Annotated in this window: 93 protein-coding genes and 1 tRNA gene (2 of these 94 running past the window's edge); 31 read left to right on the top strand and 63 right to left on the bottom strand. The window is 54.9% G+C overall.

All coding sequences use genetic code 11. From position 1 onward, the window contains the following. Both H7849_RS06085 and H7849_RS06080 read left to right on the top strand, forming a co-directional pair. Positions 1-125, top strand: partial view of a sensor histidine kinase gene (locus H7849_RS06085; RefSeq protein ID WP_251106642.1) — the end only. Its footprint begins 1090 nt before the window's first position; the window shows 125 of its 1215 coding nt (coding positions 1091-1215); the start codon falls outside the window, past its left edge; the stop codon is at positions 123-125. Next, positions 122-736 (top strand): response regulator transcription factor, encoded by a 615-nt coding sequence (locus H7849_RS06080; protein WP_186744995.1) that lies wholly within the window; start codon positions 122-124, stop codon positions 734-736. Before H7849_RS06085 ends, H7849_RS06080 begins: the two co-directional genes overlap by 4 nt. A 23-nt stretch (positions 737-759) precedes the next feature. On the opposite strand, the gene H7849_RS06075 is transcribed toward H7849_RS06080, so the two are convergent. From H7849_RS06075 to H7849_RS05985, 19 genes are all read right to left on the bottom strand, one after another. Further along, positions 760-2025 (bottom strand): nucleotide sugar dehydrogenase, encoded by a 1266-nt coding sequence (locus H7849_RS06075; protein WP_432756525.1) that lies wholly within the window; start codon positions 2023-2025, stop codon positions 760-762. A gap of 232 nt (positions 2026-2257) precedes the next feature. Beyond that, entirely contained in the window at positions 2258-2911 is a 654-nt protein-coding gene (locus H7849_RS06070; RefSeq protein WP_186744992.1) for a PIG-L deacetylase family protein, read from the bottom strand. A gap of 54 nt (positions 2912-2965) precedes the next feature. Continuing rightward, positions 2966-4288 (bottom strand): protoporphyrinogen/coproporphyrinogen oxidase, encoded by a 1323-nt coding sequence (locus H7849_RS06065; RefSeq protein ID WP_186744990.1) that lies wholly within the window; start codon positions 4286-4288, stop codon positions 2966-2968. Between the two features lie 84 nt (positions 4289-4372). Further along, positions 4373-5461, bottom strand: coding sequence for a CDP-glucose 4,6-dehydratase (rfbG, locus tag H7849_RS06060; RefSeq protein WP_186744988.1), 1089 nt, complete (start codon positions 5459-5461; stop codon positions 4373-4375). Continuing rightward, positions 5458-6792 (bottom strand): NAD(P)H-dependent oxidoreductase, encoded by a 1335-nt coding sequence (locus tag H7849_RS06055; RefSeq protein WP_186744987.1) that lies wholly within the window; start codon positions 6790-6792, stop codon positions 5458-5460. Before H7849_RS06055 ends, rfbG begins: the two co-directional genes overlap by 4 nt. Positions 6793-6819: 27 nt before the next feature. Then, complete coding sequence (locus tag H7849_RS06050; protein WP_222439774.1) at positions 6820-7701, bottom strand: glycosyltransferase family protein; 882 nt, start codon at positions 7699-7701, stop codon at positions 6820-6822. 117 nt (positions 7702-7818) lie between these two features. Further along, positions 7819-9141 carry a polysaccharide pyruvyl transferase family protein gene (locus tag H7849_RS06045; RefSeq protein ID WP_186744986.1) on the bottom strand — a complete coding sequence of 441 codons (1323 nt, stop codon included), beginning with the start codon at positions 9139-9141 and terminating at the stop codon, positions 7819-7821. Next, positions 9138-10202: a CheR family methyltransferase gene (locus tag H7849_RS06040; protein ID WP_186744985.1), complete on the bottom strand. Its 1065-nt coding sequence runs from the start codon at positions 10200-10202 to the stop codon at positions 9138-9140. The genes H7849_RS06045 and H7849_RS06040 overlap by 4 nt, the downstream gene beginning before the upstream one ends. Positions 10203-10289: 87 nt before the next feature. Then, entirely contained in the window at positions 10290-11435 is a 1146-nt protein-coding gene (locus tag H7849_RS06035) for a glycosyltransferase (RefSeq protein ID WP_186744984.1), read from the bottom strand. A 103-nt stretch (positions 11436-11538) separates the two neighbouring features. Beyond that, on the bottom strand, positions 11539-12090 hold the full coding sequence (gene rfbC, locus H7849_RS06030; RefSeq protein WP_186744983.1) for a dTDP-4-dehydrorhamnose 3,5-epimerase: 552 nt from the start codon (positions 12088-12090) through the stop codon (positions 11539-11541). Between the two features lie 58 nt (positions 12091-12148). Then, the gene (locus tag H7849_RS06025) at positions 12149-13504 is read right to left on the bottom strand and encodes an ATP-grasp domain-containing protein (RefSeq protein ID WP_186744982.1); all 1356 of its coding nucleotides are present in this window, start codon (positions 13502-13504) and stop codon (positions 12149-12151) included. A gap of 34 nt (positions 13505-13538) precedes the next feature. Then, on the bottom strand, positions 13539-14825 hold the full coding sequence (locus tag H7849_RS06020) for an NAD(P)-binding domain-containing protein (RefSeq protein ID WP_186744981.1): 1287 nt from the start codon (positions 14823-14825) through the stop codon (positions 13539-13541). Further along, complete coding sequence (locus H7849_RS06015) at positions 14822-16087, bottom strand: glycosyltransferase family 4 protein (RefSeq protein WP_251106641.1); 1266 nt, start codon at positions 16085-16087, stop codon at positions 14822-14824. The genes H7849_RS06020 and H7849_RS06015 overlap by 4 nt, the downstream gene beginning before the upstream one ends. Before the next feature lie 69 nt (positions 16088-16156). Then, complete coding sequence (locus H7849_RS06010) at positions 16157-17761, bottom strand: hypothetical protein (protein ID WP_186744980.1); 1605 nt, start codon at positions 17759-17761, stop codon at positions 16157-16159. Positions 17762-17925: 164 nt separating this feature from the next. Then, positions 17926-18360, bottom strand: a complete 435-nt coding sequence (locus tag H7849_RS27330; RefSeq protein ID WP_432756540.1) for an acyltransferase — start codon at positions 18358-18360, stop codon at positions 17926-17928. Positions 18361-18455: 95 nt separating this feature from the next. Further along, positions 18456-18701, bottom strand: a complete 246-nt coding sequence (locus H7849_RS06000; protein WP_186744976.1) for an acyl carrier protein — start codon at positions 18699-18701, stop codon at positions 18456-18458. After that, positions 18694-20433: an HAD-IIIC family phosphatase gene (locus H7849_RS05995; protein WP_186744974.1), complete on the bottom strand. Its 1740-nt coding sequence runs from the start codon at positions 20431-20433 to the stop codon at positions 18694-18696. The genes H7849_RS06000 and H7849_RS05995 overlap by 8 nt, the downstream gene beginning before the upstream one ends. Continuing rightward, positions 20430-21689, bottom strand: a complete 1260-nt coding sequence (locus H7849_RS05990; RefSeq protein WP_186744972.1) for a glycoside hydrolase family 88 protein — start codon at positions 21687-21689, stop codon at positions 20430-20432. The genes H7849_RS05995 and H7849_RS05990 overlap by 4 nt, the downstream gene beginning before the upstream one ends. Further along, positions 21661-22974, bottom strand: a complete 1314-nt coding sequence (locus tag H7849_RS05985) for a nucleotide sugar dehydrogenase (RefSeq protein ID WP_186744971.1) — start codon at positions 22972-22974, stop codon at positions 21661-21663. The genes H7849_RS05990 and H7849_RS05985 overlap by 29 nt, the downstream gene beginning before the upstream one ends. Before the next feature lie 282 nt (positions 22975-23256). On the opposite strand from H7849_RS05985, the gene H7849_RS05980 reads away from it, so the two are divergent. After that, entirely contained in the window at positions 23257-25311 is a 2055-nt protein-coding gene (locus H7849_RS05980; RefSeq protein ID WP_186744969.1) for a hypothetical protein, read from the top strand. A 108-nt stretch (positions 25312-25419) separates the two neighbouring features. On the opposite strand, the gene H7849_RS05975 is transcribed toward H7849_RS05980, so the two are convergent. The 22 genes from H7849_RS05975 to H7849_RS05870 all read right to left on the bottom strand — a co-directional run bounded on the left by H7849_RS05975 (position 25420) and on the right by H7849_RS05870 (position 49651). Then, complete coding sequence (locus H7849_RS05975; RefSeq protein ID WP_186744968.1) at positions 25420-26973, bottom strand: lipopolysaccharide biosynthesis protein; 1554 nt, start codon at positions 26971-26973, stop codon at positions 25420-25422. Beyond that, positions 26970-27212, bottom strand: a complete 243-nt coding sequence (locus H7849_RS05970; RefSeq protein WP_186744966.1) for a hypothetical protein — start codon at positions 27210-27212, stop codon at positions 26970-26972. The genes H7849_RS05975 and H7849_RS05970 overlap by 4 nt, the downstream gene beginning before the upstream one ends. Before the next feature lie 143 nt (positions 27213-27355). Beyond that, entirely contained in the window at positions 27356-28768 is a 1413-nt protein-coding gene (locus tag H7849_RS05965; protein ID WP_186744964.1) for a glycosyltransferase family 4 protein, read from the bottom strand. A 26-nt stretch (positions 28769-28794) separates the two neighbouring features. After that, on the bottom strand, positions 28795-30246 hold the full coding sequence (locus H7849_RS05960; RefSeq protein ID WP_186744962.1) for an O-antigen ligase family protein: 1452 nt from the start codon (positions 30244-30246) through the stop codon (positions 28795-28797). Between the two features lie 189 nt (positions 30247-30435). Then, on the bottom strand, positions 30436-31425 hold the full coding sequence (locus H7849_RS05955) for a hypothetical protein (protein WP_186744961.1): 990 nt from the start codon (positions 31423-31425) through the stop codon (positions 30436-30438). A gap of 346 nt (positions 31426-31771) precedes the next feature. Continuing rightward, positions 31772-33595 carry an asparagine synthase-related protein gene (locus tag H7849_RS05950; RefSeq protein ID WP_186744959.1) on the bottom strand — a complete coding sequence of 608 codons (1824 nt, stop codon included), beginning with the start codon at positions 33593-33595 and terminating at the stop codon, positions 31772-31774. Beyond that, positions 33595-34503 carry a hypothetical protein gene (locus H7849_RS05945; protein ID WP_186744957.1) on the bottom strand — a complete coding sequence of 303 codons (909 nt, stop codon included), beginning with the start codon at positions 34501-34503 and terminating at the stop codon, positions 33595-33597. The genes H7849_RS05950 and H7849_RS05945 overlap by 1 nt, the downstream gene beginning before the upstream one ends. Before the next feature lie 98 nt (positions 34504-34601). Beyond that, positions 34602-34690, bottom strand: a tRNA-OTHER gene (locus H7849_RS05940). A gap of 121 nt (positions 34691-34811) precedes the next feature. Then, positions 34812-35717 (bottom strand): glycosyltransferase family 2 protein, encoded by a 906-nt coding sequence (locus H7849_RS05935; RefSeq protein ID WP_186744955.1) that lies wholly within the window; start codon positions 35715-35717, stop codon positions 34812-34814. Positions 35718-35874: 157 nt separating this feature from the next. Next, positions 35875-36717 (bottom strand): ChbG/HpnK family deacetylase, encoded by an 843-nt coding sequence (locus tag H7849_RS05930; protein ID WP_186744953.1) that lies wholly within the window; start codon positions 36715-36717, stop codon positions 35875-35877. Beyond that, on the bottom strand, positions 36714-37652 hold the full coding sequence (locus H7849_RS05925; RefSeq protein ID WP_186744952.1) for a glycosyltransferase family 2 protein: 939 nt from the start codon (positions 37650-37652) through the stop codon (positions 36714-36716). The genes H7849_RS05930 and H7849_RS05925 overlap by 4 nt, the downstream gene beginning before the upstream one ends. Positions 37653-37695: 43 nt before the next feature. Beyond that, the gene (locus H7849_RS05920; protein ID WP_186744950.1) at positions 37696-38943 is read right to left on the bottom strand and encodes a DegT/DnrJ/EryC1/StrS family aminotransferase; all 1248 of its coding nucleotides are present in this window, start codon (positions 38941-38943) and stop codon (positions 37696-37698) included. Beyond that, the gene (locus tag H7849_RS05915) at positions 38933-39436 is read right to left on the bottom strand and encodes an acyltransferase (protein ID WP_186744948.1); all 504 of its coding nucleotides are present in this window, start codon (positions 39434-39436) and stop codon (positions 38933-38935) included. The genes H7849_RS05920 and H7849_RS05915 overlap by 11 nt, the downstream gene beginning before the upstream one ends. Further along, positions 39433-40431 (bottom strand): Gfo/Idh/MocA family protein, encoded by a 999-nt coding sequence (locus H7849_RS05910; RefSeq protein ID WP_222439773.1) that lies wholly within the window; start codon positions 40429-40431, stop codon positions 39433-39435. The genes H7849_RS05915 and H7849_RS05910 overlap by 4 nt, the downstream gene beginning before the upstream one ends. A gap of 102 nt (positions 40432-40533) precedes the next feature. Beyond that, on the bottom strand, positions 40534-41676 hold the full coding sequence (locus H7849_RS05905) for a sugar transferase (RefSeq protein ID WP_186744945.1): 1143 nt from the start codon (positions 41674-41676) through the stop codon (positions 40534-40536). Positions 41677-41909: 233 nt separating this feature from the next. Beyond that, positions 41910-42698: a tyrosine-protein kinase family protein gene (locus H7849_RS05900; protein WP_251106640.1), complete on the bottom strand. Its 789-nt coding sequence runs from the start codon at positions 42696-42698 to the stop codon at positions 41910-41912. A 202-nt stretch (positions 42699-42900) separates the two neighbouring features. Continuing rightward, positions 42901-43872 (bottom strand): ExeA family protein, encoded by a 972-nt coding sequence (locus H7849_RS05895; RefSeq protein WP_186744941.1) that lies wholly within the window; start codon positions 43870-43872, stop codon positions 42901-42903. Between the two features lie 13 nt (positions 43873-43885). Continuing rightward, positions 43886-45496, bottom strand: coding sequence for a hypothetical protein (locus H7849_RS05890; RefSeq protein ID WP_186744940.1), 1611 nt, complete (start codon positions 45494-45496; stop codon positions 43886-43888). A 2-nt stretch (positions 45497-45498) separates the two neighbouring features. Continuing rightward, entirely contained in the window at positions 45499-46749 is a 1251-nt protein-coding gene (locus H7849_RS05885) for a hypothetical protein (protein ID WP_186744938.1), read from the bottom strand. An 86-nt stretch (positions 46750-46835) separates the two neighbouring features. Beyond that, entirely contained in the window at positions 46836-47480 is a 645-nt protein-coding gene (locus H7849_RS05880) for a polysaccharide biosynthesis/export family protein (RefSeq protein ID WP_186744936.1), read from the bottom strand. A 54-nt stretch (positions 47481-47534) separates the two neighbouring features. Beyond that, positions 47535-49052: a sigma-54-dependent transcriptional regulator gene (locus tag H7849_RS05875; RefSeq protein WP_186744934.1), complete on the bottom strand. Its 1518-nt coding sequence runs from the start codon at positions 49050-49052 to the stop codon at positions 47535-47537. A gap of 44 nt (positions 49053-49096) precedes the next feature. Continuing rightward, entirely contained in the window at positions 49097-49651 is a 555-nt protein-coding gene (locus H7849_RS05870; protein WP_186744932.1) for a UpxY family transcription antiterminator, read from the bottom strand. A gap of 731 nt (positions 49652-50382) precedes the next feature. On the opposite strand from H7849_RS05870, the gene H7849_RS05865 reads away from it, so the two are divergent. Both H7849_RS05865 and lhgO read left to right on the top strand, forming a co-directional pair. Beyond that, positions 50383-51423 carry a response regulator transcription factor gene (locus H7849_RS05865; RefSeq protein ID WP_186744930.1) on the top strand — a complete coding sequence of 347 codons (1041 nt, stop codon included), beginning with the start codon at positions 50383-50385 and terminating at the stop codon, positions 51421-51423. Positions 51424-51494: 71 nt separating this feature from the next. Beyond that, entirely contained in the window at positions 51495-52724 is a 1230-nt protein-coding gene (gene lhgO, locus H7849_RS05860; protein WP_186744928.1) for an L-2-hydroxyglutarate oxidase, read from the top strand. A gap of 117 nt (positions 52725-52841) precedes the next feature. Here lhgO and H7849_RS05855 read toward each other — a convergent pair whose 3' ends face one another. Both H7849_RS05855 and H7849_RS05850 read right to left on the bottom strand, forming a co-directional pair. Next, entirely contained in the window at positions 52842-54485 is a 1644-nt protein-coding gene (locus H7849_RS05855; protein WP_285288958.1) for a choice-of-anchor D domain-containing protein, read from the bottom strand. 606 nt (positions 54486-55091) lie between these two features. Continuing rightward, positions 55092-56387, bottom strand: a complete 1296-nt coding sequence (locus H7849_RS05850) for a choice-of-anchor D domain-containing protein (protein WP_186744925.1) — start codon at positions 56385-56387, stop codon at positions 55092-55094. 1087 nt (positions 56388-57474) lie between these two features. Between H7849_RS05850 and ndhC the strand changes: the two genes are divergently transcribed. The 13 genes from ndhC to H7849_RS05785 are packed head-to-tail and all read left to right on the top strand — an operon-like array spanning position 57475 to position 71866. Continuing rightward, a complete protein-coding gene (gene ndhC / locus H7849_RS05845) occupies positions 57475-57855 on the top strand; it encodes an NADH-quinone oxidoreductase subunit A (protein ID WP_186744923.1) in 381 nt (126 codons plus the stop codon). Between the two features lie 23 nt (positions 57856-57878). Then, positions 57879-58514, top strand: coding sequence for a NuoB/complex I 20 kDa subunit family protein (locus H7849_RS05840; protein ID WP_186744921.1), 636 nt, complete (start codon positions 57879-57881; stop codon positions 58512-58514). 18 nt (positions 58515-58532) lie between these two features. Continuing rightward, the gene (nuoC, locus tag H7849_RS05835; protein WP_186744919.1) at positions 58533-60278 is read left to right on the top strand and encodes an NADH-quinone oxidoreductase subunit C/D; all 1746 of its coding nucleotides are present in this window, start codon (positions 58533-58535) and stop codon (positions 60276-60278) included. A gap of 21 nt (positions 60279-60299) precedes the next feature. Beyond that, positions 60300-60764 carry an NADH-quinone oxidoreductase subunit NuoE gene (nuoE, locus tag H7849_RS05830; protein WP_186744917.1) on the top strand — a complete coding sequence of 155 codons (465 nt, stop codon included), beginning with the start codon at positions 60300-60302 and terminating at the stop codon, positions 60762-60764. Positions 60765-60773: 9 nt separating this feature from the next. Continuing rightward, positions 60774-62045, top strand: coding sequence for an NADH-quinone oxidoreductase subunit NuoF (gene nuoF / locus H7849_RS05825; RefSeq protein WP_186744915.1), 1272 nt, complete (start codon positions 60774-60776; stop codon positions 62043-62045). A gap of 14 nt (positions 62046-62059) precedes the next feature. After that, on the top strand, positions 62060-64771 hold the full coding sequence (gene nuoG / locus H7849_RS05820) for an NADH-quinone oxidoreductase subunit NuoG (RefSeq protein ID WP_251106638.1): 2712 nt from the start codon (positions 62060-62062) through the stop codon (positions 64769-64771). Continuing rightward, positions 64768-65721: an NADH-quinone oxidoreductase subunit NuoH gene (gene nuoH, locus H7849_RS05815; RefSeq protein ID WP_432756524.1), complete on the top strand. Its 954-nt coding sequence runs from the start codon at positions 64768-64770 to the stop codon at positions 65719-65721. Before nuoG ends, nuoH begins: the two co-directional genes overlap by 4 nt. A gap of 13 nt (positions 65722-65734) precedes the next feature. Further along, complete coding sequence (gene nuoI, locus H7849_RS05810) at positions 65735-66250, top strand: NADH-quinone oxidoreductase subunit NuoI (RefSeq protein ID WP_186744914.1); 516 nt, start codon at positions 65735-65737, stop codon at positions 66248-66250. Between the two features lie 9 nt (positions 66251-66259). After that, a complete protein-coding gene (nuoJ, locus tag H7849_RS05805) occupies positions 66260-66850 on the top strand; it encodes an NADH-quinone oxidoreductase subunit J (RefSeq protein ID WP_186744912.1) in 591 nt (196 codons plus the stop codon). Beyond that, positions 66810-67073: an NADH-quinone oxidoreductase subunit NuoK gene (gene nuoK / locus H7849_RS05800; RefSeq protein ID WP_251106637.1), complete on the top strand. Its 264-nt coding sequence runs from the start codon at positions 66810-66812 to the stop codon at positions 67071-67073. Before nuoJ ends, nuoK begins: the two co-directional genes overlap by 41 nt. Position 67074: 1 nt before the next feature. Continuing rightward, complete coding sequence (gene nuoL, locus H7849_RS05795) at positions 67075-68949, top strand: NADH-quinone oxidoreductase subunit L (protein ID WP_186744908.1); 1875 nt, start codon at positions 67075-67077, stop codon at positions 68947-68949. A 4-nt stretch (positions 68950-68953) separates the two neighbouring features. Continuing rightward, entirely contained in the window at positions 68954-70438 is a 1485-nt protein-coding gene (gene nuoM, locus H7849_RS05790; protein WP_186744906.1) for an NADH-quinone oxidoreductase subunit M, read from the top strand. A gap of 3 nt (positions 70439-70441) precedes the next feature. After that, positions 70442-71866 (top strand): NADH-quinone oxidoreductase subunit N, encoded by a 1425-nt coding sequence (locus tag H7849_RS05785; RefSeq protein ID WP_186744904.1) that lies wholly within the window; start codon positions 70442-70444, stop codon positions 71864-71866. A gap of 9 nt (positions 71867-71875) precedes the next feature. On the opposite strand, the gene H7849_RS05780 is transcribed toward H7849_RS05785, so the two are convergent. Next, positions 71876-72325 carry a CBS domain-containing protein gene (locus H7849_RS05780; RefSeq protein ID WP_186744902.1) on the bottom strand — a complete coding sequence of 150 codons (450 nt, stop codon included), beginning with the start codon at positions 72323-72325 and terminating at the stop codon, positions 71876-71878. A 581-nt stretch (positions 72326-72906) separates the two neighbouring features. Here H7849_RS05780 and H7849_RS05775 point away from each other — a divergent pair. The 5 genes from H7849_RS05775 to H7849_RS05755 all read left to right on the top strand — a co-directional run bounded on the left by H7849_RS05775 (position 72907) and on the right by H7849_RS05755 (position 81123). Further along, positions 72907-76035, top strand: a complete 3129-nt coding sequence (locus tag H7849_RS05775; protein WP_186744900.1) for a hypothetical protein — start codon at positions 72907-72909, stop codon at positions 76033-76035. A gap of 37 nt (positions 76036-76072) precedes the next feature. Further along, the gene (locus H7849_RS05770; protein WP_186744898.1) at positions 76073-77170 is read left to right on the top strand and encodes a VWA domain-containing protein; all 1098 of its coding nucleotides are present in this window, start codon (positions 76073-76075) and stop codon (positions 77168-77170) included. Positions 77171-77351: 181 nt separating this feature from the next. After that, the gene (locus H7849_RS05765) at positions 77352-77795 is read left to right on the top strand and encodes a hypothetical protein (RefSeq protein WP_186744896.1); all 444 of its coding nucleotides are present in this window, start codon (positions 77352-77354) and stop codon (positions 77793-77795) included. A 1187-nt stretch (positions 77796-78982) separates the two neighbouring features. Continuing rightward, positions 78983-79537, top strand: coding sequence for a TadE family protein (locus H7849_RS05760; protein WP_186744894.1), 555 nt, complete (start codon positions 78983-78985; stop codon positions 79535-79537). Continuing rightward, complete coding sequence (locus H7849_RS05755) at positions 79534-81123, top strand: pilus assembly protein TadG-related protein (protein WP_186744892.1); 1590 nt, start codon at positions 79534-79536, stop codon at positions 81121-81123. The genes H7849_RS05760 and H7849_RS05755 overlap by 4 nt, the downstream gene beginning before the upstream one ends. Positions 81124-81534: 411 nt before the next feature. Here the strand turns inward: H7849_RS05755 and H7849_RS05750 are convergent, their stop codons facing one another. From H7849_RS05750 to H7849_RS05710, 9 genes are all read right to left on the bottom strand, one after another. Continuing rightward, positions 81535-82953 (bottom strand): sugar MFS transporter, encoded by a 1419-nt coding sequence (locus H7849_RS05750; protein WP_186744890.1) that lies wholly within the window; start codon positions 82951-82953, stop codon positions 81535-81537. A 78-nt stretch (positions 82954-83031) separates the two neighbouring features. Next, on the bottom strand, positions 83032-84714 hold the full coding sequence (locus tag H7849_RS05745) for a carbohydrate porin (RefSeq protein ID WP_186744889.1): 1683 nt from the start codon (positions 84712-84714) through the stop codon (positions 83032-83034). Positions 84715-85088: 374 nt separating this feature from the next. Continuing rightward, positions 85089-88172, bottom strand: a complete 3084-nt coding sequence (locus H7849_RS05740; protein ID WP_186744887.1) for a sensor histidine kinase — start codon at positions 88170-88172, stop codon at positions 85089-85091. A gap of 620 nt (positions 88173-88792) precedes the next feature. After that, a complete protein-coding gene (locus H7849_RS05735; protein ID WP_186744885.1) occupies positions 88793-89638 on the bottom strand; it encodes an endonuclease/exonuclease/phosphatase family protein in 846 nt (281 codons plus the stop codon). A gap of 63 nt (positions 89639-89701) precedes the next feature. Further along, positions 89702-90418, bottom strand: a complete 717-nt coding sequence (locus H7849_RS05730) for a hypothetical protein (protein WP_186744883.1) — start codon at positions 90416-90418, stop codon at positions 89702-89704. 141 nt (positions 90419-90559) lie between these two features. Continuing rightward, positions 90560-92932, bottom strand: a complete 2373-nt coding sequence (locus tag H7849_RS05725) for a lysylphosphatidylglycerol synthase domain-containing protein (RefSeq protein WP_186744881.1) — start codon at positions 92930-92932, stop codon at positions 90560-90562. Then, positions 92925-93728, bottom strand: coding sequence for a phosphocholine cytidylyltransferase family protein (locus H7849_RS05720; protein WP_186744879.1), 804 nt, complete (start codon positions 93726-93728; stop codon positions 92925-92927). The genes H7849_RS05725 and H7849_RS05720 overlap by 8 nt, the downstream gene beginning before the upstream one ends. Next, positions 93725-94465, bottom strand: coding sequence for a DUF5686 family protein (locus H7849_RS05715; RefSeq protein WP_186744877.1), 741 nt, complete (start codon positions 94463-94465; stop codon positions 93725-93727). Before H7849_RS05715 ends, H7849_RS05720 begins: the two co-directional genes overlap by 4 nt. Before the next feature lie 2 nt (positions 94466-94467). Next, the gene (locus tag H7849_RS05710) at positions 94468-96915 is read right to left on the bottom strand and encodes a TonB-dependent receptor (protein ID WP_285288957.1); all 2448 of its coding nucleotides are present in this window, start codon (positions 96913-96915) and stop codon (positions 94468-94470) included. Between the two features lie 994 nt (positions 96916-97909). Here H7849_RS05710 and H7849_RS05705 point away from each other — a divergent pair. Beyond that, entirely contained in the window at positions 97910-98539 is a 630-nt protein-coding gene (locus H7849_RS05705; protein ID WP_186744874.1) for an RNA polymerase sigma factor, read from the top strand. Positions 98540-98658: 119 nt separating this feature from the next. Here the strand turns inward: H7849_RS05705 and H7849_RS05700 are convergent, their stop codons facing one another. From H7849_RS05700 to H7849_RS05680, 5 genes are all read right to left on the bottom strand, one after another. Then, entirely contained in the window at positions 98659-100725 is a 2067-nt protein-coding gene (locus H7849_RS05700; RefSeq protein WP_186744873.1) for an FUSC family protein, read from the bottom strand. 3 nt (positions 100726-100728) lie between these two features. Then, the gene (locus H7849_RS05695; protein ID WP_186744871.1) at positions 100729-101919 is read right to left on the bottom strand and encodes an efflux RND transporter periplasmic adaptor subunit; all 1191 of its coding nucleotides are present in this window, start codon (positions 101917-101919) and stop codon (positions 100729-100731) included. A 9-nt stretch (positions 101920-101928) separates the two neighbouring features. Further along, positions 101929-102195, bottom strand: coding sequence for a YtcA family lipoprotein (locus tag H7849_RS05690; RefSeq protein ID WP_186744869.1), 267 nt, complete (start codon positions 102193-102195; stop codon positions 101929-101931). After that, complete coding sequence (locus H7849_RS05685; RefSeq protein WP_186744867.1) at positions 102192-103676, bottom strand: TolC family protein; 1485 nt, start codon at positions 103674-103676, stop codon at positions 102192-102194. The genes H7849_RS05690 and H7849_RS05685 overlap by 4 nt, the downstream gene beginning before the upstream one ends. Before the next feature lie 126 nt (positions 103677-103802). Then, positions 103803-104294 carry a DUF302 domain-containing protein gene (locus H7849_RS05680; RefSeq protein ID WP_222439771.1) on the bottom strand — a complete coding sequence of 164 codons (492 nt, stop codon included), beginning with the start codon at positions 104292-104294 and terminating at the stop codon, positions 103803-103805. A gap of 275 nt (positions 104295-104569) precedes the next feature. Between H7849_RS05680 and H7849_RS05675 the strand changes: the two genes are divergently transcribed. Continuing rightward, the gene (locus tag H7849_RS05675) at positions 104570-107719 is read left to right on the top strand and encodes a sensor histidine kinase (protein ID WP_186744864.1); all 3150 of its coding nucleotides are present in this window, start codon (positions 104570-104572) and stop codon (positions 107717-107719) included. A gap of 145 nt (positions 107720-107864) precedes the next feature. On the opposite strand, the gene H7849_RS05670 is transcribed toward H7849_RS05675, so the two are convergent. Next, positions 107865-108218, bottom strand: coding sequence for a hypothetical protein (locus H7849_RS05670; protein ID WP_222439770.1), 354 nt, complete (start codon positions 108216-108218; stop codon positions 107865-107867). A gap of 161 nt (positions 108219-108379) precedes the next feature. On the opposite strand from H7849_RS05670, the gene H7849_RS05665 reads away from it, so the two are divergent. Further along, the gene (locus H7849_RS05665) at positions 108380-109009 is read left to right on the top strand and encodes a response regulator (protein ID WP_186744860.1); all 630 of its coding nucleotides are present in this window, start codon (positions 108380-108382) and stop codon (positions 109007-109009) included. Positions 109010-109055: 46 nt separating this feature from the next. On the opposite strand, the gene H7849_RS05660 is transcribed toward H7849_RS05665, so the two are convergent. Further along, positions 109056-109277: a hypothetical protein gene (locus H7849_RS05660; protein ID WP_186744858.1), complete on the bottom strand. Its 222-nt coding sequence runs from the start codon at positions 109275-109277 to the stop codon at positions 109056-109058. A 223-nt stretch (positions 109278-109500) separates the two neighbouring features. Here H7849_RS05660 and H7849_RS27325 point away from each other — a divergent pair, with 223 nt between their 5' ends. After that, positions 109501-109779, top strand: a complete 279-nt coding sequence (locus H7849_RS27325; protein WP_432756539.1) for an RES domain-containing protein — start codon at positions 109501-109503, stop codon at positions 109777-109779. An 846-nt stretch (positions 109780-110625) separates the two neighbouring features. Here H7849_RS27325 and H7849_RS05655 read toward each other — a convergent pair. Both H7849_RS05655 and H7849_RS05650 read right to left on the bottom strand, forming a co-directional pair. Next, positions 110626-111498 carry an NmrA family NAD(P)-binding protein gene (locus tag H7849_RS05655; RefSeq protein WP_186744856.1) on the bottom strand — a complete coding sequence of 291 codons (873 nt, stop codon included), beginning with the start codon at positions 111496-111498 and terminating at the stop codon, positions 110626-110628. A gap of 152 nt (positions 111499-111650) precedes the next feature. Further along, positions 111651-112067: a cupin domain-containing protein gene (locus tag H7849_RS05650; protein ID WP_186744854.1), complete on the bottom strand. Its 417-nt coding sequence runs from the start codon at positions 112065-112067 to the stop codon at positions 111651-111653. Positions 112068-112558: 491 nt separating this feature from the next. On the opposite strand from H7849_RS05650, the gene H7849_RS26730 reads away from it, so the two are divergent. Together H7849_RS26730 and H7849_RS26725 are read left to right on the top strand one after the other, a co-directional pair. Then, complete coding sequence (locus H7849_RS26730; protein ID WP_285288931.1) at positions 112559-113248, top strand: TetR/AcrR family transcriptional regulator; 690 nt, start codon at positions 112559-112561, stop codon at positions 113246-113248. Then, positions 113190-113381, top strand: coding sequence for a hypothetical protein (locus H7849_RS26725; protein ID WP_251106787.1), 192 nt, complete (start codon positions 113190-113192; stop codon positions 113379-113381). Before H7849_RS26730 ends, H7849_RS26725 begins: the two co-directional genes overlap by 59 nt. A 409-nt stretch (positions 113382-113790) precedes the next feature. On the opposite strand, the gene H7849_RS05635 is transcribed toward H7849_RS26725, so the two are convergent. Further along, entirely contained in the window at positions 113791-114681 is an 891-nt protein-coding gene (locus H7849_RS05635; RefSeq protein WP_222439769.1) for a LysR family transcriptional regulator, read from the bottom strand. Positions 114682-114807: 126 nt separating this feature from the next. On the opposite strand from H7849_RS05635, the gene H7849_RS05630 reads away from it, so the two are divergent. Together H7849_RS05630 and H7849_RS05625 are read left to right on the top strand one after the other, a co-directional pair. Next, on the top strand, positions 114808-115248 hold the full coding sequence (locus H7849_RS05630; RefSeq protein WP_186744850.1) for a DMT family transporter: 441 nt from the start codon (positions 114808-114810) through the stop codon (positions 115246-115248). Positions 115249-115339: 91 nt separating this feature from the next. Continuing rightward, on the top strand, positions 115340-115343 hold the 5' portion of the coding sequence (locus H7849_RS05625) for a pyridoxal phosphate-dependent decarboxylase family protein (protein ID WP_186744848.1). The gene runs 1448 nt beyond the window's last position; only the first 4 of its 1452 coding nucleotides appear in the window; it begins with the start codon at positions 115340-115342; its stop codon lies beyond the right edge, outside the window.

Below are 115343 nucleotides of genomic sequence, written 5' to 3'. Positions count from 1 at the left end.
TCCGTCAGGAAGGAAATGGGCTGCGTGGCATGCGTGAACGCATCGAAAGCCTGGGAGGACACTTCAGCATCGATGGCAACCAAGGCACGCGCATCAATATCGATATTCCGGTTCGGTCCGCATGAACAAGAAGATCCAGGTCATCGTCGCGGAAGACCAGGCTATGGTGCTTGGCGCCCTTGCCGCTTTGCTCGAAACAGAATCTGACATCGCCGTTTGCGCAAGAGCTAGAAATGGCCGCGAAGCGCTGTCCGCCGTCGGTAAGCATTCGCCCGACGTCCTGGTGACCGATATCGAAATGCCTGAAATGACTGGCCTCACGCTAGCGAGCGAGGTCAACTCCCGCTACCCGAAGACCAGAGTTGTAATTCTGACAACCTTCGCAAGGCCCGGATACCTCAGGCGTGCTCTCGATGCCGGTGCGAAAGGTTACCTACTCAAAGATCGTCCAGCGGCAGAATTAGCAGACGCCGTACGGCGCGTGCATAATGGCTTGCGCGTTGTCGATCCAGATCTCGCCGCAGAAGCCTGGAGCGCCGACCCGGATCCACTCACTGAACGCGAAAGGCAAATCCTCTGGCGCGCAGGAGAAGGCAAATCCAGCACAGAAATTGCTGAGGATCTGCACCTGTCCGAAGGAACAGTGCGCAATTACCTCTCAGAAGCAATCAGCAAGCTAGGCGCATCAAATCGCGTGGAAGCAGCTCGCATAGCGCGATCAAAAGGCTGGCTGTAAGAGTTGGCAGCGGACTACCGCACCTAGCACTTCACAATATTTTCGGCAGTAATTCCCTTCGTTGCATTGCGGGTGTCCACCACAAGTTTAGCCTTCGTCACTATGTCCTGGTAGTCGTAGTGCGAATGATCCGTGGCGATCACCACGCAGTCAAATTCAGGAATCAGTTCGAGAGGGGTGCAGGTCATGTTCAAGGCATATTTTCTCCCCTGGCCAACCGACGGGAAGTAGGGGTCATTGTATTCAACCTGCGAACCCCTCTTCTGCAACAACTCAATGATCGTAAGAGAGGGAGACTCGCGAAGATCATCGATGTCGCGCTTATAAGCCATTCCGAGCACAAGCACTCTCGACCCTTTAAGGGCCTTGCCTTGGCGGCTCATCGCCTCAACGATGTTCTCGACCACAAAGTAAGGCATTCCTAGATTGACTTGGCCTGCAAGCTCAATGAACCGCGTGTGAAAATCAAACTCTTTGGCCTTCCAAGACAAATAGAAGGGATCGATGGGAATACAGTGCCCGCCGAGACCTGGGCCCGGATAGAATGCCTGAAAACCAAACGGCTTGGTTTTTGCGGCTTCAATCACCTCGAACACGTCGATGCCCATGCGCATGCAAAGCTGCTTCAATTCATTCACCAGAGCAATGTTGACGCAGCGGTAGATATTCTCGAGTAACTTCGTCATTTCTGCAGCCGCTGGAGAGGATACCCGAACGGTGCGGTTGAATATCGCTTCATATACAGCGCTGGCAAGGTTCTGGGCCACAGGTCCGCAGCCGCCAACGACCTTCGGGATATCGCGACGAGCAACGGAGTCATTGCCGGGGTCTTCACGTTCCGGAGAAAATGCTACATAAAATCCCGGGGTCTCTGCATCGCGAGCAACTTTTAAACCGGAAGGATTACCGGCCTCTAACAATGGGACAACGATCTCTTCTGTGGTGCCTGGATACGTAGTGCTCTCGAGGATGATGAGTTGCCGTTCGTAAACATGCGGAGCGATACTCCGCACGGTGCCAGTGACATAACTGAGATCCGGCTCATGATAGTCATTGAGAGGTGTTGGCACGCAAATGATCACTACATCCATCGTGGCGATTTCGGAGTAATCTTCAGTTGCGTTGAAGCCGGTATCCAGCGCAACCTGGATTTCAGTGGCAGGGATACGCACGATATAGGACCCGCCGCCGTTGAGGGTTTCTACTTTGCGCATGTCCACGTCAAATCCCGTCACGCGGAACCCGGCTTCACAAAACAAAAGCGCCAACGGCAGGCCGACGTAGCCCATGCCCACGATGCCGATGCGAGCCCGTCGGCTCGCGATAAGATCCTTAATTGCGGTAGTTTGATCCAGTGATGTGATAGGTGTCATGAATGCCTTCTGTATCTACAAGCCTCAGTAAGCCCCCGGATAACTGCTCAGGGTGCCCAAGAACTTCGATGAATTGAATAATGTCAAGCCGAGAATACAAGTGCTGTCTATAGAAGCCGAACCAGTGAATGCCCGCAACATCAGTCATTCAAAACACCGCTTTCCTGCAATAGAAAGCCTCTGCGTATCCGCTGGGCGCATTGCATTCCATGCCGCGGAGGCGCATGAGTCCCTCGAAGGTGGACTCCTGAAACCAGTGTTTGCTCCGCTGCGATCCGAACACTTCCATCAGATGACGGACCTTGGTCTGGTACTGGGAAACTTCCAGCGGGCAAAAAAAGGAGGGCCGTCCCAGATCGCCGTCGTACTTAGGAATTTCGTATTCGAGGATGAAGTGATTCCGGAAGGTATTCCAGGTCAGTTCGCACAGCAGGCGATGATCCTGATGAGCATCATGGGGCTGATGCGTGAAGATTAGGTCGGGCGAGCCGGTCTCTTTGAGATCCTCGAACGCGGCTTTGACGTCTGCACCCACGTACGGCAAAAGGCCGTCGGGAAACTCCTTCAGCACAAGTCTGGCAAGACGCTGACGTCCCACAAACAGCTCGGCTGCATGCTCCGCTTCAAGGCGGCGAACGCCGCGCGCGCTGAAGACTACCCAATGAAAGGTGACTTGCGGGTATTCGTGAATCAGACGGAGGATCGTCCCTCCACAGCCAATCTCTATGTCGTCGGAGTGGGCGCCCAAGCAGAGTACATTGAGCGGTCCGTCCTTCTTGGCATCCAGGTTCAGTTTGATCATCAATGATAGGTGGTTCTTCACGCTTCGATATCGGGTCGGGGCTGCTTTAGCGGGTTATGTGGCACTAACGACCGAGTCAAGAGCACGCTCTGCAGCACGTTCGCCGCTGATAAAGCTCTCGTCCGTCCACATATAACCCCAGTCGCCGTAGCGGCCGCAGTAGGCGATGCCGATATCGTCGAGATAGCCATGAACTGTCTTCAGAGCATCGGCACGCTCGAGATCGAAGATAATGTTCGCATAGCGAAGCAGCATCGCCTTGCGGCAGAGGATCTCATCTTCCTCCCGCACCAGTCCGACCTTCTTCAGGTCACGAATCACGGGATCAATCCAGTCTTCAGCTTTGCCGCTGAAGGGCTTGTATTTCTCGGAGAAGTAGACCTCCGCCTGGATATTGCCGGTTCCCGGAGGCGCATTACGCGAAGAGAGCATATGCGGAAAACTCAAACGCGTGAAACAAATGTCCTCGTCATAAAAGTAGGTCATGTGAGCATTGGAAATGTCGGCGCGGTTGATCCCGATGTTCACGAGCACGCATGTGGAACAGGCGAGCTTGCGGGAGGCTTCGACGACATCGCCGGGAGCACCCTGAATCATGCGAATCATGTCGGGCAAAGGCACAGACGAGACGAGCGAATCGTATTGGGTGACCAGACCGTTTGAGAACGTGAGCTCCCGCGCGCGCGGATCGACCGAGATGAGTTCGTGCTCGAGCTTGATGTTCCCCATCGGAACGAACTTGTTCAGATAGAGTCGGAATCCACCGTCACTCGGATACCGAAAATGCGTGATGTAGTGCACCTGCGGTGCGGAAGCAGAGATCGCACCACGCAGAACCTCTTCAAGGCTGGGGCGATAAACACGGGGCCCAAGCCAGTCGGTGCTCATGTTGTCGGCGGTAGTTGTATGGTATTTACGAGTGTACTGCATTGGGAATGACTCGGCGAAGGTCTTGCCAAAGCTGGCATAAAGCCAGTCTTCATAGTTCCTGATCGTCTTCTCAGGCGCGGATCGTTCCTCGACGAAGTCGCTGATGACTTTGACAATGGTCTCTTCGGGAAGACCGTGCAAATGGAGCTGCACCGGATGGGTCGGCCAGTATCCACGCCAGTAATTATTAAGATTGATCTGCAGTGTCTCGTAACGGCCGCCGACGCTCTCAGCCAGAAGTTCCTGTATGCGTGTGTCCTTGGTAAAGGAGATGTGCGGCCCGATGTCAAAAAGGAATCCGCTCTCATATCGAAACGACATGGTGTGGCCGCCGTAGTAACCGTTCTTGTCGTACATGACAGGAGCAATCCCCTCTTGATGTAGGCGGTAGGCGGCGCCAAAACCTCCCATTCCTGAACCGAGAACAACGATGTTGGGCATGGACATGAGTAATTTATTTCTCCAGACTAAGTTCAATTGTGAGAACTGACGTATTTCCGTTTCAGATGTGCGCACCAGAGAACGTTCGTTTCAAATTGTCATTCCGATGAGCGCTTCATAGCGTTGGATTTGCGCGAGTGTCAACTCGCGCATGTCACTTCCCTGTTGAAGTCCACGATACCATTGAACAATCCAGGCAAGCGCCTCGGCAAGGGACAATGCCGGACGCCAGTTCAGGAAAGCACCTGCTTTGGAAGCGTCGAGCTTGAGCGCTCGGGCCTCGTGTGGGTGCGAGCCCGAATCGAGTTGCCACGCAGCGCCGTCTCCCCAGAATCGGACTAGCGTGTCGGCGATCCACGAGACCGGTTGAACATCGGCGTCCACGGGGCCGAAATTCCACCCGGAAGCGAATCCAAGTGCATCCTCGCTGAGCCGTTCTGCCAAAATGAGATAGCCGCGCAGTGGTTCGAGCGCGAACTGCCAAGGCCGGTACGAGAGGGGGTTTCGGATGAGGCAGGGTTCGCCTGCCGTGAAAGCTCGAATGAGATCGGGGATGAGTTGGTGTGGGGTCCAGTCGCCGCCGCCGATGGCGTTGCCGGCGCGCGCACTGCCGAGTGCAATACCATGCTTTTCAATTGTCTCCGGTGAAAAGAATGATTCCCGGTAGGCGGAGGTGACAAGTTCGGAGCACGCCTTTGAATTGGAGTAGGGATCTTTGCCACCCATGGGCTCGCTTTCGCGATAGCCCCAGACCCATTCGCGATTTTCATAGCACTTGTCGCTGGTAACGTTGACGATCACGCACGCGCGACCGAGCTCGCGCACAGCCTCGAAAACATGGACAGTGCCCATGACGTTCGTCGCGTAGTTCTCAACCGGATTCTCATAGCTGGTCCGGACGACGGACTGCGCGGCCATGTGCAGAACGACTTCCGGCCGGCACTCAGCAATGGCCTTTTTCAGCGCCGGGTAGTCGCGGATGTCTCCACGCAGGCAGCGGATGCACCCGGCAACTCGAGCCTGCGTGAAGAGATTCGGTTCGGTCGGCGGATCGAGCGCGTAGCCGGTGACCTCAGCTCCGAGCGAATGGAGCCAGAGCGACAGCCAGCTACCCTTGAATCCTGTGTGACCCGTAAGAAAAACGCGGCGGCCCTTCCAGAAGGAACGGTTCAGGGTCATCGAACGCTCACGGAGAATTCGCGTTCCTGCGCGAGAGTTGGCGCACCGATTACAGGCCAGCGGGCATTCTGTTCCTGCCACAGGTCCCAGGCAACGCCCCCAGGAACTTGCTCGACATCGTCGAAGCTGATCACGGTATCTTTCTGTACATCGCTGCGCAGCACACAACCCTCAGAGAGTCCGATGGGCAAGGCGTTCATATCGCGGGCAGTCTGCCGGTTGTCAATGAGGCCGTATGTGCAGAAGCCGCCAACCCCGTCGAGGCGTTCGCCAGCCTTAAGATCACACTTCGCCACGCTGACCACTTCGCACACCGGACCGTCCAATGGCGCAACGGTCGCATCCTGATGTACAACGGCACGGCCAATGGTCGACGCGATCTGCAGATGAGGCAGATGGTACGGGGTGTAGAAGACGTAAAAAGGCCCGTCTCCCAATTTGTAATAGCCGAGTTGAGCTTTTTTCAGCGCGTTTTCTTCGTGAATCACAGCGAACGCACCAGTGTGTGGAGCAGCGCCAAGCGCATAATCGACGAGACCGGTGGACAGCATCTGATCGGCGGGAAGTAGGTTGCCAACCTCGCGGACGTAACCGCAGGCAGGACCATGCATTCCGCGACGGCCAACCCGGAAACCCGTAGCGTTTGCCAGCACCGTCGCTTCCATCGACAGCTTGGTCGAGTCAGCGAAAGATGTGACCTTCCTGGCGTCCTGATCGTACTTTTCGGCGAAGGCTTTCTGCGTCGCTGGTGTACGGTAATAGTCGACCATCCCCTTAATGTTGCCGGCTGCAACCACTTTCAGGCCGAGTGTTCTAAGATACCGAACCAGGGTCATAGCAACGCCGGGTTCGTCGCCGTCCGTGTTGGTCAGCACCACTCCCGCTTCGTCGGCTTTGGCTTTCAGGATGGGGCCGACGAGCGAATCTAGCTCGGCATTGACGATGACCACATGCTTGCGATGTCGGAGGGCATTAACAACAACCGCCGCGGCAGCCTCGACCGTACCCGTCACTTCAAGTAGAATGTCGATCGATTCGCAGCCGGCAAGAACGGCAGGGTTGTTCGTGAGCACGGGCCTACCGCTGCAAATCTGCTGGTCGGCTTCCAGGGCGGAATCGACTCTAGCCCAATCAGTCACTCCTGCTTCGCGGAAAGCGCGCTCTCCGTTCTCTAGACTACGATTGCAGATCGCCACGAGCCGTATACCAGGTGCTGGCGTTCCCAGCTGCAGCGCAATGGCGCGACCGGTTGCCCCAGCTCCAATCATGCCAACGCGAATCTGCCTGCCAGATACTTCGCGCATGTTGAGTACAGTATCTACACTATTCATCAGAATCTCCCGCCGCCGTAGAAGCGATCAATTGCGAGTCACTCTCGAGGACCGGCCTGCCCTGCTGGTGGTTTCGAGCATACCGCCTATATCCGGTGCTATGCTCGCTCTCGCGCCGTTCTTGCCATCGGTGGTGGTTTGCCAGATCTTCCACGGAGCCGTGCCGCTGCTCCAAAGCGCTTCTAGCTGCTGCTTGTCCTTGAAGGTATCCATGCCCCCCCAAAAGCCATCGTAGGTATAGCCAAGTAGTTGTTTCTCCGCGATCAGCCGCTGGAATGGCTCAAGCACGAGTTCTTCACCATCGCCAATATAGTCGAATATTTCGCGCTTGAAAGCAAAGTAGCCGCCATTTATGCGGACTGTGCCGTTGGTAATAGCGTGAATACCCGACACAAGGTTGCTTTCCTTGTCCACGGCGACCATGTGGTAACTGAGGTTAGGCAGCACGCAGAGGAAGCTCGCGATCTTGTCTTGTTCGTGAAATTGGGCAAGTTGCTGCGGCAGCGGAAGGTCTGTCAATCCATCGCTATAATTCGCGAGGAATTCTTCCTCACCATCGAGATAATGCTCGACTGCTTTGAGGCGCTGCCCGATGTTGGCATGAGTGCCGGTATCAACGAACGTGATCCGCCATTCATCGATATCGCTGCTAAGCAACTCCACCCGCTTTCCGCCGCAAGAGAGTACGAAGTCGTTTGACACGCATTCGCTGTAGTTGAGGAAGTACTTCTTGATGGCGTCCGCACCGTAACCGAGACAAAGGATGAAGTCTTTATGGCCGAAGTGGGCATAGTATTTCATCACGTGCCAGAGAATGGGACGGTATCCGATCTCGACCAAAGGCTTCGGAATATTTTCCGAGTCCCGGATGCGCAGACCGAGTCCACCACAGAACAAAACTACTTTCATAAGAACCTCCTCAAGTCACCTCGGGGCGGGGGGCCGAGGTTGCGTTATCGACAACAGAACTTTGGTTGGGCAAACGCGGATCCGCATTCCCCAGGTTTCGAATGAAGAGGGGGAAAGCTACTGCCGTTCCTGACCAACTGCCACCGCCTCGGTCCCGGCGGAAGCGACCAGCCGCCTCACTGCGGCTTGAGCTAAGGGTGGGAAGAGATCGTCAAACTGGGTTGCCAGCTGCGAACGAAATCCGGTGAGGCTGGCTGACATGCGCTGACGCACATTGTCCGATTCACTTACAAGGGAGAGGAACTTCTCGAAGAGAGTCTCGGAATCAAAGTTCTGCATGTCGACGCAGTAGCGAGAGAGCCCGAGAGTTCTCATGAGCTCAGCGACCTTGGGATGGTGCGATATAGCCAATACGGGCTTGTTGAGTAGAAGCGAGAAGACCACACCATGGAATCGGCAAGTAACCACATAATCCATCGCCCCGATTCTAGAGAGCAGTTCATCCACCGAGCTGACCGGTTCGCATGCGGGGAGCGAGATAGCATGCCGGGAGCTCAGGATAGTACGGAGGTGCTCGATCTCCTTGGGATCTGCGCCGACATCGCTGCCAAAGAGCTGAAGTCTGTAGGAGAGTGCAGCCACTTGTGAAGAAAAGTCCGCAAGCTTTTCAATGAACTCAGCTTGGATGCTCTGCGGATCGTCAGGAGGCGTCAAGAGGTCACTAAACGGGAAAGGCATCGGAGCAATGCCGACGATCCGTGACGGGCGTTGATCCTCATCAGCAGGGGCTTCGACCGTGAGGCTGAAGACATTGTCGGGATATACGTGACTTTCGCGCCGGAAGCCGACGCTTACAGCGAGCGACTGCGACTGCCGATCCCGGAATGAAACATAATCGGCGGCCAAAAGGGCGCGTTTAGCGAAGAATCGACTGAGCGAATGGTTGAGGGGACCGGCGCCGACGTTGAGGAAGAGACAGCGAACACCGGCGATCTTGGCCAGGAGCGTCCATGTGAAGAGCGCATAGGGGAAGCTCCAGGGCCCACCGCGTTCGGTGAGTTGTCCGCCTCCACTGACAACGAGCATCTCGCAGGTTTTGAGTCGACGGTACGATTTCGCGAGGAAGCGCAACTCTAGGAGCAAGCTCCGTGGAATGCGCAGCAGAAGGTTGCGCATTTCGCCAACCCGGTACGGTCCACCGGAAGCAATTTCGGGGTTTTTGGCAGATTTGTAGCCAATGCTCCAGCAGTGACGGCGAAGAGGGAAGGCGGTAACCCCATGACGCCGGGTGGTATCGTCCGGGTTCATTGAGAAGACGACGATGTCGGCTCCGGGCTGGCGGCGCCGGATGTTACCGATGACAACATCAATAATGGCGTCATCGCCGAGATTGCCGCCGCCCGTGTGGTGCAGGATGGCGATTCTGGCGTTGTCTTTCATCGCTGTCGGATTTCCCCGTTCGCGGAAACGAGTTCCGGCTTCCAGTTAGTTCCACCAATTGGGGGAACTCGGGTGGACGTTATTCCTATCTGGAACACAGAGGCGTAGCGCATTTGCCAATCACTTCGGGTTTCGTCGAATGGCTCTAGACCCCACCATTGCGTAGGCCAGCCCCTGTGCAGGGACTCATCACCGTCATGGATTTCGCGCATGCGCTGGGCGACGGGGATCCAGCGCCGTTCGCGAGCGACCGCAGTGCGTACGTCGAGGTCGATGCCGGAGACAAAGAGATGTCCCCCGGGTGCAACAAGGCGTCCGATGTTGCGCAGGCAGTTCATGGCCTCTGGAGGACGCATATGGCAGAGGAAGCGATTGGCAACGACGATCTCCTGGGACCCGCCAAGCCTTACAATGAGGTTCGGATCATTCGCGTCGCCGCAAAACCACTGAATGCCCTCGCGCAGCCACGGCTTGACAATCGCCTGATCGCCGCGGATATCGAACATGCCTTCCATTTCCTCATTGCTTACATGTTCGAAGAGCCAATGGTTAGGATCGCTGGAGGGGATCGCGTCGACGTGGCCATTCTGGCGGACGTAGCTATCACTCGACAAGTCCGTTGGCTGCGGTTTTCGCAGCGAATATACACCTCTTTTTGCGAACTCGACGATCGCTGGTGAAATGTCGATGGCCTGAAGACTGATTCGCAGGTCTGGACGCGCTGATCGAATGGCCCAGGCCATGGAGTAAACCTCAGCTCCCTTGCTGCAGGCGAGGACAGTGATCTTCAACTCGGCCCCTGTCGGCTTGTCGGCGATCAGCATCTGCAGCAACTCCAACTCGGGGCGGTTGCGCAGGAAAAATGTGGTGAAAGACTGGGAGCGGTCCGAACTGCGGCGAACCATCTTATCCAGAAAGCGCGCATAAATGCGTCCGGCCCGACGCACGCGCACGAAATTGGGTGTGTATCGCCAAATGCGGCGGAGATGTCTGAGATAGAAGTCAAACAATTTGCGCCCTATATCCGGCATGGACGACGATGACGTACGACTTGTTTGCATGAGTACCCGAAGGACGTTATTTCCAGCGAGAGAAATTCAGTTCAGTAGGTGAAAGATCGCCATCACAGGAGAGCTTTATCTGCCGATTCACTTAGCCCCGACAATATATGGAGCCGAGTAAGATGAAACGCCTTTCCTAACCATCTCGGCGAGAGAATGAAGTCTTTGTTTGCGCGCTTGCGCCTTGGGTAGAAGATCCATCCCCAAAGCGTTGAGCACGGTTTCCCATCGGTACAGCCAGTCATGCTGCAGGAGTGCCTGTTCCACGTTCCGGCGGCGGATCGTTTCCTGGCGCTCAGAATCTCTGTCGCATTCCCGGATCACATCCGCGACCGCTGAAGAATCCCACGGAAGGTCAATCATGGGCTCGGGCCAGTTGAAGACCTTTTCGAAGACGTCGTTGTTAGGCCGTACGCCGATCATGATGGCGCCGGCTGCAGCACCTTCAAAATAGCGGTTGCCAATCTCTATCTGATTGCCACGGGCAGCAGGTTGATCGATCAAGCCAGGATTGACGATGAAATACCGGCTCCGCTTCAAGAGATTTGCGAAAAGCACTCGGTGCTCGGTCGGAACCAGAACCCGGTCGGCAGAAGTACTGTCATGGACGTAGAAGATATCTTCTTCTTTTGCCATGCCAAGGAGCGCGTGATGGGTGACAGCCGAACGCCTTCCTATGCTGTAAACATCAATTGCGCGCTGAGGCGGGTCGGGCCAGGGGCAAAAGCGGAGGGTGTCTACACCAGGTGGCATGAACAGGCCCTTATTCCCGATGTGTTGATTGAGGGGCTCGATGCTCATGCTGTAGTAAAGAACCACGAGGTCGAACTCGGCAAGCATGCGGATATAGTTTTTGTAGTGGTTGATCTGCCGCGCCCACATCTCATCGATCAAGCAAACTGCCATCCGACACTTCGACCTCCAGTCGCCGGCGGCGTGAACTCGAAGAAGATCGGTTGGGTTGCCGCAAATAGCCAGAAAGAGATCGTATTTGGCTCCAATCGACGTCGATTCAATACCGGGGTTCAACCTGAGAGGCGTATGGTAAGCAAGCTGCTTCGCAATTCTCTGACGCCTTGTGTTGGGGTTGAACCGCGGCGCCAGCATATCGACGTCATCGACCTGCGCAATGACATCTTCGAATTCGACGTGGGGGCACAAGAACGGTTGAATGCTGGTGAGGTTGCGTTGCGAAAAAATCAGGACACGCGAGGTTTTTTGCCCGGTCTGCATAAGGAGTTCCTCGGACTGGATCCGACAACCTCGGATCGAAGGAATTTGTGCGATTGACGGCCGTTGCAAATGCGGCGAATTTCCGCCCCGAAGCTGCGCCGGTTCAGAGCTTCGCGATTGTGGTGTGCGTCGCGATCAAAGGCCAATCGCGGTCCTGCTTAGAAATAGCGGTTGCCGGCAGCGGCCATTCAATGCCGAAGGCGGGGTCATCGAAACGCACGCCGCGGGCCGCACTTGGCATGTAGACTGCTGAGGTCATATAGTGCATTTCTGTTTCATCCTCAAGCGTCTGGTAGCCGTGGGCGCAGCCTTCAGGCACCAGGAGCATGCGACCATTGACAGCCGACAACTCGACGCCGATCCACTGCCGGAAGGTTAGAGAGTTAGACCTGAGATCGAGTGCCACATCGAATATGGCTCCGCGAGTGCAACGGACCAGCTTGGCCTCGAGCGCCGGCTCAACCTGATAATGCATGCCGCGAATCGTGCCCCCTTGCAAGCTGAATCCCATATTGGCTTGAACCGGAGCAAAGGCGATGCCGCGTTCCGCAAACTCCCTGGCACACCAGGCTCGAAAAAAGCGGCCGCGCTCATCCTCGCGAGGGTCCGGATCGATCGTCCAGACGCCGGGAATACTGGCTTCAGTGAAACGCATATCTTCTGCCTATTCCAGGGGAGAGACCGCGACCTGGGCGAGGACCGATCGACTATTGTCAGACATCGAGATCGGCCACGGTGGTGGGCTGGATTTCCATGGCTCTTTCGAAGAGAACTGTACGGGTTGTGCAGGTTGACTCTTCCCGCACCAGTCGTTGCCTGATCCAGTCGAGAAAACGGCCCAGGAGGCTGCGTCCCACCCAGGGATTCCGAAGTTGGTGTACCAGATTGGGCTCTTCCGCCGGAATGTCGACAAAGCTGCTGCTCAAAATGGTATCGGGTGCATCTGGCGCGCGGAGTGAGGCCTGCGGAAAATAAGCGATCCGGCTCTTGTCCGTCACGCTCACAGTGTGCGGCATGGGCTGCTCCTTCAGATGAGACCAGAAAGCGGCAACTAAATCGCGGCTCTCGCCCAGCGGCAACGGACAGGGGGGAGTGCAGCGCGGATTCATCTCAATGAGGTATGTTGCGCCAGTGCGCTCTTCGATCACGAAATCGAGGCCGAAGAACCCTGAGAGCCGAAGGCGTCGCGCGATGCGCTCGGCCGCTTGCATCATTTCGCCGCCGGGAACCACTTGGACGATCGTGGCGGGTCCTGTCGGCCCCTGGGACTGGATGACCTCGACGGCGATCACCGCCAACACTTCGCCATCGCGACAAACCGCCGCGCAATTGGCTGGGCGCCCCGGGATAAACGCCTGAGCTACGACCGCCGGACGCGGACGGCTCCAATCCAGATAGACCCAGTCGCGGTCGCGATTCAGGGACATGCGCTTCATTAACTGAAGCGCATCAGGTCTACTTGTCAACTCACGGAGGCACTGGCCGGCTTCCGCGAGACTGTAAGCCACGCGCACGCCTCGGCCTCCCCACGTTCCATCAGTCTTAATGACCCAAGGCGCCGGGATCTCGGCGCTCAAATGTTCTAGATCTGAAACTTCATTAATCGCAAGAAGCTTCGGCACTCGAATGCCTTCTTCGAGGGCGGTCTGTAGCAGCGCATAACGATTGGAAACAATAGAGAAACTCTGCGGCGAACCGAGAGACCGTTCGATCAGCAGCGACATCGATAGCGCGGCCCTGCCGTCTTCTGCCTGGCATGCCCCATGCAGTTCGTGCAGATGCTGCACACTGCGATCACATGCGGGAATTATGATGTCCGGACGGAATGTCTCGACAGCCATACGCAACGAAGACAGTGGCTGAAAACCACTGTAGGAAAAGATCTGCACGCGCTCGCGGAGACTCTCTACCGGATGACCGGGAGTGGCGCACAGCACTGCCACCTTGGCGCCGAGCTTCTCAAACCTCATTGCTAGCCGGGGGACGACGGGCCAGCGATTAGTGTCGGTCAGCAGGATGCACGGATCTGCTAATGAATCCCGGCGCAGATTCCGAAGTCTTTCTTGCATCTGAATTTCTCTGTCTTTCTTCCATCTGAATTTATCAGTAAGAGGACGGTGTCAGGTTCGTCGGAAGATCTGGACTATGCCCCTTTTTCTTGCTTTTCACCAAGGAATGGCCAAGCCGGCGGCCCAAGTGCGACGAGAGATGGCGCGCAGTAAAATCGGCCCCACAGGCAAAACGCATCAATGGACCGAACGTGCTGGCGGCGCTCACGCCAATGAAATAGAGCCCGGGAACCGAGGATTCGAAGGTGTCGGAGAGAGCGGGTGCTCCTTCGATGGTCTGAATCCTGCCCCGCAATGCGGGGTCGAGAAATTGCAGGCGCTCCAAGTCAACCCGGTAGCCGGTAGCTGCGATCACATGGTCGGCTACTACGGTCTGATTTCCGTTCTGACGGTCGGTCAAGTTCAGGGTAACGTGGTTCTGCTGCACAGTGGCACTGGAGATCTTAACTTCCAGGCGCAGAGGCACCTTTCCTGCGACGCGGTCGCGGATAAACCAGCCTGGAGCCGGTCCGAGTGTCTTTCGAAGACGATCAATCCTGATCTTTCGCGGCAGAAGCCGGAAAACCCGTGGAGCCTTCACATAGAACAGCAGTTGCATACCGGCGCCGAGTCCCGTAGTCGGTCGCACAATGCGTTCTTTCAGCGAGCGCGGCTGCGGCGGATCGTGAAAACGGATGACGGAAGTGCGGGCCACCACCTCGACATTCGCTCCCGCCTCGTGCAGCAAAGCCGCCAAGTCTAGAGCCGAAGCCCCTCCGCCCACTACGATGACGTGCTGCCCGCGGAACTTCTCAAGGTCGCTGTGCTCCGAGCTGTGGCTGGCGTAACCGCGCGGAAGTTCCGAAAGCGGAACTGGTATATGCGCGAACGGCACTATGCCGGCGGCCATGATAACGCGGCGCGCAAAAAACGTCTCGCCATTGTCCAGCTGCAGCTCAAAGCCGGAAGGAGCTTGGCGGATAGAAATAACGGTCTTCTGCTCCAGAGCCGGTGCGAATCGCTTCTGGAACTCGAGCCCGTAAGTAACGAATGTCTCCAGAGACACTGGGAGACCAGTGTCCGCGTACGGCAGTCCTCTTTCTTCGCAGAAGTGGCGAAGCGTAAATTCCGAATGCGGGTCGGATAGGGACGACGCAAACCCTTCGGATTTCAGATGCATTCCCTTGGGCATCTGTTTTGACCAAGCGCTCATGGGATCACCAAAGATCCGGAACGGAATATCACGCGCGCCCAGGTGGGCTGCGATCGAGAGGCCATACGGTCCGGCCCCGATTATGGCCAGCTCGACGGCTTTGGTGGATGATAACTTATCTTGCTTCATTGTGCCCTTTCTACCTGTTCCTTTCGCGAGGCGGAGGTGACCGCGCGCCCCTGCAATGTCCATCCGATCCGCTTTGAAAATGCGCGGTCATAGGCCTTCAGCAAGTTAGGCACAGAAAACTCCCAGGCGAGCTGATTTGCCACGCGGTCGCGTCCCAGACCGCCCATTCTGGTGCGTTCCTCGGGATGGTCGAGGAGCCACAGGATTTTGGCGGCGAAATCCTCGGCACCTAGATCGGCCCGTGCGTAAAGAGAAGCCTCGCCGGCACTGAACCGTCCTTCCCGGAGATCGAACTGCACGATGGGCTTGCCTAAAGCCATGTACTCCATAATCTTGATCATCGTGGAGATATCATTCATCTCGCAGGGCTTGTCGGGATTGACGCAGACATCGGCCGTGGACAGCACGCGCAGCAGGTGCTCATCCGGGACGCGCCCGGTGAAATCCACCATGTCTGCCAGGTTCATTTGCTTGACCATCTGACGCAATCCTGCAAGACCCGGGCCGCCACCCACACAAGTGAAATGCACATCCGTGCGACCGGACGCTTTGATACGAGCGGCCACCTCCAGCAGGATTTCGAGCCCGTCTTGATCACTCATCGTCCCAACATAGCCGACAAGGAATTTCTGCCCATGCTTCAACGTAGGATCGGGAGGAACTAGGCGGAATGTTTCCAAGTCGGGTCCATTGCGCACTACAAACATGTCGTCCGGTCTTATTCCTCCGCGAGTCAGCGCCAGGTCTCGATAGCTGGAATTCGTAGCAATGACAACGTGACTGGCCCGATACGTCAGGCGCTCCAGCCAGACCTGAGCGCGGTAAAAGAAGTCCTTTCTTTCATATTTGGAGTGATACAGTTCCGGACCAGCGTCATGTTGATCGAAAATGTACTTCACCCCAAACAGGCGGAAGGGCAGGGCCACCAGAAAAATATCATCCGGTGGATTGCAGCCCTGAATCACATGGAACCCGCGCGTGAGAAATATCCACCAGGAAAACAAAAATTCCCAGAACAACGCACATGCATACTCCCACAGGTAGCCGATGGGTCGGCTGGCCTCCTTTGGCATGGGGTGCCGATAGACGTAAATCCCCTCAAGGATTTCGTGAGTCTGCCGATAGCCCTTGCCTCGCGGACTGAGCACGCTCACCTCGTATCCGTGCTGATGAAGCGCGCGTGCTTCTTTCCAGACGCGGCTGTCAAATGGCACAGGCAAGTTCTCGACGATGATCAGAATCTTTTTCTTTGTCAGTGTCACGTGAACACTCTCGTGGCAGTAGGAATTGAGTTCGCTTGACGCATGCCTAAATAGTCAAGCCTATTCGTTCTAGTGCAGGTGACCCTGCAGAATTTTGACAGCAGCCAAAAGCGAGGGACTCTTGCTGATGTAGTTGTCTCGAATTTCCGAAAGTCTTCGGCGAACAATAGCCCGCGTGTTGTAGCGAAAACCAGGATGGACCAATGAGGTGTCGGGACGGCGGTATCGAATCGAGAAAAGAGCCGACATCCCCGGATCGAGAACAGCGGAAACACGAACTCCCGGTTCGTCAGCCTTGATCACAGGGCATGGTAATCCATCGCGGTACACCGATTCAACGTGAGACTCGTGATCTGGATAACTCCACTCGACTAGGACGCGTTCAGGCAAATGGGATGGATTAGCTACGCGTACCGTTCCAGCATATGCCTTCACATTCAGGATGCCACGATCATCCCGGCGGCAGAGAATGGATTCCCGAACTGCTGCGCCAGCGCTTGACCAACGAATATCGGCTGCGGCTCGGTTGATTCGCCCCACGGCATCGATCAGATTCTGCGGGTTTTCAAAAATATCGTGGTGCTCCACAAGCAGGAGCGGAATCCCAAAGAAGATCCTGAAGGCAATCTCGGCGTGCTGCATCTGCATGCTGTATCTGCGAGTGAAGAGCGGGAAAGCTGCGTAGCGCAACACTGCTGGTTGCGCTAGTTCACGGAGGGTGAGTTGCTTAGGCTCCTGCCAGGGATGTGCAGCAGTGTTGATCGCTGCGTCGAAAGTGTGCATTCGCAGTGCGGCCATCGCTTCGACAGAGAATCTTCCTTGCGGAAAGACCATGACACGCTCACAGGGTAGCCCGGTCATCCGGCCATGTGCTGCCATACGCTGTTCAGCGGTGTGAAGCATCGCGTGTAGAAGCGCCGCGTCTGTGACGGCAAACTCGGCACCGCCGTGGTCATTCCCGTGGAAGCAGAGCGACAGGCGATCAGCATGCTCGGAAAAGAGGCGGACGACGCGCTTCGAATTCCGGCGGAAGTTGTGCGGAATAAATGCAATGGTCGTTCCGAAGTTATGCTCCTCCATCATCCGCAGCAAACGCTCGAAATTGAGAAAGCCATAGTTGGGACGCAACAACGGATCGTCGACAATCACGCTGGCGTGATTGTGAGCAGGGTGCCAGCATCGGTCGCCAAAGATGTGACGGAGCGCCATGGCATGGGGGAGAAACCGGGAAAACGAATCGCTGAGCCACGAATCTGAAACTTCTGAATCCAGATCGGCTACATCTTCGCTGCCGATCAGGAAGATTTCGGTGTTCTCCAACCTGGCGCTCGCAAAGAAAGCGCCATCCCCGATGGTGATGAGCTTTCTGGCGCCGTTGCCGCCGACAAAGATCCGGTCAGTTGCAGCATTGGCAGCGCCGATCGAAAGCCCGGCAAATGCCTCGCAGATGTCGCGGGAATCGGATGCGACTGCAAACTCGGCATGGTGATCCCGAATCTGCTTCACGGCATGGAAGCGGCCGATTGTAAGACGCGAAACGAGCGTGGAATGGAAGGGATCTGGACGCACGGCATGCACCAGCATGGTGCGAAATGGTGCGGTAAGCGATGAAAGAAACTGTTGTGCAGGTGCTGCTCCGTCTGTCCATTCCTTGATCACGTCGGGATTGATCACCAGGCAAGATCTGTCATCTGCCGGAACGCAAGCGACAGTCCCGAGAGCGCCTCCAGATGGCTTCGTCAGAGAAATCGGCCGGCACTGAATCCCGAGAAACTCGGCTAAGCAGATTAGACGTGCATCGGCAGGCCTAACCTCACGTAGATAAGGAACGACGAGCTTCACGATCTGCTCTTTCCAGCTAAAGCTTCCTCGCGCGATGTCTCCTGCATCCGGACGCGAGGTGGCAATGGCCGCAGGCTGCGTGAAAATTCTTTCATCGTGGTAGTGGGACCCAGTGGAATACCACATTTGGCCACCGGAGCCGCCGGATTGCCTTGGACCATGGTGAACGGTGCGACCGATCGGGTAACTACGCTGCCGGCAGCGACCACCGCGCCCTCCCCGATCACAACGCCGGGCAGAATCAGAGCACCGGCTCCGATGAATGCATCGCGCCCGATCGTCACTCCCTGAGTCTCCCGAAAGTGCGCGAGGACCGTGACGCGCAGGCTGAGAACACAGCCGTCTTCCAGCGTGATGGCGAAAGGGCGCGAGGTGTCAAGCACCACATCGTAGCCGATCCAAACGTTTTTTCCGATGTGTACGCCACGCATCCGATGTAGCGAAACACGAAAGCTCCTGGCGCCCGGAACAGCCCTCGCTAACTGCTGCGAAGCGCGATTGATAAGACCACGCAGAAAGAACTCTTTCATGCTTGATGCTCACTGTATCGAAGCAGATAGTCGTGAAATGCCTCGAAGGAATCCAGACGCGGAAGGATCTCAGGATCAATCTCCAAGCTGAACTCTTCCTGTATCACTGAAGCCAGGGTGACGGTAGAAAGCGAGTCCCAGATTCCCACAGAATCTGTGCTCGCGTTCTGAATCTCTTCTTCCGTCAGCCCCGGAAAGATAGAAGCAAAACAGCGGATCAGAAGTTGTTCCTGATCAGACATGAACACTCACCTCAACGCGATGAAACAAAGGAATACGCTTGGCAAAAAACATTTCTTTGGTCAGACATACAGGCGTCTCTAGCGCGCCGTCAACCAGCGATTTCAGAAACTCCTGCAATGGACCATTCCGGGGCGTCAGGGTGTATTCAAAGCTGACTCGGTCTACCCCAAATTCATCGAAAAGATACTGCAGGCACTGGTGCTCTATGCGGCGGGAGAAAGCGCGGCAGCTCATCACCCAGGCTTGCACGTGGACGCGGTCCGCGTACCTCGTTCCTAGCAGGACGGCGATTTTGCCGAGGGCTCCAAATTTGTCCTCGTACGCCGCTGTGAGCAGAAAAGCTGCGGGATTGGCTAGAAACTGCCGCCATTCAGACTCGGCATAGCGTTTACCGTTCAGATTAAACTGGTTCGTTTTATTTACCAGCTCGAACGCTCGCAGGTCATCGGTGGCATGGGAGCATTCAAACCAGATGCGCCCCTCGGCGGACTGGATGAATTCGTCCGATGCCGATGCAGACGTGTCACTTGCATCGCGCCATGCTCCCGCATTGCGGATGCTCCTTATTCGCATCGAGTCCTCTTCGGAGATAACCGGTTTGCCGAACAGGTCGCGAAGCTCTTCGAGCAGCGTCAGGATCCTGGCCGAATCACCCTTTGGAAAGAGCCTACAGGTCAATTCCGGAAACGCCGCTTCGACTTCGGCAATCTCTGCAGGGTTGTCATCGATAAACACAACTGCATCCGCAGCAATGTTCCAGATACTCAGAATGCGCCGCACTGATTCCGACTTGCGCGACCAGTGCACTTCAAACGGGAACACATCTTCCTTCGACAGCAACATGTCACGGCGTTCAAATGCCTGTGCCACCGTAGCCGCATCGTTTTTGCTAGCCACTCCTAACAGAACTCCGGCGGCAGCGAGCGATGAAAGGAATTGCTGATACACTCCATGCATCTGCGAGTGTTTATCGAGATTCCATGAGATTGCATCGACTCCATCGTCGCCCACGATACCCGACCAAAGAGTGTCATCCAAATCAGTGATCAGGCCCTTCATCGGCATTCGGTTTTCAATGAGGCAGGCAAGCAGTTCTCCCATGGCGGAAGCATGGCCCAGTGTATAAGGAAAGCCAGTCGCCAAATCGGATTTCACGTCGTACCGCGCTGCGGGTGCTGAAACCGCAGCTAGTTTCTGTTCGTTGAGGATGCGAACTCCCGAAAGCCCGGACAACGATTCAGCGAGTTGCGCAAGCATCCGATCCAGCTGCCTCTCGTACAGTCCGCTCTGCACGGGCCGCGTTGTAAAGGCGGGCGGAAGTGGCAGCGTCGGTAGTGAGACGACTGCTGTCATGTCGCGAGAAATGCCTTCAAGCGCGCGCAACAGGCGCCGGGAGTTCAGCTCCGCAAATCGTGCGATATCAGCCACGTCTGACGGCCGCCAGCCGCCGAGGCTGCGAATGCCGAGCCGCGGGTCGAGATCGCTCCACTCCAATGCAACAACCAACAAATCAGCCTCGGATGACTTCAGGCGCTCGATGTTTCCAAATAAGTCGCCGAAAAGCCCGGTGCGAATCTCCGGCCGGACGCCAGGAAGTCGGCTGCGCAGATGCGCTGCCAGAAACGTATGCAGATGCAGCGGCGTAAAGCCGCAGGCCAGAAAGATCCTGAGTTCCGGCCATCCTTCGCCCGCCGGAGATTGGGACACTTGCAGAGCGTCAATCAGCTTCATTGAGCAATCGCCGTAAGGTTGTTCGAAAAGTGTTCAGAGCCGACCAGCGCCTGGTAAAGTCCAGCCAGCGCGCAAAACATCGTGGCCTGCCCCCAGTGCAGCGTTGGTGTCTTGTTTACAATCCGGCGGGAATATCTGCGGTAGTAGAAATAACCGCTCCGGTCCTGCATGTGTTTGATCGTCCATTGGGCGACCTTCAGCGCCAGCGGCAGGCTACCCGCATCGCGGTCGCGGAAGAAAACAAGAGTATCAATGGCCTGCGAGCAACATTGAATATCGAGCGGCAGGGTCTTGTGATCGTAATAGCGCGGTGTTCCGTCGGAAAGGAAAAAGTTCTCTTTCCAGTATTGATAGCCATCCATCATTTGCCGCTCGAAGCGGTGGTCGTTTGTCGCCATTGCGTACCACTTGAAGCAATCAAGCACGTATGCTGTGTGAAAATTGTCCACCCAACCCAAATTTCCAGCTTCGCCGTAATACCATGAGCCATTGTCTCTTTGATATTTCGCGGTGTACTGCATGGCTCTTGTCGCCAGATCAAGCCATGAAGAATTTCCCACATAGGAAGCGGTGCGAGCTAGCAAACTCGCTCCCAGTGTGTTGGCGTTATGTACTTGGTGCGTCGACGTCGGGAAGTAGTGGATGCACCGAGTGTCACCCTCCCGATACGCTCCCAGGTCACGGTCAATATGCTCGCAGCAACTGATCGCCGTGTCGAGGTACTTTGCGTTGCCGAACTGATCATACGCATCGAGGAACGCGTGACCGATCAGTGAGGTCCATACTACGGACGGTGACAGTGCCTTCACGAATACGCTGCGTGACTGATAATCAAAATGATTGCCCCAGCACGCGCCACTGTACCCGGGCGATTGATTTTCGACCAGCCACTGGAGCATTGACTCAGCGCGGTTGCGCCACATTGCATCGGAAGTGCACTGGTAAAGGCGAATGAACCCGCGAGCCAGGAACCCCATGCCCTTCGTGGAGCGTTCCGGCGCGACGCCTAAGAATGGTCGCAGATTCAGCGGGAACCTGCGCACACCCTGTTGAAGCAAGATGCGCAGCAGCGCATTGTTGAACGTCAGGGGGCGAACATAGCGTGCATTCAGGCCGTCGAAGGTATCATAGCCACGGTAGTCGTGGATTTCGAGCCAGTGCAAGAGCCGCTCGATCGAATGGAGTACGGGTTTTGCGGCTGCAATCGACTCGGCCGATGCCGGGTTCTCAAGCGTAAGCGAGCGAGCTGGGAGCATATTTCCTTTCCGGAGTGGTTATTCGGACAAAGTCGATCAAGCACTGATCCACCCGTAGCTTCTGCGGCGCCTGTTTGAATTCTGGATCGCTGTTGCCGATCACGATGGTCTGCGCCCAAGCCAGAACGTCTTCGATCCTGGGAACCATGAGGCGCGAGATGTGGGGTATACGCTTGAGAATAAACTCCCGGTTGGCACCGGTCAGCGCGGCGATGTTCACGTTGCGGTCGTAGATGCGGAGATCGTAGCCCTTGCCGATCAGGCGCTCGATTACCTCGATCATCGGGCTCTCGCGCAGATCATCGGTTCCGGCTTTGAAGCTGAATCCAAGAATCCCAATGCGGGAGTTTTCGCTCTCCATCACGAGCTTTAGGCCACGCATAATCTGTATCTCGTTGCTGGGTAGAACGGAGTTAAGGATCGGAAGTTGCAAATCGTGCAAGCGCGCATGGTATGAAAGCGCTCGCAGGTCCTTCGGAAGGCAGGATCCACCGAAGGCGAACCCGGGACGAAGATACGCTGGCGAGATATTCAGCTTGCGGTCCTCACAAAAAATATCCATCACCTTCTGGGCGTCGATCTCCGACGCGTCGCACAGATTCCCGATCTCGTTGGCGAACCCGATTTTGAGGGCGTGCCAGCAGTTATCGACGTACTTGATCATCTCGGCCGTACGTAGGTCTGTCCGGACGAGCGGCCCGGGGATCGCCTCGTAAAGAGACGCGACCAGGTCGCCGCTGCGGGTGTCCATTTCCCCGATGACCGTCTTCGGTGGCTGTCGGAAATCGGCGACTGCCGTGCCCTCTCTCAGGAATTCGGGATTGTTGCAGACACCGAAGTCCCGTCCGCTTTTCTTGCCGGAGAATTCCTCAAGAGTAGGAATCACAACCTTGTGCATCGTGCCGGGAAGAATTGTGCTGCGAATCACGACGGTGTGGTACGCATCTTTCGTCCGGAGCGCTTCTCCAATCTGCTCACAAATGCGACGGATGAAGCGGAGATCCAGATTGCCATTCGCTTGGCTGGGTGTGCCAACGCAGACGAACGACAACTCGGATTCAATAACGGCCTGGATCGGATCTGTGGTGGCCCGGATCCGCCCGGTCTTTGCGTGCCGCGCGATAATGCCGTCAATTTCCGGCTCAACGATCGGCGAATGTCCCTGATTGATAAAGTCGACCTTGATCTGAACCGGGTCAACACCAGCTACGTCATGCCCCTCAGCTGCCAAGCATCCCGCGCAAACGGTTCCGACGTATCCCAAACCAAATACACTTACTTTCACTCTGAATTCCCTTTCTTCCCTCTCTGACCGGAGGTGGGGCTTTTGGAGCGGTGCGAGCAGAAATCTAGACTGGTTCGAACCACGATGGCGGGGGCTTACTTGCGTAACTGGCAAAAATCAAAGGTAATCTGTTACAAAAACAAAGGTAATCCACCGCAATTTGACCGATGAGGACCATGGCGTTACGAGGGGTCTCGCCTTGTTTCTTAACCACTTAGGTCGCGTTGGAGAGAAATGTTTTGGATGCATCACAGACTTTTACTGACTTTTAAGGAACCCATAATGAAGTACAGACTTCTCACAATTCTCTTTTTTCTAGCTGTGCCCTGTCTGAAAGCCTATCCGCAGGCATGGTCTACGTTCCTGGATTCTTCACGGGCGATTGACTGGAGTAGCGCGGGATTTACCATCCCGAGTTACACAGCCAACTGTTCGGTACAACCCACGCTCACGGCCAATAGCTCAAGCGCCGCGTCCGCCAACACCACGGCGATTCAGAATGCCTTGGCCTCATGCGATGCAACGCACAACGTGGTCAACATCCCTGCGGGGACGTACTACGTGGCCGGGTGGACGTACGGATCGCAAGGCAACCAAGTCGTGCGCGGAGCGGGGCCGATGTCCACAACCGTCATATTTACCGCCGAGGCGGGATGCGGCGGCCAGAATTCCGGGGCTTGCATGATAACCGGTTCCCCTATTTATGCGGGAAACAGTGTGGTTCAGCCGTCGAGCGGCACACAGCAATGCATGTGGACGGGGGGCTTGTCCAAAGGATCGACAACGATCACGCTGAGCAGTTGCGGCGGCGCGCCGACCTCGGGTCAACTCATGGTTCTCGATCAGGCCAACGATACGAGCGACACAGGAGGCATCTACCAGTGCGACAGCATAACGCCTACTTGCACTGTGGAATCTAGCGGGAACTATGACGGGCGCACCGTTGGCGGGGTCACATATTCGCAGAAGCAAGTTACATATGTGACGGGCGTTAAGAACAACGGCAATGGAACATACTCCGTTACCATTTCGCCCGGAGTCTACTTCAACAACATTCGCCCCAGTCAATCTCCCGGAGCGTGGTGGATGGCTCCAGTTCAGAATGAAGGACTGGAAAATCTGAGCATTGACCAAAGCAACATCACCGACATGGGGGTAGCAATGTACGGCTGTTACCACTGCTGGATCAAGAATCTGCGGTCGATTAACGCCGGGCGCGGTCATGTCATATCTTTCCTGAGTGCCGGGGACGTGATCCGCGATAGCTACTTCTATCAATCCCAATCGCATTTTTCCGAGAGCTATGGTATTGAAGTCGAGTCTTCGTCTTCCACCTTGGTTGTGAATAATATCTTTCAACAACTCACAAACTCGCTGATGTTCGGTCAAGGCTCTGGTTGGGTCACTGCATACAATTTGGGAGTGGACAATCTTTACGCCGACGCTGGTAGCGTGTGGGAGCAGACGGCTGACGCTGGTCATAACGCTGGGAATGCCATGAATCTATGGGAAGGCAATAATCTATTCGGGATTTGGTCCGATGATTCATGGGGAGCCGCACCAGTAAGCACCTTCTACCGCAATCAGCTCCTCGGATGGGAAAACGGAAAATCCGAGTCAACCTACCCGGTGTCTCTGGAGTCATGGTCGAGAGCATTTAATGTTGTCGGAAACGTCCTGGGACAGCCCGGTTATCAGACCACCTACGAGTCCTATGCGAACTCATCGACAGGTGGGGCAAACGGTGGTGAAACCGCTAATGTAAGCATCTATGTTCTTGGCTGGACGGGCGCGGATGGTACGGGAGGATGTACTGGTCCTTCCTTATGCGATCCTCTTGTCCGGTCTACGCTGATGCGTTGGGGTAACTTCGACACGGTGACCGCGGGAGTGAAGTGGGATGCAACTGAATCCTCTCCCGCAGCGGTGCCCTATGTGAATGCTAATTTCAGCTCTTCGTATTTCACTTCCCTGGCGCACACGCTACCTCCATCTCTGTATTACAGTTCCACTCCTACTTGGTGGCCTGCAGGAAAACCCTGGCCTCCGATTGGACCCGATGTTTCATCCGGCAATCTTGGCGTTTGCGGCAGCGGAACATACGCCGGAGCGCAGGCAACATCCTCAAGCCAATGCGCAGGCGGCAGTTTGAGTACTGCATGGGCGGGGCATGCAAATTCGCTACCGGCGCAGGACTGCTTTCTAAACGTGATGCATGGTCCTCCGGACGGAACGGGCAGCGTCCTAAATTTCGATGCCACCCAGTGCTATGCATCTTCCGGGCAGACGCCTGGGAACCCCTCGCCCCCCACGGGACTTGTGGGCACGGTAAATTGAGGTGACAGTTCCGCCTGCCGATGATCAGGAGATTGGCAGGCGGCCTTTTTCTAGTCCGCCTGCGAGCCAGCCAGCAGATCCCTCTCCATGGGTTGGTTGCCGGCTGACTCATTTGTATTCTTCTACGGCCTCGGCGGCCGGTTTTGATAACGGGGTCAACTCGCGCAGAAGACTGGTAAGCTGGCGCAGCGGCGCCAAGCCCCAATGAAGAAGGATGACAGCGCCCAAATAAAGCGTAACAAACAGGGCTGAAATGATGACGATTGCCTCGAGCGCGGCTCCGGTGCCTGAAGGGGTGCCCCAGACCGGCGTGCCTCGGATGATCGCGGCAGTTATCAAGCCCGCTACGAGCGCGGCGACAACGTACCTCCAGGTAGGAGCAATCAAAGCTGAGAGACCGAACCGGATTGGTCGTCCAGCATACCAGAAGCCGGGAATCAAGAGCGTCCAAAAGGAGATGCTCCAGGCTGCGGCAACTCCTTCAGGCCCCCAGGGGAGCGCCAGCAGAAATAGGCAGGCGGTTGCTGCTAGTTGAAATACAGTCCAGCGCAGCCATCGTTCTGGCTTCCCCACTGAGAGGTGGATCCAGCCAACAGTGCTGCAGAGAAGCATGACGCCAATTCCCGGTCCGAAAAGTTCGAAGATTCTGCCGGATTGCGACCATTGCGATCCAAGCACAAGGCGCACCACGCCCTTGCCGGCCAAGGTAAGATTGGCGCTCATTCCCATGCCAACAAATGCGATGATCCCAAGCGAATTGGCGAGGTACCGCCGGAAGCGAACATGGTCCTGATTCAGCCGGCTCAAGGATGCCAGTGCGACATTGTTGAGCGGCGCAGTGAGTTGACTGGCCGAGAGCGCAAACAAGTCATAAGCCTTTTTGTAGAATCCAAGGGCCACCGCATTGAATTGCCAACCAACCAGCAGGTTGTCGAGGTTCAGCATGGAGTAGCTGACGCTGAACTGCCCATAGACCTTCGCCGCGAACCAGACCATGGCGCCTGTCTTGCCCGTCCGCCGAGGCAAGCTGGGAACCCATCGGCAAAGCCACCAGGCTCCAATCGTGACGCTCAGCTGTTGCGAAATGATTCCCGCCACCAATGCCCAATATCCCCAACCTCTTAAGGCCAGCAGGATCGAAACAGCGGTATTTGCCACACGGCCGACGACGTCGTTGGTAGAAGTTGCCGCGAAGCGCATGCCACGCTTTAGGAGAGCTAAGTGTATGACGGAAACTGCCGCAATGAAGACCCCAACCGAAAGACCAGTGGCTACATTCGCAACCAGCGGATTTCCGTAGAATCGTACCAGCATTGCCCCAGCCGCCTTAAACGCAATTGCGAGGACGACCCCAGCTGCTGAATTAAGCCAGAACAAATTGCTGGCAGTGTAGTGGTCCACTCCTTCAAACTGGATGACCGCTTCCGTAAATCCGTTGAGGCCGAAGCTGGCTACGAGGAGGCTGAAAGTGGTAACCATGGCGACGACCCCAAAATCGGCCGGAGTCAACAGTCGTGCCAGAATGACCGTGCTGACCAACTGGGCCACGAGTGCTAACCCCGAAGCCGATACTGTCGCTGCGGCGCCGCGAACGGCGAGGCGTCTTAATTCGTGGCTCCCAGCTCGCGGGTAAAAGGTGCCACTGGCATCGAATGGAATCATGCCCTAAGCCCGTTGAGTCCGAAGCTGACCAGGAGAAGACCGAGGGTGGTAATGATGGCGGAGACGCCAAAGTCGGCCGGCTTCGGCAGCTGGGCCAGCACGGTAGCGCTGACAAGCTGGGCTGCGACCATCAGCCTCAAAGCCGATAATCTCCCTGCGGCGCCGCGAATAGGGAGGCTCCGTAGTTTGCTGTCTTCAGCGCTCGGATGCAAGACGCCATTAGCGTCGAATAGTTTCATTTTCTAACCTGGGTCGAGCAATCCATAAGAGAGTAGCCAGTGCTCTTTTTAGCATTGCTCATTCGAGTCGCAGGGAGGCATATTCGGCTGCGATACTCGTTGTTCATCCAATGAGCGCGCCCTGAGCACAGGGCGCATTAAGATCAGCTTGCGCGTTCGCTGCGTAGCAACCTTGGTGGCGGAAGGTTTGGTTTCGGGCCCTGACGCAAAACCCAGCGCATGATCGTAGTAATCCTCTGCGCCTTGGCGTCCCAGCTTAAGTATTCCCGCGCGTAAGAAACGCCCTGATGACGTAGCTGGTCAAGACGATCTCCGTCTCGTGCAAGGCTGAGCAGAATTTCTTCAATTTGTGAGACCACGTCGGTCTCATTAGTGAGAGACACTTTACAACCGACCCCCGGATGCACTGTGTCCCCGGGCCCACCGAAGTCGGCGACTACCGGTACGACGCCGTGCGCGAGAGCCTCAAAGACCACTCCCCCACCGAAGTCGCGAATGGATGGAAACAAAAGTACGTCCGCTGATCGCAGCTGCTGAATCGCTTCGTCATGGCTGAGCCAGCCACAAAACAAGACCGCCTTGTCGACGCCGAGAGACCGCGCGAGGTGCTCAAGACGGTCCCGCTCGGGTCCATCGCCGACCACGGTAAAACGGGCCAAGTCCTCCCGCAATAGAGAAGCAGCTCCCCGTAAAGCAAGATCACAGGCCTTCAAGGGAATCAAGCTGCCGACGAAGATCAATTCGAGTTTGGCGCCCGGCTGGCGACTGCGCAGCGTACGGGCGCACATTGAGCTTTCAATGCCATTTTCGGGGAGAAAGAAGAGCTTTTCGCGATGTTCGCTTAACTCCGCATAAGTGTGCGAAGAACCCGCCATGATCGCTGCTGCGCGGCGATAGGTGGACCGACCAAAGGGGAGAAACGAGTACAGGTTCCGTAATCGAGTGACCCATTTATTCTGGATCTTGGCTTGTTTGAAGCCTTGAAGCCAGGGCAAACCTCCATTGACAGGGCCGACCAGAAAAGGTACAGGACCGTTCCGCAGGAAGAAAGCAAAGGGACTAAGACTGATCATCGACACCGGCAAGAGTCGCAACACTATATCGAACTCGCCGCCTTTGATACGTCCTTGCATCTGGCGCCAAGCCTGCCATTCAAAAACAACAGAAAACGGCCGGACAAAGACCTGTAACAGTTGGTTGTTGTAGTTGTTTTTGAAAATCTTGTCGATGCTCCAAGCATAAATGCCGTCAAGCCATCCCAGCTTGATCACTTCCACGGCGCGAAGCGTCCCCTGCCTGCGCCGCACGGCTTCCTCGCTTGAGGAGCCAATGATCAAAGTCACGTCATGGAGGCGAGCAAGTGCTTGAGCTTGAGAATAGCCGATGAGTGGCCCGCAAATCGAGTCCGGGTTCGCATTTTGTGCGAGCACTAAGATACGTAAGGGACCCATAATCCCTCTCTCCTCCTTTCTCGTCTCGTCCAGAACAATACCTGGCGTCGGTAGGTGCAGCCCCATTCGCATATACAGGAAGACCGCGCTAACGCTCGCTTGCACGAGCGCACTCCCACTCCAGCACTCGTTTATCCGCGACCCGCTCTTTGCGAAAGGGCAACCGAGTAACTGCCAACAGGCACTTCCTCGCGGACGGCATCAGTCTCTTGAGCAAGCCATGGTCCCTGGCTGCCCACGCGACTGTTGCTGCCACTCTTGCGTACGGCGTACACCGGGGCGATGGTCGCAAGCAGCAATACGATCCATGGAGGACCCATCATCCTGAACGCCCCCTCCGTGAAGCCGGTAATAACGGTTGCGAGTAAAAAGGCCAGCCTGAGACTGCCGATATCAGGGTCGCGGCGATAGACGCCGATTGCGTTCCTATAACCCGTCGCGATCAGGATTCCCAGCAAAGCCTCTCCAATCCACCCCAGAGTAAGAAGAATCTCGACATAACCGTTGTGGGCTTCATTAATCTGAAATCCGCTAAACAGCGGTTCCGCCCACACCCTTTCGAGCCGCGAGCCCAGCCAGAAGCTCTCATACCCGACACCGACCAGCCGATTATTAACAAAGCGGAGCAATATAGGCCAAGCCTCGGTGCGGCCAGTTAACGTGGGATTTCTTCCCAAACCCTGTATCAACGTGCCCGAAGACTGAAAAAACAGCGCGTACACCGTACAGGCAATCACCCCAGCAGCCAGAAGGTGCACTGAAGCGGGTCTGCGGCGGAAGACGGGAGTGGTCGAGAGCAACATCACGGCGCTCGCCATGCTGAGCGCGCAAATGGAAGTCATTGAATCGCAGATCCATAGCAACCATACGATCATCGCCAGGACCGTACCAAGCGCCAGCAGGCGCCGTTTGCGGTTCGGGTCTTTCCGGTCGATATAAGCACTGCGAAAGCGCCAAAGAAAGGCAATGCCGATAAAATCGCACAACTCGCCCAGGCCGTTCTTCTGCGTGGCAACACCGACCGGCTCCATGAGCCAACTCTTATTCAGCACTCGCCCCAGTTGCGGAAGGTACCTGATGAAGAGGAGGGATAACGGCACGAGCACGAAGCCAAGTCGGGTGAACAGGTGTTTGATAGCGTCGCTGACGTTCGCCTCGGTTAGCACGATCAGGACCATCATCACGTCGCCAATCCCTTTAATCCAGTGCTTGAACGTTACGAGCGGATAATCAGACCAAAAGATGCTAAATGCCGCATAAGAGAAGAACAGCCAGATCGCCCAATTGTTTCGCAGGATGGGGCCTACCCGTTGTCGTCTACTGATAACCACGATCAGCGCGGCTATCTCGAGAGCCATGAAAACGGCTCGGTCAACGGGGCTACCCTCAAGATAGACACTAGCCTGACTTGTATCCGACGCACCGACTCCCAGCCATAGGGAGAGTGACCGCGAGGAACAGAAGAACAGCCACGCCGTCGGAATCCACAGGGCTTTGGACGCCGGAGTCTTTCCACGTCGATCAAGGAGAAAGAGGCCGAAGATGCCGATCCAGAAAATAATAGAGGCGACATTTGGGGGCATTCAGAACCTCGTTAAGTACCCTATTTCTCGCTGCAACGGTGATCTAGCCGTCTCATGCCACCGTAAGAATCGACTACCGATGAGCTGACTGACCCGAACGTTGATGCCCAACCACATCTCCCTCATCTCTTGCCGGTTGACACAATGTAGGTCCGCGATTCCCTCTTTCCAAAAGACATCCATGCCCTGTTAGGCGAAAACCAGCCGATACATGTTGTTAGCCACTTTCAACCTTCGTCTCGCGACATCCACGACTCCGACGACCATGACGGTTAGCAGTACGCCCAGGAACAAGGAGAGAAGCGCAGCACCAACTCCATTTTGGTACAGCCAAGAAATCCTTCTCAGTCCCTGCAAAATCACAATCTGCGAGATGTAACCCAACAGCGAGTACTGTCCGAGCAAAATGATGTGACGATGGGTCGCGCCGAGTGCCGCGCTTTTGCTGCCCGCGATATACAACAGCGCAGTAGTGAGGATCACGCTAGCCACCTCCAACGGTAGTATCACGTCCCAAATAGTGATTATGGCCAGATAGCAGCAATACAGCACAATCAGTATGTAAGGATGGCTTACAACTAATTCGATCTCCCGCCGTCCCGAGAACCCGATGACAACCCCAAGAACACCTATCATCAATAAATCAATGTAGGAGCTTACGATCCCATAGACGCTTAATAAAATGACGGCCGCGAGTAACACAAACAGTGCATAGCGAAAAGTATTTCGTTCTCGCCCGGTCAGCATAATCAAGCCGGCCGACAAGATGAGCAGATAAGCAATCGGCACCAACATGCTAAATGAGACACTCTTTTGGCCCGCAGACGCCGTTGGATTCGCGACTATAAATGCCCAACAAATGCTGCGCAGCCACCTCCCCAAAACAGCATACTGGATTGGAAAGCGCGATAGACAGATGCCAACAAGGATGTTCAGTAACAAATACACGGCGAGAAGCTTGGACCCTCGGACGATCAATCTTTTGGCCAGGCTCCTACTGCCGCTTTTGTAGCGAGGCAAAAGGATCTGCGAGATCATGAAGCCGCTGATGAAGATAAAGGAAGGAGTTAGAAAGCGAAGATAGTTGTAATAGTGGCCTTGAGATCCGACGAAGTAGTTAAGCCAATGATAGAGGACCATAAAGAGCACAAGGGCTCCTTTAGTGAAATCGATGGCCATATCACGAGGGAGTCCTGTTTTCCCTGGTTTGGAACTCGACAACTGATACTCTGCTGGGGCACAGGGCTCAATATGCTCTAACTTATTCTGTATTGATATTGACATTGACATGTCTCGATGTTTTCCAAAAAAGAGAACCGCCAGTGCTTTCCAGCGCTGAGGCTAATAAGAAAGCTTCAATCCCGGATCGATCGGGTGCGGACCACTTGAAAATACTGCCTGGTTGTGTGGCGTAGCTCTCGAGGGAGTCACGACAAACGTAAATGAGTACGAGTTTGGCGATATCGGCCAGACTGTTGCGCTGCACAGACCGATCTGTCGTATCGATTCCGATTCGATCGTTAAGTCATCCGGCATGCATAAAGAGCCGGTGCAGTAACTCAAGTGAGAGTAGTGTATGGATTTCGTTTGTATAGTTGCGGCCACCTGTCAAATGGCCCCGAACCATGGACTCCACCGCTTTGCGATCAAGATAGGGTCGGGATAAAGCTAGCGGGTCAAGCAGCATCTCCTGAACGTATTTCGAGAGCCTGTCGCGGTACCAGACCCGGAAATGGTAATACTTGTGACGTCCGAGAAACAGCCGTTCCAAGTGAAAAGGTGAAAGCGCATGATCGACTCGGGCCACCCATTGAGGCATGCCGTGATCGTAGGCATACTCGGCCTTAAACGTAAAATCTTGGTAGCGACGAACGATCGCACCCGGGAAGACTTCGTTCCTACCTCCGACGCCTATATCGGTACGTATTTGCCGTAGCGCGGAATTTCCGTCCGCGATCAGCCGAAGCCTAGCGATATTATTCTCGGCGACGGATGCAGGCGCCCGAAAGTTGGTCCGAACAACGTCATTATCGAGAAATGGTGACCGCTGAGAGACTTGACTCCGTTCGAGTGCAAAGAGGCTCGAGTGGTGCCACGCCGTCTGACGAAACGCGGAAAACGAAAGTGGGTGTGTGTCAGCGATGCGGATGTACGTTTCGCGGGCCGCTGTAATGTGTGCCAGCATTTCTGGCCGAAATATGTCGGCAGCAAGCGCGCTTGGCTTAAACGCCCGGAATCGGCGAAGGATTTGGTCGCCATAATTGCCGGTCATTCTTACCGGAGCAATCTCGCGCGCCTGTTGGCAGACGTAGAATGGCGGGGCGCAACTCACATCGGCGCAGCCATCCGTCAGGTATACGGTCCGCTCAGCGAGCTGAGGAAATCGTGAAAGAAAATCCGCGCCAGCCTCAATCACTTGATGAGGCTGCTCGCATGTTCGTGCAACCTGTCGGGCGACGAGGACGTCCTGGCAGTCCCGGTATATTCCTCCAAACGTGTAGCAGGGTAGCGAACCCGCAGGGCCCTTGTACCAGGCCATAACTGCCCGCGTGTCCAACCCACCTGTCAGCGACATCGCCACACGCTGCCGGCCGGTGAAATAGCGCGGCAGGTTTCGAACGAAGACTTTACGCAACTCACCATAGTAAGTATCCGCATCGAGAGCGGTTTGAGTCTCCCACTCCTCAGGGTGAAAGTAGGCGCCTTTGTGTTCGATGGCGCCGTTCCGAAACCTCCACAGCGAAGCTCCCGGCATCACGGAAATGCCTTGAAACAATGAACGGTTCTCCAGAACCGCGTTCATCGCAATGAGTTCTCCCAAGCTCGCTGGGTCCACCGAACGAAGTTCGGGACGAACGGCAAGAACCGCTTTCGCTTCTGCGGCAAAGTAAAATGCGTCCTTTGATTCGTGGTAGTAAAGACGCTGCATGCCGTAGCGATCGTTCATAAGGGTGGCTGTTCCGCGCACCCGGTCCACCAACAATCCATGAAAGAAGCCGTTCAGACTCGCCGGAAAACTTGGATCGTCCTCATACAAATGCACCAGGTACGATGCCTCGGCGGAATCGAGCTTGTGTCCGCGCGCTGTCAATCGCGCTGCCGTTCCGACCTCGGGAAATTCTTCTCCCGCAAAGACAAGAACAACGTCGCCCGTTTCGTTCGATAGCGGCATCCCGTCCGCAAACGAGTCCTTCTGAACACTCCAGCCTACATAAACGCCGAGAGATTCATCAATCCACGTTCCCGTTACGTAAAACGACTCGTGGCGAAGCGTGCCCAGCATGGTCGCCAATTCACGTTCAGCGCGCTCCCTAGGAAGCTTTGTAATCAGTCCTACAATGCCAGGCACTAAGCTTCTCCCATCACCGAACGGTATTTTCGCTCGTACCAGCCAGCACGAAGGTCGCGAAGCCTGCTCGCAACACCCTCTGGAATGCGCTCTGAGATGCTGTGGTGTAACTTCAGGCGCAAGGCAATCCGACCCATCGTAGTCAAAGGAACATAGAACCGGGGTGTGTCAACCCGTCGGAACCCGTTGCGCTCTTTAAAGTCACGTAAACCGTCATGCTCTTTCTTCCCATAATCAAATCTCGAGTACACAAGATACTGAATACCCCGGGTTGCGCAAGCTCGGACTGCGTGTGCAATCAGAGCATTCTGTGGCACTTTGTCCCTGTGTTTAACCATCGAAATAATGTTCATGAGCCCCGCTTGAGTGCAGGTCTCATCGGGCACTAACTTTACAAATCCAATCAGCCTGTCGTCGAAAAAAGCCCCGAGAAAGATGCTGCTATCCAGGAATGTCGCCTCTTCGCGGCGCACGGTTTCGAAATCTTTTCCGTAATGGGGGAAGCGCCGTCTCTGCCTGATCGGGCATTCATTGTAGATTTCACGGATCCCGGCAACCAACGCATCGTCGAAAGGAACTTCACGTACCACAACACCGTTCTTTTCCGCCTGCTTCGCTTTGTTCCTCGCCTTAAAGCCGAGTTCATTCTTCCACCAATTCTCAAACGTCGTTATCGGCAATACTGCGAAATTGTCCCACTCAAATGAGTAGGAGAATTTCGGCTTGCTGTCAGGAAGCCTTTGCGCAAAGGAGAACAAATCCACTCGCTCGCCGGCCGCCCGTAACCCCTCAATTACCGGCACGGGATCGTCTAAGAACTTGTATCGGTCGCCGTGCAGCTGCGCGATGCGCAAGGTCCGCCCCGCGACATGGATTTCTCTGTCTCGAACGTTAATCAGTTTTGTCACTATCTGAAACCTTATTCGTGTAGCGCACGCCCAGCGCGCAGCCAGATCGGGTCGTTTACCAATCGATCTCGCCCGCGGCAAGGGCTGCTCATAGAAGTTGGCGGAGAGGGAAGGGATTTGAACCCTCGGATGGTTACCCATCGCGGCCGGCGAACCGACCGGTGCCTTAACCAGCGGCGACCTCTCCGTGCAGAGCGACTTTGCCTAGCTCGCTCCCGAAAATGTATGCGTTCCTGTTTGTAGCAGCTTCGCGTTGAACTGACCAAACATGGTGTCCATGATTTGGGATAAGGCCAAAGATTTCATATCTACCCTGCCACATATGGTTCCGCTATCGGATTCACGCCTAGCAGCGCGAGAAGCTTCCCCAAGTGGTGACACAGCCGTATCATCAGGTCCATGAATCTGTGCTGCCCCAGCAGCACTACAAAGGGCAGCGCCAGTCCGTAAGCCAGAACAGCGATGATCGACAGTGTGATGTTGAGCACGCCGACGGTTGGCCGCAGCGCCGCACAGGCACCTCGCAGCAGGGCTTTCTTTAGGAGGTGCATGCGCGTCCATCGCGAGGGCGGCACGACTTCATACACCACCGCTTCATTGCACCAAGTGAAGACACGCCCTTGCTCGATCGCTCTTCTGAAGAAATCCACGTCCTCGCCGGCTCGGAACTCCGGGCGGAAGGGCGGATTGATGTCTCGCAGTACGTTTGCTTTCAGCAGCACGTTTCCTGTTCGAGTCTGGCCGGGAGCAAGGACCAGACCAGTCTCGTGGCACTCCCGGTCGTAAAATCTACCCTTCACGATCCATCCCGGAACACCGTCTCCAAACGCTGGCTTCACAGGCCCCAGCACTCCATCCACCCGATATTTCTCGCAGGCGAGGAACAGTGCCTGCAGCCAGTTCCGCTCCGGAAACTCGTCATCGTCGATAAATGCGACATAGTCTCCTGTCGTGTTCTGCACAGCCCTGTTGCGCGCGAGCGCAATGCTCTGCTGAGGCTCCACGCAGTATTTGACGGCAATGCTCGAGGTTGCAGCAAACTCCGCGACGAGGGGTTCAGCTGATCGCAGGTGATCGTTGTCGCAGATCACGATCGAATAGGTGAAGCGGCCTCCCGTTTCCTGATGGCGGAGATCTTTCAGCAAACGCTTGAGAAAGTCTGATCGTTTGTAGGTACAAATGCAAACGTTGATATGGCTTGCTTGGTTCGTCATCGATTCCTGCACCGGGGGTTGCCCCAGCTCTAATGAGCAGTTAAGGCACTATTGCGCCACTCTAGTGATCTTCGATCCCTAGGGGCAAACGTTGGAACGGGAAAAATCTTTTTGATCGGTGAAGAGAAACTCTCATCGGTTGCATCGGCCGCGGATATTACCGCCCGGTCTCACTAGGGCCGACATCATAACGTGAGGCGATCACACAGGTACCGACTAAGTTGTCGATTCCATCGCCGGTTAGAAATGCGTACTCTGCCGGATCCTGCGGATGAGTCTCCACTTCGACAATAAACTGGCGGGATAAGTTGACGATCCGTTGGAGGCGGTCCAACGGCGCGAGCGGCTGAATGGAGAAGAAAAAGTTGGTTAATCGATGATGTCGGTCTAGAGCCCAGTCTGTTACCCGGCGATAGCAACGGTTGCCAGAACTCTTCTCTCCAGGCTCAAACGAGAAGTTTCGCCGGACAGTAGTTCCTGGAGGCAGGAGTCCACCGAAGAGGACATTGGCGCAAAGGTGCATGTGATGGTGACCATCAAGGCGCCTGGGTTCTTGTCCATAGAGACGAATAAATTCGTCTCGTTGAGCGGTCAACACATATTCGAAGGAGCGAATTAGGCCGGGGTGGAACACGACCTGAGAAAGACGGTGTCGTAGCAAGTACTGCGACACGCACTTCTGATGCTCGACGAGCTGTGATGGAAGCCCCAACGCCGAAAAGGCTGACGTGAAGTTGAGGTGGAGACCCGTGTCGATCCCGTGATCGCGAGCGATCCCGGCGGCACGTTCCGAATCTTCCATAAATACCATGGCGCTGACGGATGAAACCGTTCCCCGGCGCACACAGTCCAAGGTGCGATCGGTCGTTTCGCGATCGCGGCCCCAATCGTCCGCATTAATGATGAGGCGGCCGGTTCGCAGTGACTTCCCCTTCGGGCCGACAGGCTGAGCTTCCACCCCGGTCTCATTAATGTTGGACGTGAACGTGGTCGGCTTCATTCCGCCGTTCCCTTCCCCATGTTAGATTCGCCCGCCCACGGCATCTGTTTCGATGAGCGCGCACCTCGCTGCAGGAAACGGAACAGCCGCTGCATCTGCTCGCCCCGATGAAACTCGATCAGTTCGGGCGAAACCGGGCGCTTTATCCGCCGGACAAGACCCCAGACATAACCTGCTCCCAAAGCAAGGCCACCGATGCAACGCGGCGGCATCATCATCTGACGTGCCACTCTACACAATTCCCACAAAGGATGGTTGCCGACGGCATAATCCTTCAGGCCCACTCGGAACCTGGCAGCTATCGGGTGATGGGCCGCCGTGCCAATTTGCCGATGATGAATACAATGCTTCTCGGTAAAGGTGCGCGTCTTCCAGCCCTTCATTCTGGCGGTGATCACCGCTACGTGGTCGATGGAACCGCCACGGATCGGAACGTAGCCTCCAATCCCCTCGAAACAGCTGCGTCGAAACACCTGGCAAGCTCCGGAGACATGCTCAATGCTCACGAACCGATAGTCATAGCTCTCTCCGGATAACTCACGGAATGGCGTTCCGACCAAGCCCAGTTCGGGATCCGATGCGAGCTTTCCCAGCAGGAATGCAAAGTAATCGGAGTCGAAGCTGATGTCTGCATCCAGGCTAACAACGACCTCGTATGGCAGGCCGGCGACGCGCTCAAGGCCGGCGTTGAATGCCATCACCTTTCCGGCGAAGTGGCGTTCTTTGCGCTGGGGCAGACTTACCAATTCGATCCAGGCATGCTCAGCAGAATATCGAGCAACAATTTCGTCTGTTTCGTCCGTTGAGCCATCACTAACGATGACCCATCGCAGTGGTTTATAGGTTTGGGCAATCATCGATCGAAGCGTCAACTCGATGAATTGCGCTTCATTCCGTGCCGGGGTGATGAGGACGTAACTTAGTCTTGCCGTCATAGCGGTGCCATGCGTGAGAAGGGATTCTCCGGAGCGCTTGAAGTTAGACGATCAGCGTCTGAGGTTCGCTGAGATCCCGAGCCGATTCCGGTTGCGCGCAATGCGATTCGGCCGCGAACACACAGACTTCTGCCGCAACACGAGCCTGTTGGTCTGCGGTTAGCTGCGGGAACATGGGGAGTGAAACAATTTCGGCGGCGGCGCACTCCGTGACAGGAAAGTCGCCTCGCTGGTACCCGAACCAGCGGTATGCCTTTTGCAGGTGCAGCGGCACCGGATAGTGAATTCCAGTACCGATGCGCGCGTCGTTCAGATGGCGAATCAACTTGTCGCGCTCGGCGGTGCGCACTACGTACAGATGGTAGACTGCGCGCGACCAGGACGGCTCTGAGGGACAGATCAGGGTATCGACATCCGACAGCAGGCGGTTGTACTCTCCCGCATGTTTGCACCGCAGAGCATTCCATTCAGACAGGCGCCGCAGCTTGATCTTCAGAAGTCCTGCCTGGATAGCGTCCAGCCGTCCGTTGTATCCCTCCACGTCGTGATAGTACTTCTTAGCCTGGCCGTGGTCCCGTAGCATTCGAATCTTCGCAGCGATCTCCGCATCGTTCGTGGTGACGGCTCCGGCTTCCCCGCAGGCTCCCAGGTTCTTTCCCGGATAAAAGCTGAAGGCAGCGGCACGCCCCATCGATCCTGCGGTCATCCAGCGATTGTGCTTCGCTGAAAAATATTTTGCGCCGTGAGCCTGACAGGCATCTTCCACTACCGTCAGGCCATATTGCTCGGCCATACTCAGGATCGGGTCCATATCAGCCATTTGTCCGTACAAATGGACGGGAACGATCGCCGTTACTGGTCGATGGCTTCTGCGGCTGATGAGGTTCCCAGAAGCGTCGCGCGTGCATTTCTCTTCGAGAAATTCCCGCAGCCTTTCGACCGACATGTTGTAAGTCTGTTCGTCGATATCAACAAACTCTGGAACCGCCCCGGCCTGAGAGATCGCTTCGGTCGTGGCGATAAAAGTGTGCGGTACGGTCACCACCACATCGCCTTGCTGGACTCCGCACGCCATCAGCGCAAAGCGCAGTGCGTCGGTCCCGCTGCTGATGGCAATCGAGTCCTTCGTATCGCAGAAGGCAGCAAAGGAGCTCTCAAACTCCTCCACCATGGGCCCGCCGATGAAGCCGGCCGTGTAAAGGGCGCGGCGAAAGACTCCGGTGAGCTCCTGCTCAAGCTCCACGTGCGGAGTTACAAGATCAAGGAATGGGATATTTTCATTACTGGGCATGGCAACCCTCCAAGCTCGGTTCGGTATAACGCAGGACCCTGGCCGGATTGCCAGCCACGATCGAGTTGGGTGGGACATCTTTCGTGACTACGCTGCCGGCACCCACGATCGCACTCTCGCCAATGCTGATGTTCGAGAGGATCGTGGCTCCAGATCCGACGGAGGCGCCCTTTTTTACGGTGGTCCGCTCGACCTTCCAATCAGCCTCAGTCTGCAGATCGCCCTCGGAAGTAGTTGCCCGGGGATAGCTGTCGTTGATAAACATCACACCGTGACCGATGAACACTTGGTCTTCGATGACGACCCCCTCGCAGATGAACGTGTGACTCGAGATCTTGCAGCGCCTGCCAACGCTGGCATTCTTCTGAATTTCCACGAATGCGCCGATCTTGGTCTCATCCCCGACTTCGCACCCATATAGATTGACGAATTTTGATAGCCGGACGTCTTTCCCCAGCTTCACATCATCCGAAATGCAGTTGTAAGAACTCATAGATAGACCAGCGACCCCTTCTTGCTGAGCGATTCGCTGGCTGCCTCCAGCATCTTGACCACTCGCAGACCAGCACATCCATCATTAAACGGATTTTTCCCACTCGAAATGCAGTCCACGAAGTAAGAAAGTTCCTGACGAAGCGCTTCCACTTGTTCTAGCTGGGGAGCCCACATATCGCCGGACCGATAATTCACCAACAGTTCGTAAACTCCCTCGCGGTTCGTAATATTTACTCCTTTGTCGTACACCTTTACCTTTTCATCGGCTTCAAGATCGTTCCAAACGAGCATTCGCTTCTCTCCGCCAAGGAGGGTGGTCCTGACTTTCACTGGCGACAGCCAGTTGACATTGATATGAGCTATCACCTTTTCAGGAAAGTAGAGCGTCATGTACGCGACATCTTCGTGACCGTTCAGATGACTTTGGCCCGTCGCAACAACCGCTTCAGGACTTCCCTTGATGAGGTAGTCCATGATGGAGAGATCGTGTGGTGCAAGATCCCAAAGAACGTTCACGTCGTGCTGAAAAAGGCCTAAGTTGACGCGAGTGGAATCGTAATAATAAAGCTTTCCTAGGGTTCCTTCGTCGAGAAGCTCCCAGATTTTCTTAACCGCGCCCGTAAACAAGAAGGTGTGATCCACCATAATCCGAAGATTCTTCCGCTGTGCGAGGTTGATCAGTTCCTCCCCTTGCGCAGTATTACTCGTAAAGGGCTTCTCAACAAAGACGTGCTTACCATTCTCCAGCGCGGCTTTGGCTAGTTCGTAGTGTGTCCAGACAGGAGTGATAACAGCAACCGCGTCGATGTTTGGTGCCGAGATCACTTCCGATGCGTCTGGAGTTACATGGATGCCTGGATACGCCTTCTGCGCGCGTTTCCGCGCCGCAGGGCTCATCTCTGCGATTGCAAGGACATGAGACTCTTCCAGACTCGTAAGATTTCTAACAACGTTTGGCCCCCAGTAGCCGTAACCAATTACACCAAAATTCACGGTTCCTCCACCCCTAAAAACTGTCGGATATGACATTCACCGAGCAACACCAGCGCAACAGCGGGAGAGATATGAAGACTCTGCTCGATCGGGAAGTCTGCATCAGCACGCGCCCTTAAGCACTGCTCGAGGCGTGAGCATGAGGATCTTGAGATCAAGCCACGGAGACCACGACTTCGCGTATTGCAGATCTAGCCGAACCATTTCGTCGAATTTGAGACGATTTCGACCATTTACCTGCCAGAGTCCAGTAATCCCAGGTTTCACATCTAGTACCCGCCGACGGTGCCAGGTCTGATAGGTGGCTACCTCATAAGGAATCGCCGGACGAGGACCAACCAGAGACATGTCCCCTCTGAGAACATTCAGGAACTGAGGAAGTTCATCTAAGCTGCTTCTCCGCAACAACCTCCCCAGTGGAGTAATCCTCTTATCGTTTGCGAGCTTGTATACGCCGTCTCCGTTTCCGTTCATTGACTCGCGCGACGCTTCGCCGGCAATCAATTTCGTTACATATTCCTTGTGAGCGCTGTGGTCGTTGTTGACGTGCATGGAACGAAACTTCAGAAATGTAAAACACTGGCCATGTCGACCTACACGTTGTTGCTTAAATAAAATCGGCCCGTTCGATGACAGCTTGATTGCAGCTCCGATGAAGAGAAGCACAGGTGCGCAAATAATTAACGTTAGGCAGCTACCTACAATATCCATCGCCCGCTTTACCCCTAATAGGGACCGCTTAGCATCATCACGACTCGACAAATCGGGATATAGGGCAGCGTTGCTCGGACGGCCAGAACCATCCTGATCCCAATCGTCTGGATAGAAGTGAAATGAGATGCTGACTTGACTGAATTGCTCGAAGGTCAAAATTTCTCGCAGCGCGTTGCTAATCCTGGTCAGAAGAATGCTCAGGATTGAGTTCTTCTCGTCTGCCAAAAGGCCGGTAAACATAGCGCCAACTGTGGTCTGGTGTTTATACCACCCGATTACGTCAGTCTCTCTGGTTGATGACAGTAGAGCTGACATCAGACTCTCGAGGGCTTTTCCGTTCTTCCCGGAATCTTGATTGTTCCCTGCCTCCAATAGCACCAGTAGGAACGGCTTGCCAGAGCGCTCCGTTCTCTTGCGTTCAATAACAAGCATCCGTCGAAACGCGTCTTCGCAAAGAGCGATACGTTCGTCAGTCGAGCTGGAAAGCAGCGAGCGGGCAGTTCCTTCGTCAATCGAGTCTAATAGAGTCACTGGACCTCTCCTTATTCGCCTCAGGGAACAATCTTGTGCGACAAAACCCAGAAGGGAGGCCATGGGCCTCGCGCGTACACATGAATGAGGGGAAATAGGTTCGAGCCGCTGATCATTGAATGTTCGACTTGATCGATCAACAGCTTTTCTTCGAAGGGCTAATCACACCGGTCTTCAATACCGAAGGACGTGTCTACTACACCGGTGTGTCGAATTCTTTGGGAGGGGATTACCTACTTCTCGGGCGGACTGTCCGGCCCTGAAGTCGACGGCTGACGGTAATAGTAGTAATCGTTTGGGCCTGAGCTTTGAGAACCGTTCAACAACGCCCCAATCAGCTTTTGATGGTCGAGAGCCTCGAGCCCTCTCTGTAGCTGTCGCTTTTCGGTGGTCCCCTGGCGGGCGACTAATAGAATTCCATCTGCTAGCCTTGACCAGACACTTGTGTCAGCCAAAGGCAAGACAGGAGGTGAGTCGATGATGACCCAATCGAATAATGAGGTCACCTGACTCATCATTGCAGACAATCTCCCTGATTGCAGAAGTTCAAGAGGATTGTCCGTAGCAATGCCTGCAGGCATGATCCAAAGATCCAGGTCTTCAAGATGGTAGATATTACTTACACTCTTGTCGTTTCCATGGAGCCAGTCGCATAGACCTAGCATCCCTCGCAGTCCAAACAATTGCGAGAGCGACGGCCGGCGAACGTCTCCTTCTAGCAGTAGCGTCCGCTGCTGTTTTTTTCGAGCAAAAGTACAGGCTAAATTGGCAGCCACCGTACTTTTTCCCTCGCGGGGAATTGTACTCGTGATTAACACCTTCTTAAGTGGGCGCTCTCGTTGGAGATGCCGTAATCGTACGCCCAAAAAGCGAAACTTCTCCGCAACCAGGCTTTCTTTATCTGTGACACAAGCAAGCTGACTTTTAACACTTGCCGTAATGGACAAAGACTGGAACCGGTCGAACAGATCCGGAGATTTGTTATCCAGTGAGGGCTCGCACGCAAACAAGCGGGAGTCCATAGCCGGAATTGGCGGCGCTGGTTGCGGACGGAGTGACCTTTCGCGATCTGCGCTTTTCGCTCCGTTGTCCAATTCCGGCTGTGGTGACGGCTCCAATACCGACACTGCTTCGTGCCGCTCAACGCGCTGCAGTAACTCAGTTACTTCCGTGAGCGCCGAAAGGTCAAGTCCGGAGCGCTCTTCTTCCGATCTCTGTAACGCGTCAAATATTAGGCTCATTTTCGCTCACTTGAACGGCCTCGTCTTCACTAAAGTTTGAGCCGTTCGCGGCATACAGATTAAGAAGGGCATTTGTAGCTTCCTGGAGAGCTTTCTCGCTGTGTTCAGGCTCTCTTTCGGTCTCAGAGGAATGAACCACATCAAGGCGGAGTTCCCAAGCCACATTTTCGATGATGCTCGGAGTCACGCTTTGCATTCGTTTTGCATAGGCGGTAATGAGTGCGTTCTCACAAATTGTATTGATCAGCCGCGGAAATCCCCTGGAGTTGCGATATATCGCTGCAACTGCCTGCGGGGTGAACACACTACTTCCCTCAACGTTGTTCCCGGCGATCGACAAACGCCGTTCAATGTACCCTTTGGTCTCACTCTGAGTCAGCGGATCAAGCCGTGCACGAAGAGCAATCCGCTGTTTGAGCTGCCTGAGTCCAACGGAATCCAGTTTTGCATCGAGTTCGGGCTGGCCAACCAGCACGATTTGCAATAACTTGTCCTCGGCAGTCTCCAGATTGGTCAACAGGCGAATTTCTTCCAGTATCTCCGCCGACAAATGATGTGCTTCGTCCACAATGAGGACGGTCGTCAGCTTCTTCGATCCACGCAAGGTCAGAAATTGGCCCAGGTCGAATAGCAACTCGCCTTTATTCTTGCCAGACGCTGGCAGGCCGAAATCTGCAAGAATATATTGAAGAAATTCCGCTGGCGATAGCAAGCTGTTGAAAATATATGCGTATGCAATATCTGTACTTTGCTTCAACAGTTGAAGCAAACATCGAAGCACCAGAGTCTTGCCCGTACCAACTTCTCCAGTTACAACCACGAATCCTTTGTGGCGCCGCACTCCGTAATAGAGCGCTGCGAGCGCCTCATTGTGTCGTTTGGTTGAAAAGAGGAAGGCAGGATCCGGAGTAAGGTCGAATGGGTTCCGGTTTAGATTGAAGAATGCCTTATACATTGAGCTGCTGAAGTTAGCTATGGATGTAGTTGAATACTGAGCCGGCCAGGATGACGACCACTACGACTGCAGCCATTCCCCACCCCAGCAATATCTTCCTTTTGTTACGCTGTTCGTCTGTCTGACTTGCAATTTCGGGGATTTCAGAGATCACGAGAATCGGCAGCAGGCTCTTGATTTCTTTTTCACTGTGCATACGATCGTCAATGAATTCAAATACCCCAGCCACAAGGACCCCTAATGCCAAACCAATGCCGACTCCCATTCCGCAAAATTTGACCCGATTGGGGAAATTGGGCTTCAACGGCAGACTGGGAGGATCAAGAACGCTGAAGCGCTCGCCCTGCTGTAAAAGCTCCATGCTTGTCGCCATTTGTGATTGATTCTTCTTCTTCAGCAGGTCGTCGTAACTTGCCTTTGACTGTTCGTAGCCCCGAGTCAGATCGGCCATCTGCTGCTCAGTCATGGGTTCCTGATTTAAACGACCCTGATAGTCGCCGATCTTCACTTTCAAACTTGCGATCGACTGTTCGCGGTTTTTGATTTCCGACTCGTTAGCCTTGAGCTGACTTTGCAACTGCAGCAAAGGCGAATTCTGGGAAAGTTCCACGGGGTCACGCGCAGTCGAATTGGCTTCGGATTGGTTATCAGCCGCACCCTTGCTCCTTAAGTCCGCAACTAGGGCATCCCTCATCTTCTCGGTCTTGGCAATCTGGATTTTCAGGTTTCGAATATCGGGATAACTATCCGTGTAACGAGAGCTCAAATCGGCTAATTGAGCTTTTAGCTTTTCGAGTTCCTGTTCAATCGCAGGTAAGCGTGCAATTGTACCGTCGGCCGTCTTGCCGGTAGTTTGAAGAGTTCTGTATTGATTGATGGATGTCTGCAGGTAAACCTTCTGCTGCTGCGCCGTGTTAAGCGCGTCCTGCTCATTTAGGAGTTGTTGTTGGAAGCCACTCAGGATTTGTAGATTACTCGCCTGCTGACTGGGGAGATCGCCCATGTGCTGCCCTTTGAATTCTCGGATCTTTTCTTCCTGATCAGCAAGATCCTGCCGAGCGTTTTCCAATTGGGTCTCCAGAAACTTGGTTGTGTCTTCGGACTGTTGCTGGCGCACTTCTAGGTTCGCGTCGATGAATAGCTTGCTTAATTCGCCGGTTACTTTCTGGGCGATTTTTGGATCTCTCGCGGAATAGTAAATATTAAATGCTGTGATTTGATCCTCGCGCTGATCCCGCACAAGCTCAATGTCGATATCCTTGCGCATAAGCTGGACCTTTTCATCCGGGTTGAGTTGCTTGCGCCCGTCTTCATATAAATGGAACTGGTCAATGATGAGAAGAAGTCGCGTACGGCTTAGAATCTGTTGTGTGATGCTCCGCAGTCGATCTTGCAGATTGTCGCTAACATTCGGCAGCACATAGTCCTTGGGCATAGTAGGCTGCTCAACCAGAATGAGCGTGGCCGACTGATAGCGCACGGGTAGAATCCAGCTGACCCCCCAAACGACGATCCATCCAAGAAACAACGGTATCAGGAAATGGATGTGGCGACGGCGGACTATATCCAGGCAATACTGGATGTCGAACGGCCCAGCCTTTTGCTCTTCAGTAATTTCCGGCATGGTTATCTTCCCAGCGGTCTCGTCAGCTGATAGGAGATCGACATGTAGCCGCGATCAGTATCGGGCGCATTACTCACCACTGCGATACTTCTATAGCTTTGGTGCAGTCGCTGGTATCCGAATTCCACACCAAAGCGTTCTCCGATCCGATGTCGAACCGCGATCGTCCCAGAAATCATGTGCCCACCAGGATTCGTGCCTATGAGGAAGGGGCTCACGTTCTTCGTGGATGCATAGCTTGCCATAGGGCCAACGGTCCATGCGCGTGCTACCTGCCATCCGGCCGATACATTTGCGCTGTTCGAATCGAACGCCCCCACCAACCCTCCTCCACCTGAAATCACGTGGGCGTAGCTAACTGCAAAGGTCGTGCGACTCCCTTGCCAGCCCATGCTGGCAGTCGCGGCCGGCGCCCAGGACCGAATCGTTGGAAACGGAGCCTCCGAAACTTCGTAGTGCTGTGGACCACCCGACAAAGACAAAGAAAGGTTTGGTTTGAGATAAACCGTATAGAAGGCCAGGAGTGCATGTGTCCGAGTGTCGCTCTCAGCACCGGTTTGCGCTCCATTGTCCACCGCCGCGAGCGAGCCTAGCATTTGCGAATACTGATAGGTTGCGCCTAAGTATTGCGCTTTGGTTAAGCGATAACTATAGAAGCCGGCGCCTCCGCGTGAACTTGAGTCGGAAAGACCAGGGGCTTGGCTTGGATCGGGATAATGCAAGTTCGTAAATGTGCCTGAGGCACCAAACATGCCGTTTCTGGCAAATTGATACGTTATTTCGGCATTCGCATTGTTGCTAAGCTGATCCGCAAAGGGAGCAACGACAGGCACTAGTGGAGACTGCGCCGATCCGGAGATGCCCTCTCCTGTGAACGGGTAGGATTGGTTGAATACATTAGAACTCTTTCTAAAGGAGTCGCGCACGGTGGCAGTCAGGTGAGGGCTCAACCGATATTGCAGATCAAAAGCCAAATTCTGGTCTGTCTCATTCAGAGAGCTTGTATGCTGATAGATCGTGAAGCCAGGTCTGTATGTGAATGTCTGGTGTAGCCTTGGAGTAGTCTGGTCGATCGCGATTGTTGGCCAGATCGAATAACTTGTGTCTCCGACAGGATTAGTTGTAGTTCCTGCCAGTACATTGTCTGTATATGCCGTGTTAACAGTAAATCCGGCGTACAGGTAGTTTGATCGTGCCTCGGCGCCGATGGCTGTCGAGTAGTCTTCGCCACTTACCGGAGGCGGTGTCCGCATCTCATTTTCGATTTGGACCTGTGACCACCCAGGTAGGACGAGAAATAATGATAGGCTTAGAAAAACGCGTGTAAACACAAGAACTCTCAAGGCACGACGATCGTGTCGCGCGGCTCAAGCTTAATGTTTTGTTCCGGATGCTGACCTTTGATAACGTCTTTGTAGTTGAAGGCGATGCGCGAATCAGTACCGCCACTCTGGCGCAGAACATAAATGGACTTCTGCTTTGCGAAATCCCTGAATCCGCCCGCCGTCGCAATTGCATCCAGAACCGTCGTCCCGTTTATCAACGGGTATGATCCAGGTTTAACCACCTGGCCAAGGATGTTGAATTTCTCGCTGTTGATCTGCTGCACCATCACCGTGACCACCGGCTCTGAGATATAGTTCTTCAGTTTGCTGGTAATTTCCTGTTCGAGTTGCAGCGGAGTTCGTCCCGTGGCCTGTACCTCTCCCACGAGTGGCAGCGAGATTCTCCCATCCGAACGCACAGGAATCGCTCGAGAAATGTCGGGCTCCTTCCACACATTGATTGCCAAGACATCGTCATTGCCAATCACAAAACTGTCATCATGCGCCTTCGCCACTGATGGAGCCGGAGGTTGCGCTAGAGCAACCTCAGCTTGCGGCGTAGGCAGTTTGCCCTCTGCCTGACTGGGGAGCGGCGCTTGCGCCTGCATGAACCCCGCTAGAGCAACGAAAAATACACTTATGGTTATCGGAGCGAACATACAACTTTTCATGGCAAAGTCCTGTCCACGATGTTTAGGGGCCTTCCGGGTCGCTCAATCTGTCTGGCCGTTGCCGCGGAACCCGGCTCCTTTGCTCCTGAGCCCATTTCCTCCCGGAAAAACAGAGGCATCAGGTGATCTCATTTGGTAGTGTTCGATCTTGTACAACAATGTCCGATAGCTAACCTTGAGCAAGCGCGCCGCGGCTTTTCGGTTCCAGCCAGTCTTCTCCAGTGCCGCAGCGATTGCATTCCTCTCGGCCTCTAACTTAACGCTTTCCACCAGAGATTTAAGCGAGTCCGAAGCCGTAGCAGCGCTCCTGGATGGAGTGATCGCTGCTGGAACCAGCTTCAGACGTCGAGGCGCTGAGAAGGAAATGTTCTGGTTCACCTCATTGGCATCGGAATGATTCTTTTCGAATGTCAGTTCCCGGTCACCCACCATAAGATAGCGCTTCACAAAGTTTTCCAGCTCTCGCAGATTTCCCGGCCAGGAGTAGGATCGGCAGGCCTCAATAATCGCGGGCGAAAAGCTGCGAGGAGACAAGCCATAATGCTTGGCCAGTTGGTGCATGAAGTGACGGGACAGCAACGGAAGTTCTTCCTTGCGCTGGCGAAGGGGTGGCACATGAATCGTGTATGCGCTCAGGCGATAGTAAAGGTCTTCGCGAAGTCGGTTTTCAGACAGCGCCTGTTCCATGTTTGTCGAGCTCGCAGCCAGAATCCGCACGTCGACTTCAACAAAGTTCGATGTCCCAGGTCTAACGAAACGCTTATTTTGCAGAGTCTGCAGCAGATTGGCTTGCAAGTCCATCGACATCTCGGTGATTTCATCCAGCAGGATTGTCCCCCTTGCGCAATGCTCCAATTTGCCTGACTTGGCTCCTGCGGCTGCGCCATCGCGCCGATATCCGAAGAGCTCTCGCTCAAGCAGATCACTCGGAAGTGCCGCACAATTTACTTTCGCAAATTCGAATCCTGAGCGGACCGATAGTTTATGAAGTAACCGCGCGGTAGTCTCTTTGCCGCTCCCGCTCTCTCCAAGAATCAGCACAGGCACATTCGCTTCGGCCAACAAAACAGCCTGTGCTCGCAGCCTGCGCATAATGGGGCTCACGCCGATGAAAAAGTTCTCCTCATTGACCTGCTCTACATCATCGCTCGATATCTCTGCTTCGCTTACTTCGCATGCTTGGGAGAGATATTGTCCGATGACTGCTTCCAGGTGCCTCTCGTCAAGTGGCCTGGCAAGATAGTCGCGTGCGCCCATGCGAATGGCTTCCTGTTTCCTGCCCAAGTCGGGTTGATGACCAATCAAGATAATCGGCAATGCAGGCCGAAGGCGTCGCAGCCACCGCAGAATATGTAACCCGTCATCATCTTCCGGAGGCAAATCTAACAAGAGCAGGTCCGGGGTTACTCCCGATTGCACTCGTTCTATCGCTTCCCAGGCGTTGGAGGAACTCTCAAACTGCCAGTCGTTCGATTCCCCAATCAGCCAGATTGGACGTAGAACGGCCGAATCATGACTAACAACGAATAACCTTGCTGTTTCAATTGATTTTTGGGTCACGGCCTGGTCTTTAGAGATCGCCCGAGGAAGGAGAGAGTAGGGGCTTAGATGGGTTCAATGTCGTATCCGTCAATTTGAATGGCCAAAGATCTTTGCATGGCATCCACGGATATGATCAATTTGCTGTCACCCTTTCGTGACTGGAGGATTCCCTCCATGCCATCAAGCGCACCGCTGCGGACTCGTACGCGTTGTCCAATTTTGAGATATGGATGACAGGTATAGGATAGCTTTTTCTTCACCAGAATACGCACAGCCTCGATCTGTTCGCTCGGAATTGGTGTGCCCGTTCGGTCGGGGCCAACGAGGCTCAAAACGCTGTCGATTCGCAGCACCTTCTGCCGATCTTCGTTGCAAGGCGCCAACTTAACGAACAGATAACAACTAAATAAGGGTAATTCGACCAATTTCTTCCGGTCACTCCAACGATGCACCTCGGTAACGGTCGGGAAAAATGTGGTCACTCCCTTTTCGCAGAGCCTGCTGGCAACAACCTTTTCGTGTCGAGCGCGGGTCTGCACGCCGTACCAGTTTTCGACATCATTCCCAACATTTGCAGTCGTGTTGAGAGACTCCCACACCTGATTGCTGGTACTCATCGATTCGCCTTTTCGTTCACTCGTGGAGATTGAACCTGACAGCTACCTGTGCAACGCGCATAGCTTCGCCCTCTGAGTCACATCCCTGCAACCCTTAAAGACCTGCGCACTGCTAACGAGCCCCTGATCGGGCACAGGGAATGGTTTACGAAATGCCATGGCAGCAACTGCCGCCAACGGCTCCTTCTTGCGACCAAACATCGGGGGAAGCTTTGGGCAGGGGGTGGGAGACTGCATCCGGCAGTCGATTGCCCTAAGTGAGATTGAGCTTACAGTCCTATGCAGCTTGCTGCAAGAGGTATAGCATCTCCGCGAAGCATTTCTCCTATTGTTCAGGGGCTTTCCACTCACCACCTGGAGAAGAAAGTACGTGAGACGTTTTTCTCATTTTGAAGATCTTAAAGAATGTGCGCCTCCGTGAGACCCAGATCGGAACATTTCGCATAAATCATTTCCTTACAGCAATATATCCGAACTCGAATAGCGTTCAAATGTCAGATTTTATTAACTTGCTTCTTCCATCAAGCGTAATTATTGTAGATGATGCAACCGTTTGGTATCGTGGCAATCAAGGATGCTCTTTGCAGGTGAAACACCCTCGATTTCGTTATGAATTTTCTGGAGTCGAGTAATTCTTTTGATTAGCCGTATTGAAATGTTGATCTTTTGACCAAGCAGCATCTCCCCCGAAGAAATTATCTAAGTTGCACTGAGGTTCCATGAGCAGGACGATGCGCAACAAGCCTGTCGAGGTAGTGATACGCGTTCTCGTTGCCGACGACACGCGACTGCATACGCAGCTGCTCGCAGATGCTCTCAGACGTGATGGCGGACTAGAGGTAATTAGTTCGGACTCGCAGCAACTGACGGCGCGAGAGGATTTAGACAGCATCGATGTTCTCCTTCTGAGCTCTGATGTTGATGAGCATTTTGCCGGCGGCTTTGAAGTTCTCAGAGAGGTGCATGCATCTCACCCGAACCTTCGCGCAGTGATGCTGTTGGACTCTTCGAAGCCTGAAGCGATCCTGGAAGCATTTCGGGCTGGTGCCCGGGGCGTGTTAAGCAGACAGGACTCGCTCGAAACCTTGAGTAAGTGCGTACGAAAAGTACATCAAGGGCAGATCTGGGCCAATAGCCAGCAAATGGGCTTGGTGGTCGAGGCGCTCGCCACTTCGCACAGTCATAGCACTGTGAATGCTCAGAATATGGAACAGCTCTCCAAGCGCGAAATCGAGGTCGTTGGCTGTGTAGCTCAAGGTTTGACCAACCGTGAAATTGCCAAGAGTTTGGGACTAAGCGAGCACACGGTAAAGAACTATCTGTTCCGCGTGTATGACAAACTCGGAGTTTCAAGCCGAGTGGAACTCTTGTTCATGACGCTCGGCCGGACAAGCCCACCTGATGCAACCAGCAATTCATTCAGGCAGAACGGCATCGATCAGGATTTGCAAAGTGCCTCGATCCTGGTCGGGTATCAACGAGCCGCAGAGCAGGGCGTACCGGTCGCGCAGCTTGAGTTAGCTCGCTATTACTGGACTCGAAGAGCAGATTCCAAGGATTTGATACAAGCCTACAAGTGGTATTTGATTGCCAGCCACCAGATCTCACGAACCAGTAAGAGTGTTGGAAAGGCTTTGACAATGGAGCAATTGCTCCTGGCCGAGCAGATGGCTGAAGAGTGGCTGAAGAAGACCAATAAATTTTCACCAGCCAAAATCGGAGAAGCAACCGATCGCCCCTCTGGCCCGGTCCTGCGCGCAGTCTCCGAGTAATCTTGCTTGAGCCTCGCACGCGAAGGCAAAATGCGCGATATTAGAAATGTGATCGCAAAATAATCGAGCACATGTCTAAGCCGTCCAGTTCAATTGCAATTATCGGCGGTGGGATTGTAGGCCTGGCAACTGGTCTTGAATTCAGCAAGCGGTTTCCGGGTACCTCTTTGTCAATTATTGAGAAAGAGCCGGAGTTAGCCCGCCACCAGACGGGCCACAACAGCGGTGTTATCCACTCCGGGATCTACTACAAGCCAGGGAGCCTCAAGGCTCGCCTCTGCGTGAAGGGCGCAGAAGCGTTGGTGCGCTTTTGCCAGGAACACAGCGTCCCTTACGACATTTGCGGCAAGGTGGTTGTTGCGGCAACAAAGGATGAGCTTCCACGACTCGAAGGGCTCTACGTCCGTGGCAAACACAATGGACTGCAAGGTCTTCGCATGCTGTGTAGTCAAGAGATTCTAGAGATAGAACCACATGCAGCCGGAATTCAGGGCATCCACGTGCCGAGCACCGGAATCGTGGACTATGCCAGAGTTGCAGAGAAATACGCAGAGCTCATAACCGCCCGAGAAGGGACGATCCATCTCTCTCACGAAGTAACCGGGCTCAAGCGCAACGGCGCCTCAACCGTCATTGAAACAACTCAAGGCCCTATCCATGCGAAACTCGTCATCAATTGCGCCGGTTTGCAAAGTGACCGGATCAGTCGTTTAGCCAAGGCAGAACTGGATCTCACGATCGTGCCTTTTCGGGGCGAATACTATGACATCGTGCCGGGAAAGCATCACTACCTCAAAGGCTTGATCTATCCTGTCCCCGACCCGCGATTCCCCTTCCTTGGCGTTCACCTGACCAGGCGAATTGGAGGCGGAGTGGAAGCGGGGCCAAACGCTGTGCTTGCCCTCAAGCGCGAGGGATATACGAAAGTATCCTTTCGCGCACGTGATGTATTCGACTACGCGACTTTCCCGGGCTTCTGGATCATGGCGGCTAAATATTGGCGAATGTCACTCAGTGAATATCGCCGTTCGTGGAGCAAGCAAGCCTTTGTCAGGGCATTGCAACGGCTCATGCCAGAGATCAATTCTGACGACCTTGTTCCAAACGGAGCTGGCGTGCGTGCGCAGGCCCTCGCAAGGAATGGCACACTGATGGACGACTTCCATTTCGTCCACACCGACGGCATCGTGCACGTGTGCAATGTACCGTCGCCCGCGGCTACTGCATCGCTGGCCATCGGTGAATACATCGTCGATACCGTTGTAAAGCAGCAAGGCGCTAATATAGGCAGGCTGAGCTGAACAGTGTGGCAAAGGACCAGCGATTTACGCGTAAGCCGAATGAATAATGACGGCTCGGTAGCTCTTCCCCTGGAAGAGTCACCAAGACCGCCACCGACCGCTTTTCGAAAAGCCTTTCTATGGAATCGCCACCGAGAACGAATTTGACGGAGCGCTTTCCATGCCTGATGAACCGACGCTCGTCACGTAATAGCGGTAAGTCGTACCACTCGCGACCGCGCTGTCCACATACGCTGTTTGAGTATTAATGGCGGAGTTAAGCAGTTGATACGAAGAACTGCTGCCTGTCGCCCGGTAGATGTTATAACCGCTCACCGCAACCGGTGAGTTGGTAGGCGCCGACCAACTCAAGTTGACCTGATGTTGCCCAGAGGAGCCAGTCCCGCTCAGGCTGACCGTAACCGTCGCTGAACTGCTGCTTATGACCAGCTTCCCGGTCGACGCGCCGGCAGACGCTGGAGCAAATTGAATCGAAAGTGACACCGCCTGCTGGGGATTCAACGTCACCGGGAAGCTAGCCCCCGAGAGCGTGAAACCACCTCCGCTGATCGCAGCCGAGTTGACAGTAACCGGAGAACTACCGGTAGAAGTCAGCATTACATTCAATGTCGGATTCGAACCCACTGTCACATCACCAAAACTCAGACTCGTCGGACTAACACTGAGCTGTGGGCTGCCCGCAGCCACGCCCGTGCCAGCCATGTTGATATATGCAGTTGGATTAATCGACGAGTTACTGTTGAGTATCAGCGTACCCGTCCACGTGCCGGCAGATTGCGGTGAAAAGTTGATTTGCAACGTCACTGATTGTTGAGGGTTCAGCGTCAGGGGAAAGCTCGCCCCCGACAGACTATAGCCACTGCCACCGAGCGATGCCGAACTGATCGTCAAAGCACCTGATCCTGTTGAAGTTAATGTAACCGGCAGCGTTGCTCTAGACCCTAGCGGCACATTGCCGAACGAAAGATAGTTCGAGCTCATCGTCAGCAATGCTCCAGTTGTAGAAGCCGAGCCCGTGCCGATCATGTTTATGTAGTTAGTTGTACCTGTCGACGAATTGCTATTGATCGTCAGCATTCCCGTTACAGTGCTCGCCGATACCGGAGTAAAGGACAAATTGAGCGTCACTGCCGAATGCTGACTCAGCGTCATTGGAAAGGTTGCTCCCGACACACTGAAGCCGGCGCCCCCGATGGATATCGAGCTGATTGTCACCGGAGCACTTCCGATTGAGGCCAGTGTCACCGGCAGTGTCAAGCTCGAACCAACCGTCACGCTGCCAAAAGCTAAGTTACTCGAACTCACGTACAATGTCGGGGTTCCGCTTGCATTTGCATTTGCAGCAACACCTGATCCACTGAGTACACTCTCTCCAACCGTCCTGGAGGATGAATCGATCGCATTGAGTTTTCCGGAATAGCTGGTGCCGGCGCTGGGCTTGAATCCTACCTTGACGTTGTAAGCTTCGCCGGGAGAGATAGTAATCGGCAGTTGGTTTTGACTGGCGACGGAGAACGTCTGGCCAGCCACTGATAACTGAGAGACTTCAACCGCTCGCGCCCCTCTGTTCAACATCGAAACCACAGTGTTCGCCATTTGTCCTATCGGTACGGCTCCAAAATCGACCGTGCTCGGAGAAACCTGCAGACTATTCAAGCTGCTGGCAGCTGACAAATTCGCCGAATAGCCACATCCAGATAAGGCAAGGAAAAGGCAGCAGGCCGCAAGAATGACGGTTCTGCTACACCAACCGCTGCACACGGAGCGAATATCGTACACATTTGACGGTGAGCGGTCACGGGATACAAGTGGACGGAGAACTACCTCATCGGAGTCCAATGGGGGAGGAACACGAATGTCGGACACCACTTCACCTCTGCAAACAAGAATTTCGTTTCCAGGGGCAGAAAAAGAAGTTTTAAGGGAAACAAGCGGACTGAGTTGCTAAGTATGGTCCCCTGTAGTTCTCGTATGCATGCTGCTCATCTGACTGCAGTAGGCGCCACTTTTGCTCTGAATCAACCGACCCTAGAGCTGTTCAAGCCTTAAGATTTCTAGAGCGGTCTTGCGGAACTGGGTTAAGAAATCAAGAAGTCTACAGATGAATGACTGATGTCACCCTGAGCTCTGCGAAAGGGGAACACACGAAGTAGCGAAAATTTGACGTAGAGACACTATACCCAACATCGAAATCCGGGCATATAAAAATCTGGATTACGAAAGTAAGCCGCCTGTCCCAGCGGCACTTACTCGGAACGATACGGGATTCGAAGCACATCGATAAAAGTGAAAAGAGGCAAAGCCCGGCGACTCTTGCTTGCGAATCGAGCGCCGAACCTGCCTCTTGTCAGTCCTTCTTGTTATCGCCTATGGAACCGCCACGTTGATGCTATTCGACGCGGCGCTCTCGTGACCGGAAGAGTCAACGCTCTTCACGTAATAACTGTAGGACGTGCCGGCAGCGACCGTGCTATCCATATACGATGTCTGACTCTCAATCGAGGAATTCAGCAGTGAATACGAAGCACTGCTGCCCGTCGCTCGATAGATGTGGTAACCCGCCACCGGGTCAGAAGAACCGCTCGGAGCACCCCAGCTTAGCGAAACCTGAGATTTCGTACCAGTTCCGCTCATGCTGACCGCAACAGTGGCATTGCTTGACGAGTTGCTACTGATGGTTAGCTTGCCAGTTGCAGCGCTGGCCGCAGTTGGAGCAAACTTCACCTGCAGTGTCAGCGTCTGTTTCGCACTCAGCGTAACCGGGAAGGTCGCTCCGGATACAGTGTAACCACTACCGCTGATTGTCGCGGAGTTGATCGTTACCGCGGAACTCCCGGTAGAGGTCAATGTTACCCCCAACGTTGCACTCGATCCCACCGCTACATCACCGAAACTCAAGCTGGCCGGGCTCACCGTGAGTTGCGCGCTGCTCGCAGAGACGCCGGTTCCTGACATGTTGATATAAGCTGCCGAGCCGGTCGCCGAATTACTGCTGAGTATCATCGTTCCAGTTACAGAACCAGCCGATGCCGGAGCAAACTTAAAGTTAAGCGTTAAGGTTTGCTTCGGCTGGAGCGTTACCGGGAAACTGGCACCAGAGACGCTGAAGCCGCTGCCGCCGATCGATCCCGAACTGATCGTCACCGCTGACGTTCCAGTTGAACTCAGTACTACCGGTATTGACCCGCTCGAGCTAATAGCGACATTACCAAAAGTTAGATAAGTCGAACTCACCGACAGTAGCGCACCGGTTGTGGGAGTAACACCCGTGCCTGCCATATTGATGTAAGCGGTGGGGTTGGTCGTTGAAGTACTGCTGACCGTCAGTGTACCCGTCACGGTACCCGCCGACTTAGGAGCAAATGTCAGATTCAGCTTGACTGACTGTTGGGGCTTCAGTGTTACCGGAAAGGTTGCCCCGGAGACGCTGAAGCCGCTCCCGCCAATCGATGCCGAGTTGATCTTGACAGCTGTACTTCCAGTAGATGTAAGCGTCACCGGAAGCGTGGCCTTTGATCCGGTCGTTACTTTTCCGAAAGGGAAATAGTTCGAACTTACCGTCAACTGAGGTCCGGTTGCACTGGCAGCCTTTGCTGTCAGCGAATATCCGCATCCCAAAACGATAACGATGAGGATAAGGGAAAGGCGGCAGACCGAAACCATGAGGGCTTTGCCGCATCGACCGCTGAACCTGGCATCTTGCGTGCGAGGGCCATTCCAGGATGAACCTGTTTTCGAGCGGTCACTTGTTTTGGAAACACAAAGAATTCCTTCATCGGAGTCCGATGGGGGAGGAACACATATATAGGACACCAACTTCACCTCTGCAAATGAGCATTTGTTTCAGGGGCAGATAAAAAAGGGTATGAGAATAGGCGGATTACGTTGGTACCTTTATGTCCTGCAGTCCGTGTCAAATCTATTTTCTGGCTGCGGTGAGTGCCAACCTGCCACACACACTTCAGGCACGAATCCACTAGGAGTAGTCTCCCAGCGCATCCGTGCTTCCTAAAAATCAAAGATTTCGCGATTGAATACTGATGTTGCCCTGGTGCTCAGCGGGACGGCAACAACCATAATGCAGATAAAGATCAACTTCTTCGCACAACTATACTTAAGCCTTCACCCAACACGATTACATTTGCGCGTAATAAGTCGCCCGTTGTGGCGACTTATTACGCGAGATAAATCAGATTTGTTATTTGTCTGAACATGTTTTATCGCACTGGAGTTTATTTTTCAAATTACTTTAGTCAGTCGAATATCGCATTTCGCTATAACTATCGAGATGTACCTAGCCATCGTTAAGGATTGACAAGGCACTCATCTTGCGACTACCGAAGATCCACTAAGCCTTCGCTATATCGCAGGGGCCTCTGAGAGTATCGCTGCAGTGCCACGGCCTGCGACGAAGCAGAAAATGCAGAATCAGATCTGTGCCGATCGATCTGTACATAGATCTGTACCTAGATCTGAGTATCATCGATTCATTGATTCCATAAGGCCGCTATCTTGCCTGGCGTTATCCGACAAATCCACACGCATCAGACTCACCTTCGCGAGGCGGTCTAGCCGCGCCGCAAATTTGTTCATCGTATAAAGCGGACTCGCCTTCTATCCCCGCGCCCGATGGCTTACAACTTGTTCTTGGAAGTGTCGGCAAAAAAAGCCTGTTGTCAACTTCTTCGACTTGCGACATACTTTCGGGGGCCGATGCTGACGACATCCGGCCGCACTGAGGCAAGGGACTATGCACCTTTGGCCGCTGGCAGTTTATACCGCGATCGTTGGTTTCCTCGTTCTAGCCATGCTCGGTTTGTCTTATGTGCTCGGGCAACGTCATCAGGACCGCGCTACCGGCTCACCTTACGAGGGTGGCATCTTGTCAGAGGGCTCTGCGCGCGTTCGCTTCCCTGCGCAGTTTTATCTCGTCGCAATGTTCTTCGTCATCTTTGATCTGGAAGCGGTTTTCTTATTCGCATGGGCCATTGCCGTTCGTGAAACCGGATGGAAAGGTTACGCAGAGGTATCGCTCTTTATTGCGGTACTGCTTGCAACTCTCGCGTATTTGTGGCGTGTCGGCGCGCTTGATTGGAAACAAAGAAGTGCAAGAATGTTGAGTAGAAGTTGAAATAAATATAGCGGACGGTGATTATGGGCTGGTCGATCAGTCGGCCTGGATCCACAGAGGCCGAGAAGACCGACGGATTCGTCGAGGAAGCCATTCGTCGCACTCTCATCCTGTCCCGTGTGGATGACCTTGTGGCGTGGGGCCGAAAGAATTCCGTCTGGCCATTCAACTTTGGCCTCTCCTGCTGCTTCGTGGAGATGGCTACAAGCATTACAAGCAAGTACGACATCTCTCGCTTCGGCGCCGAAGTCATACGCGGCACGCCGCGCCAGGCAGACCTGATGGTCATCGCAGGCACGGTCTTCATCAAGATGGCGCCCGTCATTCAGCGCCTCTACGAGCAAATGATGGAGCCCCGCTGGGTCATCTCCATGGGCTCGTGCGCCAATTCCGGTGGCATGTTCGACATCTACAGCGTCGTACAGGGCGTGGACAAGTTTCTGCCCGTAGATGTCTACGTGCCCGGCTGCCCGCCGCGGCCGGATGCATTTCTTGAAGGTGTTTTGCTGTTACGGGACGCAATTGGTAAGGAAAAGCGGCCTCTGAGTTGGGTTGTGGGGCCGCAGGGAGTGGAGCGCGCCGAGATGCCTTCGATGCGCGATATGAAACAACCACAGAGGCAGACTCTGACGGTGCTCAGGACTCCCGATAGCGTTTAGCTTTATAGGCGGTGCTGTATGGTGCGCAGCCTTGTCGCCGACGAAGGATTGCAGAACGAGTTGCTCGTTCCATCTGTCCCCCAGAGCGCTCGCGATGAAATCCCGACATTCTGGATCGCGAAGCAAGACATCCACGAAGCCGTCCGATCCCTGCGCCACAGCGTACCCGATCCCTACAAGCTCTTCTACGACGTTACCGCAATCGACGAACGCGGCCGCACACACCGCGATGGTCAACCCCCAAGCGACTTCACCGCCGTCTATCACCTCTACTCATTCGGGCGAAACGAATATGTTCGCTTGAAGGTCGCCCTCGAAGAGAACGACCTTACTCTCCCTACCATCACCGACGTCTTCCCCGCAGCCAACTGGTATGAACGTGAAGTGTGGGACATGTTCGGCATTAAGTTCGACGGACATCCCCATCTGACGCGCATCCTCATGCCGAGCACGTGGGTTGGACATCCTCTGCGCAAAGATCATCCCGCACGCGCCACCGAGATGGGCCCCTTCACACTGCCTCCTGAAAAAGAGGACGCCGAGCAGGCAGCATTGCAGTTCCATCCGGAAGAGTGGGGCATGTCCCGCCAGCGCGAAGGCTCTGACTTCATCTTCCTGAATATCGGCCCGCAACATCCGGGCACGCATGGCGTTCTGCGCATCATCCTGGAGCTCGACGGCGAAGAAATTATCGATTGCGTACCAGAGATCGGCTTCCACCATCGCGGCGCAGAAAAGATGGGCGAGCGCCAGACGTGGCACACCTACATTCCCTACACCGACCGCGTCGACTACCTTGGCGGTGTAATGAACAACCTTGCCTATCTGAGCAGCGTCGAGAAGCTGGCGGGCATCACCGTGCCTCCGCGCGGACAGATGATTCGCGTCATGATGGCAGAACTCTTCCGCATCATGAACCACCTCGTCTGGTACGGAACTTTCGCGCAGGACGTCGGCCAGATGTCGCCCGTCTTCTTCATGTTCAACGATCGCGAGAAGGCGCTCTCTATCGTCGAAGCAATTTGCGGCGCGCGCATGCACCCCAACTGGTTCCGCATCGGCGGAGTAGCGCAAGACCTGCCCAACGGATGGGACGGCATGTTTCGCGACTTCCTGAATTACATGCCGCCGCGCATGGCCGAATACGAGCGCACCGTCATGCGCAACCGCCTCTTCAAGGTGCGCACCAAGGGTATCGGAGGCTGCACCGTCGATGAAGCGATCGAGTGGGGCATGACTGGCCCCAACCTTCGCGCTGCGGGCCTTGAATGGGATTTCCGTAAGAAGCAGCCTTACTCCTGCTACGACCAACTCGAATTCGACATACCGATCGCCAATACAGGCGACTGCTATGACCGCGCCATCATTCATATCGAAGAAATTCGCCAGAGTCTTCGCATCATCCAGCAATGCGTCGATCAGATGCCGGGCGGCCCATGCAACGCCGACCATCCTCTTACCACGCCACCGCCCAAGGCGCGCACCATGCACGACATTGAAACGCTCATCAACCATTTTCTTGGCGTGAGTTGGGGCCCGGTAATGCCGCCCGGAGAAGCAATGGTGCCCATTGAAGCTACGAAGGGAAATAACGGCTACTACCTCACCAGCGACGGAAGCACCGGCTCCTATCGCACACGAATTCGAACGCCATCGTTTGCCCATATGCAGATGCTGCCGCTGTTATGCAGAGGACGTTTGATCCCGGACCTGCTCGCCATTATCGGAAGTCTGGATTACGTGCTCGCAGATATCGATCGATAAAGCAGGAGGAAAACGAAAACGATGCTGACCACGGAAGAACGCCAGGAGATCGAAGAGAAAATCGCTGAGTACCCGAACCGGCAGGCCGTTTCGATCGACGCGATGCTGGCCGTGCAGCGCCATCGTGGCTGGGTATCCGACGAGAGCCTCCGCGATCTCTCCGAAGTGCTCGGCGTCTCCGTGGCTGATCTCGACGGTGTAGCAACCTTCTACAACCTCATCCACCGGAAGCCGGTAGGAAAACACGTCGCGTTGATTTGCGACAGCGTCTCCTGCTGGCTGATGGGCAGCGACAAGGTACGTGACCATCTCTGCGCAAGGTTGAGCACGCCGCTTGGCGGAACGACAGCGGACGGCCGCTTCACGCTGCTGCCTATAGTTTGCCTGGGAGCGTGCGACCACGCCCCCACCATGATGATCGACGACGAGTTGTACGAGGATCTCGACGAAGAAAGGATCGAAGAAGCACTGACGCAGTACGACTAGGCGCGCACCATGGAAAAACCTCTCACTGGCAATTTTCGCAGCGACAAGCAAGCGGTAAGTCTCGAAGACTACGAGCGCGCCGGCGGCTATCAAGGCCTGCATAAGGCGCTGACCATCGCGCCCGCAGACGTCGGCGAACTCGTAAAGAAATCTGGCCTGCGCGGACGAGGTGGCGCGGGTTTCCCTACCGGGATGAAGTGGAGCTTCGTGCCGATGGGGAAAGACGCGCCTCATCCGAAATACCTGGTCGTGAATGCCGACGAGATGGAGCCGGGCACCTTCAAAGACCGCGCCTTAATGGAGCGCGATCCGCATCAGTTGATCGAGGGCGTAATCGTTGCGGCATACGCCATCGAAGCCGACATCGCCTACATCTTCCTGCGTGGCGAGTACGTCTGCTCCCATGATCGTCTTGAGCGCGCGCTAGCCGAGGCGAAAACAAAGAATTACGTCGGCCACAACATTCTCGGCTCAGGCTACAATCTCGAAATTCATCTCCACGTCAGCGCAGGCCGCTACATCTGCGGCGAAGAAACGGCACTGCTGAACGCTCTCGAAGGCAAGCGTGCACACCCAAGAACCAAGCCACCCTTCCCGCAAGTCTCCGGCCTCTTCGGCAAGCCAACCATCGTTCAGAATGTGGAGACCCTCTGTAACGTTCACCACATCGTGAAGAACGGTCCCGACTGGTTCCGCGGCCTGAGCAAAACCGAAGACGGCGGCACCAAACTGTACGGCGTCAGCGGAAAGGTGAAAAAGCCGGGTCTCTGGGAACTTCCCATGGGTACGCCCATGCGCGAAATCCTCGAAGACCACGCCGGAGGCATGCGCGACGGCCTGCATTTCCGCGGCCTTTTGCCTGGCGGAGCCTCCACCGACTTTCTCATCGAAGAACACCTCGACACACCCATGGACTACGGCAACGTCCAGAAAGCGGGAAGCCGTCTCGGCACCGGAACCATGGTCGTGCTCGACGACAAGACCTGCCCCGTCGGCATGGTCTGGAACCTCGAGCACTTCTTCGCGCAGGAATCCTGCGGCTGGTGCACGCCATGTTGGAGCGGCCTGTCGTGGACAGAAAAAATTCTGCTGGCAATGGAGCAAGGTAAAGGCAGCCGTCAGGATCTCGACACGCTCACCTTCCAGACAAAATTCCTCGCTCCTGGAAACACCTTCTGCGCCTTTGCCCCCGGCGCAGTCGAGCCCTTACAAAGCGCCTTGAAATACTTTGGCGACGATTTCCGAAAGCATGTCGACGAACAACGTTGTCCCTGGAAATAAGTGTGGAGAAAACTGTGGCGACCATTTACATCGATAACGAAGCGAAAGAGGCCAACCCGAAAGAGAACCTGCTCCACGCCTGCCTTTCGCTCGGTTACAATGTCCCCTATTTCTGCTGGCATCCAGCATTGGGCTCCGTTGGCGCGTGCCGCCAATGCGCGGTTAAGCAATTCCGCAACGAGCAGGACGCGACGGGCAAGCTCATCATGGCCTGCATGACGCCCGCCTCCGAAGGCACGCGCATCTCCATCGCCGATCCCGAAGCCGTCTCCTTTCGCGCTGCCGTGATTCAGGGCCTCATGCAAAACCATCCGCACGACTGCCCGGTATGCGATGAAGGCGGCGAGTGCCACCTGCAGGACATGACGGTGATGACCGGCCACTGCATGCGCTCTTACAGCTTCGGCAAGCGAACATTTCGCAATCAGTATCTCGGCCCACTGGTCAATCACGAGATGAACCGCTGCATTCAATGCCAGCGTTGTGTTCGTTTTTACCGCGAATACGCCGGCGGAGACGATCTGAACGCATTCCGCCTCCGCGATAACATCTTCTTCGGGCGCGCCGAAGACGGCGTCCTCGAAAGCGAGTTCAGCGGAAATCTGGTCGAAGTCTGCCCTACCGGCGTCTTTACCGACGCCACACTCAAGAAGCACTACACGCGCAAATGGGACCTGCAAATGGCGCCCTCCATCTGCGTGCACTGCGGACTCGGCTGCAACACCAGTGTCGGTGAGCGATACGGCTCACTACGCCGCGCCGTCAATCGCTACAACCACGAGGTAAATGGCTACTTCCTCTGCGACCGCGGACGTTTCGGCTACGAGTTCGTCGAGAGCCACGAGCGAATCCGCTTTCCCCTGGTGAACGGCAAAAGCGCAACCAAGAACGAGGCCCTCGAACGCTTCGGTGAGATTCTGCGTGAAGGCAACATAATCGGGGTCGGCTCTCCGCGAGCCTCACTGGAAGGCAACTTCGCTCTGCGCACGCTCGTCGGGCCCGACCGCTTCTTCGCCGGAACCTCAGATCAGGAATCGCAGCTATTATCGACAATGCTCCGCATTCTGCGCGAGGGCCCAGCGCGGTCTCCGTCTCTCGATGACATTGAGCATGCGGATGCGGTATTCGTCCTCGGCGAAGACGTAACCAACGTGGCGCCAATCATGGCCCTGAAACTGCGCCAGTCCGTACGTCAGGCACCGATGAAGCTTGCGACCGATCTTCATATCCCCGAGTGGCTCGATCAGTCGGTGCGAGAAGTCGTGCAGGAAACAAAAGGCCCACTCTTCATCGCCGCGCCTTACGCTACGAAGCTCGACGACATCGCAACTGCAACCTATCGAGCTACCCCAGACGATCTCGCGCGTCTCGGCTTCGCCGTTGCGCATGCGATCGACCCCACCGCCCCGGAAGTAACGGCCCTCCCGGAAGAATTAACGAACATGGCCGCCCAAATCGCATCCGCTCTAATCAGCAGCAACCGACCGCTGGTCGTCTCCGGTACAAGTTGCCGCAGTCAAAGCGTGATCGAAGCTGCAGCACAAGTTGCCTGGGCTCTATGCAAGACCGGCCATCCCGCAGGCCTCAGCTTCACCACACCGGAATGCAACAGCCTTGGCCTCGCGATGATGGAGGCGCGACCGTTGTCTGCTGCGATGCAAGCGGTGGGCACCGAACCGGCAACCACCGTGATTGTTCTTGAGAACGATCTCTTTCGCCGCGCCCCCGCAAGCGAAGTGACTTCACTGGTGCGAAGCGCACGTCATCTGGTTGTGCTCGATCACACGGAATCCGCAACCACAGAAGCAGCCGAAGTAGTACTGCCCGCAGGCACCTTTGCCGAATCCGACGGAACCCTCGTCAACAGCGAGGGCCGCGCGCAGCGATTCTTCCAGGTCTTTGTTCCAAGCTCCGATGTAGAAGAAAGCTGGCGATGGCTGCGTGAAGGATCGATGACAGGGGGCATCGAGGCCGAAACGAAATGGCAAGGATTCGACGACCTGACAACGGTGATGGCCGCCGAGCTGCCGGCCTTCGCCTCAATCCCTCTCGTCGCCCCCGCACGCAAGGCAGGCGGGAAAATAGCCCGCGAACCCAATCGCTACAGCGGACGCACATCGATGCTCGCGAACATCAGCGTACATGAACCAAAACCACCCGACGATCCCGACTCAGCGCTCGCGTTCTCCATGGAGTCGGGCCCCGCGCCCGCACCATCCGCGCTACTTCCCTTCTTCTGGGCGCCCGGCTGGAACTCCATCCAATCCGTCAATAAGTTTCAAAGTGAGATCGGAGGACACCTCCGCGGCGGCGATCCCGGCGTACGCCTGATCGAACCATCACCACAACCAGACTGGAAATACTTCTCGACAGTTCCAGCAGCGTACATCTCAAAAACCGACGCGCCGCTGCTCATCCCGATCTTCCATATCTTTGGCTCCGAAGAATTGAGTTGCCATGCACACGGCATCGCACAACTGGTCCCGCGCCCGTATGTTGCGTTGCACTCTGCCCACGCGTCCGGCCTCGGCGTAAAGGCAGGCGAAGAAATCAAAGTAACCGCTGGCAACGCCAGCCTCGAACTTGAAGTTCTGTTGCGCGATGACTTGCCTCGCGGCACAGCAGGCTTACCTGCCGGACTCGTACCAATCGACGCCATCCCATCCCCCGCCCTCGCCACACTCGCGCCGGCTAACGTCAAAACACCCGCAGGGGGTGGAGCATGATGCAGTACATCTTCCCCCTGATCGTCATCGCCGTCGTGCTTGGTGTGGCGCTCAATCTCGCTGCCGGGCTCATCTGGGTAGAGCGCCGTCTCCTCGCGCTATGGCAGGATCGCTACGGCCCGAACCGCGTCGGTCCATTCGGACTGGGACAAATCCTCGCCGACTCGCTGAAGCTCTTCGCGAAAGAAGACTGGGTGCCTCCATTTGCTGATAAGCCCGTCTTCATCATGGCTCCGGCAATTGTTGTAGCAACTGCGCTTCTCTCATTCGCAGTCATCCCGTTTGCCCCCGGTTTCGTCGTAGCTGACCTCAACATCGGCATCCTCTACCTGCTGGCGATGTCCTCTCTCGGCGTCTACAGCGTGGTGCTGGCGGGCTGGGCATCAAACAACAAATATTCTCTGCTCGGCGGAATCCGCGCATCGGCGCAAATGTTGAGCTATGAAGTCTTCATGGGTCTCTCGCTGCTGGGAGTCGTCATTCTCGCAGGCTCATTTCGACTCACCGACATTGTCGAAGCCCAGCGCAAGATGTGGTTCGTAGTACCGCAATTCCTTGGCTTCATTCTGTTCCTGATCGCAGGAGTAGCCGAAACCCGTCGCCTTCCCTTCGACCTCGCGGAAGCCGAAAACGAACTGATCGCCGGCTTTCACTCCGAATACTCCGGCATGAAATTCGGCATGTTCTTCGTGGGTGAGTACATCGGCGTGACCCTGATCTCGGCAACTATTTCGCTGTTGTATTTCGGCGGCTGGCTCGGACCATGGCTACCAGGACCGTTATGGTTTGCCGGCAAGACGATGTTCTTCATCTGCATGTTCATTCTCTTTCGCGCGGCGCTCCCCAGGCCGCGTTTTGACCAGCTGATGTCCTGGGCCTGGAAGATATTACTGCCCTTGGCGCTGGTGAATTTATTGGTAACCGGAGCCGTCGTATTGGCCCTGAGATAGAAGGAGGCTGCTGATGTTCAGTCTCGTGCGCTCGTTGTGGGAAGTCTTCCGGCACGCCTTTGCGCGTCGTGTCACCATCCAGTATCCCGATGAAAAACCCTACCTTGCCCCGCGCTACCGCGGCCGCATCGTGCTCAGCCGTGATCCCGACGGAGGCGAACGCTGCGTTGCCTGCAACCTCTGCGCCGTAGCTTGTCCAGTCGATTGCATTTCCCTTCAGGCCACCGAAGATGAAACCGGCCGCAGATACCCCGAGTTTTTCCGCATCAATTTTTCGCGCTGCATCTTTTGCGGATTCTGCGAAGAAGCCTGCCCCACCTACGCAATTCAGCTCACGCCCGATTTCGAAATGGGCGAATACAAACGCAAGAATCTCGTCTACGAGAAAGAAGACCTCATGATCAATGGCCCCGGAAAATATCCCGGCTACAACTTCTGGCGCGTCGCCGGGGTAGCGATCGGCGGCAAAGACAAGGGACAAGCCGAGCATGAAACGGCGCCCGTAGACGTTCACAGTCTGATGCCCTGAGAGGACAACATGGGAATGCTCTTCTATCTCGCCGGCATCCTCGCCATTATCGCCACGCTCCTAGCGATCACGCGGCACCATGCCGTGCACGCGCTGCTTTACCTGATCGTCTCCCTGCTCGCAGTCGCCGTTGATTTCTACACGCTCGGCGCTCCCTTCGTCGCCGCGCTCGAAATCATGATCTACGCAGGCGCCATCATGGTGCTCTTCGTCTTCGTGGTGATGATGCTCAACGTAGCCGACCACGCAATGGAAGTCGAACGCGTCTCCCTCAAGCCGATGAACTGGTTCGGGCCCTCTCTGCTGGCCTTCATTCTGCTGGGTGAAATGGTCTACTGCACGCTGACATCCAGCAGCGCACCCCGCGCCGCCACAGTCGGGCCCAAACAAATCGGCATCGCGTTATTCGGCAATTTCTGGATTGGGGTAGAACTCGCATCTCTGCTGTTGACGGCGGGCCTGGTGGGCGCCTATCACCTCGGACGCCAGGCATTCGCAAAGGAGGAAACAAAACATGCCGCAGATACCAATACAGCACGCCATGATACTGGCGGCGATCTTGTTCACGCTGGGGCTGGCAGGACTGATCACGCGGCGTAATCTCATCTTCACGCTCATGAGCGTTGAGATCATGCTCAACGCCAGCGGCCTCGCCTTTATCGCGGCTGGCTCTCGCTGGGGACAACCCGACGGTCAGATCATGTTCCTCTTCATCCTCACCATGGCTGCCGCAGAAGTCGCCATTGGCCTGGCATTTGTCCTGCTCTTTCATAGAAAACAGTCCGAACTGGATGTAGACGCAGCCAGCGAGTTGAGAGGCTGATATGCTGCACTTCCTCTGGCTCGTTGTAGCGATTCCCTTCACCAGCGCGGCGGTGCTCGCTCTATTCGGCTCCAGGTTCAGCCGCCGCCTCGTCGCGTTCCTGGGAGCAGGCTCCATCGGCCTTGCCGCAGTGGTAAGTATTTTGATCAGCATTTCGTTTCTTTCATCACCGCCGCCCAACAATGCCTACACACAACATCTGTGGACATGGATGAGTACCGGCGGCTTTCAACCCGAGATCGCGTTCTACCTCGATCCCGTCTCGCTCCTGATGCTTCTCGTCGTCACCTTCGTCAGCTTCCTCATTCATCTCTACTCCGCTGAATACATGCACGACGACGAGGGCTACGCGCGCTTCTTCGCCTACATGAACCTCTTCGTCGCGTCCATGCTAACGCTCATCCTCGCCAACAATCTGCTGCTGCTCTATCTCGGATGGGAAGGCGTCGGACTCTGCAGCTTCCTGCTCATCGGCTTCTGGTATCAGGACCCTGCAAATGTTCGCGCAGCGGGCAAAGCATTCATCGTGACAAGATTCGGCGACACCGCCTTCGCCATCGGTCTCTTCCTGCTCTTCACAAAACTCGGAACCCTCGACATTCAGGAACTGATGCATCGCGCCTCAGATCAATGGCCCATAAGCACCGGCGCAGCCATTGCATCCGCCGCGCTGCTCTTAGGCGGAGCAGTCGGCAAGTCCGCGCAGTTACCCCTGCAAACATGGCTGCCAGACGCAATGGCCGGACCTACTCCCACCAGCGCGCTCATTCACGCCGCAACTATGGTCACCGCCGGCGTCTATCTCATCGCGCGCACCCACGTACTCTTCACCTTAGCTCCCGAGGTCCAACTCGCCGTCGCCATCATTGGAGCCGCCACCATGCTGCTTGCCGCCTTCAGCGCGCTTGCGCAACGCGACATGAAGCGAGTGCTCGCCTACTCCACCATCAGCCAGATCGGCTACATGTTTCTCGCCCTCGGCCTCGGCGCGTGGTCGGCGGCCATGTTCCACTTCATGACGCACGCCTTCTTCAAAGCGCTTCTCTTCCTCGCTGCAGGCGTCGTCATTCATGCAATCCATGAGCAGGATCTTTTCAAGATGGGTGGCCTCCGCAAAGAATTGCGTCTAGCCTTCTTCTCCTTCATCATCGGCGGGTGTGCTCTCGCAGGCTTGCCCTTGATCACTGCGGGCTTCTTCAGCAAAGACCTCATCCTCTGGCAATCGTGGGCAGGGCCAAACGGAAACATCCTGTTCTGGATCGTCGGCATGACCGGCGCATTGCTCACCTCGCTTTATACGTTCCGTATGATCTCGCTCGCCTTCTACGGCCGGCAACAAGCGCATGTACATGCGCACAGCGGCGCACCAGTTCGCATCGCCCTCATTACGCTTTGCGTTCTGTCCATCGTGGGGGGATATGTAGACACTCCACCCGACTATGGCGGCGTTCCTGCGCTTTCCAATTTTCTCAACAGCGTACTGCCTCCGCTCGCCATCGTTCATCCGGGCCCGATCACTGAAACTATCACCGCCCTCTGCGCCAGCACCGTATTCGCAATCGGTCTCGGGCTCGCATATCTCTTTTTCGGACCACAACGAACACGCGTGCCGATGACAGGCTTCCTGCAAGAGCTATGGTTCGCCGGTTGGGGCTTCGACTGGATCTATGACCGCCTCCTCGTTCGTCCTTTCCTGTGGGTGGCCCGCCAAATCCGAAGAGACCCGGCAGACCTGCCGATTCGAGGCCTCGGCCAAGCTGCCATGCTCGGCAATCGAGCCTTGCGCCTCACGCAGACCGGACGCGTCCGCTGGTATGCAGCAGGACTCGCCATGGGAACCGCGGCAATTCTCGCGGTCGCATTCTTTTTAAGGTGACGGCATGGTGCTATTCATTCTTATCCTCATTCTGATGGCCGGAGGCATCGCAGCCTGGCTGGTTGCATCTCGCAACGCAACCGCCGCACGCTGGATCGCCCTTTTGAGCGTCTGTGTAGACTTCGTCGTAACCATCGCACTATGGTCTGCCGCGCCCACCCCGCAGCGCTGGTTCGCAGAGTGTAATCTGCAGTGGATTCCCCAATTTGGCATCCGCCTTCATCTGGCCATCGACGGACTCAGTCTCGTGATGCTGTTGCTGACCTACTTCCTCGGCATCATGGCCATTCTCTGCTCATGGACCGAAATACAGGACCGTGCAGGCTTCTTCCATTTCAACCTGCTGTGGGTTCTCGCCGGCATTACCGGCGTTTTTCTCTCCATGGACTTGTTCCTCTTCTACCTCTTCTGGGAACTGATGCTGGTGCCGATGTATCTGCTGATCGGCATCTGGGGCCACGAACGACGCATCTACGCCGCCACAAAATTCTTCCTCTTCACGCAATTGAGCGGCCTGTTGATGCTCGTCGCGATCATCTCGCTCGCCATCATTCACCAGCAGATAACCGGAGTTTTCACCTTTGACTACGAGCAGTTGCTTGGCACAGCTCTGCAACCCAACACCGCGCTTCTGCTCATGCTCGGCTTCTTCATTGCATTCGCGGTCAAGCTTCCAATCTTCCCCCTGCACACATGGCTGCCCGACGCGCACACAGAAGCACCAACCGCAGGCAGTGTCATACTCGCTGGATTACTCCTGAAGACCGGCGCATACGGGCTGATCCGTTTCGTCCTGCCGCTCTTCCCCGACGCATCACGCAGAATGGCGCCTTTGATGATGACCATCGGCGTCATCGCTATTCTTTACGGCGCCGTGCTCGCCGTCGGCCAGAGTGATCTGAAGCGCCTGGTCGCTTACACCAGCGTCAGCCACATGGGCTTCGTGCTCCTCGGCATCTTCGCCGGAAACGAAATCGCCCTCGAAGGCGCAGTCGTCCAGATGGTCAGTCACGGAATCAGCACGGGTGCGCTCTTCATTCTCGCAGGCCTACTGCAGCAGCGAATGCACACGCGAGAAATCACCCAGATGGGCGGCCTCTGGGAAACCATGCCATCACTCAGCGGAGCAGGCCTCGTCTTTGCCATGGCCTCGCTGGGACTCCCCGGACTAGGTGACTTCGTCGGTGAATTCCTCGTCCTTCTCGGAGCCTATCGCGCCAACGTAAGCCTTACTGTCCTGGCAACGCTGGGTCTTGTCGCGGCAACCCTCTATGGGCTGAGACTCGGTCAGAGTGCATTCCAGGGCCCCAATCCACATCATTGGAAGCTCCCCGACTTGAACTTCCGCGAATGGGCAATTCTCGGCCCCATGATGATCTGCCTCATTTGGCTTGGCCTTTATCCGCAGCCAGTCCTGAACGCCGTGCGCCCAAGCCTCGCTGCCGCTTCGCAACAAGCTACACCTGTACAGGAGATCGTCAGGAGATAAAGCATGAACGCTCATCTTGCCGTTTCATTGCCGCTGATGCTCATGTCGGCAACTGCCCTCGCGGTGATGCTCGCCATCGCAGTCAAGCGCAACCATCTGGCCGCAGCTGGGATCACGCTCATCGGCTTAGGTGCATCGTTTTTCAGCCTCCTGGTTGCAGCTTCCTCCATTCCGCAACAGCTCGGGCGCCTGCTCATCTTCGACTCCTATTCCCTTCTCTATATGGCGTTGCTTCTATGCGCCGCCGCGTTTGTCGTCCTGCTCAGCTACAACTACCTAGAACAGCGCCACGAGCATCGCGAAGAGTTCTACATCCTGATTCTGCTAGCCACCACAGGTGCAATGGTCCTCGTAGCCAGCCGTCACTTCATCTCGCTCTTTCTCGGACTCGAATTGCTGAGCGTCTCGCTCTATGCGCTGATTTCCTACACCCGCTCCGAAACCATTTCAATCGAAGCCGGAATCAAGTATCTGGTCCTCGCCGCATCTTCATCATCGGTGCTGTTATTCGGTCTCGCGCTGATCTACGAGGAATCAGGATCGATGGATCTCAGTCAACTAGCTACAACGCTGAATCACACTGCAACATTCCCGCTCATCGCAGGCCTGATGCTCGCATTTACAGGTATCGGATTCAAATTGGCAGTCGTTCCCTTCCACCTCTGGACACCTGATGTATATGAAGGCGCTCCGCTACCCGTTACAGCCTTCATCGCGACGGTATCGAAGGGCGGAATGTTCGCACTAATCCTGCGCTGGCTTCATCTGCAAAACACCGGACTGGCAGGAACAGTGGGAGTGGTACTTTCCATCATCGCCATAGCCTCAATGCTGACCGGCAATCTACTCGCGCTTACGCAGACCAACATCAAGCGAATCCTCGCGTATTCATCGATTGCCCACATGGGTTACGCGCTCGTCGCCCTCATCGCCGGCGGAACCCTCGGCGCACCCGCGGCCACTTATTATTTAGCCGCTTACTTCACCACCATTCTCGGGGCCTTCGGCGTAATGACCATTCTCTCCGGCCCTGAAGGTGAAGCGGCATCGATCGACGATTACCGCGGACTCTTCTGGCGCAGACCAATCCTCGCGGCAGCGTTCACCGCCATGCTTCTCTCGCTTGCAGGAATTCCACTCACCGCCGGCTTCCTCGGCAAGTTTTACGTCATCGCCGCAGGCGCATCGCAGTCACGATGGGTCCTTCTGTTCACCCTCATCGTGAGCAGCACCATTGGTTTGTTCTACTATCTGCGCATCCTCGCGGCCATGTATGCAAAAACCAGCCAAATCATCCCACAGCGGACGACAATGCCCGTACCAGCAACCGTAGCGCTTGCCGTTCTGACAGGTTTGATCTTCCTGCTTGGCCTTTATCCCGCGCCGCTATGGAATGCGATCGTCTCCGCCGCTCGCACTCTGGGATAGAAGCCTGCCCTAGCAGGGATATTTTCCCTCGATGTAGTGCGAGAGATCCTCAATCGTCTGATCTTGTGCGAACGCGATCCATTGCACCAGGTCGCCGATGGAAATCAATCCCACCAGTTTCCCGTCCTGTACTACAGGAAGATGCCGGATACGGTGCGTAGTGATCAACCGCATCGCCTCATCAACAGAGCAATCCGGCGCAATCGTAAGCAGTGGCTCCGACAGGATTTCGCTTACCGGCGTCTCTTTCGATGAGCGTCCCATAAGGACTACCTTGCGCGCGTAATCGCGCTCAGTGATGATGCCGTGCAGGTGGCCTTCGTCCACCACCAGAAGGGCGCCCACCTCCCTTTCTGCCATCAACTCTATCGCGGCATAGACCGTGGTTTTCGCGGGTACAGACCAAACGGTCCCACCCTTTTTGCGCAAAATAAGCGAAACAGGATCGCACACTTTCATGGCTGACTCCCTATACGCAACAAACAATTGAGGTGGCCTCGATAAGGTAGAAGCAAGTTAGGCGCCGGACACAGATGTCGCTTGTCGGGCTTTGAAACGCGGCGCTGGCTGAAAAGAAACACATAGATCTTTCCACACGTTCGCTCGCACTGCCAAACGTAGAAGACCGCCACTTGCGCCAGAACTATACGCCGCAGTCATGTCATTTGCAATCGGCTTCGCAACGATTCTGACAAAAAGAATTCGCTGACCCGGTGATTTCTCCGAAGCCACCCTAACTCATTCCTCGGCAACTTGTTGCGAGGCCCTATTCGATGGAGGAGATGCAAATTGATCAAACATCAAAGTCTTCTTTATAAGAAGCGATGAAAAGCCTTGGACTCCGGTGATCAATGGTATATCTTGTCCGACGATAGTGAGAATCGGGAGATAACGGCGCCAAACGTGACTTAGCTTCGAGTTGTGATTCATTTGTGGTCCTAAGCTTGTTCCGTTTATCACTTCGCATGTGAAATGCAAGTGTTGCGTTTTCCTGGAAGTGGTTGCCGCGAATCTCGAAGGTTCTGAAGGGGTATTCAGTCATGGGGGCTCCTCTTCGTTGGTTCGCTGTTTTCATCCTGGGTCTGTCGTGCACAACTTATTGCGCAACCGCCTACGCTGGTAATCCTCAACAAACGGCTGTCTCGTCAGCCGATAGCGACCCTGGTGGAACACCAGCGGCTCCTCCTATCAATTACGTCACGGTCCCGGGACCATTGCGGTCATTTCTTCGCATGGCAGGCATCAGCCAAAAGGTCGCGCCTGAAGATGTGCTGCCGCTGCTGTCCCGTAACTCCTACTTGCAGGGCTACGAGGGAGGCCGAGAGACTGAATTCCTCTTGCTGCTTGACCGCTACGTGCATCAGGCGCGAGAACTAGAGGCTCTGGCCAACGCAAACAACGGCAACATTCGCGTCACCAATTGCGAAGAGGCTATCGCCTTAATTCAGATTCTCGGCTACCGGCTGAGACAGAATTGCGGCGAGAAAAATGTCTTCCTGTCCACTGCAAATCCTGAAAGAGCCTTTCTTACCATCGACTCCGGCTTCCCGCTGACCACACTGGAAGAGGCGCTTCAGAAAGGCACTCCGTTTAACTATCCGTTCCCCGCTACCAAGGTTCCGGTGATGTTCAACGAAACCGAATGGGTAGGGACTAGCCTTGGGAAAAAACGGGCTTCCGGCAGTCTGATCGATGTGCTTATCAATGACCCGTCTGTCGCCCGGCTCTATTGGGCATTTTCCAAAATTGATGTTGAAACCAGGCAATCGCTGCAGCAATCGCCGGGCCTGAGGAAACTACTCCCTTACGCAGCTGTTATTGATTTCTATGGCAGTCAGATTTGCATCCGTTCCGGATATGTCAACCTGCCTGGAGGAGCGAATGCTGAACATGGCTGGAAGGATCTCGTCGGCGCAAGTCCCGATTCACCCGGGGACTTTGTCACCCACCTGCTTGCGAAAGACAGCGGGTGGCTGGCGGTCTATTTCGACGCACTCTCTCGCGTCAACCAGACACAGCAGGCACACCTGACGCAATCTCCTCGCCTCGTGCACCTTTACAGCGCATTCCGCTCGCCCGACTTTGAAACAAATCCAACCCGAAGCGTGTTTCGCAAAGCTCCCGACCTGATCGTCCTGTTCACACGCGTCGACTGGGATCCCGATGGCCAGCCGCACGTCCCGGGAAATCTCGAAGTCTGGAAAGAAATCTTCAATGAGAAAACTGACAACAGAATTATTCGTGACTGGGCTAAGCGCTCACACAGCTGGGACCATCCTGAGCAACTGCTGGAGGCGATGACTTCGCTTTCACGCATTGAAACCGATAGCGGACCGCTCCAGGTCTATCTCATGCTCAGCGAGCTGGACTCTGCACGGCCTCCACAAATGCGCTTGTCCGATGGAACTGCGCGCTTGCTGGCCAGCAAATTCTCACAATTCAGTAACTGGTATCTCGTCTTCGCCGAATTTCCCGGCCTGAATGACACCTCCATTACCCGCTTCGTAAATGTTGCGGACGCAATCGACGGAATCTCAAATCAGTCCTTGCGTGGAAATGCCCTGGGTGCCTTTCAGGCAAACATCGGCCTCTGGCAGATCCTCGCACGTCAGGGAGAGATTCCAGACGCAGCTCTGAATACGTCGTGGCAGGGTGCGATTGAGCCTTTTGCCAAGGTCTCTTCCTCTGCCCAGCTCTTCGACTCGGCAAGAAGCTCGTTGGGCCAGCTGCTCCTCGCCTCCACCGGCAACGCCAACCGCTCGGAAGATGAAGTCGTCGACTTGCTGGCAGGTCCTCCCCAGCAAAGCGCTGACGGCCAACGCATGCGCCGCGAGATCGCTGCGCGCATCCGTTCCGTCATGGATGACCAGCGCCTCGTCTCTCTCGATACGCTCTTCGCTCTCAGCGACGGCTTGAGTGACATGGCACACGGAAAGCCGGCGCCTCCGCACTTGGTCGCGCTTGCCGGAGAGCTCCGCGAATTCGAGCTGCCCCGCCCCATCTTTACCAATTCGGAAAAGGTCAACTGGGCGCCCCCTGTATACAGCGCTCGCCACGCGGAACTGCAAATCAAGACTGACTTGACGAAAGTGATCAAGTCTCCCGGCTCGCCAGCACAACTCGAAACAGCGCGCGGCCAGCTCGCGCCCTTCTTGAGGGACACGCTGGTAGGTCTGAATTACGCCTACTATGAGCCGCCCGGTGCTCAAATCCTCCACAACAATCCCCTCTTTGTCCGTTCGCATGACTTCTCCGGAATGACCATCATGGGTGCCGAACGGCTATGGCGCGCTCCTGAGTTGGTTGGAGTAGGAACGCCCGCAGGCGGTGGCGCATATTTGCTGGGTTCCCTGGCTGACCTTCCCTATGCCCTGGCTGAAACCGAAGAGGACTTCATTGCACCCGAGAACGTCCAGGCACTGATCTGGAAAGAATCCGTGCCGGATCTCTTGGTCAGCTCAACCCTCCCGCGTTGGTGGGGGATAAGCGCGAGCGAGCTCCACGCTGTCGCGCTCTATCAACGCGCTGGCGAAGAGCTGTTGACTGCTTCCGTCAAAGATCCCCAACTAAGAGCCAAGGTCATCACCATCCTCTCCGATCGCATGACACCGCGACGGCTGGAATGGACCGAGCAGGCCATGAAGAATTCTGCCGACATGTCAGCCATGCTTCCCCGCATGATGCCGGCAGATACCTTCTATCTGGCATCCGAATTTCGCCGAAGATTCCCAGACGAAGCCGCCTCGATAGGCCCAGCAAGCCAACAACTGGATGCGCTCGTTCATCAGCATCCGACGGACGCTGATTTGGAACGGCTCTCAAAAGACTTTGGCGTCCCGCACCCGACATTGGCCCGCAGCTACTCTCGCGAATTCCTGAACGTAAAGCCGTTTCCAGCCTTTGGAGGGTATTCCAGCCGCCTCTTTGGCGAGTCATGGGAATCCAGCAATCTCTATTGGGCTCGACTAGCGGATGAGATGGGATATTCGCCCGTCATGCTCAATATGCTTGCGCCCCAGTTGACCCGCTATATGACGGCAAAGATTTTCGCTACTGATCTCGAGGACTGGCCAGCATTACTGCGTGCCATGCAGGAGACAGGAGATGCATTCCGGCAAGGCAAGATCGTTACAACAGCGTCGGCGGCAACGCCCGATTCTCAAAATTAGAGGCTGAGCAATGAGAGCAGAACGCGATCAAAGGGTTATGGTCAGAATATTCCTCCTGGTCTTTTGGGTCCTTTCAGGGGTTCTTTTAAGTAGAGGCGCCTGGACCGCTGCTCAGGAAGACTCATCGTCCATTCACGTAAACGTTGTCCTGGTGCAGTTGAATGTGGCCGTCACGGACCGCAAAGGAAACTACGTGAGTGGCCTGCGTCCAGAAGACTTCTCGGTTACAGAAGACAAAATACCCGAAACCATCTCTACCTTCGAAGAAGGCAACGAACCCACGACAAGGCCGCAGACGCCCGGCGCCGCCGGACAAGTCATAGCGGATTCAAGCCAGCCTGATCCAGCTTCTTCCAGCGTGACGCCGAAAGCTCCGGACGTTCACTTCACCGGATCCAGCGCTTTCGCGGGATCGAACGTCTTTATCCTTTTTGACACCAGCAATTACATGTACCGGGGATTTGTCTTTGCCCAGGATGCCATCGCCGATTTCATCCGTTCTTTGGATGGTGTCAGCAAGCTGGCCTTCTACTCCTATAGTCGCGACCTTTCCCGCGCCGCGCCGCTCACCGGTGACCGGCCCACTGTCCTGCGCGGAGTGCGCAGCAGCGTGGCTGGAGACGATGCTGCTCTCTACAACAGTCTTCTCCTCACCGTGAAAGATGCGGCTCCGCTGAAGGGACGAAAAGTAATCGTCGTCTTCTCGAATGGCCCTGACAACGCCAGTTCAGTGCCTCCGGAAGATGTCGCAGAGTTGGCCCAGTCAACCGGAACGATCATTTATATGATCAGTACCCAGCAGGCTCAGGCCGATCAGGTTTCGGAGGCGGTCTTCGAGCGCATGAGCAAGGCCACCGGCGGAAAAGCCTATTTTGCCAGAAGCTGGAAAGACGAAACGGATGCCTTCTCATCCATCCGTGAAGACCTCGCCCATCTCTACGCCCTCAGCTACTACCCGCAACCCAATCCCAATCGCGGCTGGCGCGCAATCACGGTAAAACTGGTAGGCAAGAACATGCAGAAGTACCACGTGCGAACGCGCGATGGATACCGCATCCTCCAGCAGGCCCAACTGTCCGCAGGCGCTTTCCCCGAAGCCGGAACCGCACCCTCTCAGAACGCTCAGAATAAGTAGCAACTCAATTTGCTTGTTTAAGCTTTTGGACTAAAGTCCGCCACGCAAATCCTGCGCACAGGCTTAGTCCAAAAGCAGAACTGTGCTTGAACTCCTTGAAGGGTATAGACTTCAGCCCCCGCAAAATAACGACCGAAATCTTCTCTCTACGAAGATTCCGGTCTTGCAAGGAGAAAGTGCAATGAAGAAGGTAATTCTATCCGCAGTCGCGGTTCTTTGTTTCTCACTCGCGGCTCTATCCACGGCACCTGCGCAGGTTCCATACACCGAGGGAGAGGTAACACGCGTGGTGTTGATCCACGTATTGCCCGGCCATTTCAACGCATTCATGGAAGACGTGAAAAAGAACGTCATACCCATCTGGGAATCGGAAAAAAGCTCCGGTCTGATTCAGGGCTATTCCACCTTCCTGAACACCACTTCTTCCGGCCCTGACGACTGGGACTTCGGCTTTACGTTAACGTACAAAAACATGGCCGCCCTGGATGGTCTCGCAGACAAAGTCTATGACCTCCGCATGAAGCAGTATGGCGACAAAAGCGCCGAGCAGAAGGTTATCGACAAGCGCGTGGAGAATGCGCGCGTGGTAAGCAGCATGCTCCTCCGCGATATAACCCTGCGCTAATGTCTCTTTGCTGTGCCGAATACTCATCCTTTGCACAACGCCATCGCAAAGGACGGGATACCGGATCGTTTTCTACGACCCAAGGAAATCCTCGCGTGAAAAAGTTGTCAAGACCCCGCTCGGCCCTAAACCAATCTAGGCATCTGATTCTAAAATACTTAGTCCATCAGCACATCTGCGGGGAATTATGCCCGAAAATGCTAAAGTGGAAATAGACGGCAGAAATTCACGGCTACAGAACCGCTAACCCAACAGCCCGCAACGGCCTAACCACATTAAATAGAATAATTTAGCGGGAGATCTCGCCCTCAATGTGGGCTAAGTACCTGCTGAATGAAGAATTTAACAGAAAATGGGGGGCCACCTTCCCCAAGACAATCGGACAGCACGAAAAAAGGGTGCCCCATCCTATCGCGTAGTTTGCGATAGGGTGGGAAACCGCAAACTTCAACCCGCCGAGAACCGGGGAGAACTAGTCTTACCGCTCACCCGAGAGAGCCTAACGGCATTAAATAGAATAATTTAGAAACCAATCACTCCTCAATGCTGGCTAAGTACCTGCTGAATGAGGAATTTAGCAAACAATGGGAGTGATGATTCCCTTTTGACGGAGGCTTGGGTTGGACCGTTTGTCCTGCGAAAGCAGGGCGGGGGTGAAAGAGCGGGGCTTTCAGCCCCGCGTTAGGACCTCAACCAAAAGGGGGCTTTTAGCCCCGGGCTTTCCGCTGCTTCTCAAACTGATCCAGCCAGAAGGGGGACAACTTCCCCAAACCACCAGAACGCCTAACCACATTAAATACAATACTTTAGAAGCCAATCTCTCCAAAATACTGGCTAAGTATCTGCAGAATGAGGAATTTGCAGAAGATGGGGGGGTACTATCCCAAGCTAACTTGGCTATGAAGAACCCAAAGTAACAAATGCCTGCGAAGTAATTACCCTCCGGAAGCATCATCACCAAAAGCCGCAGTCTAAGTCCACTTCGACAGTTAGTAAGTTGATGATTTCAGTGCTGGAGAATCGCGAATAGTCAAAAGCGTAGCTAGGCAAAGACGGCGCCCGCTTTCTTACGAAAGTAATAACTTGTTGCACCGAAGGATGTAACTCTTGTTTGATTGAACTTTTGTGGAACCAACAATATAACAGATACTACTCAATGAAAAATCTCCCCTCAGACTGTGGTGTACATGAACAACACATCTCACATTGCGTCTTCGGGAGTGAATATCCAATCAAGCTTCCTTGTTGATCGACTCCGAGCGCGCCTTCGTGCAGAAAAAGACGAAGGGCAGTCGCTACTTGAGTTCGCGCTCTCTCTGCCAGTCCTGCTTCTCATCGTAACCGGCATGGCGATCTTCGGAATCGCGATCAGCAACTACCTGACGATGACAAGTGCGGTAAGCACCGGTGCGCAATACCTTGGGATCGATCGTAACAACACGACCGACCCATGCAAGGACGCTGCTGGCGCGTTTGCCAACGCTGCTCCGAACCTTAACTCGGCGAGCCTCAAATTCAGTTTTGTCTTGAACGGAACTTCGTACCCGTCGAGCGGTTCGTACAGCGGTCTCAGCGCGGCCAGTTGCAGCAGCAGCAGTACCACAACCGGTGCCGCAGGAAATCTGGTGGCTGGCCAGCCAGCCCAAATGACGGTCACGTATCCCTGCAGCCTCCAGGTTTACGGACACAACTATTGGTCCGGTTGCAACCTTGGAGTGCAGATGACGGAGATTGTCCAATGACCCGGAAAAGCAAGTCCTTCTTCCGCCATGCGTACAAAGATCAGCGCGGCCAGATGATCCCGATCATAGCCTTCATGATGGTCACCCTTCTGGGATTTGCCGGTATGGTGACCGACGTCGGCCGTGCCTATTTCAGCTATCGCCAGCTCGTGAATTCGACGAACGCTGCAGCCTTAGCAGGAGCCCAGGGACTTCCCTCGAATACGAGCACGGTCAATCAGGCGGTCAACAATGCAAAGGCGTACAGCGCGCAGTCAGGGCAGAATAACTACTACGCAAATATGAATGTCACAAACGCGACCTACACGTTGGGGTGCATAACAGCGGCGATAGGGGCAGGAGTACCCTGTGTCAGCACAGGCGTCGGAACCAACACTGCAAACGCAATCCAGGTCACGCAGACAGCAAGCGTGCCAACAACGTTTATGAAGCTCTTCGGCTTCTCGACGATCAACATGTCCGCAACCGGTACGGCGCTCATGCGGGGCTCGGCGAACGCTTCGTACAACGTAGCGATTATCGTCGACACAACGCAGTCAATGACTTCGAATAAGGACTCGAACTGCGGCAACGTGTCGAGATTGCAATGCGCCCTGAACGGTGTCCAGACTTTCCTCCAGGACCTCTCGCCATGTGCTGCAAAGGGCTGTGGTGGCAGCACCACAAATCAGAACTATCCCAACTCGCTCGACCGTGTCGCCCTCTTCTCGTTCCCAAACTTTACAGCCGCATCAGCTGGGAACCAATACGATTGCGGATCCGGAAGTGCCACACCACACGTGTACACCTTCCCTGCGGTAGGCGCATCGTCGATGACCACGATGCCGTACCTGACATACACAACGAGCAATGGGAAAACAACGACGACAACCACCCCGATGACCTATGAAGACTCCTATGGTATCGGCGATGCAAACGGCTTCGTGAGTGATTACCGCACCTCGAATTCTGCGACGTCGCTGAACAGCACCGGCACGAGCGCCTCCGACATCGTATTGGCTGCCGGAGGAAAGAGTGGTTGCACTGGTATGGCCGGACCCTCCGGAGAAGGAACTTATTACGCTGGCGTTATCTACGCGGCGCAGGCAGCGCTCACCGCTGAGGCTGCACTCGCGGCGAATGCGGGTTCCCAGAATGTGATGATTATCGTCAGCGATGGCGCAGCAACCTCTAGTTCGAGCCAGATGGCCACCGGCAACCAAAGCACCACGGTAGCCGTAAGTAACGGAAGCAACGCTGCGTACCCTACATATCTGTACCCCTCGTACAACAACGAATGCCAGCAGGCAGTCCTGGCCGCTCAGTATGCTACCTCTCACGGCACCAAGGTCTACTCGGTGGCTTACGGCTCGCAGTCCAGCGGATGCACGACGGACACCGGCACCAGTTACGCATCCCCCTGCTACACAATGTCCCAAATGGCTTCGTCTGCCGCAACTTTCTACACGGATGACAACCAGAGCGGCACAACGAGTAACTGTCCGGCGGGCAAGTCGGTCAATTCCATGAACTTGATCTTCAACCAGATCGCAGGACAATTAACCGTCGCGCGGTTGATCCCGAACAGCTCATTCCCATCCAGTTGATGCGTGACGTACGGATATAAGTCCCTAAACGGCTCAGTCAACGACACTATTGGCTGAGCCATTCGAATTTCAGGGGGAAAATCCCTTCAATTTCCTTGGCCGAATTTTCTTGATTTGCCTGTCCGTTCTTCCCATTTTCGACCCGCTTATTAAATAGAAGCGGCTTCACAGGTTAGTGACTGGTATCCGCAATCTCCAATCTAGCGGATGCGGCTTGCCAAACATTATGAGTTTAGCGACATAACAGGAACACAAGGAAGGATTCTCCGAAGAGAGATAGTGCTGGGTATGCTTATACAGTCTCGGCATGAATCAGCGCCCAATTTATGCAGTCATTCGAAGGCGAAAAGGACAGCAAGCAAAGACGATTCATCGCAGACCGCCGGCCAAAGCAGTGCCGCCGAATTTCAACTAGGAAGGCTTGAGCTTGCTTCCGACGATCGATGTTCGCTTCCAAAACGCCGCGCTCATGCTCGCTGACGAGCTGAACTTCACGCGTGCTGCCGAGCGGCTGAGAATCACACAACCTGCTCTAACCAAACAACGTTCGCTGTTCGGTTTTGAACCTTTCAATGCGTAAAGCAAGATGTAGAGATAGCAAACCACCGGCAGAACAAAAGCGTGGTGAAGTCCAGCGTGATCGGCAATCAAGCCTTGCAATACAGGAATAATCGCGCCGCCGACGATCGCCACGTTGAGCAGCCCTGATCCGGTACCCGAAAGCGGCCCGAGTTCCGCTTCCCCAAGACTAAAAATGGTCGGAAACATGATGGAGTTAAAGAAGCCGACTGCGAGGATGGTCCACATGGCGATGTGGCCGGTCAATGCCATTGATGCAATCACCAAGGTCGCCGCCGCTACAGCACAAAGCGCCAGCAGATATCCCGGCTTGAAGCGTTCGAGAAGCGGCGCACCTACAAAGCGACCAACCATTGCGCTGCCCCAATAGAAGGAAACATATCCGGCCGCCGTCTTAGCCGACAGGTTTGCAATCTCCGGTAAGCCAAGGTAGCTGACCAAAAAGCTTCCGATTGAGACTTCTGCACCAACATAGGCGAAAATCCCGATCGCGCCGAAGACTAGATTGGGATGCCACCAGATTGAGTCATTCGCCTCCCGGCCGGGAACCGCGGCTATTGTTTCCACCTTGGGCAGCTTCAAGAAGCCGATCAGAACGGCCAGCAGCAAAAGCGTGATGCCGATAAACGTGTAGGGCATCTTGACCGAGGCGGCCTGTTGCAGCCGATAAAAGTGAAGAGCAGCTGGCGAAAGCCTGCGTAACTCGTCTACGGCAAGCGGCGCGACGCTCAGGATCAAAAGGCCTCCGATTTTCGGAGCGATGGTGGTTCCAAGCGAGTTGAAGGCTTGCACCAGATCCAGCCGGCTCGACGCCGTTTCAGGTTTGCCGAGCAGATCAACATAGGGATTCGCCGAAACCTGAAGACCAGTGATCCCACCAGCCAGTACTAACAGCGCGCCGAGGAATAGGAGGTACGACGCGTTGGATGCAGCGGGAATGAATAGAAAAGCTCCTAGAGCGATCGTCAGCAAGCTGACCACCATGGTGACCTGATAGCCGAAGTTGTTTACGATCTTCGTCCATGGCACCGAAAAGAGGAAATAAGCGGAAAAAAATGCGAATTGAATCAGCATGGCCCGGGCATAACTGAGATCGAAAATTGACTTCAAATGGGGAATCAGGATGTCATTCAGACAGGTAAGAAATCCCATGATGAAGAAGAGACTGGCGACAATCGCCAGGGGCCTTGAATAATTCGGCGTTACCGCGGCGCTTACTTTAGAAGTTGCAGCTACGGGTCGAGATGCCATTTTTGCCTCCGAGCGCGTTCCTTCATCCACTTTGTACTTGGTTATTTGTTTGAGCCGGCTAACCGCTCAGCTCACAAGCTACCACCAGGATTCTGACTGCACTCCGAACGTCAAACCGCTGGTTCTGTTCTGAAACGGCACCCCGCCGACATAGCCCTTAAGCCCATTCGACCAGTTTGCGTAAGTGACAAAGGCGCGCAGCACAGGTCTGCTGAAATACTTTCGGCCTGCCCCGATTTGGGGCGCGAATGTAATCTTGCGCAGCCAGCCGTCATACGGGCCGAGTACATTTGTAAAGTTCTGACCGGCAACGTTGGGATTCTTTACGTAATCGAAGCCGCCCTCAACCGCGAGCGAGAGATATTTTGTGAAGAAGACTTCCGGTCTGACTCCGAACGACACCCACTCGTTCCACTCGTGATGGGGAATACCATCCGTCGTCCGCTGATAGAGAAACTGCGGATAGATCGCGAACCTGTCATTCGGCTGATACAGCAGCTGCTCGGTGATGAGGAACTGCTTGCTTGAATCGAGATAAAGGGAAGGATTCGGTATTACCACTCCAGACCCGTTGGAGCTGAAGTTACTGGCTGCACCGGTTCCATACATAAAGCTGAAGGAGTGGAAACCGTCGCCATGCCATTCAAGCTTCTGGTGCCGGAATCCGAAGGCGTAACCGTCGGTGGTGGGAATCCTGGTGCCGGAAGGCACGCTGATGTTTGCCGCGGTCGCCGTGCCGCCCTTTGAAGTGGCGTAATCGAACCACATGGCCCAAAGTCCCAAGGGTCCCTTTATGTCATAGGCGCGAGCATCGATGGTGCTCTTCGCGAGATTGCCGTATTGCGTGGTAATGTCCGGCCGCGCGGAATTCAGGAAGGCCAGCGCCAACTTGCCGAACTTGAGGTCAAGGTCCTCCACTCCCCCGCCGTATCCGCTCGCGTCCAGGGGGTAGAAATCATTGATGTCCATGTGCTGGCGCCTGTAGTAACGTTCGCCGGCCCAGAATTTGGCATTGGGCTGATTCTCGATCACGTTGCCCATCTGGACGAAGGCTTCGCGGAAACGAAACTGATCATTGCCGATGCCATCAGGAAAATTCGCGGAGTTCGCTGAGTTCGAGGTGTTGGCCTCGATCATGAACTCGCATTTCGCCCAGGCTTTATCGGAGTCGCGATCTGGGTTCAACCAGTTATCAACAAAGATCAGCTCGGCGTAGGTTTCAGCCTCGTTGCCGAGGCGGTATTTTGCTTCAGCTCCAGGAGCCTGAAACGCGACCATCTGGCCGCCCTCGCTATTCAGTCCGTAACCGGAGCGAAAATATCCATGAAATTCAAAGCTTCCGACCTGTTGCTGCAGCTTGGTTATTCTCTGGTCCGCATCGCGAATGAAGTCATAGGTCGGCGCTGAGGAGAGTTGGCCCTGAAACTTCGCTCCGACTTGGTTGGAATTTCCCGACAGTACCTTCCCGGCCGCTTGTTCGGCTACCAGTTCTGCCGCGGAAATGGTTCCGGTCTTGTTTTCCCTGGCGGCTTCTCTTTGTTTTTCGAGCTGCTGTTCGAGAGCCGCAATGCGCAGGGAAAGCGCCTGCGTGGTAGCCTCGTATTCCTGCTTGAGTTCCTGTACCTGGTCTTCTAACTGGTCAGGCTTGGCTGGTTGTTGACCGGCAGCCGTAATTCCCAATGCCAGCACCACTACGCCGCAGATGATCCTTTGCGCTCGGCTCCACACGGTGCATGCTTTTGCATTTGGTCCCGATATCATGGTCTCCCTCCCCTGGTCGGACTTCTGGCCTTCCAGCGGACTCTGTCTATGCAATAGGCATTCGCATTGTCGTGCGTGACTGGTGCACTACGGCCTCTCACTCTGTTCTCCGGCATTCTTCGGCTTGAGGCGGGTGATCTGGTCTTCTGTTGCAAGCATGTAAGCCCTGCTATCGGGAGCTCGCGTGCTCATTAACAACATTAAGATTAAGAGTGACTCTCAAGTTGCGTAAGACCAGATCGAGTGAAAACGAACTAGCTCCTTCGAGCCAATCAGACTACTGCTGAAGAGAAGACCATTAACGGACAACGCACCTGGTCCTAAAAGGAGAAGTCGACTACGAATATGTTGTTGGGGTGGTGCAGAATTTGATTTCAGACATCGTCACAATCAGGTTTCGATCGGCCTCTCCGCTGCCAGAGCCTAGGGAGGCCTGCCGGTCGGTCTGAGGCGTACGCAAGATTCGCTGAAATCCGCAATTCGACTTCAGTACCCATTCCAGTTCGGCTCCAAAGATCAAGCTGAGCACCAATGTTCTTCGCCCGCTCTCGCATACTGGGTAATCCCATATGGCCATCCCGGCAACCCTGTTTGAGAACATTCGGATCGATTCCAGCGCCATCGTCACGAATTCGTATCCGCAGCTGACTCGGCTCGTAGTTCAGTTCTGCTTCAATCGACCGCGCCATGGAATGCCGAAATGCATTGGCGAGTGCCTCCTTCCCGATTCGGGATAGCTCTTCGAAGATAATCGGATGTAGAGGGCGAATACTGCCGTTTACGGCCGCTTTGAAAGCGCGGGATCCGCCCTTCTGCATCTCCTCTCCATAGTTGACGAGTGCAGTTGGCAAGTCATTCTCTTTCGAAGTTGTCGCATGTAGATTCACCAACAACTCGCGCCCTTCGGTCATCACGGCATCCGATTGCTTAAGGGCCTCTTCGAACATTCGTCGAGCCGGTTGATTCTGAGGAAGTTGCTTTGTCGCGGTGTGGAAGCGAAGGATCAGACCCTGAACGCTCTGCAGAAACGTATCATGGAGATCCCGGGCAACGGCCCCTCTTTCCACCTGGCGCTGCTCGATCATGATGCGCGCCTGTCTTACCACATATTGAACTCGAATGAGGTAGGCCAGGACGAGCAGGAGCACCGCTACGACTGCGGTACTCGCCTGGAAGAGTGGTTTCGCGTAGAGACGCGGCTGCTGAGTAACCTGATACACCACTTCGGGCGCATTCCAGTGGCCCAGGCTATCCGTGGCACGAACCTGCAACCGGTGTGTACCGGCCGGTATGTTTGTATAGATGGCCGCGCGAGACGAGGTACCATCAAGCCAGTCGGAATCCACACCCTCCATACGGTACTGTAGACGGATTTTCTGCGGGTTGGAGAGGTTTATCGCCGCCAAGTGCAGCTCCACATGGTGCATGCCAGGGCGAAGTAGCAATCCATCGCCAACAAGATAGGTCCTGCCGTCACTTGACACTCCGTCGACGAAGATTTTCGGCTGCCGGCCGGTGAGAGGCAGGCGCGATGTATCGATCATCGCTAACCCCTTCACCGTAGCAATCCACAATTTGCCATCGGGTGTTAGCGCAATATTCGGCGTTCCGACGCTAGCCTCGGTGGTGTTTAGACCGTCTGCCCGGTTGAACACCTCATAATCCAACGGAGCATTGGAGCTGCCAGCACGCGCAAACTCCCGTTCTGCTATCCGAATCACGCCATTACGGCCGCTGAACCACAGCATGTGGTCAGGACTCTCTGCCATGTTGATTAGAGCCAGCGTGCTGTCGAGCGGGGTCAGCTGACCATTCCTGATCTGGCTAATGCCTCCCGGCATATCCGTCGTATAGAGATTGCCTCGTGTGTCCTCGACGAAGTGGCGCGCGAGCACCTCATCAAGCGCCGGCGTCGCTGTTACGGGCATAAATCGATCGGAAGCAAGCCTGTCAACTCCGGCTTGGGTCGCAACCCAGATCGTTCCGGCCCGGTCCTGATGGATGGCGAGAACCCGCGGGCTCGAGAGCCCTTCTGTCGTAGTGTAGTTACGTATCCTGCCGTCTTGAATATGACTGACCCCGTTAGGCGTTGCAACCCAGAGAGAATCGTCTCGGGCGACCGTGATCTGAAATACAATGCGGCTCGCGAAGCCCTGTTCGATGGTGTATTGAGTAAAGACACCATTCTTGTATTGGAATAAGCCACCACCGTAAGTGCCTATCCAAAGTGTATGTTTGCGATCTTCGGCCAAGGACCAGACGCATGTATTTGTCAGCCCATCCTTCTCATCGAAGGTCCTGAAATGATCCCCGTCGAATACTGCGAGGCCGCAGTTCTCACCCACCCAGAGTCGCCCGTCGCGTGCCGGCAGTATTGCCATTGCAATGTCACTTGGCAGACCATCTGTCTTGGTGAACATCTGAACGGCGCGGGGACGAAGGTGTACCAAACCACTCCCGTTCGTTCCAATCCATAATTCCCTATCCTGTCCGGCGTAAAAGCCACGAGCATGCAGGTTGGGAACCGGAGTCCACATATGATTGCCGGTGATCCGATAAATTCCGACATTAGTGCTCACCCAAAGGGCGCCATCCGGATCGCTATAGATACGATATGCGGATGCATGCGCAGGCTCGTAAGGGTCAAGAGACCTAGAACCTTGCCCGGCAAGAGGGCGAACGCCTTTCTCGGTGCAATACCAGACGGTACCATCGGCCGCTTGATATGCGTCGAAAATCTGGTCATCGTGAACACCAAACTGAGCGCCTAATCCTGGATGATTGATGAAGCGTCGTCCGTCGTACTCAAGGAATCCGCTGCCGGTGTTCAGCATGAGCCGACCATTCAGGGCCTGCCGGATGCGGCCGACGTAAATGGATGAGTTCACAGACAAGAATCGGTTACCGTCAAAGCGATAGAGACCGTGGCTGGTCCCGGCCCAAATTGCTCCATCGCGAGCTCTGTAAAGCACCTCAACCTCATCACTCTGGTGCTCGCCTAAACGGAACGCCGTCGCGTTCGTGACGTTTGGATCATTCAAATCCTGTTTGGGGATTCGGATGATGCCAGCGTCGCTGCCGACCCAGAGGTCCCCGTCGGGTCCTTCCACCAGTGAGCTGATGATGCTGGGCGGGAGCGCTCCCGGTATTCGGAGCCGAACTGGCGTGAACGTGCGGCCGTCGAAAGATGCCAGACCTGAATCGGTTCCCACCCATAACAAACCATTAGCAGTTTGGGTAATCGCATTGACGGTATTGTCCGGTAATCCATCATCAACGGTGAAATCAGTTCGTATGTATTGAGTGCTAGTCGACGAATCGGCTGCTGACGCTCCCAATGCACCGGGCACTGAGAGGCAGAGCACGACGACAAAGAGTATCCATTGCCGAAAAAAGCTCCGGCAACCCTCTTTGTGAACCCGCGGATCTATTCCAGCGCCGTCGTCATGAATACGCATACGTAGCTGCTTCGGCTCGTAAGTTCAGTTCTGCTTCAATCGACCGCTCCATAGAATGCCGAAATGCATTGGCAAGTGCCTCCTTCCGCGACTCGGGATAACTCTTCGACGATAATGAATGGCGCCCAAACAAGCGAAGTAAGGTGGTTTGGGAGTAGCCCTCAAGAATCGGATCCAAATACGCGTTCCGTATCTGCGGAGTGATCATATGCGATCGCTATCCAACGAAGCATCCCACTTCCAGCAACTTTTTTAGTACCTCAATCGAGGTATGGTTGGCCTTCTTCTGCTTCCTTCATGGGACGGTCAAAGCAGATATCCTCGCATTCATCGGGCGCTGAAAATGGAAACTCGCTACGAAATCTCCCACGAGCGCGAGAGATGCTGGCCCGAGTATCGCTATCACGGCAAAACCCGAAGCTCATAGCGGTGTCGGTCAAAACATAGAAGCGTTGACGCTCGCCGTGAAAAGAAATGCAAAAGGTCTCTTCGTGACCCTTTGGACATTCTGTGTAAAGAGCGGCAGGCGCAAATTGCGACACTTGCCGATTGTCCACTGCTCCTGTCAGTGTTTTTGGCAGGCACCCGGCAGAATTGCTTCGGTGGGATGATTCATCGATTCACACGAAAGCCAATTGAAGCGACAGTGGATAATGATCCGATGCGGTCACCAAACTGTGAACACACGCACGGCTGGTTGTCATCGGGCCCCTCGTAAATACCCAATCGATGGTCTGTCCGTGATCGAAAAACGAATGAGGCGGTGTGGTGTGTTTCGACTGCCTCGAAAACGCATTCCGGAATTGTGCCTGGCTGAGGGTGCTACTCGCGCTGGTGCGGGATACGTCCATGTTCAAATCGCCTCCCAACACAATTGGCGACTCCACCTGATATTGAAGAGTGTCCTTGAGGCACTCATCCAGCTGGGAAAATCGCAAGCCATAGTCACCGCGACTCTCCAAATGGAGGTTATAACTCACCATGATTCGGCCGCCAATATTGGCCTCGGTCACCAGGGCCATACGTCCACCGGTCCTTTCCTGCAGGAGTTCGATGTCAGGAAGAAACCAGCGCGGCTGCCAGAAGCCCGACTGTTTTTTAAACCGAAGAATGCGAGGGTTCAACAATGGCCATCGCGAAAGCGTTGCTTGCCCATGGTAGGCAGGTGAACTGCTCGATCCCTGGGTGAGTTCCTGAAATTCGCGTCCGAATATGTAATTCATTTTGAGCTTCTGGGCTATCTCACGTGGGATGTTCAGCCGATGTGTCCGCCTGGCATTGACATCGCACTCCTGCAGAAGAATGATGTCCGCTCCAACCGTGGCAAGGAAGTCGAGAATGCCGCTCAGCTGCAAGCCCTTGTTGATGTTCCAGTCGACCATTCGGATCGAAGCCGGCGGTAGTAAGAAAGAGCGTGCGTGAGCAAAGCTGCCAGCCTCGATCTCCTTGTCGGAGCTTGTATTCATGCTCGGGATTCTAGACTACTTCCACCCATGTCCTGGTAGAGCCCGTCTGGTTTAAGGCACGGTCTAGCTAAAGGCGATCTCACCGATGTCGATGGCAACCAGAACCGGATCTGGAATCGGGCGCTTACTGTCGTCGAATGCAACAACTCTACGAGTCGTAGGCACCATGATGCCGCCGACTTGACGGTAGTCGTATGCGTAATTCAATCCTCTAGCCCCACCCATGACGTCGACGACGTACTCGTGCCTGCGCAACAAACCATCTTTGCCGAAGTACGAGATCTGCTCGCGCGTGTGGCTGGCGATATTTTCAGGAAAGATCGCTTTCAGCGGCCGCCAAATCTCGCCGCCTTCGTGCCAGGGAGGAAGTTCCTCCGTTACAAATCCAGAATAGGTATAGAGAAATGGAATCGTGAGATATGTCCACAGCGCATAGCTGTCGAAGTAGGCAACGTGGAGATCATCCCAGGGAGTTTCATATGTCTGCCCTTCAAACGCACCGCGCGGATTATCGCGGTTCTCGATGAGGTGCCCTTGTTCGTCTTCTACCACGACCTGATGGGGCGCAAAGACGAAACGTTTATTTTGCCCGACAAGATGTGTGATGAGACGTTCCTCGTGAATGGGGAGTTCGATGCGGATATCTTTCAGTACATCCGGTCTGCCCTTAACATGCCAAATTGCACCCGTGACCGAGAGAGAAGCCTTCAGTGTTTTCAGCTGGCTCCAGCGGTCTATTCCTCCATGCGCCTCAGTTGCAAGTTTCAATAGAGTGTTCATGGACATCTTCCTGTCTGTCTTTCGTTGATCGCGACGCTTAAGATTACGGCTTTCTATTAATCGAACCACTTGTTGAGCGCTTCTAGAACTGTTGGAAATACTTAAACGGGCCCGACCAAACTGGAGATCCCGTGGACCGCGCTATCCGGAGCCAGGAAACTCGGCGGTGTTCCTCAATTCTGGTCTTACCGTCGGCGCAAACGACCAATAGGAGTACAGGGCTATAAGCCACGCCAGGTTAGCGCCAACCACGAAGAGGAAAAACGCGACCTTCATGATGTTCAGAGCGGCAAAAGCCAGCAGAGCATAGGGCATAAAGCATCGCCGCACAATGAACTCGGTATTTCGTCCGATATATAGAATTGGATTGGAACGCCGCCTCTCTACACTTGCCTGCCAGAGCTTCAGGTACTGCTCGGGATGCGCGCTCGCATACCTGTGCCGGCCGAGTCCCGTGACCAGGAACGTCATGGCAGCGCCGAAGAGAAGAGCACTTCCCCAAGCAATGAAGGTGGCGTCCTCAATGGCTTTCGAGAGCCCGATCGCGATTCCGGCAAAGATGAAAAGGTAATACAGCCAATCGCAGATTGTCTCAAGCCAACACCCAAAATCCGATTCCATGAGTTTCAGGCGAGCGACCTCTCCGTCGCAGCCATCGAAAATACTCGCCCAGACGGAGAGGATGGCGCCGATTAGCATATTCCAGTACCCGCCTCGAGCAAAATACATACCTGCAGTGAAGCCGACACCCAACGTAAACAGGGTCACCACGTTCGGCGTTACAGGCAGCTTTATGATTCGCCGGCTAATCGGCACGGAAACTCGACGGTTCATGCGTGCGAAAACGCCGTCCGTAGGTTTAACGAGCCAGTGATCGAGTTTGCGCTCACCGGCAAGGCACTTTTCCGGAGATGCAACTCGCTGCCATAAATTCTGTGCTACCGTCTCATACTGAATAGAACCAGTTGTGGCAATCCAGGAACACAGTTCATCCAAACTGCTGATGCCCTGCGGCCAACGATCCGCTGCTTCGTGCGCGAAGCTGGCAGATAGCACATGCATGCCGATCGATTCTTCGGCGGAGATAAGAGAGAGGGCCCCGTCCTGACCCCATTTGCATGCCTGACGAAATACGGCGGGATGATATATACAGTTGCCATCCACCAGCAGCAGACTATTTTCAGTTTCAGCAGTGAACTCTTGGAGCAACTGGCGTAACCTTCCGCCGATTGGCAAATCAAGCCACTCCACATAGGAAAGAGATCTGACCTGCATCAACTGATGCTGTGCCTCAGCCGCGGCATCAGGATCTAGGCATACGATCACTCGTGTTGCTCCTGCCCTCCTCGCCGACAGAATATTGCGGAGCAAAATCGGAATTTCAGCGATCTTGAGAAGTGACAGCTTAGTTCTGCCGGCGAAGATAACTGCGTTGATCGATCGACATGTGTCTGAGGTAGCGGCTCCGGTTGATTCACTATTGTCAACTGTCTCCCTGTAATCGTCAGCTCGTTTCGTTGTATTCCGCCTGGATATCAGGAGCAGGCACAGGATGCCTGCCCCCGCCCAGAAGATCGCGCGTAATCGTCTTGCCACCGCGACACTCAAGCCGATGAAAACGGGGAGTGAGAACATTCTGGCGATAAGGATGTTGCCGCCTTCGTAAGTCCCGATGTTGCCCGGATTGAGCGAACCCACGGCATTCACCAGTTTCGTGACTGCTTCGAATACGAATGAACCCTGTAATCCGATCCTCGTACCCAGCAACCACAAAATGAGATACACCTCCATTACGGCTAGCGCATGGCAGAGCAGATTCAAAGAGAGGCTGGCCCAGAACGACCGCGCTGCGCGGCGATGGAAATTGAAGAGCTTGTTCTCGACTGAAGAAATCAGTGGAAGCGCCTGTCCTAAGCGTGTGCGTAGGTAAGGAATCCCAGTCAATCTGCGCGCGCTTGCTGACAGCACTGGCCAGTGACTCATGACGGCAATCGCAGGGAGGCAAACCAGTATCAACAGAACGAGCGCAAACAGCACTGCGTAGAAGCGCAAAGTGGGCGTCATTGACTTCATAAACAGCGCTGCGAAAATGCCGGCCACGCTCACCATCCCTCCTGTGATCATGAAGAGCGTCCGGTCAAAAGTTACTGATACCACGCAGTTGTCCACGGGCATATCCCGGCTGATGGCTGAAATTCGCAACCCCTCTCCAAAGAACTGCCCCAGCGCTCCGGCTAGCCCCGCCGCTTCCGAAGCCAGGCGCAGCTGAAACAGGCGAGCAAACGAAACGCTGCTACCAGAGCCCATGAGAGTGAATCTCCAGGCCCAGGTCTTTACAAGATGTGAGAGTCCGCCTAAGGCTATGATCAGCAGCAGGCCCCATCCCAGGTTCGAAACACTCTGCATCAGCGCCTCCAGGCCGACTCTGCGCACGAGATAACCCAGGAGCGCAAGGCCGAGAATGGCAGTTACTATGTGCAGGGTCGCCACCCCGCGAGCTTTCGGCCTAAGCATGATGAATCACATCGTGGAGGGACGCGTGGCGAAACTGCCGGTCGAGGATGGTTTCCGCATGAGCCAGTGCCTCGGGTGTGTCGACATCCTGCCAAGCGGCTTTACCGATATCGAATGCGCGCAGGCTACCGGTTTTGCCCAGCAAGCGCATGCCGTCGGACAGTGAACAGTTTCCACCTTGCGTCGCTGACTCAAGGGCGTCGAAAATTCTCGCACTGCACAGGAACATGCCCGTGTCGTAGCCATCATATGCAGTGATTTGTTTGCCAATGTCCACGACGTGGCCGCCTTCACGCCTAACCTTGGTTGCATCGTCCAGATCGAAGATGCGATTAAGCTTCGAGTCAACCGCTAGGATCACATCGCCTTCGATAAGCGGCTGCCGGAGCAGGGCACGTGCCATGTCCGGCTCGAAGATATGGTCTGCCATCAGCAGCAGGAATGGTCCTTCTAAATATCTGTGAGCTTTAAGGACGGAGATGCCATTGTCCTTGTGGTAATCCGGATTCTCCACAACCGTGATCGAGATGCCCTGCAACGACCAGTTGTCCAACCACGCTCGCATAACCCCAGCGCCGTAGCCAACTACCACGACAAAGCGGTCGATACCTGCATCGCGGGCGGCGAGCATCACGTGCTCCAGCAATGATTGGCCTTTAACTTTGACCAGAGGCTTGGGCAACCCCCCGGACAGCGAAACAATTCGACTCCCATTGCCTGCTGCCAGGATCAGGCATTCGTGGATCTTTCTCCCGCCCCGTCTTCTCAAACTGCTTGAATGCTTCGTTCCTTTCATTGCTTTTCTCCTCCTCCCATGTCTGCTCGAGCCACAGAGGGTGGCTGCGCGTTCGAGATGTAATCGAAGTAGTTGATCTTCAGGGTCGTCGTACCGAAAATGCGTACTTCGGTCGTACTCTCTGTGGTCGCCGGGAACCATACGGTTCCGCTCTTCTGGTATGTATGGACAAAATGCAAATCACGGATCCAGAAGGATGGGTTTCTTGCAGGTTCTCCCTCTATGCGGACAACTGCGTAGTCCTGGGCATCGATCCAGATCCGCCCCTCGAACAACCGCTCCTCGCGCCGTCTGGGGACGACCTCGAGTACGTAGTCCATCCGGTCGTCCAGCAGTCCGTTCCTTAACACGTGAAACTCGTAATTGTCAGGGCTGAGGCGGATCTTAAAGCGAATTTCCGGGTGTGAAGCCTCCTCCTCTGATGCGAGCATCCTGCTTACAACGTGCCCGTATGCACCCTTCCAACCCGACTGAGACACGAGTTCGAAATGCTTGACCCCGTCCGCGTCGCAACCAACGCGCACAAGAATCTCCGCATGCTTGTGCATGCGCTCGTTGTCGAGAATGTAGCGGCGCAGGCCGTGATACCCCGCCATTAGGCTTTGTCGCTGCGCATCCCGGTCCAGCATTCGCGCAGCAACCACGTCACCGCTAGGAAGTTGAAAGTTGTCATCCGCACCCGGAGAGGTTGCCGTAACTACGAGCACTAAGAAAGCGGTAATGATTTGAAGTCTCATGATCAGAACTGGAATACGAACTTGCCGCGGTATTCACGCCATGCATCGTTGAGGAATTCGCCAAACTCGTTGCTGGCGACGTTGTTCTGCACATCTCGCGGGTTGAAATGGTTGAAGACGTTGAAGACGCCAAATCCCACTCTCACCTGAAGGCGTCTGCTGTCCCGGACATGGAGTGAAAATGGACGCGACACCTGCAGGTCCATCGAGGAGAACCTCGGATACCGCCTTTCATTCCGCGGCCCGGCATACTCGTGAAACTCATTCCAGGGCGAGTACGGGAACCCTGTGTGGAGGTCATAGACCGGAATCAACGTGAACCTCTTCGGACCCGCGATATCAGCCCAGAACAAAAAACGGTTTGGCGCGTCGAAAGGCAGGCGTGCACGTGCGTCCGGTTGAATCACTGCCTGGGGATAGTTCCCGAAGAACAGAGCAGGATCGTTAAGGTTCCCGTAAGCCCGCGAGCGGGCATACGAGCCGTTCAGAGACATGCGCTCGGAGCTGTAGCGCGCCGCAACCTGGAACTCCCGATAGAAATCCCGTCCGGCATTTGACAAGGCAATAATCCCAGCATTCCCACTAGAGAGTGGAGAAACGGTAAAGTCTTTCGTAGTATTGCGTTGCTCGTATTCGAAGCGCATCGCTAGGTGCTCAAGCACCTGCCTCTCGATGGCGGCGCTCCATGCAATGCTCTCCGGATTGTGGAGACCGCCAACGATGCGGTTCAGGTAAAGCGTTGAGCTGGATGCCTGCCCACTCGCATCGAACATCCACACTGTCCGCTGCGGCAGCCGCTCGAAGGCCGGAAACATGAGCGGCACGCGATCGTAGAACATCCCAACACCGCCCTTGAGCAGAGTCCTTCCGTCCTTCGTCAACAGAACGATGAAGCCCGTACGCGGAGCCGCATGCGTCGTCCCCGTGACGGTGTCGCTGTCGAAGCGCACTCCTAGATCAAATGTGAGCCGAGTTTTAGGAGACCACTTATCGCTAGCAAACCACGCAGTCTCGCTCTGCGTAACGCCATACGATGTCGGTGCGGTGAAGGTAATCTGCTCGACCGGAGAGCCTGAACCGCCGATCAACTCGACAGGAAGAAAGACCTGGTGACCAATATAAGAAGAGTGAGTAGCGTTCAACCCTGCCTTGAGTTCATGCTCTCCCACAAAATGCCGCGGAGCCAGTTGATAAGTTTCCTGGCCCTCGAGGCGCCAGGTATTGCGCTCCTGGCGGTTGAAGTATCCTCCCCGTGTAGTATCGATAAGTAGCTGGTACGGCTCGTTATTCTGCGCCGTAACATCAGCGTCGTAGGTCTTGTAGCTGAGCTGAGAAATCAGCGCGCTCTCGGCTCCGGTCAAGTAGCGGTGCTGCCCGTAGATCTCATAACCGCGTTGATGAAAATCTGCCGTCGCCGGCTGCGGCGTGAAAGTATTCAATCCCATGTACTGCAGTTTCTGCGGATAAACAGCCAGCGACATCGTCGCTGTTTGTTGCGGGCTTATCTTCAGATCCACCTGAGAGTAGGTGTCGACGCTCTCCTGTGTCGTATCCCTCTGCAACGGAGGCAGGCTGTTGACCGGGGTGCGAACGAACCGGTACTCGAACGATTGAATCAATGAAAGCTTGTCTTTGATCAGTGGGCCGGATAGCGTCATCCGCGGCGTAGCGGCGCCGATGCCGACAATGCTGCCGTCCCTGTCCCGCCAGCGTGGCAGAATGTTCTGAATGGAGAAGTGACGTTTTTCATAACTTCCCGTCTTTGTCTCGACGCTCGATACCGCACCTGTGAACCTTCCGTATTCCGGGTCGTAAGGATTTGACACGACCTGCACCGACTCCACGACGTCAATCGGAAGATTGATCGCGGGACTTCCGGTCACCGGATCGGTGACATTCGCGCTGTTCACCAGCGCACCGCTCTGGGTGTTACGAGCACCCTTCAAATTGATATGGCCGTCAGGTCCGCGCACCACGCCTGGGACCAGCGGCAGAAGCGTTTCCATGCGCTCGTTGACATTAGGGGCGTAAGTCAAAGTCTTTTCTCCGATGGTCTGGACGGGAGAGGGAGTTTTCTTTGCTGTGTCTGCGGTCGAAACGTCGATTGTCGTTGTGACTCTTGCTGGCTTGAGTAGCAGCAGAACCCGCACGACCTGATTGCTCGTGAGAGTCACGGTCTGCTCGCCATCCATGCCCTGGGCGCTGGCGGTTAGCTTGTAAGTCCCCGGAGGTAACTCGTCAAAAACAAAAGCGCCCTCCCCGTTTGTCTTTGTTTCCATCGTGATGGGACCGAGCGCTTGCACTCTTGCTCCTGCGAGGTACAACTTGCCCGCTGACCTGGCCTCCGAGACTGTTCCCTCCAGCCTCCCAGACCGTCTTCTCTCCGTCGTTTGCCTTTGGGCGACAACAGATTGAACGGAAAGGAAAAGCAGGACGGCACAGGCGCTCACCGTTCTCAGGTCAAGACCTTGCGTGGCCCACCGCTCACGAGCCGGCACGACTTTACTTCCTGTGTGGACTTGAGGCACATTGCCTTCCTGTGACTTCCAAGAAGAGCATTTCTGACACCAGCGGATGCTGGCGGTCACTGCTCCGCAAGTGGTTGCCTTTTAAAGGCGGGAAGAAATCAAGTCGGATTCGGTGCTCGTGGCTTCCAGCTAACGGGTTAACACGTTGCCAACAATGTCACAGTTTCGGCGCGTTTCGTTTTTGCCGTTGTGAGTCTCGAATGCTAGATCTTTCGTCGCCCATTTCTACACAACTGACGAACCTTGAGTACTGTTACATCAAGTGTTCACAGCAACACTACAGGTGACTCTTCATGGGTGTAAGACCAAATCGAGCGAAAACGAAGTGGCCCCTTCGAGCCAGGAGGCATTAACACAGGTGACGATCTGGACAGGTTTTAATCGTGAAGAAACTCAGTCAGATCTTCAAGGTGAGAGCCACTCGGCGACCGTTTTCTAAACGCGAAACATATCAAGGTTGTGGGGCGTCGCTTAGAAAGCTGTTAATCGAAGACTGGACCGTTGGCACCATTGAATGGAATGGGCAAAGGCTACAGATGGCGGCGACTTTACCGTGCCGATAGTGGCTCTAAGAATTCCGTACAGTGGACATCACAATGAGACGAACTGTTTTCAATGCTCTACGGGTCTCAACCATCCGTTTTGCCTTGTTGTTTCCACATGCAATCTGACCCTAACGAGCTAAATTGTTTTCGCTCGATTTGGTCTTACGTCCTCTGCAAATCCGCTCTACCTTTCCCTGAGAATATGTCAAGCCCGCGAGCCTTGACTGACTTCACGTACGTGCCTACTAGAGATTCTTCCTCTCCCGTTTGGTGCACATGAGAACGGTCAGCGACAATTTTATTCTCCGCCGACTGATCGAGAGGTTCGTGGTCTGCTAAGGCAACATTGTGAGCGGAGAAGGACAATCAATATGATTACGGATTGGAAACGATATCGTCGCACTCGGGATCGCATCGAGGGCAGTTATGCAGACCCCGACACGCCGCTGGTCAAATTGGCAAAGACTGGAGACGTACAAGCTTTCGAGCTGCTGGTGTTGCAGCATAAACAGAAGGTGTATAGGGCCATTTTTGCGGTTACCAAAAACCGTGAGGATACTGAAGACCAGGTGCAGGAAACATTTCTGCGGGCATATCGTGGTCTGTCTGAATTCAAGGAGAATTCAAAGTTCATCTCTTGGCTCACGAGGATTGCGCTAAATCAGGCTCTGATGTGCCTCCGGCGCCGACGATATCACCACGTGTCGCTTGATCACTCGATGATGACAGACACTGACCCGACCAGATATGACATGCCGGAATGGCGACCGAATCCAGAGCAAAACTACGCGGACTCCGAGGTCGCCGAAAATCTACGCGAAGCGCTTTCGAGATTGCCCACATCATTTCGCTCGGTGATGGTTCTAAGGCATCTGCAAGAATACACAACTAGAGAGACCGCCAACGAGCTAGGCATTAGTGTCGCAGCGGTCAAGAGCAGGATCCTGCGTGCACGCCGACAGCTACGCGATCGGATCAGCGACCGGTCCAACCTCCCTTAGACCCGAGCCTCATGCAAGTACGTCAGGTACTTCGCTGGCATTCGTGGGCTAAAACACCTCGGTTGCGCAGAGTCCCTCCGGAAGACCTCTATCTCGCCGCTTCCCTGAGAGATAGTCACTCATCCGGTCGGGTCGAGAGACAGCGCCACTGCGTGCAGTTCGTTGTATCGAGCAATTGTGTTCCTGGAATATTCGGAGTCGACGTCACCTGCACTCAGCGCCACATCGAGTGGGCCGGCAGCGTCTCCTGTCGGGAGACAGTCGTGCTCTTCCAGTGCGTCAGCCATAGCAGATAGGCGCTCAGCAATTGTCTGGCGGAGCCTGATGAGGGCGGGCTGAGTCAAGAACTCGCTCTGCGCCTCCTTATGTAAAAGGGACGCTTGATTCCAGATCAACGCCACAGTGGTCATTGACATCCGCATAAACGTATCGCCCATGCGCATGTGTTTCTCATGTTCCACGCCGAGTTCGTATTGCGTTGCCTCGTTCAGCATCCGGACCGTGGAGAGCTGTTTCCCAAGCCGATCCCTCAAGACGTCCGACTCTCTCATGTAATCTGGAAGGGACAACTTGTCATCCATAAGCGCAACTACTCGCGAAGCATCTTTCAGAACCGATACAACGACACGACGCATCACCGTGACCGTACGAACCGGCCAAATCTGGTCGAGGACAAACCACATCACGACCACACCCAGCAATATTCCAACAAAGCGATCACGAGCAGGTGACAACTCTGTGGGCGCACTGAATCCTTCAAGAGATGTTAAGTAGAAGGCAAAAGCCATCTGTAACCCAACATAATTAAATCGTGGCCCTCCTGCGACCCAGGCGCATAGAAAGGCGATCGCGCCGATCACGACGACCAATGCTGTGATGGAGTCCATAAATGGAAACAAGAAAACTTCTGCGCCTATACCGAGGACAAGGCCACCTATAGTTGCGCCAAGAAGTCTGAGAGCCAGCTTCTGCTTCATAGCTCCGCTGTGGCTCAAACCTGCAACCATAACCGTGATGACGCAGGTTGAGATACCGGGCCAATCGATTGCGTGGTACAGGATGTAACAAATCGTCGCACAGAGGCTGACTTTGAGTGCAAAAGCTACATTCTCTCTCTTCGAGATTGCGCCAGAAATGAGCAACGGAACCTGTTTGGACGGAAGCGCTACAAGATTAGGGCGCATCTCGTCAGCGGCTGAGGACATTGTTCCGATCGATTGGATGATGATCTCAACTCGCTCGAGATGTGCGAAGGCTGTTGAATTCCTGAGGTTAAGATTCAGTGCCGGATCGGTCCTGAATTTACTCGCAAGCTCACTGCACTGTCTTGCGATGACCTCACAACGAGATCGGATCTCGATATCTACAACGTCTATCTGAAGACCGAACGCCGCGGAGCTGTCCAATAGTTCTGCAAGCATCGTAATGTGGGCGTGCACTCCCATTGGAAGACTGCCCCTATTAAGATCGCGATCGGCTAGTTGGCTATAGAGTTGAAACATTCCTGCGTGACCCGCCCCGGCCAATCGGGAAACGTGTTCCGCCGCACTCCGACGTTGCTGTTCTGAAGAGTTACTCGCATATGCTTTGAACATTGTCTCGAGAGCGCGATAGCGTATCCCTAGCTGCTCGGAGAGTTTGTCTACAGGAGAACGTGTGGCCAACAGATATTCGACCGCAATTGCAACTGCAATCCCTGTTGCAAATGCTGCCAGCAGCCACAGGGAATTCTTTACCAACGTGTCTGCTCGGGTGTGGTTCTCCCAGAAACTGATTCCGACACTAAAGATGATCCCCCATCCCGACCCCAAGGAGGGCATGCTCGTTGCCACGGTGATCATGCCGGCGACGAATGTAATGGTTGCCAAACTAAGTACTCTTGCCATTGGATTGTTGTCGGTCAGAATCACGACGACCAGAGAAATCGCGAGTGCACACGACACCGCGCATAACAGTGCAAAACCAGTGCGTAAGGTGACGGCTGGGCTGTCGCGGCCAACCATGAAAATGACGTACAGAGCGTAAGCAACAAACGGCATTTGGAGAACCATCATCGTGATGAGCACGAGGACGGAGGTCAAAGTAATCCGCAGAGAGCCGTCAAGCCGCCCAGGAGTTGGCTGCAGATCCTGTGTCAAATATTGCAGCCATGATCGGGTTTTGGATTGCGTCGCACTGAGCGGCATTCTTCACCTCACGATGGTCACCGCGGTTGCGCCTATTCGAAACAGTGCGGGGTCCGGATTCTGAATGAGGATACGAACTGGAAAGCGTGTCGAGAGGTGCACCCAATTGAGAGTCCTCTCAATGTTGGGGAGGCCGTCCGAGACGTTTCCGTCCTCTGGGAAGACGCCGTAGCCAGCACTTTGAACAACGCCTTCGAATTTCCGCTCAGGATGACCCATGAGATATACGTCAACCTTTGAGCCGACATGGATATGCCGGAATTTGCCTTCTCGATAGTTAGCAATGACCCACCAGCGTCTTGCATCGATCAGTGTGAACATCGCGGAGCCAACATGAGCATAGGCCCCTTCGGATATGTTCATGTTTGTGACATAAGCATCGAATGGCGCAACTACCCGGCACCTTTCAAGGTCGAGACGGGCGCGGTCGACCTTCGCAGCTAACCCAGGACGCAGCGACTCAAGGATGTCGAGAGTATCGACTACATGTATAGCCTGCCCGAGTTGAGCTCTCGACTGAAATACCTGGTCAGTGGCCTGCTGTTGTCGAAGTTCGGCTTCCGCCTCCTGCGCCTGAGCCTCGGCGAGCGCTGCCTGAGCCTGCTCATAGTCGCCTTTTGCAACGCGAACGGTTGTGTTTGCCTGGTCCACTTGATCGACAGTGACATAGCGCTTCTCCAGCAGCGGTTCGAGCCGGTGAAGATCATTGATGGCATATGCCAGGTGAGCATGTGCTGCATCCACTGCTGCCTGCGAGCGCACAACTGCCGCCTTGGCGGCCTGTACCGCGCTACTGGAAGTTCTGGTTCCCGTCACCGAGACGCGAACTGTTGCGTTCGCGGCGTCCACGGCGCGGTCCTGCGCGGCGATCTTTCTTCGTAGGTCAATAATGCGTTGTTCCAAATTGTCCTGATCTGAGAGCGCTTGCCGGAGGGCATATTCGTAGTCTCGAGGATCAATCTCAAAAAGCAGATCGCCTTTTCTGACAAAGGCGTTGTCCCTGACGGGTAGTTTGACCAAACGGCCCTCGATCTCCGGGGCGATTGCGATGAAATTTGCTCTGACGCTCGCATCGTCTGTTCGTGGATGAATCTCCGTGTCCACAACTACTACGAGCAACGCTACGACTGTTCCAGCGATGACGACAACGCGGAGCCACCAACCGAATTTTTTGCGGGTTTGATCATCACTCATAGGAGCGTCCTATCGGAATCGAAGCAACCAGGTAATACACGCGATGAGAGTTACGCTACATGGATAAAACAGCCATAGCGGCCCCACCTGGTCCTCAAGCGCATAGCGCAACAAAAGCCGTCTTTCGACGAAAGCAAGGACCACGCCAATAGCAAGGCAAATCATCCATACCGGGAAGAATGAACCGATAATGCTGACCGAAGGAGCACGGCTGCATCCGGAGCACAACAGGCAGATGACAAAGCCATCGATCAGCAGCGTATGCTTTCGCGTCATCTGCTACCGTCCTTATCTTGTGTTGTGGTGGTTGGAGCAAGGTTCCGCAGCAGGCTTCCAGTGACGGATTCAAGTCGAACAGCTTCGGTGAAGAGTCGTGAACGCGCTGAGACCGAGGATAGACGCGCTGTGGCTAGTTCCTTCTCCGCTGTAACGACATCCACAAGATTCTTGACACCATATTTGTATGCATCCAGTGAGGCCGCATAAGATGTGTCCGAGGCCTTGAGCAAGGCAACTGCCGCTTCCTCTTGCCTCAAAGCAGTACGAAACGCGATATAGCCAGTCCACACCTCGCGCGTGGCCTGGTCCCGTTTGTCTCGGAGTTCGTCGACTGCTTGGCGCTCTGCAGACTCCGCTTCAGCTTTGCGATTTTTTCGTGCGCCACCATCGAAGATTGTCCACTCGATACTGAGTGCCGCTGCCCATGTTGGCTCACTCGCGTGGCCCAGCGCCCCCTGCGACTGGTCGGTGGTAGGCCAGCCCGAAGTCTGCGCCGCCTTCCCGGACAATAGAATTCGTGGCCAATAGGCTGACTTCGCCGCGCGGATCTCATCATCCGCGCGGCGAATCTCCAACATCTGCGCCAGGAGGTCTGGACGGTCAGCCATTGCGCGAGAGATCAGTTGTTCAATCGGCAATGCCAGAGCCGAAGGCAGAGGCGTGTCCCTTTTGGCATCGATGAAGATGTCAGCGGAGGGTTCGACGCCGATCGCCTCTGCTAAAGTTACCCGTGCGATCTTCTCGTCACCATCGGCTGTTTCGAGATCAAACCTTGCTTGCGCCGTTTCAGCCGTTGCATTGAGAACGTCAGGCATTGTGCCTCGTCCATTAGCCAATCTGGCTTCGGCCGCGTCCTGTGTGATTTGCGCAGTCTTGAGGATGTCTTTCGCTGCCTGCAGGCGCTCTTGTGAGGTGAGCAGAGCATAATAGTCGGCCGATATGGAGTAAGCGACGTCCTGGTTGGCCTTGATGAACTGCGCCCCTGCTGCAAACGCTTCTGCTTTTGCGGCATCTACATTGGCCTTGCGAGCGCCAAAATCCAGCAGCAGATATTGCAGTTGCACCTGCGGTTCAATGAGGGGCAACTCAATCGTAATGTAGCCTCGCGGTGCCAATGGCTCCGGGAACGGCAAGATGGAGCGCTGGTCGGCGAACAAGACCGTCCCAGCTAAAAGTGGGTAGTATTCGCTCTTTTCGATGCCGAGCGCCTTCGCTCGCTGTTTCGCGCGCTCCCACGAGATTCTGGTATTCGGGTTATTCCGTTCACCAATGTCGATCAACTCCGCCAGCGAGTACTGGTGCTGCGGATCAATCGATGCCACCTTTTCATCAGGAATGAAGCTGCTAGCGCAGGACGATGCGACTTCCGGCGTGCTTGCGATCGCCGAACATTGCGAAGTAGCTTTCCAATCCCACAAGAGCAGGATGAGAAGAAGCAGACATTCAGCATCGATTCTTTGAAATTTGCAAAGGTGCATCCATCACTCTCGGGAAGCTAGGATTGAGCCGGAAGCTCTGTTATCCGCCGAGTCCGGTCGGTCTATGGTCAGTACTATGCGTAAGCGCGCCATCTAGCCATGATCGTCGTGTAGGCATCCGCCTCCTCAGGACGCCGCCTGCTCTAACAACCGTTCGATTTTCCCGTCTAAATCAAGCGCAATTTTCAATGCTTCGGAATTCCCGTAAGGCGCGAGAAAGCTTGACATTCTGTCGTAGGAAATATGAACTCCATCCGCGCGTTCATCGACCAGGACGGTGACAGGCGCATACGATCCAGCATCTGGAACATGCCTTGCCATACTCGCCATGATCAGTGGGTTACCGATCAGCAGACGTACGACGCCTCGAGCGCCGTGCTCCACCCCCTTGTCAATGACGGCCCCTTGGTCGAAGGTGGCAAATAACATGAGCCCACACGGTCCAATCGTCTTCTGGAGTGTGTCTTCCATCTCTGCACTAGATTTCGCTCGCTGAATCGAGGAGAACAAATCAGCCATGTTGGGATGGGCAATACCTGCATTGATTGCAGCCAGAATCTCTGCGAAAGGCTTCAGGCTGATTACGCTGAACCGTTCGATTTCGATTTTGGTGATCATCACAATTCTCCTCGTGAAATGGGCCGTAATGAGGCACATTGCTACACAAACCAATATTTAGGAACGACAGTAAGCAGATGCTGCAAAGCGCGCAAGACTCGGTGGAGTCGCAAGGCTATGGCCCTTTCGAGGCATGAGGCTGATTAAATTCATGCCTTATCATCTCGCGTGTGTCGCATGTTGCTTAGAGGTGGTCGAGTTTCCAACCAACTCCGCAACATCCGGGCCCGAACCCGGCACCGGAAACACGAGCGAGTCACACTGGATCTGGGCACGTGAGAAACCGTCTCTTCAGAACGTTGATCGCAGGTTTGCTCCTGCCTGTCACCGTGTTCACGGTCGAACGACCGGTCTGGGGACTGGATCCGCGTAAGCTTATCACCCAGTTCATCCACACTGCCTGGACAGCCAAAGACGGAATTCCCGGGCCGGTTGAAGCGATCGCTCAGACGCCAGATGGCTATCTGTGGACTGGCACACATGCTGGACTCTATCGGTTCGACGGCATCAGCTTTACCGCCTGGCGCCCAAAAGCGGGGGAACGTCTCATTAGCGATTCCATTTGTGCACTACATGTGTCGCACGACGGCTCTCTCTGGATTGGCTATTACTCGGGTGGAATCGGTGTTCTTCGCGATGGGCACCTGCGAAATTATCCACCAGGAAACGGTTTCCCCAATGGCCCTATCGTTTCGATCGCGGAAGATCATGACGGCCGCATCTGGGCTGCCGGTACATATGGCTTCATGCGGCTGGAAAGCGGACGCTGGATTCGGACTGGAGGAGAGATGGGCTATCCAGCTCCTGCGGCACAGGCACTTCTTGTCGATTCGGCGGGGTATCTGTGGGTTGCGACTGACGGTTTTGATTTTCACCTCAGTCGCAATCACGTGTTAAGGAACACGGTTTTGACTCTCGCTCCAGGAGCGCGGCACTTTTCGCCCACTGGACTGGCCGTCGGCCAGGTGTGGAGTATGGCTCAAGCATCAGATGGAACAGCATGGATTGCGGACACGAGCAATGGGGCGATCACGCGTCTTGGCGGCCGAACCGTAGTGGCCGCCAAACCCACGACGATTGCGATGGGGGCCGAGACTCAATGCCTGCTGTTCGACAGCAATCAAAGTGTCTTTGTCGGACTGGTCGGCGGGGGATTACGGCGGATTCGTAATCTTGCGCAGCCGAAAAATCAGCCCCTGGATGAATTCCGGACGAGTGATGACCTGTCCGGGGGAATGGTCTTTACGACCTTTCTCGACCGGGAAGGAAACGTATGGTTTGGCACGTCAGGAGGACTTGATCGCTTTCGTGAGAGCAAGGTCTTTCCGTTTTCAGCGCGCGAGGGCCTCAATCAGGTCGACCAAATTGGACTTACTGCCGACGGGAGAGGAAACCTCTGGCTCTACAACTCTTCTCTCGACATCGTCCGCCGTTTTGACGGACAGCAATTTTCTCTCTTCCGGATTCCCGCCGGCCGAGGAGTCCAGCCTAATGGCATCCTGAGCATCTACGCGGCGCACGACAACGAGATATGGGTTGCCGGAGCCACCGAGATATCCAGAGGGGTCAATGGAAAGTTCACCGCTTTCCCGTTACCTCCCGGTGTCGACGGAGCTAACATTGAAGCCATTGCTAAGGATTTTGCCGGTAATCTGTGGATTGCCGCTTGGACTAAAGAAAGTATTGATAAGGTATTTCGGTTTCGAAACGGCAAGTGGGAGGATCTGAGTCAGCCGTCGCAGCTTCCGAACTATCGCTGTCGGATCCTCTTCCCGGATGCAAAGGGCCAGATTTGGCTGGCCTTCGAGAACGGAGCTGTTGCAGTTTTCGATGGTTCATCGTACCGGCGATACGCAGCCGAAGACGGCCTTCCTGGTGGCACAGTTCTCGCTATCAACTCCGATAACAGCGGCCACGTCTGGGTCGCTTCGCAGGGCGGACTTAGCCGCTTCGACGGTTCACGATTTACAACACTCTCGCAGGACAATGGCCTTCCCGGCAATTTGATCTCAGGGCTTGTAGAAGACAAGAGCGGAACCTTCTGGATTGCCGGGGCGTTAGGAATTCTTCGCGTGAGCGCGCAGGAATTGAACCGCGCGATGACATCTCCTGCCTATCGCATGCAGGGGATGATGATTAATACCCGGGACGGGCTGCGTGGACTACCCACTCAGGTCGTGCGTGCCGCGGACGGTAGGATATGGTTCTCTACTAGAGAGGGGATTGCAGGACTCGACCCGGAGCACGTGCCGAGAAACCAGGTTCCTCCGCCGGTTTTGATCGAAAGCATCGTCGCTGACGACCGCAGTTACAACCCCGCCGACGGATTGAAGCTCCGTCCCAAAACCAAAACGCTCGAATTCCATTTCACAGCTCTCAGTCTGACTGATCCGGAAATGGTCCGTTTTCGGTTCAAGTTGGAAGGATACGATGAGGACTGGCGAGAACCGGTGAAGGAAAGGTTGGCGCGCTACACGAACCTCCCTCCCCGGCAGTATCGTTTCCGCGTCGTGGCTTGCAACAACGATGGCGTATGGAATGAAGCCGGCGCTGGGTTCACATTCACGATACCCCCTTCCTTCACGCAGACGTTGCTGTTCAAGGCTCTGTGCGTCCTGGCAGGGATCGGCATTTTGTGGCTCGGGTATCTAATGCGATTAAAACAAGTAACCCACCGGGTTCAAGAGCGCATGTACGAGCGACTGGCGGAGCGAGAAAGAATTGCTCGCGATCTTCACGATACTCTGCTCCAGAGCATCCAAGGACTGTTCCTGCGATTTCACACGGCAACTTCCCAACTGCCACACAATGAGCCCGCCCGCGGCATCTTCGAGAATGCGCTTCGGCAGTCCGACGACGTCATGAAAGAGGGTCGAGAGCTTCTGTTAGGTCTCCGCAGCACCACCGAGGCTACGAGAGACTTGTCAAGCGAACTCGCGGAAGCAGGACGTCAATTTCAAGAGCTTTATCCTTGCCAATTTAACGTCGTTGTGAACGGGGCGCTACGCCCGCTTTATCCCATCGTGTGCGATGAGTTATTACAAATTGGGAAAGAGGCTCTCAGCAACGCGTTCCGGCACTCGCGCGCGAGCCACATCGAAGCAGAAGTTCACTACGAACAGAACCAGGTACGACTCCGAATCCGCGACAACGGGGAGGGTATCGACCCGAAAATCTTAAAGCAAGGACATCGAAGGGGCCATTGGGGCTTCCCCGACATGAGGGAAAGGGCCAAGAAAATCGGGACGGTTGTCGATGTATGGAGTCAATTGGGCGCAGGGACCGAGGTGGAACTCAGAGTTCCAGCACGATTGGCCTACGTATCGAAAAGGAAGGACAGTTCGACCCCATGGTTTCAAAAGGTTTGGGGGAATCACCAAGCGACAGACAATAGCGATTCTGTTGGGATCAGTAACCACTTCTAGTCTGTAGCAACGCCGGAAATACGTAACGACACCTGATAACACTGATGATTGACTTCCCGCTGCCACTGGATTCGAACGAATTAGCTGCCCGGATGAAAGTAGCGCCGAAGCGTGCGCACGTGGCCGTATAGCCGGAATGTGCCGTTCATCTGGAATTTGACGGATGAATCCGCCGGCGTCCGAACATTCGGCCATCCAACGAGAATGCGCCAGGACCCAGAAAAAGAAGAGCCCATGTAACACTGAGCGAGAACACGAATTCAAACGGATCTCCATGAGCAGCCCAGATCAGCAATACGATTTGCGCAAGGATGGAAGCAATGCAGGCGGCCGGGGTGAACACACCAATGCACAGTCCAACGACAAGAACGAGCAAGGCAACACTTCCCCACCACGGAAGCGCAGGCGCCGCGATCAGGACCGCGTTGCGAACGAGCGTCGCGGCAGCGCATAGGCGAAGGATCAGGAGGCCAATTCCCGGCGCACCGGCGGGAAACATGGAAAACAATCTCTGCAAGGCATAAACGTTAGCTGCTAATCCATCGCTGGACAAATCTCAATGGTGGTAAGGGGAAATAGCCCTTTCGAGGTAGGATCGCTTCGGAGCATTGATAGTAATATCCCTGTGTACTTCTCCAGCGTCTGGGGGCCCCGTTTTTTATGGCGGATTCACCCGTCATTCGCGTTATGGCCGTGGACGATCACCCGTTGATGATGGCGGGGATTTCCGGAGAGATTAATGCCCAGCCGGATATGCGTGTCGTTGCAGAAGCCAGCGACGGCGATGAAGCCCTAATACTCTTTCGTAAGCACCGGCCTGACATTACATTGATGGATATACGCATGCCCAGGGTGAACGGCATCGCGGCCGTCGCGGCAATTCGACAGGAATTTTCTCAAGCGCGAATCATTGTCCTCACGACGGCGGCAGGCGATATGCAGGCTCTTCGAGCATTCAAGGCGGGAGCCGTCGGTTACCTCTTGAAGAATTTGCTTCGCACCGAACTCGTGGAAACGATTCGACTGGTTCACAGTGGCCGGAAGCGTATTCCCCGCGAAATTGCCGAGGTGATGGCCGAACACGCTGGCGACGACTTGATCACGGCACGAGAGCTCGAAGTTCTCTATGGAGTGGCAAATGGCAGCTCGAACAAGATCATCGCGTCGAATCTCAACATTTCGGAACACACTGTCAAGAACCACCTGAAGAGCATCCTATCCAAGCTCGATGCAAACGATCGCACTCATGCGGTCACGATTGCGATGAAGCGCGGCATCATGGATCTTTAGAACCTGTTGGTACTTTTCCGAAGATGTTGGGAAATGCAGGCTCGATCTACGTCACGAGTTTCGCCCCCAACTCAGCTGGAGCGATTGCATTGATTGTTCGTCGGCGAAGGAGAAAAGAATGCTCCCAGAGGAATGCAACCGGATCTGCTTGTTCTTCAGCTGAGAGCTCCGTGAAAGTCATGCCCTCTCCGCCGCGCGGACCTGTGCCCAACAAAATCAAGCGCTCGACGAGATCAGGATGGTCGATGGCCACCTGCTGCGCAATCATTCCGCTATTCAAAGGGAGCCACCATGAAGAGCGTTCAACTTCTCAATGATGTCTACCAGCGCGCCGCGCAATTGGCTGAGGCCGACCATGTCTCTGTAGACAGGCGATTGCGCGAAGGACAACCGGTTTGAGCTTAAGCAGAGCCGAGCATTCCGTCATTGACTCCTGGGTAAAGAATGCTGCTCCTCTTGCCGGTCAGTACTTTCGTAGCGAATACCGGTTCATGGATCCAGCCGAAGTGTTGAGTGGTGCGGGAGCGAAAAAATATGGTGGCCGCTTCGCACCGTTGGGTACTCGGGCTGTCTACTTGTCGGATGCCGGTGCAAGCGGCGAGGTGCTGGCCCGCAAGCTCAGGCTTGGGGGCCAGGCGCAGATCTCCCTTGAGAAATATCCTCGGATCGTGTTCGCAGTTATTGTGTCCCTGAGCCGTTTAGTCGATCTCAGAAGAAGTCCGCGTTTAAAGGTCGCGGCATCTGCGACAATTTTGTCTCGCGCTCGATAATCTTTCTGTTTCTATGGAGGTGGTCTCTGTTCTGGCAAAGCACCGTATCCAAGGTGTTCTGTTTCCAAGCGTGGTTGGAACAGATGCAAACCTGGTCGTCTACGTCCAAAATTGTCGGCGTTCGTCGCTGGCAATCCTGAATGCCGATGAACTCAAGGACAAGGTTAAAGAGATGGCGCGGCGATTGCGAGGAGTCTCATAATCGCACGGGCGATCATTCGGAAGAGGATTCAGGGCTGGCTCAATTTGACTGAATTTCCGATCCGCCCGCCACATTTAATGTTTCCTATCCTGTACGTTCTGGCGTCCGAATTCGAGATCGGCAACGTGTGCTTCGCATCATAACTTAATAACATCAGGAGTCTGCACGGTTTTGTCACTTGCTGCGGCTCGGCTCAATGAAACCAGGCTTTGACATACGCGCTATTATAAGGACCGGGGTGTGCCATGCCGCAAGAGGAATGGCCTGAAGACCCCGTCGCCCGCATGCTCATGAACCCCTTGATTGCCTGGTCGAGCCGGCGATAGTGTCCGAGGATCAATGGATCAAAGCCAATGCCAAGATGATCCGCGAGATGGGCGAAGAAGCGTACCTAGCAACACTGCTCAATGTGCTGCGTGGCGTGCGGGAATTCGTAGGAGACCGACCGTGACCCGCGGCTTGAGTGAACTCTTAAACGAGGGCTTTCTGCACCATTCACCGCAAGAGAACAATCGCGGCTTCCTGACCGTCCTTGACCTTGTAAGCATGGCTGAGCAGCAAAGGCAGGAACAGCCGGTCGAACACGAAGCCGCCACGGCTGGCTGTCCCCGCCCTCCAGGGCGCTGGTGCTGCTTGCCCCGAACCTACGCCTTGACGACGTTCTGTGCGGCCGCGAACACATCACGTGCGGACGTCGTACCCGCTACGTGCTCGGTACCCGTGATTCCGAGGTCCATCCATCCCGCGTTTACGCTCTCAAACATTTCTTCCGCAGGCCCAGTGTGGCCCTTCGGGATGCCGAACTGCTGGAACGCTTCCGCCCACCCTGCACGTGGGACCGCAAAGGCTTTTACGTCGAGTGACAGGACTTCACCCAATTGTGCGGCCACTTCATCGGCGCTCACCATCGAACCCAGCTCGATGACACGATGCCCTGACCACGCCGGCCCGGTCAGAAGCGTTGCCACCTCTGCGCCGATGTCGTCTGACGCGACCATTGTCGATTTCCGGTTTGTAGGATTGTAGAAGACCGGTAGTGTTCCGCCTTGGGCAGCCTGTAAGCCGAAAAGAAAGTTTTCGAAAAAGGCGCCTGCGCGCACAAATGCGACCGGAGATGGCAGGCTGCGAGAACCTTGCTCTAAAAGTGATAAGGCCGTGACATTCCCTACCCCGCTTGTTCTATTCGCGCCCATCGACGAGAGCGCTACCACCCGCGGGGGCACTACCTTGGTCAGCGCCTCGACATAGTTCGCAATCACGCTCTTTGCTTCTCGGTAATCAGGCGAGGGTGCCCATACAGCCGGCAACATAACAAACGCGCCCTCAACACCTTTGAGCGCCACCGCCAGGGCTGTCGTATCGTTCCAGTCTCCGTCCACCAACTCCACGCCTTGGTCTGCCCACTTCGCCGCTTTCTCGCGATCGCGCACAAGTGCTCGCACCTGTTTGCCTTGCTTCAGCAGATGCCGCGCGGTGGCGCTGCCAACATTTCCGGTAATGCCCGTGACTAAATACATGGTGTTTTCTCCTTGTCGTTCTTGGTTGTTCTTGCAGCGATACGGCCCAGCCGGCTTTCTAAGATACGATGCGGTACCGTATCTGTGCAGCCCCGTCCTTACGTCGCGGTGCATCTCTTGAGTTCAAAGGTGGATTCAAGAGACGCCCCATCCTAAGCATGGTTGGCGACGAGGAATGTCTGGTTCTTTTCCATGGACTTGGTCAACTTCTCAAAGTCGGCCTGGGTGAGTTGAGCAGGCAGGAAGTCTGTCTTGCCATCCGGATGCACCACATCCTTCATCATTCGCTCGTGGTGATAAGTTGACACACTCAGAATGCGGCACGGACGCTCACTCTTGTTGAAGAACGTGTGAGGCGCATTAGGCTGCACCACCACGCTCTCGCCGGCTTCGTACACGTCCCACTCAGCGGCGCCCTGACTGTTCCAGTGTCCAATTGACAGCTTGCCTTCCAGTACATAGAAAAATTCTGCAAAGGGGTGCTTATGAAGGGGAATACCCATGCCCGGCACGACCGTGGTCTCATAAATGGAGAAGGTATAGCCCGTGTCTCTCCCAGTGCTCTCCACAGCAACTGCATAGGCCCGATTTCCAGCACCGGGCCTCCCGTTTTGTTGTTCTTGATCACGTTGTGATGAATGACTTCTTCAAGCGGTGTGGGGAAGTTTGACATAAAACGATCCTTTCTTAGATCGCAGATGATGCTCTGATGCGAACGACAGAGCTTGTGAGTTGCGCAGCTAGCACTCCGCTAGTCCCGTGGGTTTCCACAGTTATCTGTCGCATGAACCGTTTACAGGCCCCTTACACAGCCGATCGGATCGCCTTGATGAGAGAGGTGGTTGGCCGACGGATGAGGGAACGAAGGCCAAACTTCCAATCACCAGAACTTTCATCGGATCCTCCTCTTGCCTCGGATTTGGTCGCCCATCCAAATGAGCGATCTGACTATTAGAGCATCAAGATAACCATTGGTTGCAACTTAATCTATGGTTTAAAACCTATGGTTATAAATTAACATTTGGTCGCACATATCGTCAAAATGGACTAAGCTTTTGAAGTGACATCCACATCACCAAGTCGCCGGGTAGAGCGCAAGGAGAGGTTGCGGGGCGAAATCCTTGCGGCTGCAGGAAAAATGTTCGCCGATCGCGGTTACGAAGCCGTGACGCTTCGCGAGATCGCAAAAGAGATCGGTTATACGCACGCCGTGATCTACCAGCATTTTCCGGACAAATCATACATTCTTGCCGAGTTGAGCCGCGAGACGATCGGGCTGATGATTCAGAACTTCGACGCGATTACCGCTAAACATCTTGCACCGAAAGAGCACCTTTTTGCGACTTCACGCGGCTTGATTCAATTCTGCATTGCCCATCCACAGCAGTTCCGCAATGTCTTCTTCGGGCCTGAGAACCGAAACGGCGTCCGCGCTGGACAATACATCAACGACATTGGCGCGCCTTTGTTCGGACGTTTCGTGCAGCTCTTCTTCGAAGTTGCCAAGGATGAAGGATTGCCAAATAGGGATGACATAGTGATAGCCCACACCTGGTGGTTTACGATCTTTGGCCTCGCCACGCTCTTTGTTATCCAAGAGGTTGTGCCTGACTTGCCTGATCAGGCTCTCGTGGTCGAGCAAACGATCGCAACGCTTTGGGCGGGAGTTCCGGCATTCCTTCGGAACTTTACTGAACGCGAACGGAGAGGATGTCAAAACCGTCCAGGAGCTCTTACGGCACGCGAATAGCAGGATCACTCTCGATGTGTACACACAAGCATTGAGCACGAACAAGCGGGCAGCACAGAGCAAGGTTGTGAAGATGATGGTTCCAAATCTGGGTGAAATGAAGGATGAAAAACACTCTCAAAATGGGCGGTAGAAATCTTATTGCACCCATATCGAACCTAGATTTCCTTGTCACTTTAGGTCCATACGCTCCGTAAATCTCTTGGAATGTATGGCGGGGACGACGGGGCTCGAACCCGCGACCTCTGCCGTGACAGAACTGCATTTAGATGTAACTCACTGAAACTGATGAGCACCAATGGCGAACATAAGCGCTGAAAAGCGGTAGAAAGCACTCGTAGACACTCGCTCAGCCCCCGCCTTCCCTTCCCCGATCTCTGCCGTGCAGCGGCAGCAGTCTCTGCCAGCCCGATTACCACTTCCATCGTATGCCGATCGCTTCTCGATCGTACAAGCCAACATGTCGTGTGGAACGGAGTCGCGCCGAGCAAGGACGGCAAGCCCTTCGTCATGCAGTTAACCTCGCAGGAAAGTCTCAAATTTCATTGCCGTTGTGTCAGAGAAAGAGACTCAATGAAGACGTGTGCGGCTGGAGAAAGATACCGCTCCTTTCGATGGACAAGAAAGAACTTCCTGTACATTTCCCGGCCAGCTACCGGCAGCATGCGAAGGAGCCCAGCCGACAGCTCACGTTGAATTACGCTTTGGGAAAGAACGGAAACTCCCAATCCGGCTTCGACAGCTCTTTTCACCGCTTCCATATTTCCAAAGTCTGCCACTTTGGTCAGCTTGACTCCATTTCGGCGGAGCCGCTCTTCCACGACCAGACGAGTTCCTGAATCCGTCGCTGTAGCGACGAATGACTCCTTTCTCAACTCCTCCGGTCGAACTTTCCGGTTTCGTGACGCCCACGGATGCTGAGGGGGAACTATCACCACCAATTCATCGGAAAAGAATTCGACCGTGACCAGGCTTCTGTTATTGATTTTGTGTCCTACCAAACCCACATCGAATGAGTCCTTCAAGAGCTTCTCTTCGATCATTTTGGCGGGGAAAATATCGAGTGTTGCCTCAATCTGGGGGTGCTGCTGCCGGAAGACTGCTAAGCGGCTTGGCAAAATGTGGAGGCCAACAGTGAATGTAGCCGCGAGAGCCAGTCTGCTTGGAGCATTACCAAGCTCTTTGAGCTGTCTCTCGGCTTTCTCCAAGCACACAGTGATCTGCTGCGTAGCTGCCAGCAGTATTTCTCCCGCTTGGGTTAAGGCTATGGACCGAGCCCGCCTCTCAAACAGGCGTACCCCGTAATACTCTTCTAGTTCCTTGATGTGCTTGCTGATGCCTGGCTGCGTGAGATGCACAGCATCCGCTGCGCGCGTAAAACTCTTGAGCGTTGCGACCGCATGAAACACACGCAATTGATTCAGGTTGAGCACCGTCAGAAGGGCGTCCTCATCGTTCTCTTTTATGCATAATCATCAGTTATGTCATGTAGTCTAACAATTCATTTGATTCATATCACAGCAAGGGCCTAATCTCAAAAAACGATGTGGAAATCGGCTATGTTCGCGTTCTTGCCTCTCCTGGCCCTGCTTGCTGGTGTCAGCGCAGTCACGCAGGCCACGATCAACGCGAGACTGCGATCCGGCCTAGCGTCCTGGTCCTGGGCGGCATTCACGAGCTATGCCGTTGGCACCGTGGCCATGTTGGTCGTCATTTTCGTGCAAAGGGCACCACGCCCTTCCTTTACGATCGCGGCCGCGGTCCCATGGTGGGGGTGGACCGGCGGGTGCTTAGGTGTGGTCTACATTGTGCTGTCGATCGTACTGCTCCCGCGGTTAGGCGCGAGCACGGTGGTGGCGTTCGTCGTCGCAGGACAGATGCTGGGAGCGTTGGCGTCCGATCAATTCGGACTTATGGGGCTAGAGCGACTCCCCGCTACACCATTACGTCTGGCAGGGGCGCTGCTGCTTGTCGGCGGCGTGGTACTTATGCGCCTTTAGGTTCTCGAACGACTGGTGCAAGTATAAGCGTCGAACGCCAGTCGCTTGCGACGTGATGAGATAACAACCAATAAACAAGGAGGTGACTAAGATGC

The sequence above is a fragment of the Alloacidobacterium dinghuense genome (assembly GCF_014274465.1).
GTDB classification, from domain to species: domain Bacteria; phylum Acidobacteriota; class Terriglobia; order Terriglobales; family Acidobacteriaceae; genus Alloacidobacterium; species Alloacidobacterium dinghuense.
This window is presented reverse-complemented; position numbering and strand designations above follow the sequence as displayed.

What these genes read in the sequence shown, in the direction of transcription:
- nuoH (WP_432756524.1), top strand. Translation starts at nt 64,768, where the DNA reads ATGATGCAGTACATCTTCCCCCTGATCGTCATCGCCGTCGTGCTTGGT.
- H7849_RS06070 (WP_186744992.1), bottom strand. Translation starts at nt 2,911, where the DNA reads ATGATCAAACTGAACCTGGATGCCAAGAAGGACGGACCGCTCAATGTA.
- H7849_RS05975 (WP_186744968.1), bottom strand. Translation starts at nt 26,973, where the DNA reads ATGATTCCATTCGATGCCAGTGGCACCTTTTACCCGCGAGCTGGGAGC.
- H7849_RS05900 (WP_251106640.1), bottom strand. Translation starts at nt 42,698, where the DNA reads ATGGACTCCCGCTTGTTTGCGTGCGAGCCCTCACTGGATAACAAATCT.
- H7849_RS06020 (WP_186744981.1), bottom strand. Translation starts at nt 14,825, where the DNA reads ATGAAGCAAGATAAGTTATCATCCACCAAAGCCGTCGAGCTGGCCATA.
- H7849_RS05960 (WP_186744962.1), bottom strand. Translation starts at nt 30,246, where the DNA reads ATGCCCCCAAATGTCGCCTCTATTATTTTCTGGATCGGCATCTTCGGC.
- H7849_RS05670 (WP_222439770.1), bottom strand. Translation starts at nt 108,218, where the DNA reads ATGTTTCCCGCCGGTGCGCCGGGAATTGGCCTCCTGATCCTTCGCCTA.
- H7849_RS05785 (WP_186744904.1), top strand. Translation starts at nt 70,442, where the DNA reads ATGAACGCTCATCTTGCCGTTTCATTGCCGCTGATGCTCATGTCGGCA.
- nuoI (WP_186744914.1), top strand. Translation starts at nt 65,735, where the DNA reads ATGTTCAGTCTCGTGCGCTCGTTGTGGGAAGTCTTCCGGCACGCCTTT.
- H7849_RS05630 (WP_186744850.1), top strand. Translation starts at nt 114,808, where the DNA reads ATGTTCGCGTTCTTGCCTCTCCTGGCCCTGCTTGCTGGTGTCAGCGCA.
- H7849_RS05655 (WP_186744856.1), bottom strand. Translation starts at nt 111,498, where the DNA reads ATGTATTTAGTCACGGGCATTACCGGAAATGTTGGCAGCGCCACCGCG.
- H7849_RS06055 (WP_186744987.1), bottom strand. Translation starts at nt 6,792, where the DNA reads ATGAATAGTGTAGATACTGTACTCAACATGCGCGAAGTATCTGGCAGG.
- rfbC (WP_186744983.1), bottom strand. Translation starts at nt 12,090, where the DNA reads ATGCGTTTCACTGAAGCCAGTATTCCCGGCGTCTGGACGATCGATCCG.
- H7849_RS05700 (WP_186744873.1), bottom strand. Translation starts at nt 100,725, where the DNA reads ATGCCGCTCAGTGCGACGCAATCCAAAACCCGATCATGGCTGCAATAT.
- H7849_RS05955 (WP_186744961.1), bottom strand. Translation starts at nt 31,425, where the DNA reads ATGGCCATCGATTTCACTAAAGGAGCCCTTGTGCTCTTTATGGTCCTC.
- rfbG (WP_186744988.1), bottom strand. Translation starts at nt 5,461, where the DNA reads ATGACCCTGAACCGTTCCTTCTGGAAGGGCCGCCGCGTTTTTCTTACG.
- nuoM (WP_186744906.1), top strand. Translation starts at nt 68,954, where the DNA reads ATGGTGCTATTCATTCTTATCCTCATTCTGATGGCCGGAGGCATCGCA.
- lhgO (WP_186744928.1), top strand. Translation starts at nt 51,495, where the DNA reads ATGTCTAAGCCGTCCAGTTCAATTGCAATTATCGGCGGTGGGATTGTA.
- H7849_RS05775 (WP_186744900.1), top strand. Translation starts at nt 72,907, where the DNA reads ATGGGGGCTCCTCTTCGTTGGTTCGCTGTTTTCATCCTGGGTCTGTCG.
- H7849_RS05695 (WP_186744871.1), bottom strand. Translation starts at nt 101,919, where the DNA reads ATGAGTGATGATCAAACCCGCAAAAAATTCGGTTGGTGGCTCCGCGTT.
- nuoE (WP_186744917.1), top strand. Translation starts at nt 60,300, where the DNA reads ATGCTGACCACGGAAGAACGCCAGGAGATCGAAGAGAAAATCGCTGAG.
- H7849_RS05760 (WP_186744894.1), top strand. Translation starts at nt 78,983, where the DNA reads ATGAACAACACATCTCACATTGCGTCTTCGGGAGTGAATATCCAATCA.
- nuoL (WP_186744908.1), top strand. Translation starts at nt 67,075, where the DNA reads ATGCTGCACTTCCTCTGGCTCGTTGTAGCGATTCCCTTCACCAGCGCG.
- H7849_RS05850 (WP_186744925.1), bottom strand. Translation starts at nt 56,387, where the DNA reads ATGGTTTCGGTCTGCCGCCTTTCCCTTATCCTCATCGTTATCGTTTTG.
- H7849_RS05680 (WP_222439771.1), bottom strand. Translation starts at nt 104,294, where the DNA reads ATGATCACCAAAATCGAAATCGAACGGTTCAGCGTAATCAGCCTGAAG.
- H7849_RS05705 (WP_186744874.1), top strand. Translation starts at nt 97,910, where the DNA reads ATGATTACGGATTGGAAACGATATCGTCGCACTCGGGATCGCATCGAG.
- nuoJ (WP_186744912.1), top strand. Translation starts at nt 66,260, where the DNA reads ATGGGAATGCTCTTCTATCTCGCCGGCATCCTCGCCATTATCGCCACG.
- nuoC (WP_186744919.1), top strand. Translation starts at nt 58,533, where the DNA reads ATGGTGCGCAGCCTTGTCGCCGACGAAGGATTGCAGAACGAGTTGCTC.
- H7849_RS05880 (WP_186744936.1), bottom strand. Translation starts at nt 47,480, where the DNA reads ATGTTCGCTCCGATAACCATAAGTGTATTTTTCGTTGCTCTAGCGGGG.
- H7849_RS27325 (WP_432756539.1), top strand. Translation starts at nt 109,501, where the DNA reads ATGGATCCAGCCGAAGTGTTGAGTGGTGCGGGAGCGAAAAAATATGGT.
- H7849_RS05925 (WP_186744952.1), bottom strand. Translation starts at nt 37,652, where the DNA reads ATGACGGCAAGACTAAGTTACGTCCTCATCACCCCGGCACGGAATGAA.
- H7849_RS05765 (WP_186744896.1), top strand. Translation starts at nt 77,352, where the DNA reads ATGAAGAAGGTAATTCTATCCGCAGTCGCGGTTCTTTGTTTCTCACTC.
- H7849_RS05740 (WP_186744887.1), bottom strand. Translation starts at nt 88,172, where the DNA reads ATGCGTATTCATGACGACGGCGCTGGAATAGATCCGCGGGTTCACAAA.
- H7849_RS05865 (WP_186744930.1), top strand. Translation starts at nt 50,383, where the DNA reads ATGCGCAACAAGCCTGTCGAGGTAGTGATACGCGTTCTCGTTGCCGAC.
- H7849_RS05920 (WP_186744950.1), bottom strand. Translation starts at nt 38,943, where the DNA reads ATGCCCAGTAATGAAAATATCCCATTCCTTGATCTTGTAACTCCGCAC.
- H7849_RS05780 (WP_186744902.1), bottom strand. Translation starts at nt 72,325, where the DNA reads ATGAAAGTGTGCGATCCTGTTTCGCTTATTTTGCGCAAAAAGGGTGGG.
- H7849_RS05770 (WP_186744898.1), top strand. Translation starts at nt 76,073, where the DNA reads ATGGTCAGAATATTCCTCCTGGTCTTTTGGGTCCTTTCAGGGGTTCTT.
- H7849_RS05720 (WP_186744879.1), bottom strand. Translation starts at nt 93,728, where the DNA reads ATGAAAGGAACGAAGCATTCAAGCAGTTTGAGAAGACGGGGCGGGAGA.
- H7849_RS05665 (WP_186744860.1), top strand. Translation starts at nt 108,380, where the DNA reads ATGGCGGATTCACCCGTCATTCGCGTTATGGCCGTGGACGATCACCCG.
- H7849_RS05690 (WP_186744869.1), bottom strand. Translation starts at nt 102,195, where the DNA reads ATGACGCGAAAGCATACGCTGCTGATCGATGGCTTTGTCATCTGCCTG.
- H7849_RS06080 (WP_186744995.1), top strand. Translation starts at nt 122, where the DNA reads ATGAACAAGAAGATCCAGGTCATCGTCGCGGAAGACCAGGCTATGGTG.
- H7849_RS06035 (WP_186744984.1), bottom strand. Translation starts at nt 11,435, where the DNA reads ATGCAGACCGGGCAAAAAACCTCGCGTGTCCTGATTTTTTCGCAACGC.
- H7849_RS05885 (WP_186744938.1), bottom strand. Translation starts at nt 46,749, where the DNA reads ATGCGGACACCGCCTCCGGTAAGTGGCGAAGACTACTCGACAGCCATC.
- H7849_RS05840 (WP_186744921.1), top strand. Translation starts at nt 57,879, where the DNA reads ATGGGCTGGTCGATCAGTCGGCCTGGATCCACAGAGGCCGAGAAGACC.
- H7849_RS06050 (WP_222439774.1), bottom strand. Translation starts at nt 7,701, where the DNA reads ATGAAAGTAGTTTTGTTCTGTGGTGGACTCGGTCTGCGCATCCGGGAC.
- H7849_RS05895 (WP_186744941.1), bottom strand. Translation starts at nt 43,872, where the DNA reads ATGTATAAGGCATTCTTCAATCTAAACCGGAACCCATTCGACCTTACT.
- H7849_RS06045 (WP_186744986.1), bottom strand. Translation starts at nt 9,141, where the DNA reads ATGAAAGACAACGCCAGAATCGCCATCCTGCACCACACGGGCGGCGGC.
- H7849_RS05915 (WP_186744948.1), bottom strand. Translation starts at nt 39,436, where the DNA reads ATGAGTTCTTACAACTGCATTTCGGATGATGTGAAGCTGGGGAAAGAC.
- H7849_RS05685 (WP_186744867.1), bottom strand. Translation starts at nt 103,676, where the DNA reads ATGCACCTTTGCAAATTTCAAAGAATCGATGCTGAATGTCTGCTTCTT.
- H7849_RS06000 (WP_186744976.1), bottom strand. Translation starts at nt 18,701, where the DNA reads ATGTCTGATCAGGAACAACTTCTGATCCGCTGTTTTGCTTCTATCTTT.
- H7849_RS05750 (WP_186744890.1), bottom strand. Translation starts at nt 82,953, where the DNA reads ATGGCATCTCGACCCGTAGCTGCAACTTCTAAAGTAAGCGCCGCGGTA.
- H7849_RS05890 (WP_186744940.1), bottom strand. Translation starts at nt 45,496, where the DNA reads ATGCCGGAAATTACTGAAGAGCAAAAGGCTGGGCCGTTCGACATCCAG.
- H7849_RS06040 (WP_186744985.1), bottom strand. Translation starts at nt 10,202, where the DNA reads ATGCAAACAAGTCGTACGTCATCGTCGTCCATGCCGGATATAGGGCGC.
- H7849_RS05935 (WP_186744955.1), bottom strand. Translation starts at nt 35,717, where the DNA reads ATGACGAACCAAGCAAGCCATATCAACGTTTGCATTTGTACCTACAAA.
- H7849_RS05715 (WP_186744877.1), bottom strand. Translation starts at nt 94,465, where the DNA reads ATGAGACTTCAAATCATTACCGCTTTCTTAGTGCTCGTAGTTACGGCA.
- H7849_RS05980 (WP_186744969.1), top strand. Translation starts at nt 23,257, where the DNA reads ATGAAGTACAGACTTCTCACAATTCTCTTTTTTCTAGCTGTGCCCTGT.
- H7849_RS05745 (WP_186744889.1), bottom strand. Translation starts at nt 84,714, where the DNA reads ATGATATCGGGACCAAATGCAAAAGCATGCACCGTGTGGAGCCGAGCG.
- H7849_RS05725 (WP_186744881.1), bottom strand. Translation starts at nt 92,932, where the DNA reads ATGCTTAGGCCGAAAGCTCGCGGGGTGGCGACCCTGCACATAGTAACT.
- H7849_RS05870 (WP_186744932.1), bottom strand. Translation starts at nt 49,651, where the DNA reads ATGAGTACCAGCAATCAGGTGTGGGAGTCTCTCAACACGACTGCAAAT.
- nuoF (WP_186744915.1), top strand. Translation starts at nt 60,774, where the DNA reads ATGGAAAAACCTCTCACTGGCAATTTTCGCAGCGACAAGCAAGCGGTA.
- H7849_RS05660 (WP_186744858.1), bottom strand. Translation starts at nt 109,277, where the DNA reads ATGATTGCGCAGCAGGTGGCCATCGACCATCCTGATCTCGTCGAGCGC.
- H7849_RS06075 (WP_432756525.1), bottom strand. Translation starts at nt 2,025, where the DNA reads ATGGGCTACGTCGGCCTGCCGTTGGCGCTTTTGTTTTGTGAAGCCGGG.
- H7849_RS05990 (WP_186744972.1), bottom strand. Translation starts at nt 21,689, where the DNA reads ATGCTCCCAGCTCGCTCGCTTACGCTTGAGAACCCGGCATCGGCCGAG.
- H7849_RS05730 (WP_186744883.1), bottom strand. Translation starts at nt 90,418, where the DNA reads ATGAACACTCTATTGAAACTTGCAACTGAGGCGCATGGAGGAATAGAC.
- H7849_RS06025 (WP_186744982.1), bottom strand. Translation starts at nt 13,504, where the DNA reads ATGCAAGAAAGACTTCGGAATCTGCGCCGGGATTCATTAGCAGATCCG.
- ndhC (WP_186744923.1), top strand. Translation starts at nt 57,475, where the DNA reads ATGCACCTTTGGCCGCTGGCAGTTTATACCGCGATCGTTGGTTTCCTC.
- H7849_RS05755 (WP_186744892.1), top strand. Translation starts at nt 79,534, where the DNA reads ATGACCCGGAAAAGCAAGTCCTTCTTCCGCCATGCGTACAAAGATCAG.
- H7849_RS06065 (WP_186744990.1), bottom strand. Translation starts at nt 4,288, where the DNA reads ATGTCCATGCCCAACATCGTTGTTCTCGGTTCAGGAATGGGAGGTTTT.
- H7849_RS05735 (WP_186744885.1), bottom strand. Translation starts at nt 89,638, where the DNA reads ATGAATACAAGCTCCGACAAGGAGATCGAGGCTGGCAGCTTTGCTCAC.
- H7849_RS05970 (WP_186744966.1), bottom strand. Translation starts at nt 27,212, where the DNA reads ATGAAACTATTCGACGCTAATGGCGTCTTGCATCCGAGCGCTGAAGAC.
- H7849_RS05995 (WP_186744974.1), bottom strand. Translation starts at nt 20,433, where the DNA reads ATGAAGCTGATTGACGCTCTGCAAGTGTCCCAATCTCCGGCGGGCGAA.
- H7849_RS05930 (WP_186744953.1), bottom strand. Translation starts at nt 36,717, where the DNA reads ATGAAGCCGACCACGTTCACGTCCAACATTAATGAGACCGGGGTGGAA.
- H7849_RS27330 (WP_432756540.1), bottom strand. Translation starts at nt 18,360, where the DNA reads ATGCGTGGCGTACACATCGGAAAAAACGTTTGGATCGGCTACGATGTG.